Consider the following 115,343-nt stretch of genomic DNA (forward strand, 5'->3'; position numbering starts at 1 on the left):
AACCTTATTTAGGACGGGTCAAACTATACAAAAAAAGGGCCAGAGAAAATTCTCTGGCCCTTTTTTGTTACGTGTGACTGAGGTGATGGTTTATTTAATAAACAACATTTCACGGTATTTCGGCAGAGGCCATAAATCATCAGCAACTTCCGCTTCCAAAGCATCAACGTGAGCGCGTACTTTCAACATTAAGCCACGAATATCATGGGCGCAGAAATTCATGTGCGCTTCAATCGACTCAAAGTCATGTTGTTTAATAGCGCTGGAAAGTTCGGCAACTGCTGCGATCATGGCATTGGTTTCATTGGCAATCGATAGGGCAATGGCGTTATCCATTTCAATACCCAGATCGGCCATGCCACTGTTAGCCATTGATAGCTCAGCCAGATATTGCGTAGCGGCCGGGTAAATCATGGTTTTAGCCATTTCGACCACCAGTTTGGCTTCAACTTCGATCGATAAAATATATTGTTCGGCATACACTTCATAGCGGCTTTCAAGTTCAGCGGCAGAAAATACTCCTGTTGATGAAAACAGCTGACGAATTGAGTCATCACGCAGGTATGGAAGTGCATCAGCGGTGGTTGGCAGGTTTTTCAGACCACATTCTTCAACCGCTTTTTTATGCCATTCTGCCGAATAACCATCGCCACCGAATACGACATTGCCATGTTCTTCCATCAGCGTTTTTAATACGGCCAAAACAGCAGTGGTACGGGAATCGGTTTTTGCCAGTTCAGCTTCCAGTTTTCCAGCTACCCACTCTAACGAGTCCGCCAGAATGGTGTTCATTGCGACTAATGGGCCAGATACGGATTGTGATGAACCCACGGCACGGAATTCAAAGCGGTTACCGGTAAAGGCAAACGGAGATGTCCGGTTACGGTCACCCGGATCCCGTTCAAATTTGAGGATTTGTGACAGACCCAGATCCATTTCACCACCTTGTTTCGAGGTGGCGATTTTGCCGTCTTTAATGTCCTGGAACACTTTTTCCAGCTGGTCACCCAGGTAAACAGACAAAATAGCTGGCGGTGCTTCATTGGCACCTAAACGGTGGTCATTTGATGCGGATGCAATAACCGCTCTCAGCAATGGCCCAAATTTATGTACACCACGAATCACCGCACCACAGAACAACAGGAAGTTGAGGTTATCGTGTGGTGTGCTGCCGGGATCCAGTAAGTTACCTTGTGTGGCATTCCCGACAGACCAGTTGACGTGTTTGCCGGAACCGTTGACGCCAGCGAATGGTTTTTCATGCAACAGGCACATAAAACCGTGTTTTTTTGCTGTGCTTTTCATCAACGTCATCATCAATTGCTGGTGGTCGGCAGCGATGTTGGCAGACTCGTAATACGGGGCAATTTCAAACTGGCCCGGAGCCACTTCGTTATGATGCGTTTTGGCAGGGATACCCAGACGATACAGCTGGTCTTCAAAATCCTGCATGAAGATTTGTACTCGCTCTGGAATCGCACCAAAGTAATGATCATCAAATTGCTGACCTTTTGCTGGTGAAGCACCAAATAAGGTACGACCCGCTAACAATAAATCAGGGCGGGCATTAGCGAAATTGATATCGACCAAGAAGTATTCCTGTTCGGCACCACAGCTTGAACTTAAGGTAGCGACGTCGGTTTCGCCCATTAACTTCAGTACTTTCTGAGCGGCTTTATCCAAGGCGGCATTTGAGCGTAGTAACGGAATCTTCTTATCCAGCGCTTCACCGGTCCATGACATAAACACGCTTGGAATCATCAGCGTTGAACCATTTTCGGTATGCATGATGAACGCCGGGCTGGTTGGATCCCATGCGGTATAACCGCGTGCGGCATTGGTCATGCGCAGGCTACCGTTCGGGAATGATGAGCCGTCCGGTTCACCTTTAATCAATAAGCTGCCTGAGAATTCGGTAATCGCGTTCCCTTCAGAATTGGTCACAATAAAACCGTCATGTTTTTCAGCGGTGATATTGGTCATGGGATAGAAAATATGAGAAAAGAACTTCACGCCTTTGGATAAAGCCCAGTTCTTCATTGCTGCAGCGACAACATCGGCGACTGCCGGTGAGAGTGGTGCACCTGTTTGCACGGTTTGTTTAACCGCTTTAAATGCCGATTTATTCAATGCCTGTTCCATAGTGGCCAGGTTGAATACATCTGTTGCCCAAATCTTATCTAACGATTCAGGGGTTTTTACAGCGATCTTTTCGCGGTTGGTGATTTGTGAAATTGCTGCTAGGCGCGACTCATTTCCACTCATTTCAATATCCTTTATGCGGTGATTGTTAATTCATGTTTAAGTTTGTAAGAAGCTTAATTTCGTAAAGATTGATCATGAGTAGAGCGACGAAACAGAACACGATCATTAAGTTCTTTTGTCCAACCACAGTCATAAGCAATAAGCTGTCCAATTATCATAGAAAATGCAAAATTCAGCAAAACAAGCACAGACCTGTGTTACTGAGTTTATAAAGGGCTGACGGTGTGGTGGAGTCATGCTGGCTGCGAGCGAAGAAGGTGCATGACGCACCAAAATGACGCATACAAATACAGCCAGATGCTCCAATAACTGACGCTGTTTCGCGGCGTATTTACATAGGCCGGTTTTTCCAGCCTGGTAAACGGACCTTAAGTATGAAGCAAACGCAATTTTTGAGCATTTGAACAGGGATATTTCAAATATCGGAAATAATTCACGGTTTTTCCAGTGAATAAGGCGGATAAGTAGACATAACAGAAAATTCTTCTGGTCGTTGACGTTGTCTCTCTCGTTGTCTTTTGTCAGGCTTTTGCCTGACATCTTTTTATCTGCCACTGAAAATTTCACCACAGAGCCTGATTTACTGAGTGGCAAGTGTTGCCGGAAATGATCTGGGTCAATGACACACACTGCTAAAAGATCTAGGCTGCTTCTATTGCTCTCTTTACAAGAGAGCCTGATAGGCATTTACGAGGAGTAGTGTTATGGCAAACATGATGAAAGCAGCTATTTTTATTGAGCCTGGCCGGATCGAGATTGACGATAAACCTATCCCGGAGATTGGCGACAATGATGCCCTTGTCAAAATCACCACGACAACTATCTGTGGCACGGATGTGCATATTCTGAAAGGCGAGTATCCCGTTGAAAAAGGTCTGACGATTGGTCATGAACCGGTCGGTATTATTGAAAAGCTGGGCAAAAATGTTCACGGCTACCATGAAGGACAGCGGGTAATAGCCGGTGCAATCTGTCCCAGTTATACATCCTATGCCTGTCAGGATGGTTGCTCGGCACAGGATGGTGGAACACACTCTCATGGCTACAAGCCCATGGGCGGCTGGCGGTTTGGTAATACGATTGATGGAGCACAGGCCGAATACCTTCTGGTCCCCGATGCCCAGGCAAATTTATCCCCCGTCCCAGATAATTTAACCGATGAACAGGTGCTGATGTGTCCGGATATTATGTCGACCGGATTTGCCGGTGCGGAATCTGGCAATATTAAAATTGGCGATATTGTGGCGGTATTTGCTCAAGGCCCGATTGGATTATGTGCCACAGCAGGTGCCCGATTAAAAGGTGCCAGTTTTATCATTGCGGTGGATGGGGTGGATGAACGTCTGGCTATCTCAAAACAAATGGGCGCAGATGTCACACTGGATTACCGAAAAGATGATGTGGTTGCCGAAATACTCAAACTCACGGGCGGACGGGGTGTCGATGTGTCGATTGAAGCCCTCGGACAACAGAGCACTTTTGAAGCCGCGCTGCGCGTCTTGAAACCCGGTGGCACATTATCGAGTCTTGGCGTGTATTCATCGGATTTGACGATTCCGTTAGGCGCATTTGCTGCAGGACTAGGCGACCATAAAATCATCACTTCCTTATGCCCCGGCGGTAAGGAACGCATGCGACGTCTGATGGATGTTATTTCCCACGGCAGACTGGATTTAAGTCCCATGGTGACGCACCGGTACAAACTGGAAAACATCACCGAGGCCTATGATTTGTTTTCGCATCAGCGAGACGGGGTATTAAAAGTGGCTATTGAAGCCTGAATAGACTCTGCACATAAAGCAAAATCCTGAGCCGGGACAAGCAAATCCCCTTATGGCAATTTTGTGTGTCGGCGTAATATGAGAACCGTAAGACAAACAAAACAACCAACGAGGTGATTATCATGTGGACTAAACCAGAATATTCAGACATGCGTTTCGGTTTCGAAGTAACGATGTACATCTGCAATCGTTAAGATTTGAAACAACGCAAAACAAGAAGCCTCCGAAAGGGGGCTTTTTTGTGGGTGAGTTTTCCGTATTCAAGCAGGCAATCGCATTTTAAATCTCAAATTTCAGACATAAAAAAAGCACTCATAAATACGTGCCAGTTTTATTCAGTATCGTGGCCATAATCTAACGGGTATGGCCGAAAAAAAGATGTGTTTTAAGTGTTTTTAAGCATAATGTATGTTTCAGTTTTACTTTTGAATATTCTGAAAAGCTTTTGCAAGCAGTAAGGGGGCAGACTTTCCAGACAATTTCCTTGGTTTTCTTCCAAATCGACGGCTCATTTCTAACTCATGTTGTTCTTGCGCATCTAATTCATTGATCAGTCGATCCAATTCAGCCTGACTATGGATTATGGCGTGCTCTGATACGCTACTTCTTCGGGGTTTAACAGTCATTTTAACGATTCCATTACAGGTAAATAACTTCAGAGTACGATCTATTAAAAAAGTTCAACTTTATCCGATAGATAGTGAGTCTATTGTTTGCCAGGGTTTTCGACTTGATCAACAGATATAAAAAAGACACTTAAAATAAGTGCCTTTTTTTATGGAACTGGGAGGAATCTTCGTTAAGAACCGTGGATTTAACGCTAATCATTATTTGCTCAATGGCGTTCTCCAGTGTTTTGGTCAAGCCATCTGATCGTGGAATTACATGCTTTCTGCTTCAGATATAGCCTTTCTGACCAAACGCCCAGCGCCGCCAGTCACATCGGCATTTTTAATCTGTTCGAGATTCACTGGGTCACCTACGATGATCACACCGCCCATACCTGTACCAATATGTGGTGTGCATTTGTAAACGTAAATACCTTCCTCGGTGAAAGTCCGTTGGTAATTTTCACTCATCGGTGAGTTCCATTTCTCGGCACCTTCGGGAATCAAGCCATCAATGGATTCTGAGTTATGTGTACTCATATTGCGCCAGGACACAGAGTCACCAGGATTAATTTTGACGACCAGCGGATTAAATACCATGCCTTGTGCCGTCACGAAGTGGGTTTCTGCCCCTTCGCTTTTTGGCTCCTCGGCTTGAGCGGTTGTATCATCTGGTGTTCCAGTGAGGTTATTTTCTTCAGTCACCACGGTGGTATCAGTCTGATCAAGTTCAGCGGCAGGTTCGTTTTCAATCACCACTCCAGTTTCCGGTTCGCTCGGAGTGGTATCTTCAATAGCTTCTATGTTGCTCTGATTTTCGGAGCTCATTTCCGTTTCAGGGGTTGGAATGGTGTCAGAATTGTCATCGCTACCACAGGCCGTAAACAACGTAGCGGCTGCGAACGTCATAGTCAGTGCAAGGGTGATTCTTTTCGTCTGTGTTAACGTCGAAGTTGCCTTAAACATGTTTTGTACTCTCCTGATAAAAAATCCTCGTTCCAGATTAGGACACTGACAAACTTTGTCCGTTCGAAATAACGCTAAACCTCTAATTTGAATTCCCCTTTAAAGACTTAAAGCAAAATCCTGAGTCCGGACAAGCAAATCCCCTTATGGCATTTTTAAAAGTCAGCGTAATATCTGAATCGTAAGTTAACGAAATAACCGGGAGGTGATTAACATGTGGACTAAACCAGAATATTCAGACATGCGTTTCGGTTTCGAAGTAACGATGTACATCTGCAATCGTTAAGATTTGAAACCACGCAAAACAAGAAGCCCCCGAAAGGGGGCTTTTTTTGTGGTTGGTATTTTTTGATTTTTAAACTAATCGAATATCGCTTGCGGTGAATAATTAACTTAATCACCGCACAATATGCTGTAAATTAAATTGTTTTTGCGGTAAATAACGCTTACTATCACTGCATAATTTGCGGTGATTAATATGTGGATATATCAAGATAACAACTGGCCTCATTTTTCATGGAATGCAGACAAACTCGCTACTAAGCTTGCCGATATTAGGCACCAGCAGGGGCGATTACTTGGCAGGATGGAAGGACTTGGTTTTGATCTTAGAAGAGAGGCGAGTCTTAGAACATTAACTAATGATGTGGTGAAATCCTCAGCTATTGAAGGCCATGATCTGAACCCTAATGAAGTGCGTTCATCCATTGCCCGACGGCTGGGAATGGATATAGCTGGTTTGATTCCTGCCAGCCGTGATGTGGAATGTATCGTGGAAATGATGCTCGATGCCACGCAGAATTTTTCTAAGCCTTTAACAATAGAACGTTTGTTTGATTGGCATGCCGCTCTTTTCCCTACAGGGCGAAGTGGTATGCACCGTATCACAGTGGGTGATTGGCGATTAGTCGAGAATGATCCCATGCAAGTCGTTTCCGGTTCGATGGGAAAGGAAAAAGTACATTTTGAAGCGCCAAGTGCTGACAAAGTGGAAACAGAAATGACGACTTTCATTGAATGGTTTGAAAACAAAACGGATATTGACCCGGTCATCAGAGCAGGCATCGCCCACCTATGGTTTGTCACCGTGCATCCTTTTGAAGATGGTAATGGCCGGATAGCCCGGGCGATTGCAGATATGGCCCTGGCAAGAGCAGACGGTATCCCTGAGCGCTTTTACAGTCTTTCCAATCAAATTGAGACCGAACGAAAACAATACTACGCACACCTTGAAAAACAACAGCGTGGATCGCCAGACATTACAGAATGGCTAAGCTGGTTTTTAGATTGTGTGGGCCATGCCATTGCAAATGCAGATAAAACACTAAGCAAGGTGTTATTCAAAGCACGGCTATGGGAAAAAATTAACCAAAATCCAGTCCATGAACGGCAACGCAATATCATCAATCTTATGCTGGATGATGACTTTGAAGGCCATATGAATACCTCCAAATATGCCAAGCTGGCTAAATGCTCTACTGACACAGCTCTACGTGATATTCAGGATTTGGTGACAAGAGGAATATTTGTACTAAATTCTGGCGGTGGCCGAAGTACTAGCTATCGATTAACAGATCAGGTCGAAGAGTGATTTGAAGATTAAAAAATCCGAACCTTGATTAATTTGGTTAGAACTTGGAATCGAAAACGCTTTTTGTGTTAAAAGATGTAACTAACCATAAGCGGTCAAAGATAGGAACAGGGGTAAGTCGATACATCGCAAGTTTAAACAATAAGCAGTTAATCAAATGATTATTCAGCGGTATGAAGAAATTATAGTTCTGTGCAAGCACAAGGAAGAGAACATTGGAAATTCGCGCCTCAACATTGGATGACTTACTCTATGATGTTTATGAAAAGCTATTGAATGATGGAGAGGAGGTAATCGCAACAAAAGGAACAAACTTCGAAATTGACTCAGTTCTACTTCATCTAGATAACCCCCTAGCCAGAATTAGTAGAACAGAGACTAGAAGCCTAATATTCAGTTGTCTAGGTGAGTTAATCTGGTATTTGTCAGGTTCTAATGATTTATCTCAAATCGAGTTTTACATCCCCAATTACGGTGCGCATGCCTCAGATGATGGTAAGACAGTTCATGGTGCTTATGGTCCAAGGTTACTAAACTCTTTTGGTGTAAATCAGATCAATAACATTATAAGCCTCTTGACAAAAAAACCCTCGTCTAGAAGAGCTGTAATTCAACTATTCCAAGCCAGTGATTTGCAGAGCGAACATAAAGATATTCCCTGCACATGTAGTCTTCAATTCTTAGTTAGGCACGAACAGCTAAATCTGATTACATTCATGCGATCAAATGATGCCTACATGGGATTACCTCATGACATATTCTCCTTCACAATGTTACAAGAAATCATCGCTCGTACATTGGGGCTTAAGCTAGGCTCATATACACACTTTGTTGGAAGTCTTCACCTATATGCAGATAAAGTTGAAAGCGCTAAGCACTTTCTAAGTGAGGGCCTCCAGTCTACACAAAGAATAATGCCAGAAATGCCTGCTGAGCCATGGCCGTCTATTGAGCTATTGATTAATCTTGAGAGGTCATACCGAGAAGGCGAATCAGTCGACGATAGAATAGAGGAACTGGCTCATTATTGGCGCGATTTATCGTACCTGCTCAAGGCTCATGCATGCAAAGACTCAGTGGAAGAGCTCGATAAACTCTATAATCTTTTTACTGATGACGTATTCAAACTTTACATATATAAAAAGATTCAAGCACTAACGTAATTTTTAACACCATATTAAAATGAAATCAGAAGTAATTAAGTTAACTACCCAGCTCACGGATCTCACAAAGAATAACATGGGAGTAATAGAGTGGGCTTCACCAATACCTGTGTTTGGTGATATCGAAATATCAAAAGTAGCTACCCTGGGATTAAATCCTAGTAATCGTGAATTTATTGATGCATCAGGTGAAGAACTTACCGGTTCAAATAGACGTTTTCATACGCTCCAATCTTTGGGGGTCAGTGATTGGAGAAGTCTCACCAAGGAACATATTAGTCTGATTGAAGGTAGTTATAGAGACTACTTCAAAACTAACCCATACAATGGATGGTTTAAGAGGTTAGACGAGCTTTTAGTCGGGGTCGATGCTTCGTATTATGGAAATAAGTTATTTGATGCCTGCCATTTAGACCTAATTCCATTCGCAACTTACGAAAAGTGGACTCATCTCACATCCAAGCAAAAACGGGTTCTCTTAGAGAGTTCTAAAGCCCACCTTATTGAAACTCTCAAGAATACAAATATCGAGCTATTAATTCTTAATGGTCGAAGTGTAGTCAATGCGTTTCAAGTATTAACGGATGAAAAAATTTCATCTCGAGAAATGGCCAGTTGGTCACTTCCAAGAACCAAGGGCGGAAATATAAAAGGGTATGCTTATGAGGCAAAAGTCAGCAAAATTTCTGGACACAGGTTGAATAAAGAGGTCAATGTTATTGGCTTCAACCACAACATTCAGAGTAGCTTTGGAGTTACCAAGCAGGTAAAAAAAGCCATTAGGGATTGGATTTCAAGGTACAGACATGAGGTCAACAATGAATCACGCTCAGAAACTACAAAAACAAAAACAACTAAACTCTGAACTAGAGCAACTCAAGCAGACTTGTTTACTACCGGGATTAAATGATTGTGTAAGACAAAGTGTCTTTGTAAGACAACTTCTGGATAGCATCAGAAGAGTTAGTTTCGTATACACACTTCAAAATAGAAACATATCTCAAGAGTGCATTGATCCAGCCTCAGATGCTTTTGACCCCATAAAAGCATCAATCCTCCTACACCGAAATGGTGAAGTAGAGGAAGCCTTTTGGCTTGTTTTTTTGGCTACGTTCTGTGGTAAAAACCTAAAGAAAGGTTGGCTCATGCTTAAGCAGTTTTATTCAATGTTGAACTCTGGGCAGATATTGACTTGGGAGTATATATCAAACGATATGGCTCAGTTCCATGTTTGGTATGACCATAACCACACTGGCATTACGAGGGCGTTTGGTAATCATAGAAAATTTGAAACTTTAAAAGCTACCTCTCAGGAAGGTCCCAAAAGAGTTTTTGAATCTTACGTGAATTGGGTTGGCCCTAACTTGAGCCATCAGCAGATGATTTCAGATCGTATCAACGGCATCGCTGGACATAATCTTGGTGCTTTGTTTGATGATCTTTACAACAGCATGAACACAGTTGTCAGGTTTGGCAGGATTAGTCGTTTTGACTATCTAACGATGCTTGGAAAAGTCGGTTTAGTTAATATTGAACCACCTGAGACTTATCTCAGCAGCTCAACAGGTCCAATCAAAGGTGCCAGGTTAATGTTTGGGCATCAGAGTGCAGATGTTTATAAATCCAAGCTCGAACTATTTGAAAATGGTTTATCACTTGGACCCATGGCGATGCAAGTATTAGAAGATGCATTATGTAATTGGCAAAAAAGCCCCACAGAATATAAGTTATTTAGGGGGTAATGATTTGATTAAAGTGAAAAGACTTCTTGCTTGTTATATCTAGCTTTAAATTTGTTGAGCTGATTTCGATTAATATAATTATTATGTTGAAGCTGGCCAACTACAATCCCAGCCGAAATGTCTAGTTTTTTGGCAAACCTGGGGATTTGTCTCCATGTCTTAATGCTCAAACCTGAGAACTCTCTTCTGAACTCTACTGGTATCAAAACATTTTCGGCAAATACATTTGCTTCTTCTTCTTCTTTCTCTGTGATGAAATTGTCACCCTCAATAAACAGCTTGCCCTCGCCGTGCAAAACTAAATGCCCTATTTCGTGGAAAAGTGTAAACCAGAAATGGTCATCACTCAGGTAGCGAAAGCTAATTATCATTACAGGGTGGCCCTTGTTATTGAAGAATGTTGCTCCACTGGCACGGCATTTTTCTGGGGTGGGTAATAAAACAACGGCTACACCACAACTTTCAAAGATTTCTAATAGCTTAGGAAAAAACTCTTTTGGATCAGCTAGTCTCGAGAGTTTTTTGATCTCAGAAATACGGTTCTCAAGCTTTTCTCTATTCCAACGGGATAATTTTCTTTTAGAACTTAAAATTTCGCCCTGCCTCAACCAAGTAACTACCGACTCAGACGAAGAATCAAAGGACTTAGAAGTTCTAAAAGCAGTTCTCAATAACTTGTCATTGTATTTGGTGTACCATTCTTGTATTGAGCGGACTTCAAAAAAATTAAGACAAAGTTCTAATTTGTTTTGAAGTGTACGAGCCCTCTCAAGCCAACCAAATTTGACCATATCTCTGATAGGAAGTAAGTCTAACCATTGTTTTACTGCAAGGTCTGACTTGTAAAGACGTTCGAGATCGTCCCTGTAATCTTTTTCTCGATTTAGCCAAAATTCTGTTGAAGCCCCAAGGATTTCTGATAGTTTATTTGCTAGGTTAAGGTCAAGCTCAATATCCCCCCCAATTAACTTTTTTGCCTGGAGCATATTGATGCCCAAAGACTTTGAGAAGTCTGTCAGAGTGATATCTTTCGCTTCGAGGACTTGGACAATAGTTCTGCCAGGAGCAGAAGTCCAGTCTGGACTGAATGAGCTAAGTTCCATCTTTACATCCCTCGATTCTTATCAGTTTTAATCTAGTTATTCTGGCCCAGTCTATATTTCCGCTATCAGTAACTGGCTTTTTTCTTATGTGATTTGGCAGAAATATTAATTTAGAGGGACCGCCGATACATATAGTGACAACTTCGGCCTGAAGAGTATCGTCGAGTTCCACTTGTGGATCACCAAGTGATAATACAAATATATCATCAAGGCATGTAGCAGCAAAAATTTCTTTTAAGCGATTCCTCATATTCGAGGATGCTTCTTCGCCCAAAGCTTCTATGCCTTGCTGCAGAGACTCACATATTTCGCGCAGCCCCTTAGAATTGAATGCAATTTCCAACCAACAATCCCTGCTGATGTAGTTGTTTATAATACAAGTTAACACTTATGTATTATTTGTGTCACTGTGAATCGCCACTAAAAAACTAGACACCTTTCAGACAAAGTATTGCACTAAGCCATAAACAAAAAAGCCCCAACACTTTTCAGTAATGAGGCTTTGATATTTCTGATGGTGCCCGGGGCCGGAATCGAACCGGCACGACCGCAAAGTCGAGGGATTTTAAGTCCCTTGTGTCTACCAATTTCACCACCCGGGCAGCAAGCGGGACATTATAAACAAGATTGCACAATTGTTCACACCCAATTCACTTATTTTTTACTGGAAGAGGGTAATTGGTAATGGCTTTCGATCATTTCCCGGGTCAAAATCCCATAAATCCGGTCAATCATCGGGGTGCTCTGACGACTGACGTACAGCGCCTCGACTTCATATTTATTAAGCGCCTGATAGGCTTCATGCAGACTGGTATGCAGTGAGATTTTATGTACATTCCGTCTGGTGGCCGGGATTTGCATTAAATCAATTTCAGACTCACCTTCGTCTTGTTTAACACTTACCGCTCTGGCCAGGTCGCTGGCGGGCATCAGGGCAATCGGATTGCGTTCTTTGGTGATTAATATCCATTCCGGGTTGTTTTCGAGTGTGTGCAGAGCCAGATCACGATTGATTGTCTGATTCAACACGGCGATATTGCGTTGCATCGCGGCACCGACACTGATTTTGCGAAGCGTTTGTGAGATGGGGTCATTACGAAAATCCAAACCTTTTACTCGCATCAAGTTGACGAACATGGGTTCCTGTTTGAAATAATCGTGCGTAATCAGGCTGGAAAAGACGATAGCAAGCATACCGGGCAGAATGATTTCCGGGTTGCCGGTGAGTTCGAGCATGGCCATTAATGCGGCAAGCGGCGCTTTTAATGTGGCCGACATCATCGCGCACATGCCTAACACCGCATAAAAGGTCATTGATGACGCATAGTCGGGCAAGATGATTTGTCCGAAGTAACCTAATATTGCGCCGGCACAGGCGCCGACGACCATGGTCGGCCCAATGATTCCGGCCGGTATGCCTAAACCGACGGTGGCGGATGATAACAGCAGTTTCATCACCATGATGATGACCAGCGTGCCGATGGCAATATCATTGGCGGAAATACTGCCAATAATGCCGTAGCCCATTCCCATAACCTCTGGCACCATCATGCCGCACAAACCCATTAATACTCCGGCATAAACCGGACGAAGCCATAACGGGTGATTGGTGTAGAGATTGGTAAACAGCGTCAGTGTTTTTAATGCAATGGTGGCTAGGCCGCCGATAACGAGACCCAGAAAAACAATATAAGGCAGTTCCCACAGTGACTGCATCTGGGCACTGAGATTGATAAAAACAGTGTCATCGCCAAAGGTCAGTCGACACACTACCGCGCCAGTGACGGAAGCGAGGATGACCGGAATAAAACTGGCGATGTAATATTCCATCATGATGACTTCCATGGCGAAAATCACCCCAGCGATGGGGGTATTGAATGAGGCGGCGATGGCGGCGGCAGTACCGGATGCGACCAGAATCCGAACACTGTTATTAGGTAATTCCAGACCATTGGCTAATAAGCTGCCGCTGGCGGCACCAAGATGCACGCCGGGACCTTCACGACCGACGGAATGACCGGTAATAATGGCAATACTGGTGCCGAGAAACTGCCGAACCGCATTTTGCCAGGGCAGACGGCCTTCATAGGCCGAAAGGCGTTCGATCACATGCAGGATACCGGTGGTGCGTTGTTCCTGATTTAACCCAAGAAACAATAAACCGATAAGCAGGCCGCCGAGAATCGGCAGACCTAACAGGCCCCACCAGGGCAGGCTGGCAAAGCCTTCGACTTCGCCGGAGGGTAATAACAGCATTTGACCGTGTTCAATGGTAAGTCTGAGCAGGATGATGGCAAGGCTGGCTAATAATCCGGTGATAACGGCAAGCACATAAAGCTTTACGCCTAATCGACCAAATATGAAGTACTGTCGGATTTTTTCCAGCATCAGCCCTATATAACTTTGGAAAATCGCTGTTTTGCCTGTTGACTGTATTTATCAAACGCCATGCAGATATTACGGATTAACAAGCGCCCAGCGGGTAAGACCACTATGGATTTCCAGTTATACTGCAACAGGCCGTCTTCGGCAAATTGTTCGAGCTGAAGGTAGGCATCGGCAAAATAGTCTTTAAATTGAATGTCGTACTCTTGTTCAAGTTCCGCAATATTCAGTTCAAAATCACAGATTAAACGGGTAATGATGTTGCGGCGCAGTTTGTCATCCTCGCTGAGGCTGATGCCTCGCATTAAAGGCAGTTGGTTTTGTTTGAGCAGCGTATCGTATTCGAGCAGGGTCTTAACGTTTTGAGCATAGGCGTCACCAATATTGCCAATCGAAGTGATGCCAAAACCAATCAGGTCGCATTCGGCATGGGTGGCATAACCCTGAAAGTTTCGATGCAAACGATTCTGTTGCTGGGCCAGGCTCAGTTCATCATCCGGTTTGGCAAAATGATCCATGCCGATATATTGGTAGCCCGCATGGGTCAATTTCTCAATTGAAAGCTGCAATATGCTCAGTTTTTGCTCGGCGGTCGGTAAGTCTTCACTTTTAATCTGCCGCTGTGTTTTAAACAGTTTTGGCATATGGGCGTAATTAAATAATGAGATACGATCAGGATCGGCGGCAATGATTTTATCGAGTGTCGTATTAAAGCCTGACAGTGTTTGCAGCGGTAGCCCATAAATCAAATCAATGCTGATGGAGCGAAACTGATGCTGACGTGCTGCATCAATTACCGCCAGTGTTTCAGCTTCAGACTGAATCCGGTTAACGGCTTTTTGCACGGCTGGATCAAAATCCTGTACCCCCAGACTGATACGGTTAAAGCCTAATTTTTTTAACAGGGCAATAGTCTGACCATTGGCTTCGCGAGGATCAATTTCAATCGAGATATCAGCATCATCGGCAATATGAAAATGACGACGGGTTTCATCCATCAGCTCCTGCATTTGCTGTTCGCTGATAAATGTCGGTGTGCCACCGCCCCAGTGCAATTGTGTTACCGGTCTGTTGCTATCAATTAATTCGGCTTTGAGCGCGAGTTCTTTAGAGATGTTTTCAAGGTAGGGCGCGGCATGATCACGATTTTTGGTGATGATTTTGTTGCAGGCACAGTAAAAACAGACGGTATCGCAAAACGGCAGATGGAAATACAAAGACAGCGGTCCGCCACGCTGATTGGAGAGTTCAGCATGCTGCAGAAACTCCTTTGCCTTGAAGGTTTCATCAAATTCCAGCGCGGTCGGATAAGAGGTATATCTGGGGCCGGCTGTGTCGTATTTCTGAATAAGCTGGCGGTTCACGATCAGCTGATTTTGCATAACAAACGCCTTGTAACACGGTGGCAAATGATTATAACCAGCTGATTTTTATCCCGAATGGCTAATGCACGATTTCTTGATCCAGATCAGACAGAAAAACGCTGATCATCTTCCGGGTGGGCACCGAGATCGGCAAAATGTTTTTCAATAATGGGCAGCACTTCTTCGGGGGTATCCACCAGGTGGAAGATATTCAGATCTTCCTGTTGAATACAGCCGATACGCATTACTTCAGCCTGAAGCCAGTCAATCAGTCCTTTCCAGTATTCCGAACCATATAAAACGACAGGGAAATGACGAATTTTGCGGCTCTGGATCAGTGTTAACGCTTCAAAAAACTCATCCAGCGTACCGAAGCCACCCGGAAACACCACATAACCCATTGAGGATTTAACAAACATCAGTTTGCGGACAAAAAAGTAACGGAAACTCAGGCTAATATCCTGATTCGGATTAGGTTGCTGTTCCATCGGTAATTCAATATTGAGGCCAACCGAGTGGGCGCCCTGTTTAAATGCCCCGGCATTGGCGGCATGCATAATGCCTGGCCCACCACCGGTAATCACCGAAAATTTTGCTTGTGAAAGTGACTGAGCAACCTGTTTGGCCGCCTGATAATACGGTGAATCCTCTCGCAGGCAGGCACTGCCAAAAATGGATACGGCGGGGCCCAGTCCGTTAAGGGTTTCGATGCCATCAATTAATTCGGATTGAATACGAAAAACTCGCCAGGCTTCTGATGTTTTTAAATCTTCCACAATATTTTCCTGAGCTCTGTTTATCTCTCATCGCCACCACGGTTGGAGTCTGGATATCACAATAATCAAAAGCCGCCACAGTTACAATCTGTGCCCGGGTCTGCTGATCTTTCATCGGTGCTTCTGTTGTGACTCTGAAAGATCAACTGACCCTAATGCTGGCTGCGATCAAACGGGTATAGCCATCTATTAATATTTGGTTATACAGACATCTACGGTATCATTGGCCGTTTCTTTTAGCAGGTATGGCAACAACATAATGAAAGTTCTGGTCATTGGAAGTGGCGGTCGTGAGCATGCGCTGGCTTGGAAACTTAAACAATCACCGCGTTGCAGTGAAGTTTTTGTCGCGCCGGGCAATCCGGGAACCGCAAATGAAGAAGGTGTCAGCAATGTCGCCATTGCGGTAGATGATATTGATGCGCTGGTTACCTTTGCGCAGAAAAATGATATCGGCTTAACCGTTGTCGGCCCTGAGATCCCATTGGTTCAAGGCGTCGTTGATGCCTTTGAAAAAGCCGGTTTACGTTGTTTCGGTCCGAGTAAGGAAGCCGCCCAACTTGAAGCTTCTAAATCCTTCACTAAAGATTTTCTTGCCCGCCATCAAATCCCTACTGCCGCCTATCAGGTCTTTACTAATATCTCCAATGCGATTGAGTACATTCTGGAACGTGGTGCGCCCATCGTTGTAAAAGCAGATGGTCTGGCGGCCGGTAAAGGCGTTATCGTGGCGCAGACCGTTGAAGAAGCGATTGCGGCGGTTGAAGACATGCTATCGGGTAATGCCTTTGGTGAAGCGGGCCACCGTGTGGTCATCGAAGAATTTATGACCGGTGAAGAAGCCAGCTTTATTGTTATGGTGGATGGTGAGCATATTCTGCCTTTGGCAACGTCTCAGGATCATAAAGCCCGCGATAACGGTGATAAAGGGCCGAATACTGGTGGCATGGGTGCGTATTCTCCAGCGCCTGTCGTCACTGATACGGTATTTGATCGGGTGATGCGTGAAGTGATCGAACCTACTGTAAAAGGTATGGCGGCAGATGGCCGTCCATACACCGGTTTTTTATATGCCGGTCTGATGATCGATGAAATGGGCGCACCACGAGTGGTGGAATATAACTGCCGGTTTGGTGACCCGGAAACCCAGCCAATCCTGATGCGTCTGCTGTCTGATTTAGTCGAATTGTGTGAAGCCGCTTTGGATAAACGTCTGGATGAGGTCACTGCTGAATGGGATCCACGTGCTGCCGTAGGGGTGGTGATGGCCGCTGGTGGTTATCCTGACAGCTATAAAAAAGGCGATGTGATTAGCGGACTGGATGTTGTGGATACCGCAGATACCCGCGTATTCCATGCCGGAACGGCTTTTGATCAGGACAATGTCGTTACCGCGGGTGGCCGCGTGTTATGTGTGACGGCTCTTGGTCACGGTGTTGCCGCTGCTCAGCAACAGGCTTATGCTGGGGTGGCAAAAATTCATTGGCAGGATGCCTACTACCGGACCGATATTGCTTACCGTGCAGTTGCCCGCGAAAAACACCAGAACTGATAGCTTACGACTTTAAGGAGAAGGCGGAATGTCTGTGTCCCATCCGATCATTGCGGTAACTGGTTCATCTGGTGCTGGAACATCAACGGTAAAACAGGCATTTGAGGATGTTTTTCGTCGTACTAACGTTAAACCGGTTGTCGTTGAAGGTGACAGTTTTCATCGATACAACCGTGAAGAGATGCGAGCTGCTGTGGCCAGGGCTGAAGCAGAAGGACGTGCACTGACGCATTTTGGACCGGAAGCCAATCATCTCGATAGACTGGAAAGATTATTTCAGACCTATTCAGAAACAGGTCGTGGCGAAAAACGCTATTACATTCATGATGAATCTGAAGCGGTTAAATTCAATCAACCGCCGGGTACGTTTACCGAATGGGAAGAGCTGGATACTGACAGCGATTTATTGTTTTATGAAGGATTGCATGGCGGCATCGTCACAGATGAAGTCAATATCGCCCAGCACACCGACTTATTGATTGGTGTGGTGCCGGTTATCAATATCGAGTGGATTCAGAAGATCAAACGTGATTGTGCCAACCGTGGCTATTCGCAGGATGCCGTGGTCGACATTATCCTTAAGCGTATGCCGGATTATATTCACCATATTACACCGCAGTTTTCACGTACCCACATTAACTTTCAGCGGGTGCCGTTGATTGATACCTCCAACCCATTTGTGATGCGCGAAATACCTACAGCAGATGAAAGTCTGTGTGTGATTCGCTTTAAGGATCCAAAGATGGCTGATTTTCCCTATTACCTGTCGATGCTGAAAGATTCGTTTATGTCACGGCCAAATAACATGGTGGTTCCTGGAGTAAAAATGGGTCTGGCCATGGAAATAATTCTGATGCCATTTATTGAAGAAATGATGCATAAAAAACGCCAACGTGGTTAATTAGGTATCGAAAAGAAGCGAAATGAGTCGAATATGAGTTTTTCAGATTGGCAGTTACGACAAGCATGCCATGCTTTACAGGAGGATGGTGTCATTGCCTATCCGACTGAAGCGATATTTGGTGTTGGCTGTGACCCGTGGAGTGAAACAGCCATTATCAAATTGCTGGCGCTGAAACGCCGACCATTGGAAAAGGGGCTAATTCTGATCGCAGCTGATTTCAATCAATTGCAGGATTTCATTCAACCTTTATCCGCCGAACTTCTGGCGAAGGTAAACCAAACCTGGCCTGGCCCGACGACCTGGTTACTGCCTGTTCGTGAGTCGATTTCCCCTTTATTAACCGGTGGTCGTCAGACATTGGCGGTCCGAGTCACGGCACATCCTTTAGCGGCAGAGTTATCACGTCGATTTGGCGGGCCTCTGGTTTCAAGCAGCGCAAATATTACCGGTCTGCGCCCCGCCAGAAATGTGCATCAGGTGCATTGGCAGTTACCTGAGCTGGATTATGTGCTGCCCGGTGCATTGGGCGGTGCCACTAAGCCATCAACCATTCGTGATGCATTAACTGACGAGGTGCTGCGATGAGTGCACCTGATATAAATGCGGTACGTGAGTATTTACTCTCACTGCAAGATACTATCTGTAATGAAGTTGAAATTACCGATGGCAAAGAGAAATTTGCCGAAGATGCCTGGCAGCGTCCGGCTGGCGGTGGGGGCCGGACCCGCGTCTTAAACAACGGTGCTGTATTCGAACAGGCCGGGGTCAATTTTTCTGAAGTCAGTGGTGATAATTTACCGCCCTCAGCAACAGCCAGCCGTCCTGAATTAGCCGGACGCAGCTTTCAGGCGATGGGCGTTTCACTGGTGATCCATCCGCATAATCCTTATGTACCCACCTCACATGCCAATGTGCGTTTTTTTGTGGCTGAGAAAGCGGGTGAAGAACCTATCTGGTGGTTTGGTGGCGGTTATGATCTGACACCGTATTACACCTTTGATGAAGACGTAATTCACTGGCATCAAACCGCTAAAAGCGCTTGTGATCCTTTTGGTGACAGTGTTTATGAAGCGTACAAAAAATGGTGCGATGACTATTTCTTTATCAAGCATCGCAACGAGCCGCGAGGCGTTGGCGGTTTATTTTTTGATGATTTGAATGAGCCGAATTTTAGCCACTGTTTTGCTTTGTTGCGCAATGTTGGCGACAGTTACACCGCAGCCTATTTACCGATTGTCGAACGTCGTAAGGATATGCCTTATACCGAAGCGCAGCGTGATTTTCAGTTATATCGTCGTGGTCGCTACGTAGAGTTTAATCTGGTGTATGACCGCGGAACACTTTTTGGCTTGCAATCCGGCGGTCGCACCGAGTCGATTCTGATGTCACTGCCACCCCTAGTGAAATGGCGCTATAACTGGCAACCTGAACCGGGTTCTGCTGAAGCCCGGCTATATGATCATTATCTGCAGCCTCAGGATTGGCTGACGTTAAAAGCGAAATAGGGCTTAGGAGTCTTTCGAGAGTAACGCCAACTGATCGGCCTGATATTCGCTGATTAATGGATCAATTACCTGATCCAGCTGACCCGACATGACTTCATCCAGTTTATACAGCGTCAGATTGATCCGATGATCGGTAATACGCCCCTGAGGGTAGTTATAGGTACGGATGCGTTCACTGCGATCGCCACTGCCCACTAATAACCGCCGGGTTTCCGCCTGCTCTGATGCTTGTTTTTCTTCCTTGGCAGCCATGATGCGCGACTGTAAAACCGACATCGCTTTGGCGCGGTTTTTATGTTGTGAACGTTCTTCCTGGCACTCAACAATAATGCCTGTTGGAATATGGGTAATACGTACGGCTGAATCAGTGGTGTTAACGTGCTGACCACCGGCACCGGAGGAACGGAACGTATCCATTTTGATATCAGCAGGGTTGATTTCAATCTGATCGATTTCATCGGCTTCCGGCAAAATAGCTACTGTGCAGGCTGAGGTATGAATACGGCCCTGCGATTCGGTTTCCGGAACCCGTTGCACACGATGCGCGCCGGATTCAAACTTCAGCCGTGAATAGGCTCCCTCGCCGACAATACGGGCGATAATTTCTTTATATCCGCCATGTTCACCTTCCTGAGCGTTGAGTATTTCGACCTGCCAGCGGCGGGACTCTGCGTAGCGGGTGTACATACGGAACAAATCACCGGAAAAAATGGCGGCTTCATCACCGCCGGTGCCAGCACGAACCTCGAGAAAGATATTACGTTGATCATTGGGATCTTTAGGTAACAGCAGTTTTTGCAAGTCAATCGCCAGCTGTTCCTGTTTTTCCTCAGCGATGGCTAACTCTTCTCTGGCCATTTCACGCAGCTCAGGATCTTTTTCCTGCAGCATTGTCTGAGCATCTTTCAAATCACTTAATGTCTGCAAATACATGCCAAAGTGTTTTACAACAGGCTCTAGCTGCGCATATTCCTGCGATAAGGTGCGAAATTTATTCTGATTGGCCATGGTTTCCGGATCGGAAAGCAGGCCACTGATCTCTTCATGGCGATCAACTAAGGCTTCAAGTTTATGCCTGATGGAATCTTTCACAGATCAATCCTTAATATTAAATAAACGACGGGCAGCATCAATCATGGGATTATTTTCATCTGATTCAAATGCCGATTGTCGCAGTTGTCTACTGGGTTCGTGTAATAGTTTGTTGGTTAATGTGCGGGCCAGTTCGGTCATGACTATTTCGGCACTCATGCCCTGTTCCAGCTGGCGTAACGCTTTATCAACAGCCTGGGTGCTCAGCATTTGTCCCTGATCACGTATCGCTCTGATCACCGGAACAGCATCCTGACTCCGCATCCAGCCGGCAAAATGATCGGCCTGAGTATCAATAATTTCCTCAGCCTGCTTGGCGGCGTCACGGCGGGACTGTAAATTCTCTTCAATAATGTCGTGCAGATCATCAACGGTATAAAGATAGATATCTTCCAGCTGGCCGACTTCGGCTTCAATATCACGGGGCACGGCAATATCCACCATAAAAATGGGCCGCCGTTTGCGTTGTTTCAACGCGCTTTCGACAGTCCCTTTTCCTAAAATAGGTAATTGACTGGCGGTCGAGCTGATCACGATATCGGCTTCAGCAAGGTGGGCCGGGATTTCACTTAAACTGATGGCGTAGCCATTCACCGACGTTGCCAGCATATGTGCTCTTTCAACGGTACGGTTAGCGATAATCAAACGTTTAATGCCATTATCAAATAAGTGACGTGCCACCAGTTCAATGGTTTCTCCGGCACCGATTAATAACGCGGTTGATTCCGCCAGATTACTGAAAATCTGCTTTGCCAGACTGACAGCAGCGAAGGCGACTGAAACCGGACTGTTACCAATGGCGGTATCCGTGCGTACTTGTTTGGCAACGGCAAAGGCATGCTGGAACAGACGACCTAATGATTTTCCCAGCGCTTTTGCATTCAGGGCCTGAGTGTAAGCTGTTTTTAGCTGACCGAGAATCTGCGGCTCACCTAACACTAACGAATCCAGACCACTGGCGACACGAAATAAATGCCTGACTGCATCCGCACCTTCATAGTGATAAAGGTAGGACTGTAACGCAGTGGCATCCTGTTGCTGAAAGTTATGCAACCATAACAGGACGCTATTGTCATAATCCTCGTCCAGGTGACAGTATATTTCGGTGCGATTGCAGGTTGATACAATGACTGCTTCAATGACGCTGTCATTTAACATCAGTGACGCTAAAGCCAAAGGTAATTTATCAGCATCAAAGCTAAGCTTCTCGCGCACAGCAACCGGAGCGGTTGTGTGATTAATGCCGTAAGTGACAAGATGCATAATTAAGGAGTCGTGTTGTATGCTGTTAAACTTTACAGCCTTCAGCTAAGTTGTCTGATATTTCGGTCTGGATAAGACTAATTCGCCATTCTATCAAACTCAATCAGTCAGGTCGTTGAATTATGGATTTATTGCAACAGTTACACTGTCATTCCAAACAGTTTGCCGCTTCGGCAACTTGGTTGATGATACCTATTTTACTGTTTGGATGCGCTGCTACTGCTCAGCAATCAGACGAAAGCGCTACACTGCAACAGATTGACTTAAACAAACCTGAAGTGGTCGATACTGCGCAACCTGCAATGGATTTGCCACTTACGCCGGAACTGGTTTATTACGTACTTGCCGCTGAAATTGCCGGGCAACGCGGACAACTGGACATCGCGGTGGATTTATACAATCAGGCAGCAGAAATAACCGACTCGCCCAATCTGGCAGGTCGTTCCGCGCGAATATCTACTTTTTCCCGGGATCCCAAACGCATCAATCGGGCATTGACTCGCTGGCAGGAAGTTTCACCGGACGAAGCCGAAGTCTATGTGATGCGGGTGCCGTTTTTGTTAATGGAAGATAACTACCCTGAAGTGGTTAAAAACATGAACAAGGCATTTGCTCTGGAGCCGGAAAATAAAGAAAGATATCTGGAAAGTCTGGCTGCCAATTTAAGTGAAAAAGGCGATCCGGAAAGAGGTTTACAGACCATTCTGGAATTGGATATCTATAAAAATGACGATCCGGCAGCACGTTTTACTTACGCCCGGCTGGCGGCATATTTCCAGCGATTTGATGTTGCCGAAATGACCGTGGATGAATTGCTCGAGGAAGAGCCACGCAACGAAGCGTATCTGGCATTAAAAGCGGATTTACTGCAAACATTCAACAAAAGTGACGAAGCATTAAAACTTATTGCCAAAGCGGCAGAGCAGGAAGGGGCCAGTGAATCCTTACGCTTTACCTATGGCAAATTATTAGGGGAAAGCGGTCAATCGGAAAAAGCCAAACGGGTTTTTGAAGAATTGAATCTGGAAAACCCGGATAATCCGGACGTCATTTTTGCACTGGGACTATTGGCGTTAGAGCGTGAAGATGGACAAACCGCCAAGACCTTTTTCAGTCAGTTATTACAAATGGGTGATGCCGGAGGCCAGGCCAGTTATTTTATGGGCCTTGCAGAAGAAATGAATGACAATATTGATTCTGCGCTGGTGTGGTTTGCTTCTGTACCTGTAGACAGCCAACGATTTGAAATGGCGCAAACCCGTTATATCAATCTGCTTGCTGAACAAGGTGACATTGATAAAGCACGGAAACATTTGCAATTACTGCGTCAGGAACGTCCACAGCAGGCGATTGATTTTTATTTGTTTGAGTCTGCTTTCTTACGCGACCAAGGCATGCCGGAAGAGTCTGTTAATGTGTTAAGTGAAGCATTGGTTAATTATCCGGGCAATCTGGATTTGCTGTACAGCCGAGCCATGGTGGCAGAATCGATAGATAACCTGGAAATGCTGGAAACCGATTTACGAACCATGTTGCAAATCGATCCGAATAATTCTCAGGCTTTAAATGCATTGGGTTATACCCTGACAGATCGCACTGACCGTCATGAAGAAGCGTTAGAGCTGATTAATAAGGCTCTGGAGTTGCGTCCCAATGATCCGTATTACCTGGATAGTCTGGGCTGGGTATATTACCGAATGGGTGATTTGGAAAAAGCGGAATATTATTTGCGGGAAGCAGTCGCTATTCAGGCTGATGTGGAATTCCTGGCGCATCTCGGGGAAGTTCTCTGGGTGCAGAATAAAAAATCAGAGGCCAGAAAATACTGGAGTGAAGCGTCAAAACTGGATGCTGAAAACAAAGTGCTTCAGGAAACATTGCAACGGTTGACCAAATGAAACAACTGTTGGTGATTTTGGCGGTCAGTTTGCTGACCGCCTGTACTCCGTTCTGGCAAACAAAACCACTCGCCCCTGCAGAAGTTCTGTGGGAAAACCATCAAACATCATTAAAGCAGTTAAACGACTGGTCATTTCGTGGCCGGACAGTGATAAGACAGGACAAAGAAGGCTGGAATGTCGGCGTGACCTGGCAGCAACACCAGGATGATTTCACTATTCGTCTGATAGGTCCGTTTTCTCAGGGAGCCGTTGAATTAAAAGGTGACGATGAGCTGGTCACAATGACGTTTTCCGATGGCCAAACCTATTCTGCTACTACTCCTGAGCAGCTTCTGGCAGAAGTGATGGGTTGGTTGCTACCCGTTAGCGCCCTGCGCGACTGGGTGAGAGGCTTACCGTATTCAGCGATTAAGATCGACGGCAAAACACTGGATGACAAAGGCCGATTGATGACGCTATCTCAAGCTGGCTGGGAAGTTGAGTTTATCGATTATGTACCGTTGGAAGGTAATGATGTGCCGGCCAAAATATTCATTGAGCATCCCGAGTTAAGTATCCGATTGGTAATGAATGGCTGGAAAGTTGGTAAATGAATGAATGGTGGCCTGCGCCGGCAAAAATAAATTTGTTTTTACATATCACCGGCAGGCGATCAGATGGTTATCATGAATTGCAGACGGCATTTCAGTTTCTCGATCAGGGAGACAAGCTAAAATTTACTGTCACCGATGATGCACAAATTAGCTTAAAAGCGGATCTGCCAGATATTGCTGATCAGGATAATCTGATTGTTCGCGCAGCCAGGTTTCTACAGGCAACTGCTAAAATCACCTCGGGTGCCATTATTCAACTTGAAAAAAATCTGCCAATGGGTGGTGGTCTGGGGGGCGGCAGTTCAGATGCTGCAACCACATTAATTGCGCTGAACAAACTCTGGCAATGTGGTTTAACTGAGGACCAGTTGGCCGCTCTGGGATTGCAGCTGGGCGCAGATGTACCGGTTTTTATCCGCGGTCATGCCGCATGGGCTGAGGGGGTGGGGGAAATATTTACCAGGATTGATCCACCTGAACCTTGGTATTTAGTTATCTTTCCCGATTGTGCCGTCTCTACAGCAGAAATATTTTCCGCAACTGAATTGACACGCGATTGTGAACCCATCACAATAGCGGGCTTCCTTGCGGGGGAAGGCAGTAACATTTGCGAATCGGTGGTAAAAAAATTATATCCACCAGTTGCACAAGCACTGGCATGGTTGGCACAATATGCAGCCATTCCACGAATGACCGGAACGGGTTCTTGTGTATTTGCCCGCTTTGATTCAGCCGCTGAGGCTGAAAATGTTTTACAAAATGTGCCGGAACATTGGCATGCTTTTACTGCCAAAGGCTGCAACGAATCACCGTTGAGTCTTTGTGCAAAAGACTTCGATAGAAGTCTGAATGTAACTGCAAATTGATAGAGTTGAGTAAAAACAGTTGGGGTATCGCCAAGCGGTAAGGCAACGGGTTTTGATCCCGTCATTCCCAGGTTCGAATCCTGGTACCCCAGCCACTCTTTTTGTTTATTGAACGAACTCGGCATCTCAATAGTGACTCAAAACCGACTCCTCCAGTTACAACAGCGTACCGCAGACGGCAATATGATGGTCTTTACCGGTAATGCTAATCGTAAACTGTCAGAAAGTATCGCCAATTTTCTGAATATCAGCCTGGGTAAAGCCACCGTTGAAAAATTCAGTGATGGCGAGATCATGGTTGAAATTCTTGATAATGTCCGCGGTAAAGACGTTTTCATCGTCCAGCCTACCTGCATGCCAACCAATGATAATCTGATGGAACTCATGGTAATGACCGACGCTATCCGTCGAGCATCCGCCAAACGAATTACTCTGGTTGTTCCTTATTTTGGTTATTCCCGTCAGGATCGCCGTCCCCGCTCAGCACGAGTTGCTATCACTGCAAAAGTAGTAGCGAATATGTTGACTGGCGTTGGTGCCGATCGGGTGTTAACCGTCGATTTGCATGCGGATCAGATTCAGGGCTTTTTTGATTGCCCGGTAGATAACGTTTATGCCTCCCCGGTGTTATTGGGGGATATCTGGAAACATAAATACCAGGATTTGGTCGTGGTTTCTCCGGATGTGGGGGGGGTAGTACGTGCTCGGGCATTGGCCAAACATTTGGATGTTGAACTGGCGATTATCGATAAACGTCGCCCACGCGCCAATGTGGCCAAAGTGATGAACATCATTGGTGATGTTGATGGCCGGACCTGTGTAATGGTTGATGATATGGTCGATACTGCCGGCACCTTGTGTGCTGCGGCAGCCGCGTTAAAAGAACATGGTGCGACCAATGTGGTTGCTTACTGTACACATCCGGTTTTGTCGGGTGCAGCCGTGTCCAATATTAATAAATCTTTGTTAAATGAATTAGTCATCACTGACACGATTCCATTGCAGCCCGAGGCGGCCGCATGTGACAAAATCCGCGTGTTGAGCATTGCGGAAATGCTCGCAGAAGCGATGTACCGAATTAGTAATGAAGAGTCTGTAAGCTCTTTGTATATGGATTAACCAGAAGTCAGTCTTTTGGTTGTATGTGCTGAACCTGGTCGCGGGGGAGGCGAAAAGCCGTAAAACGGCATATTTAACGGACTCCGTGTCCGTTTTTTAGTCTTGGAGAAGAAGATGGAAAATTTATTTGAAGTACATGCTGAAGCGCGTACTGACCAGGGGAAAGGTGCGAGCCGCCGCCTACGTCATGCGGGCAAAGTACCAGCAGTAGTCTATGGCGCTGAAAAAGAACCAGTCTCAATTTCAGTTAACCATAACCAGTTCATTCGCCATTTGGCAGAAGAAGCGTTTTACGCACACATTCTGACATTGGTTATTGATGGCAAGAAAAATCAGGTTGTATTGAAAGATCTGCAACGCCACCCAGCCAATGACAACAAAATCATTCATGCTGATTTCCTGCGCGTTGATGCCAAGCATGCAATGACAATGACCATTCCATTGCATTTCCTCAATGAAGAAAAAGCGGTTGGTGTTAAAGCCGGCGGTTTGATCTCACATCTGATGACAGAGGTTGAAATCTCTTGCCTGCCTAAAGATCTGCCGGAATACATTGAAGTTGATGTTGCAAAACTGGCAATGGATGAAGCAATCCATTTATCAGAACTGAAACTGCCTAAAGGCGTCACTTTGACGGCCTTGACGCATACACAGGATGAGCAGCTGGAAGAAGGTGAACGTTCTTCTTACGATCAAGCGGTTGTTAATATTCATGAGCCACGTGTTGCTAAAGTGGATCTTGAAGAAGATACCGAAGCTGATGAGGAAGCGACTGAAGAGTAATTCAGTCGTCGGGAACTGTTATGACAAACTGGATTATCGCCGGTCTGGGCAATCCCGGTTCCCAATATGAACAAACCCGACATAACGTCGGGTTTTGGTGGTTGGATCAGTTGGCTAAGGATTTGGGGCTGAGTTTTAAAACAGAATCCCGATTTCATGGTCAACTGGTCCAATACACAACTCCGGAACATAAAGTCTGGCTAATTAAACCTCTTACGTTTATGAATCGCAGCGGACAGTCTGTTGCTGCACTGGCCAATTTTTATAAAGTCCTCACAGAAAATATTCTTGTTATTCACGATGAACTGGATTTACCTGCTGGCACAGTTCGCCTGAAAAGTGGCGGCGGCCATGGCGGTCACAATGGTTTGCGTGACATCGTAAGTCAACTGGGCAGTAAAGAATTTTTACGTTGCCGGATTGGCATTGACCATCCTGGCAATAGCAAGCAAGTCGCTGATTATGTCCTGAGTAAACCCTCACCAGCAGATCGGGAAAATATTCTGACAAGTATCGATAACAGCTTGCGGGTTTTACCTGAAGTACTTTCAGGCAACCTGGAAAAAGCCATGAACTGGCTGCACTCACAATAAGAACAGCTTGGTTTTTTAACTCAGTTTATTGTGATTTGCATAGGCAACGGTTTAAGGTGCGAGTAATTTTTAATCATTCTTATATAAATAAACCCTAAGGATTTCTCATGGGATTTAAATGCGGTATTGTCGGTTTACCTAATGTAGGCAAATCCACTTTATTTAATGCGCTGACGCAAGCCGGAATCGAAGCACAAAACTACCCGTTCTGTACTATCGAGCCGAATGTTGGCATCGTGCCGGTACCGGATCCGCGGATGGATAAGCTGGCAGCCATTGTAAAACCGCAACGCGTTTTGCCTACGACCATGGAATTTGTCGATATTGCCGGTTTAGTGGCCGGTGCATCGAAAGGTGAGGGGTTAGGTAATAAATTTCTGGCCAATATTCGTGAAACCGATGCTATCGCACATGTCGTACGTTGTTTTGAAGATGAAAACGTCGTGCATGTTTCGGGTAAGGTCTCACCACTGGATGATATTGAAGTCATTAATACCGAACTGGCATTAGCCGATCTCGAATCGGTGGAAAAAGCCATAACCAAAACCACCAAGGATGCCAAAGGTGGTGACAAAACAGCCAAAGCACGATTGGATTTACTGGTAAAGATTCGTGAGCATCTGGATCAAGGCTTACCTGTCAGGGCAATGAACCTTGATGAAGATCAGCTGGGATTATTAACAGGTTTGCATTTACTGACGATTAAACCCACGATGTATATTGCCAATGTTGCTGAAGATGGCTTTGAAAATAATCCGGCTCTGGATGCAGTCAAATCACTGGCTGAAAAAGAGAATGCGATTGTGGTGGCCATTTGTGCAGCGATCGAATCCGAAATTGCCGATCTGGCTGATGAAGACAAGGCTGAATTTCTTGAGGAACTTGGTCAGGATGAGCCCGGTCTGAATCGAGTGATTCGTAGCGGCTATCAGTTACTTGGATTACATACTTACTTTACCGCGGGTGTTAAGGAAGTACGTGCCTGGACTGTTGAAGTCGGCGCGACCGCACCAGAAGGTGCTGGCGTCATCCACACTGATTTCCAAAAAGGCTTTATCCGTGCTGAAGTTATCGGCTATGAAGATTTTGTTCAGTTTAATGGTGAACAAGGTGCCAAAGATGCCGGAAAATGGCGTCTTGAAGGGAAAGAATATGTCATCAAAGACGGCGATGTAATGCATTTCAGGTTTAACGTTTAGACCAAATACTGCCTCTGCCATGTAAGTTCGAGAAGGCACTCTGAAAACAAAGGAAGCGTCATGAAAAGATGGTTTGTCGGGGTGCTGTTGGCACCATTTTTCGCCAATGTAGCCTATGCAGATCAGGCAATGGATGCATGCATACTTTCCAAAATGGCTACATCGGACGATAGTGTAACCGTTGGAAATATTCGCGAAATCTGTTCTGCTGATATAGCTGCAGAAAAAAAAGAGCAGGAACAACCGGCATATCTTTCTGAAATGAATGATGAGCAGCTGGAAGCTATTTCAATTGATGAGAATGAAGGCACAATTGAAACGGCAGATGGATCAGCCTTATCACGCCGTTTAGTACTGGAAAAAACGCAATCAAATAATCCCTTTGCCTTTTTACCACATCGTCCGAATTACTTTATCTTCAGTAACAATGTAGGTTCAGCAAATGAGGCGCCTTTCGATGCAGCGGATCCGGATCGTGACTATGATTTTCAACCATGGGAAAGCAAATTTCAGATCAGCTTAAAATTGCCCGTTGTTCGTGGGTTGTTTGATGGTCGTGCCGATGCGTTTATTGCCTATACCAACCGTTCTTTCTGGCAAATGTTCAATAGTGATAGCTCGGCAGCATTTCGCGATTCAAACCATGAACCTGAAGCATGGCTGTCTTTTGCAAATGATACAGAGTTGCTGGGATTCAAGAACTCTCTGATTAATGTGGGTATCAATCATCAATCGAACGGCCAGAGTGGAGAGCTTTCCCGAAGCTGGAATCGTGTGTTTGCCGAGTTTGTTGTCGAAAAAGGGGATTTCTATTTCTCCGCCCGTCCGTGGTATCGCATCCCGGAGCGCAGCAGTTCGGATGATAATCCGGATATTGAAAAATATTTGGGTAATTTCGATTTCACCTCGGTTTATAAATATGGTGACCACAGCTTTGATCTGATGATACGTAATAACCTGCGCGGTAATAATAAAGGTGCAACGCAACTGGGCTGGAGCTTTCCTCTGTATAAAAACTTCAGAGGTTATGTGCAATGGTTTAATGGGTATGGTGAAAGTTTGATTGATTACGATCACCGTACCAATAGCATTGGTTTTGGTATTCAATTCAGTGATTGGTTGTAACCCTATCGCTAAATTGTTGATATTTACTGCCCAGACAAGTAAAATGCTCGGCTTCGTGGCTACATAGCTCAGTTGGTTAGAGCACATCACTCATAATGATGGGGTCCCTAGTTCGAATCTAGGTGTAGCCACCACAAATTCAAAAACCTGCTTCGGCAGGTTTTTTTATGTCTGAAATTTTCGCCTTAATTTTATTCTTTCAGTTAACCCAGTGAATTGCGTAAAGCATTGGCTAATATCAACAATGTTTTCCTGAAGGTTATAGGGAAAATGACCTCAATGTTGGGGCGGGAGAAACTTTGAAATTTACCCTCTAGTCTGCAGTAGATTCGTCTAACTTATATTACTCAGGAGCAAATTCATGTCCATTAAGCCGGTGTCTGTCGCGCTGTTTGCTTGTTTTGCCGGAATACTTTTATCAGCCAATAGTTTAGTGGCAGCCGAAGACGATGCCAGCCGCTTTATTGAGTTCTATGAAGAAGCGGATGAGGATTGTGAAAAGAAAGGTGGTGCACGGATTTTTGTAAAAAATACGCATGAAAAACAAATCATTGACTTGCATCTGGACCGCTATTTTTATGATGTGCGACAGGGCGGGCGATCTATGTTTCCCATAAAACCCTCCGCTTCTCAGGCATTAGGGTGTAGCAGGGTGTTTGATGCTGAGCAGCGTTGGGAGTTGGTTTCAGCGACCTTTATAAGCGAAGCCGGGGTAAACGAACGATACGGAGATCAACAGTAATACACAGCATGATTTGATCAGCAAAAAATCGGTGATTGTTTACAAACTTAATAGGGTGAAACACTAAAGGAGCAGACTAATGGAAAGCTCAGTCCATGGCGTAATAATTAAGCGTTTATTGATCGTCTTTTCTGTCTCCTTAAGTTTCATGGCAATAAGTGGCTGTGAAGATAATGAAGTGCAACAGTCTCAAGAGTTTGATGAACAACCTTCATATGCTGTTATCAAGCCGGTTCCGCAAAATTTACAGCAAGGAATGCCTGAAGCTAAACCCGTTGAAATGTTATCGGTTGCCGATCCTACTCCACCTGAGCAATGGTTGTTAACCCTTTATCAAGCTAAGCCAGGTGCTGATAAAACACGCGATACCAACTATTACCAGACACTTCTATCGTCTATTAAGCCCCATGTGCATGAACAACCTCGTGTGATAGCCAATCGTACTGTGCAAACCACCCGCCAATTACAGGAAATGGGCATTGCAGCAGACGAAGATCAAATGCTTGAGGATTTTGCAGCTCAACTTCAAACCGTAAATGGGCGTTTTGTTTATGGTGAACTTTGTGCGAATTACAGTAATTTAAGACAACAAAAACTGAGTCATCAGGAAGCGATACTGGAGCTCTTTGAATCGCTTTAATTTCGGCATTTTATCCCACATGACTTTGTCAGCATTGGAGCAATAGACATGCAGGAGCTAATAAACGGTTTGTTAGTTTGGGCAGTTACGTTAACCGGGTATCAACAGCCTGTTGATTTGCCGGTGGTTGAAGCGGTGAGCCATCAACAATTGGTTAAAACATTATGTGAAGATCAATTCTGTACCGCTGTAGCCTATTACGACACAGATACACAAATTATTTACTACGATGAGCGGATGCAATTAGAGCAGGATCAAAGTGCCAGAGGCTTTATTATTCACGAAATGGTGCATTATCTGCAGGACTTAAATGGTGAGTTAGTGCCGTCGGAAATGAGCTGTGAACAACGCATTGAAAAAGAACAAGAAGCCTATAGAGTGCAACAATATTTTCTGCGAGAACATCGAGAACCCACTTTTCAAATTGATTTGGCTGTCGCGGTATTAGCGAACGTTTGTAAAACAAATAATGTGGTGGAATAAGTTGGTCAGTTAATTGGTAAATCAATATAGTCTTCGTTGATTTCGGCGGCTTCTACTGGAATGCTATTGATCGAGGTGACTTTGTCAGTGTCTTGAACATCATCACATCCAGTTTGGTATTGCTCAAGGCTGAATTGATCTGGAGTGGTTTTATCAAAACTAATACGAAAGGAATTTCGTTCACTATGCTCACTCATTGTTGCACAGTTATCTTGGACCAGAGGGAATCTGCCTTTTAATATCGTTGAGCCGTTAGCCAAGGAAATAACACTTAAACTGGTTTCATTACTGCCACCCATGCCAAAACTGCTCACCAGTGCTAATTCATCCAGCCCATCATCATTAATATCTACAACGGGAAATAAATGATGAGTGCCTCCAGCAAATACGATGTTGCGAACAAGCTGCTGATTTTCAACGATGGCGAGTCCCATATTGCTGCAACAGCGTGGCCATAAGCTCAGTAAATATAATACGGCGGTTTGCTCGCTAGCTGATCGGGTGAAGTTGCCCTGAGCACTATCCATGATTCGAAAATCTTCTTCATACACAGCGTTATGCCGGAGCCAGTATTCTCTGGACTGACTACTCGACTGAAGAATAGCTGGATGGTTTAGCCAGTAACTTTGATCAGTGGCTGCCAATGGCAAGCGACCATCGGCAATCACATATATCTCTTCTGTTTGCTGGGCCAGACTGACATGTGATATGCCGATACATATCAATAAGACAATTGAATAATTTCTCATTACCCAGCCCCCCATTCTTTATACCGATCCACTCGTTCTGGTTTACCAGATATTACTCCGGTTTTTGGGTCTCGATATCCACACCTTCAAAACTGACGGTCGGTTCTTTACGTGTCGTATGTTTAGGTTTTTCAGCGACTGTTTCAGGGTTGATAACCAGTGGTTCTTTACGCTCAGTTTTATTTTTTTGTGTAATGACTGGCGCTTCATCCATGACAACGGGATCCTGGCGACGGACTTTATTGGGTCTGGCCGCTTCGAGCCCGGTTTTCATCCCTTTGGGAAGTTCATCAAAGAATAATGGATCAAGCCGGCCATTTATATATTTCAATGGTTGGGAAAGTTTTTGCTGCTGGCAATAACGAATTACCCCCATCAATACTTGCCGAACAGCTTCCAAATCATCCAGGCTGCCCCGCTTATCCTCTGCAAAATAGGCGGCCATAAAACTGAAACGGTTATCAATGGAAAAGGGCAATATCTGACGCCACAAACTATAGATATCCTCAACTTTAATTAATTCGCCTGCTACAGCACGATCCAGGCTGCGGAACCAGAACAGAATTTCATCCAGCACACTGGCGGTCAGTAAATCATCCTGATCAGTGATGACTGCCATGCGGTCACCCATATGCCATGACGTCTTAATATTTTGCGGGGTATACCAGCTTACTTCAGGTGTCAGAGCCAATGCGAATTCATAGACCACTTTGGCATCAAATGTTGATCGATTGGTTAACCATAACGCCGGTTGATTGCTGATAGACAGAAATTGGCTTTCCAGGTCCTGTAACAGGCGTTGTCGTTCCAGTTCTTTATTTGTCTGTGAACCATCATTGGCTCGTCGTTTGACTATCCATAACAAAAATACTGCAATCAGCAGAATGCCTGCCAGAGTCAGCAGGATAGTCGAAAAATACAACGCTAACTGTGATGAGAGTTGCTCCAATTGTTCCGCTGATAGTGCAGTAGCGTCGTCAGCGTTCACAATATTGCTGATAATTTCTTCAATGCGTTTTTGAAAAAAACCAATTGCCATAAATAGCCTTATACATTTGTCGATGAATGAGAAAGTGTTTACTTACATAAAGACACTTCTATTGTCCGCTAATTTTCCAAAGAAAATTTTTTTATGTCATATATTCTAAACTGCTGATATAAAAGACGTAAAAATGCGTTTTGTCAGGAAGTTTGTTCAAGTCAAAAGGAGAGTGTTTATGAGCATGGTACAAGAATTCAAAAAGTTTGCGATGCGCGGTAATGTGGTTGATATGGCAGTTGGTATCATTATCGGTGTGGCATTTGGCAAGATTGTTTCATCGTTTGTTTCCGATGTCATTATGCCGCCACTCGGTTTGTTAATGGGTGGGGTCGATTTCAAAGATCTGGCGATAGTCCTCAAAGAAGCGGTTGGTGATACGCCGGCAGTCGTTATTGCCTATGGGCAGTTTATTCAAACGATTGTTGATTTTGTGATTATTGCCTTTGCGATTTTTATAGCCATCAAGGTCATGAACTCATTGAAAGCGAAAGAAGAGGCGGCTCCTGAGGCACCACCTGCGCCGACAAAAGAAGAAATTCTGTTAACCGAAATTCGCGACATTTTGAAACAGAAATAAATCTGGTTGGGCCGGATACCTGTCTGGTGTCCGGTTTTTTCTGTTTCTGCCATGATGCCATTATTTGCCAGAGTAGCTGTTAGCCTTATCGTGGCGATATTGCTGGTTTCGATGTTATTTTACGGCTATCTGGCTGGTTTTATCGGCAGTCCGTCAAGGTATGCAAAATGGCTGGTTCCGGTATTTTTCTATACGGGCGTTATATTGTGCCTGACCGGAGTGATTTTCACCTTAGTTGAACAATTTGTCTGGGTTCGCTGGTCATTTATTTCTGCAGTATTTGTAGTGTTCGTATTTGCTTTGTTTCTGTTGTTTATTGAGCCGAAATGGCAACAGATGGAAAAGCATGATTTTGTAAAAAACATGCAGCGACTTTATCTGCAGTATTCAATAACCCAGCTGGATTGTGATGATCGATATCAAGTACATCTCAGCAAAATTGAACAACGCCCGGCTGAGGTGGTGTTATTTCAGAAAGGTAATTTCTCCCAATCCATTCAACGCCTGGCGGGATGGGATAAATCCGCTTCAATGAATGATTGCCGATTTATTGAAAACACCTATTCCCTCGGCACACAGAGACGCTTTCTCAGTCAATGCCACAATCAGCAGCAAACTTCGGTGGTGGATTTGATTGATCAGGCTAAACGTCTGGGGTGCCAGCAAGGATAGCACTGTCATGCGTCAATAAATGTTCGATTTCCTGTTCACCTTCCTGTTGCAGATAATCCAGAAATGTCTGTGCGGCCAGTGACAATCGTTTGCCTTGACGATGCACAGCATACCAGCGGCGGCGTAATGGAAAGTTTTCCACATCCAGTATTACAATTTTATTAGCAGCTAATTCCAGTCGCAGACTATGTAATGACAACACTGCCACCCCCAGGCCAGCCATCACCCCATGCTTGATTTCATCTGCCCCACTTAGCTCCATATAGGGCGAGACCTTGAGTCCTGATTTGGCAAATAATTCTTCAACTGCTTTGCGTGTGCCGGAACCGGGCTCCCGGCCAATCAGACGTTGTTCCGCAATGGCTTTTAACGGAATGTTTTTTTGTGTAGCCAATGGATGATCAGGCCGGGCGACAATGACCAGGACATTTTCCAGAAACGGATATTCAACTACGGGCAGATCCTCGGGCACCTGACCCATGATATAAAGATGATCTTCATTGGCATCCAGACGCTCCAATAACCGTGCTCGATTGGTTACCCGGAGTCTTGGTTCGACTTTGGGATAGCGTTTTATGAAATTACCCAGGAGATAGGGCAGAAAATATTTGGCGGAGCTGACCACCACCAGATTGACCGGCCCGGCGACTTCACCCTGTAAATCAGCCAGAGCGGCATCGAGATCTGCCAGCCGCTCTAATACATCGCGACAGGCATCATAGAGTTCATGGCCCGCAACCGTCAGGTGCAATTTTCGGCCTACCGTTTCGAAGAGTGGCATGCCGACAGACTCTTCCAGTTTTTTCATCTGAATCGACACGGCCGGTTGTGTTAAATGTTTTTCTTCTGCGGCGCGGGTAATACTCATCAATCGAGCCGTCGCTTCGAATAAACGTAATTGTTGTAAGGATGCATGCAGCATATATAACTTTAATTTATGTTAAGGATAAAAATTATTAACTTGTTTTAATGGTTAAAGTCAACTATTTTTGTCACAGACATAAAATTGTCGCTGAAGTAAACTTACCTCGGCAAAAAAACAGTTTGATTAATCTGCTTGCGCATAATCCTGGAGAGAACACCATGGCAAAGACTTACCAAGCGGGTGTAAAAGAGTATCGCGAAACATACTGGATGCCTGATTACACTCCGAAAGACACTGATTTCCTGGCCTGCTTCAAGGTCATCCCGCAAGAAGGTGTGCCTCGTGAAGAAGCGGCTGCGGCGGTTGCGGCGGAATCATCGACTGGCACCTGGACCACTGTCTGGACTGATTTGCTGACAGACCTGGATTACTATAAAGGTCGCGCTTACGCTATTGAAGATGTTCCAGGCAACGATGAGGCGTTCTATGCCTTTATTGCATACCCCATCGATTTGTTTGAAGAAGGTTCAGTCGTAAACGTGCTGACTTCTCTGGTGGGTAACGTTTTCGGTTTTAAAGCAGTGCGTTCATTACGTCTGGAAGACGTGCGAATTCCTGTTGCGTACGTAATGACTTGTGGTGGTCCTCCTCATGGTATCCAGGTTGAGCGTGACATCATGAACAAATATGGTCGTCCATTGCTGGGCTGCACCATCAAGCCAAAGCTGGGTCTCTCTGCCAAAAACTACGGTCGTGCCGTATATGAATGTTTGCGTGGCGGTCTGGATTTTACCAAAGACGATGAAAACGTTAACTCACAACCATTTATGCGCTGGAGACAACGTTTTGACTTTGTTATGGAGGCGATCGACAAAGCTGAAATCGAAACGGGTGAACGTAAAGGTCATTATCTGAACGTTACAGCGCCAACCCCTGAAGAAATGTACAAACGTGCTGAGTATGCCAAAGAACTGGGTGCACCCATTATCATGCATGACTACCTGACGGGTGGATTCACGGCTAACACAGGTCTGGCCAACTGGTGTCGTGATAACGGTATGTTGCTGCACATTCACCGTGCAATGCATGCGGTACTGGATCGCAATCCGAACCATGGTATCCATTTCCGTGTATTAACCAAAATGCTGCGTCTGTCAGGTGGTGATCACCTGCATTCAGGTACTGTGGTTGGTAAATTGGAAGGCGACCGTGCTGCAACACTGGGCTGGATCGATATTATGCGTGACTCTTATATCAAAGAAGATCGCAGCCGCGGCATTATGTTTGATCAGGATTGGGCATCCATGCCTGGTGTTATGCCGGTCGCTTCCGGTGGTATTCACGTATGGCATATGCCTGCACTGGTCAGCATCTTTGGTGATGATTCGGTATTACAGTTTGGTGGCGGTACATTGGGTCATCCATGGGGTAATGCGGCGGGTGCAGCAGCCAACCGTGTGGCATTGGAAGCTTGCGTAGAAGCACGTAACCACGGCAGAGAGCTGGAAAAAGAAGGGAAAGAAATCCTGACCGCTGCTGCTGAGCATAGCCCTGAGCTGAAGATCGCAATGGAAACCTGGAAAGAAATCAAATTCGAATTCGATACCGTCGATAAATTAGACGTTGCCCATAAATAAGCGATGCTGGTCGGCACTGCTGACCATGGTTTACTGATATCGAATTTGACATTATTTGAGGAAATGACAATGAGTGAAATGCAAGATTACGCTTCAAGCCTTGCCGATGCATCAAGCCGTAAGTTTGAAACCTTCTCATATTTGCCGGAAATGGATGCTGCACGTATCCGTAAACAGGTTGAATACATCGTCAGTAAAGGCTGGAACCCTGCAGTAGAACACACTGAACCAGAAAATGCATTTGGTCACTACTGGTATATGTGGAAACTGCCTTTATTCGGGGAAACCGATGTGGATCGCATTCTGGCAGAAGCCGAAGCCTGCCACAAAGCACATCCGAAAAACCATGTGCGTTTGGTGGGTTATGATAATTATGCTCAATCTAAAGGCGCAGAAATGGTCGTGTTCCGCGGTCAGTCGGTATAACATCAAATCGAATCAGTCCCTGACCACAGTGTCAGGGGCTTTTTCAAATACGTACCACCAAACTTTCCAACGAATACCCTGAGGTTACTGCGATGAGCGAGAAAATTGCTGAACAGTATAAAGTCAAAACAGAACCTTTTTACCGTCCGGTCAGTAATGAAGTGGAGCTGTATCAAGCCGCTTACGCGCGCCGTATGCCGGTAATGCTTAAAGGTCCGACCGGTTGTGGTAAATCCCGTTTTGTCGAATATATGGCTTGGAAGCTAGGTCGCCCGCTGATCACAGTTGCCTGTAATGAAGATATGACCGCCTCCGATCTGGTCGGGCGTTTTCTGCTCGATAAGGATGGCACCAAATGGCAGGATGGTCCCTTGACCACCGCTGCCCGTATTGGTGCCATCTGTTATCTGGATGAAGTGGTTGAAGCACGTCAGGATACAACGGTGGTTATCCATCCTTTGACCGATCATCGTCGCAGTCTGCCACTGGATAAAAAAGGTGAGCTGGTTGAGGCTCACAAAGATTTTCAACTGGTGATTTCCTACAATCCCGGTTATCAGAGCCTGATGAAAGATCTCAAGCAATCCACCAAACAACGTTTCGGGGCGATGAATTTTGATTATCCGGACGCCGAGCTGGAGGCCGAAATTGTCGCCAAGGAAACCGGTGTCGATGCTGAGATAGCCAAAAAACTGGTACAGATTGCCCATCGTGCCCGCAACCTGAAAGGTCATGGCCTGGATGAAGGTATTTCCACCCGTCTTCTGGTCTATGCAGGGCAAATGATTGCAGAAGGTGTTGAGCCTTTGGCTGCCTGCCAGATGACGTTAGTCACACCATTGACTGATGATCCGGATATGCGTGAAACGCTGGAAGCCGCTGTTCATACCTTCTTTGTTAGCTGATAAAGGCCGATCCGGTCTTTCCGGTTTGGATATCACATCATGAGCGTCAATCTAAACGATTACCGCGAACAGCTTGAAAAGACAGCGCCCGAGCTGGCACATACCTTGGACAGTACTTTCCAGGATGCGGCCAGAATCATGTCGCCTGCTGGTTTACAGGAGTATATGGAAGGTGCCAAAGGGCTGGCAGATCTGGGCCGTGGTAAAGAACTGGTGATCGCCTTTCTGGAAGATATTCCACAAGTCGTCAAAGAATGTGGTGAAGATGTCATTCGTGATTGCATCAATGCGGCGATGAAATTATCGTCAATGACCTCAGGTGAGGTCATTGCACTGATGATTCATAGTCTGCCAACGGCTGCCCGGCGGTTGGGCGATCCGGAGTTATTACGCGGTTATTTAAACCTGATTCATCAGCTGTCAGCCAAATCTTCCCGTGGCTTAAGACCTATGCTGGGTATTATGGATGAATTATTGTCCAAACTTACTTTGTCCGGTTTACGTCGCTGGGCCAACTTTGGTGCCGAAGCCTACCGGCGCGACTTGAATAACCTGGTCAAATACTTTGCCCTGGAAACCGCTGACAGCAAGAAAATGCTGCAGAAGGAACGCCGTGGCACGTTGTTTATTGATACTCAACGCAAACTGAATTTTTATCTGCGGGCATTATGGGGCAGGGATTTTTTTCTGCGACCCACCGCAGCAGATTACGAAGGATTCAAACCTTATATCGACCATTTTGTGATGCATCTTCCGGATGCTGTGGATGATATTGAAGGTGTCAGTGGTCTGGCGCTCTATCGGGCTCAGGCCGCCCATCTGGCAGCCCATATTCAATATACCCGAGCACCGATTTCCGCCGAACAACTCAGCCCGGCGCAGCTGTTTTTTATCGGACTAGTGGAAGACGCCCGCGTTGAATATCTGGCGATACAGGATTTCCCCGGTCTGCAGAAGCTCTGGGGCAACCTGTTAAATGTTGAACAAAGTCAGAATGTGGAACATGCTGGCCTGTTAAAACTCGAACAATTCGCCCGTTGCCTGCATGATGCATCACTTAAAAATGATGATGAGCAATTGGATGCTTTAGCGGTCAGGTTTCATGAAAACATTGCAACTCAATCTCAGAATAACCAGTTCAGCTGGGATCTGGGAATGGAGCTGTTTCATGTGTTTGCCGAAAAGCGCGAGGTGCCCAGTTTACGAATATTAGAATCCATTCGTTTGCCTTATCGCGACGATAACCGTTTTGTCTGGGAGTTTGAAGAATTCGATTTTCTGGCGCACGGGGCTGAATATATTCCGGCCAGCCAGCGGCAGGTTCGCAGATATGTCAGCGCCGTTGAAATGGCCAATGAAGTGGATTGTGAGCTGGCCGGCGATGATGCCCAGGAAATCTGGATCTGCTCAACCAAATTCATGCCATATGAAGATGCCGGTGAAGCCACGGTCAGCTTTAATGAGATGTGGGGTAAAGATCCCGTCTCCGAACCCTATCATTATCAGGAATGGGATTATCAGGTACAGCTTTATCGTCCGGATTGGAGCACGGTCTATGAATATCGTCCCAAAAAAGGCGATCCGGATGACATCGATAACATTCTGCAAGAATACAAACCGGTGGCACATCGTATCCGGCAGATCATCGACTTATTGTCACCGGCCGGAGTACAACGGGTTCGCAATATGGAAGATGGTGATGAGATTGATATCAATGCTGCAGTTGATGCGATGATTGCCATCCGTATGGGCGAGCAACCCAATACTCGGATTACCATGAGGAATGTCATTAAAAATCGGGATCTGGCGGTGACGGTGCTGCTGGACTTATCTGAATCTACCAATGATGTAATAGAAGGCAGTGACAAGACGGTTCTGGATTTGACGCGTGAAGCAGCAACCCTGGTGGCTACAGCCATCAATGGCATCGGTGATCCCTTTGCGATTCATGGCTTTGCCTCGGATGGCCGGCATGATGTGCAATATTTCCGCTTTAAAAATTTCAATCAGCCTTTTGATGATGAAGCAAAATCAAGGCTGGCGGGGATGAAGGGTGGTTTATCGACACGAATGGGCGCCGCGATGCGTCACGCGGCACAACACCTGCTAAAACAACCGGAACGCCGCAAATTATTATTGCTGGTCACCGATGGTGAACCTTCGGATATAGATGAGCGCGATCCACAACATTTACGACATGATACCCGCAAGGCCGTGGATGAATTATGGAGCCGCGGTGTGATGACCTATTGTCTGACGCTTGATGCGAATGCTGATAGTTACGTTAAACGAATTTTTGGTGAAAATAACTACACGATCATCGATCATGTTGATCGTTTACCGGAAAAATTGCCTACTTTATTTGCCAGCCTGACCCGTTAGGGCTTGTTGATCTTTCATCTCCGCCTCTGTTGTGAGCTGAAAAAGCGTCAATCAAGGCACGAGGAGCGCTTTTTAGTTGTTCTAAATAAGTGACGAGCAACGAAGAGTGGCGTTTTTCAGTCACAACCCAAAGGGCTGGGGCTATTTTTCCGCCCTACGGCGTTGGAAATGACTTATGTAGAACAACTACATCGCATCATTTCCGTCTTGTAGGACGAAAAAATAGCCGCCAGCAGTGGTGGATATGAAAGATCAACAAGCCCTAGGAAAAATCATGAAAGATCAAAAACGTTACGTTGGTATTGATAAGGAAATTAATGGTGCGATGACCGATACCGGCAAAATCATTCGGGATGCCTGGGTATTCGGTTTGATCCCGGAAACGGAAACCTGTGAAGGCTGGCTGGCGGCCGGATTAGAAGATTTGTGGCGCAAGGTCAATCTCGAATGGGAAAAATATGGCTTTCGGGTGGCGAATCTGCCACCGGAAATGCAGCAGAATTTTATGCGTATTCATAATTCTGCTTTTGCTCAAGCCAAGCAGGCCGGCTGGGACGCCGAGCGAGATCTTATCGACGAAGTCTGAAGAGTCTCGATGTATACCCGACATCTTGAGATTCCGGTTTTTGAAACTCGACATGTCTGGGTAGAAGCCGTTTTATTCAATCAGGCTCAGCGGGTATCAAAGCTTTTTCCAGATGGCTTACGCTTTGCGATTCCTGAGTTAAAAACGCTTGAACTGATAGTGCAACGTGATGCATGGATTATTGTAGATAAAGCGTTAAATGACGTTCCTGTAGCCGCCTGGTTGGAGTTTGAAACACGGCATCGGGACAATTTACATTTACCGGTTAATTGTCATCTGCGTTTATTCCATGTTCATGCCGGACTGGTATTAAAAAGAGCTCAGCAAGGCATGCTGGAAAATCTGAGTGCCATCCTAAAATCTACCAGTAAGTAAATATAGCCATAATCGTTGATTACCACTGGGATGGTGATGCCAGAATGGTCTGTACTTCTGCATATAACTTTTGCAGGTCTGCAATGCCCTTTCGGGCTGATTCAGTCTCGTTTTCTTCAAATTGATTACGCAAACCGGCCGCGGCATGAAACAGTTCGTAATAGGCCAGTTTGAGTCGATCCAGCCAGAACTGGTTAAACAATTCCTCCTGCTTGCCTTGCTCCAGCCAATGTGTGAAGTGACTGCGTTTAGGATTCATTAAAGGCCAGTTGATGATTTCCGCAGGACTACTGTGAAGATTAGCAATCACCCGCTGTAACCATTGTTCCCCTTGCATTTGCATCAATGCCAGCAGTCGTTGTTGAGGCGATAATGAATTACGCGCATGGTTCAGCCAGCGTATTTCAGGTTGGTAATCCTGCATCCATTGACTTAATTTATCTGCGGGCATTGGCTGGGCAATAACGTATCCTTGTGCCATATCGCAACCTATCGTCATCAGCATTAAACCGTGCTCTATACTCTCAACACCTTCAGCAATGACCTGATGCTGAAAGGCATGACTTAAGCCAATAACACCTTCGACAATAGTGAAATCATTTGGATCATCCATAATGTCGCGGACAAAGCTCTGATCAATTTTAATCACATCGACTGGCAGATGGCGCAGATGGCTTAACGATGAATAGCCGGTACCAAAATCATCCAGGGCAATTCGGACTCCAAGCCCATTGCGACAGGTTCCGATAATTGACGAAACAGTGTGAATATCGGTTAAAACACTGCTTTCAAGAACTTCCAGCTGCAAATATTCTGCGGATAAATCGGGGTATTTCGACAGTATTCTATCGAGACTGTCATAGAATCCTGGCCACTGCAGATGATGGGCAGAAATATTGACACTGATTTCTATCTTCCGGCCCTGCTGATGAAACGTCACTAATTGTTTTAGCGTTTGGGCGATAACCCAGTTACCAATACGAATTTCCAGGTCGGTGCCAGCCAATAAACTTAAAAAAGTGGTGGGTTCCAGAATGCCCTGCTGCGGGTGATTCCAGCGGAGCAGTGCTTCAGCACCGTAAATACGTCCATTACGCATATTAATTTTAGGCTGGTAAAACAGACAAAACTGATCATTGGTAAGTGCATGATGCAAATTATCTAGCTTGCTTTGCTGGAGCAGAATTTGTTTGTCATGGATGGCATCAAACACTGAATAACGGTTACGCCCCGTCTGCTTGGCCTGATACATCGCCTGGTCAGCATGGCGCAGTAAAGTGTCTGCATCAGCTTGATCCAACGGATAAATGGTGACGCCCATACTCGCGCCCAGTTGAATAAAATCGCCGTCAATCCGGTAAGGCAGTTGGATGGTGCGTAACAATCTACTCACTAAACGCTCACAATGTTCGACTGAACTGATGTCATTGAGCAAAATAGCGAATTCGTCTCCACCTAACCGGGAAGCCGTGTCATCCAGACGGATACATGCCTTAATGCGTTGAGCTACTTCAATGAGAACCTGATCGCCGATTTCATGACCGTAAGTGTCATTTATGGGTTTAAAGCCATCCAGATCCAGAAAAATAACGGCCAGCAGGCTATGCTGACGAATGCTATGCGCTATGGCTTGTTGAAATCTGTCTGCAAATAACGTTCGATTAGGCAACTGGGTCAGCATGTCATAATGCGCCATCATTTCCAGCGCATGTTGCTGTTCTTTTATCTCGGTAATATCTGAAAATAATCCAAGGTAATGCAAGGTTTTCCCTTGCTCGTCGGATAACGTCGATATTGTCAGAAGCTCGGCAAATAATTCACCGTTTTTACGACGGTTCCATATCTCTCCCTGCCAGTAACCATTTTCTATAACGTTTTTCCAGATATCTCTGTAAAAGGCTTCACTGTGTTTCCCTGATTTGAGGATAGAAGGGTTTTGATTAATAACTTCTTCGGGGCTGTAACCGGTAATGTTACAAAATGCCGGGTTTACGTCCACAATGCGACCATCCGGGCTGGTGATTAGAATGCCTTCATGTGCCTGATGAAATACCCGGCCGGATAATTTCAGTTTTTCTTCGGCCAGTTTACGTTCACTGATGTCATAAAAAATAGTGATAAACACATTGGTCTGACCATCATTAATCGCTGTGCTTGAAATCAAAACATGCTTGGTTTGTTGTTGATGGGTCATGACTTTAACTTCAACTGCTTCACCACGGTAGGGAAGTCGCTGTTGCAATGCCTCCGCTACAAACTCATCCCAGGTCTGTTTAGTGAGTTGACGATAGGATGGATCCGGATATGCTTTTTCAAGCCATGCTGCCAAGCTGGGTAAGTCTTCAAGTGCGTAACCAAAACTCTCAACAAAGGCTTTATTTACAAAAATAATTTTACTTTTACCATCACTCAGAATATGCGGGATAGGCGATGCGTTTACGATACTGCGTAATTTGGATTCATTACGCGCTAATGCCTGGCCAGATTGTTTGAGGCGATAGATCCAGAACGCAAAAACCATAATAATAGCGACTATAGTCAAGGCAATTTTGATGAGGGTTGCTTTTGAAATACCACTGTTAATGCTTAGCCCCATCCAGGATTGTTCGATTCGTTGTCTTTCTTCTGCCGAAATACTGGCCAAAACCTTATTTATAATAGATTGCAAGTGGGGATGTCTGGGATTGATACCCATTCGATAAGCGTTGTATTGCTGAGTTTGTCCGGCAAATTGCAAGTTGATCAGGTTGGCCTGTTTGATCGCGTAATTGGCATATGCAGCGTCTCCAACATACGCATCAGCTTCGCCTGTAGCGACTTTTTTCAGGGCTTCTGTTGTCGTTTCAGTGAGTAACAGGTTAATTTCAGGATAATTCAATGCCAGGTTTTCCTGAACATGATAGTTTTTCTCCACCGCCACAGTTTTACCCTTCAGATTTTCCAGAGTACCGATATAGCCAAAGCGGTTAGCATTGACGATGACAACAGGATTGGTGATGTAAGGCTGGCTGAACAATAAATATTCTGAGCGTTCAGGACTCATATTCAAACAAGACAGCATATCCAGTTCACCACGTTTTGCCATCGCGATAATCTCATGCCATGGTTTATCAGTGATGATCTCAAACTCTATACCGAGCTTGGCTTGCAGTAGCTGAATATACTCTGCCGCCAGACCTTGATAGTTGTTTTCGCTGTTAATCCACTCATAGGGAGCAAAGGCGCGATCAATGCCGAGTTTGATGACAGGATTCTCTTCCAACCAGGATTGTTCTTCAGGACTCAGTCTTAGCGCGGCATTGGATTGGTAAATAAAGCCCTCTAATTGTGATTCAGAAAGTGCCGGAGCAATATTTAAACGTTCATATATTTGTGCGCTGCGACGTAAACGGGCTGGATCCAGCTGTCCTAAGGGGATCAGGTCGGGCAATATCAGTTTTTGGATTTCTCTGAATTCATGTTTGAGTTGTTCCAGGCTGGCATCACTGCCATATTGATTGATAATCAAGTCAATAATTTCATCGGGATTATCCAGTGCATAGCGCCAGCCCTTTAATGTCGCCCGGCGGAAACGTTCAGCGCGGCCAGGATTGTTGCGCAGCTCCCGGTCACCTGTAAATAAAATATCCCCATAAAAATCAAAGCCATAGCTTTGAGGGTTGATGATGTTAACCGTAACGCCAAGCTGATTCAAAGCAAAAAGCTGATCGGTCCGATAAATTGACATCACATCGACACGATCATTGATAAAACTATCAAGCTGCTGATCCTGTGGAATAAGTTTGTAGTCTTCCGAGGATATGCCGGCATCAGCGAACATGGCGAGGAATACGGCATCATTTCCTGCTGAATCATCAAACATGATTCGTTTGCCTGTCATTTCATAGGGACTGACAATGCCCGACTGGGCTTTGCTTATCAGCACTAATGCATCATGCTGAAATATGGCAGCTAATGCCCTGATTGGGCTGCCATCAGCATATTCTGCTAACAAGCCAATACCGCCAACGCCATAGTCAGCACGACCACTGGTCACTTCGTTAATGACGCTGATACCGGGATGACGTTCGCGGAGAGAGACTTCCAGACCTTCCTGCTGGTAAAAACCTTGCTGAATAGCCGCATAAAAACCGGCAAACTGAAATTGATGACGCCATTTAAGTTGTACCGTTACAGATTCCGTCGATGCTGCTTTAACCTGGCCGAGCAAGCTGGTAAGCAGGATAAACAGTAACAATAAAGTTAAATTGTAAGGCGTGACGCGCATGAGATTCGTCTTGGAATAACATGCTGATAATAACAAGAATTTTAATTCTTTGACGGATTAATCGGTATCTGGATTGCTGGTCGTTATAATTTTAATCGGGCCAAGTACAATCAACTGGCGGTTTTACGAAATGGTTTTACGCTTTTGTTCCTTTTAAAGGAGAACCCGTTTTCAGGTAAATACGCTAAAAACAAAAAGATCAGTGATAAAGCGGCAGGGATAAAACTTAAATCTGTTTGCCGGATATGCCGCTGGGAAAAGTCTTCATGCGTTAATGCGTTATATAACTGATTGGCCGTTTGCAAGTGATGATAATGAAGTTTTGCCGGTTCAGCCAGTGATTTCAGATATTCCTCTTTCACACTGGAAAGATGTTCATTACCAGCACGGGATTGATTTCCCCACGGGGCATTTCTGGGGACATATCCTTCGATTTTACTGGGATCTTCAGGTAAACCAAAAGTCGTGCCCTGTGGCACATCCTCTGCTGTATAGAAGCCAATCTGGATGCCGTCTTCATCATATTTTGGGATCCGGCTCAAAGCATGATCACCGGTGCCGACAATCAGTCCACGAATTCGCTTTTGAGCATTATTATCGGCAGATTGTAATTCAGCCAGGTCGGGGGCATATCGCATATTCATCGGAGGCGCTTCCTGACCATCCGTAAAAAATACCAGGGTCGTGTTTTCAATTTCAACAGTACGCATCAACTCAAGCGTATTGGTTAAAGCCAGAATAATATTGCTGTCAGCCACCCAGGCCATTCGCCAATCGATACGCCTGATGCTCTCACGGATTTCCGGATAGTCTGCACAGACCTCCATTGGCGTGTAGAGCAGCGTCGGCATACGTTCGGTGAACACACCCAGTCCCACACGCGAGCCACAGGGCAGTTTTTGGATGGCAATCAATGCATCTGCTTTAACTTTTTCCAGTCTGCTGACAGGGTCACCATTGTCATTCTGATAATCCTGTACATTCATGCTGCGTGTAATGTCCACCATAAAAAAATAATCATATTTTTTGCTGGGAAAGGGCAGATTTGGCATTAAAACAGCAATTAGCAGCAGTGAGGCTGAACTGATAAGTAACCAGATGGATTTCATATTGCCAACACCTAGGGTAGACCAATCGGAAAACCAGGCATGGCGGACCATAATTCTGTACTGGCATCCTGCGACTCTTCACTGATCGTGACATCACCCATTGGTAAGTCTCGGGATAAACGTTGTGCTGCCTCCAGATTGTATTTGGCTTCCCAGAAAGTCGGCTGATTTTTCAATGCTGATCGATAAAAGTCTTTTGCCACATCCGCCATTGCAACAGCACGATCGACGGAGAGGTTCTCCGCTAAATCTATTGCTTGAATCAGATACAGATTGCCCAGGTTATAGTGAATATGAACCCGTTGTTGCTGGTTGGCCAGTCGTTCCGTACCACTATAGGTTTCCACTGCTTCATCAAACAAATTTAATCTACGCTGCAGATGTGCATAGGCGATTCTGACTTCAGGAGACTGCATATTTAATTTATCGAGATCAACCATTTCACCTTGATTAAGCAAAGTAATTTGCTGATTGATTTGTTGTCGTTGTTGTAAAGTGACAATACTGAAAGCCAACCCAATCAAAACTAAGATCAGCAACAAACTGACCAGATAAATAAGTTTGTTTCGGTTTAAAAAGATCATTTTGCCTCCAGCGATTTAATGCCTACTAAAATAATAACGGCAAACAGAGCGCCTAAAAAACATAAACGTGTTAAATCGTTGCGGGGGATAAGTTCGTTGTAGACCAGAGGCAAACTTTCCAGATCATCCAACTGATCAATAGCTGCTTCCAGAGATTCCGGGGTATCCACTTCATAAGCGTGATAGGGGATCGGCAGAGTACGAAAAAACTGATCCAGATACCTTTCCGGCATGACTCTTGGGTTGTCATCTCGTGGTGTTTCCGGTTCAGAAGTGATACCTAGACCGTTTTCGGTACGCAGAAAAAACCAATATAAACGAACTTGATAGCGTTCAAACCATTCACGAAGTACCCTCTGAGCACGATGATCCAACGTGGCGGCACCATCAGAGACCAGTACGATCACACGGGATCCGGTATGAGGTTGATCCTGAAAGTAGCTCAATCCCATGCCAAGCCCTTTGGCGACATTGGTAAATGCCAACCCGGGGCTGGTCAGACTGTTTATCGCGGCTTGTGTTGCTGACTTGTGTTCTGTTAATGGACTGATAAAAAAAGGCTGGGTACTAAATCCCACAACACCAAATAAATCGTGTGGGCGTTCGTCAACAAAGTTGGATAACAACCGACGGGCAACCTGACTTTTAGCTGGGGTATCCTCATCCGGGACCTTGCCACCAAATGTTTCATTCATACTGGCGCTACGATCCAAAACAAACACGATATGTGCCCCTGTTCCAGTGCGTGTGAACGATTTTTCAGATTGATAAAGTCCTGCTAAACCTAACACAATGCCGGTAAACGCCATGACTCCCAGCAGTTTAATAAACCGGTTAATCCAGCGGGTGGCATCTGAAGCTGGAATTAAATGATTCCAACTCGCTTTGCGCTTACGGAAAATTCCACCCAGAACAGGCAACACAGCTAACAGCAATAATAAAAGCGCCCATGGCTGGGCAAATGCTATGTTCATGATTTTTTCAGTGCCAGTTTTTCAGCGCCGGCTAATTGTCTGCAAAGTATTAGTAGTTGATCGAAGTCACTGGGAGAAGCCTTTTTTTGTTCTGAATAAAGCGTTTCAGCAGATGACTGGAAGAAATTATCAATTTCTTCCTTATAGGCCAGTAACTCCGGATGCTGCAATACAAAATCATCTGTCTGGTGGGCGAATAATGCCTGTTTTGCTCTGCGATTAAAGGCCTGATGTACCGCTTGTAAGGCTTGAGTAAAAGCGGACTTCTCCGCATGATATTTACGAAGTTTTTTGACCTGGTGGTAAGCCTGTTGAAAAGGTGAACGGGTAAAAGCAAACAGATAACCTTTTAAACTTAGCCAGAACAAAACGAGGATGATAAAGCCAGTCGCTAAGATCCAGATTTGTTCTTGCAAGTCATCAGTTGGAACCGTTATAGGACGTAAATCTGCTTTCATAAAAGCATTTTGGGTTGAATCACTGGCTACGCCGCGAGGAGCAATTTCTTTAAGCGGTGACATAGTAAAACCCCAAGCCGGTATGACAACAGGGTGAGCCTTGTCATCCGCATTAAAACGTATCGTAAATGATGGAATAACTAATGCTCTGACATCTAAAGGGGCATAAAATGTTTGAAAGGTGAAATGCAGTCGATAGCGACGCATCTGAGCGTTTTCAGCGATCAGTGCATAATCACTATTGAGCAGTTCTAACCAGTAATCTAATTCACCATCCGGGGGAAGTGAGGCGGGAGTCAAGCTATAGTCGGCAGGTACTTGAACAACGTAATAATGTTCAATGATGTCGCCTACCAGAATCCCGAAGTCCCGCCCCAGGGACTGTTCGACAATACCGGTACGGACTGGATTGGCATGAATAGGGCAGGTAAACATAAGCAACATCAGAGTCAGAGCAACGAAGTTTCTTGTATCCATTTTATGTTTGAAAAACAGATTAATGCCCATGAAAAAACTCACTCAGGTTTTGTGCTGAAAATTGATCAATCAACCAAAATGCTCTGCTGTTGTGGCGTTGAAATTGATTATTAAGAAATATTTTTCGGTCAGCAAAAGTCGATTCGATAAGCTTTTTTTGTTTTGGCGTAACAAAAATCAGACGATTTTCATCCGTTTCTGCATCACGGATTTGCACAAATCGCCATAACGGAAAATTTTCATATTCTGTTGAACGCCATATAACAATCGGCACCAGGTAATGTCCGGATAATGTATTCAACACCTGATTAAGTTTTTCGTTGCTCCAGTGAAAATCAGAGAGCAAAAAAATTAGCGAGCGACGCTTGGGTAATAAGCGTTCTAGATCTTTAAACGCCCGGGCGGTGTTGTGACGGGACAAATTTTCACTTGGAGAATAATGTTGGTATAGCAAATCTGAATCCGTTACAGAATGAATCGAGTTGCTGAATAAATAACTTTGATAATTGTCATTTCTCGCAGCAACCGAACAGGAAATGCTTCTCTCGCTCAAGCTCAGCAGATCAACTTTCCCGGGAATAGCCATTGAGTCAGAACCATCAATAAAAGTGAGTACATCGAGTTTGCTGCGTTGACGAAAGGTTTTGACATAAATGGATTCAAACGGATCGGTCACACTGCTTGCCAGATCAATTCGGGCGGGATTTGGATCGGCTAGAAAAACAGATTTTTTGTAAAAATCACTACCCGGTCCCTGACGTTTACTTTTATGTTCACTTTCACGTAAGGCGTTCAACAAAAATGGGGTCTTGTAATCAAATACAAGGTGTTGAATATCGTGCTGCATCATGGGGATGGGATAGTATTAAGGACGCTGCTGATCAGTTCTTCAATAATTGCTTCACCGTTATAGTTATAAACCGGATTAATAAAAATGCGGTGCTTGCTGATCGCTCTTATAACAGCATGAAAATCTTCAGGTATTACATTATTGCGTTGTTTTAACCAGGCATGAGCTCTTGCACTTCGGGCTAAATAACTAATTCCACGAGGCCCCATCCCACCTAAGACTAACTTTGATGAATCGGTATCACTGATCTTAATATCATAATCCTGTGGTCTTCGCAGGGCCTGGCAAAGATGGTAACCATAATCCTGAATTGCCCCACTGGTATGAATCTGGGCTTGAATCATAACGGCAATATCATTTAACTGATTAAACGGTAAAACCGCTTTGTCAGCACTGTCGACTAATTTATCGGCATCGTAGTAACGTGTGTTAAACATTAATTCTTTCAGTTGGGCTTCGGCCCTGGGTTGCTTTATATGCAGTTCCATCATAAAACGATCACGGGCAGCAGCTGGCAATTCGAATGTTTCATCTTTTTCGATACGGTTTCGATCAGCAAACACTTGCAGATGTGGAAAGTGAAACGTTTTGTTAAATGCACTGACGCTGCGTTCTGCCATCACTCGAAGCAGTAGCGAATGTACTTGAGGTCGGGCGCGATTGATTTCGTTAAAGAAAAAGATGGATAAATCTTCACCGTGTTTAAGTAATGGGCCTTCACTGACAGCGGGTTTGCCATCACTGGCAATATGGGTGTAATACACCAGATCATGGGGCATTAAATCTATCGTGCCTTCAATACGCTCAAAATCCCCCCCCAGACTCTCCGCTGCTGCCCGTAACAAAGTAGTTTTACCTACTCCAACATCACCTTCCAGCAAAATATGGCCTCGGCAGAATATTGCTAAAACCATCAATTCAATGATGTTTTCCTGGCCTAGGATTGTCTGGTTAATATTGTTTTGTAGAGTGATTGCTTGATGATGCCAATCGTTTAAGTAGTTATCAGATTGAGTAGCAGCGTTGCTCATTTGCTTTATGCCTGGACGGGGAATGGACGATGGAGTTATAAATAAAAAAGAGGCCAGCTTTTACACTGGCCTCTACGTGGGTTTAGTAAGACCATTTACCCGTTTTTTTGAAATTTTCTACACGCTTTGCATTACGTGCTTCCATAGCTTCCATGGCACTGGTTTGTTTATCCAGCTCAGCTTGGCTATGTTTAGGATCATATTTAGACCCTTTAATTTTTTCAGGGAATCCTGGCTTAGCTTCCCAGCAGTTTCCTGATGCTTTGCATTTTGTGCCATCGTAAGCCATTGCTGACATGCCGAAGGTTAACAATAATGCTGTCGCGCCAGTTACGGCTAATGTTTTAATTTTCTTCATATTTCTCTCCTTTTGGTTTTGACAACATAATGTTTGATAGCCAGGCTGCCCTGAGCTGGCTGAGGCCAAGCTATCAACCACTAATCTTTAAAATCTGTCTTTATCATTCAAAATAATTAATTTTAATTAATGAGTTTTGTTGAAGTTTTCTAAAGCTTCTCTAAACTCTTCAGGCATTTCTGCTGGAACCAGATTGGCGCGTTCTTCCTCAGACAGCCATAATGCTTTTTCTGGATCATCCCAATAAACACTGCGAACGTAAGCCATAACATGCAGAATTTCATCAATGCTCAGGTTATTTCGTTGAGGTCCCATCATCGCGCGGGCACCGTCATAAATGATTTCAAAGAAACCTTTATCGTAGCGGCCTGCTGGGTATGTCCAGTAGGCATCTCCTAATGCCGGTCCCAGCTTGCCTTCAACATGATGACCATGACAGCCTGAACATGCTGTCATATAAAGGTCTTGTCCGATTGTGATGGCTTCTTCATCCTGGTTGTATAAGTTTTCTGCTGTTTCCATAAAATGTTTTACGGCTTCAGTTTCTTCACCTTTTTTACCAAATGAAAAATCAATCACTTCACCTGTTGTGGCATTACGAAAGGTTACTTGTGCCTCTGCAGTCATTGGTGTCAAGCTGACGACGGTTATCATTGATAAACCCAGTAGACAAGCTGCTTTACTGGTTAAAATCTTTACATTGTTAATCATAGTGTTTAAGTAATCCTGTTAAATTGAAAGAGACTGCGTAACTACGCATCAAAGCAGTGGAATCCCTTCTTTTTTGAGGATGGCAGTTATCTTTGGTGCTGCAGCTGCCAACCCTTTATTGATAGCTTCAAGTAAAGCTTTATCATCTTCACGTACGGCTACAGATTGATCGTAATGCTGAACAATTCCTTCACCACTTTTAAGTTCGCCTATTTCTGGTGTTAAAACCATTTCTAAAGGTGTATCTGAATCACGTACATAACGGGCAACTTCCGGGGCCCACAGATGGGCGATATCCCCATTTCCAGAGGTTACTTCTCCGATTAACTTACTAGGCTCAAGACGGATATACTTATTACGTGGAGATTTGAAGCCAGCCAGTGATTTGGTGTAATTGAAATTACCTTCATATTTGCCCACTTCCCGAAGCATTACTTCTGATGGGCTGCCAGGCACGACAACAAAGCGATTCAGCTTTTGAATGTCAGGACTATCCCAGTCGCTGATGTCCAGATTCTTATCGGCACGATAAACAAATACATAGCCCGATTTGTAGTAAGGGTTGCTGGTGGCAACGCGTGGGTCATCAGTATCCACCCCCATAACCACATCGCACTCATTCTTTAATAAATGTTCTGTCACTAAGAAAATCGCCGCTTTGTCAGACCAGACAAATTCCAAAGGCATGTCCATACTTTCAGAAAGAGCTTTAGCGATTTCGTTTTCGAAACCTTGTTGCTGCTTATTTGAGTAAGGCATTTCATTACCAGCCGCGCAGACTTTTAAGGTTTCAGGTAATTCGCTGTTTGCTTGTGCAGGAGTCAATACCGTAAGCAGTGAAGCCATCAGCAGGCTGCAATGGGTTAATAATTTTGTACTGACTTTGTTTTTATTGGTTTTACAATCGTTGTTTAACATGTCTTACACTCTCAGAAGGGGCTGGCAACACAATCGTTGTGCTGCCAGCCGGATTGAATACGACGATATAACTTGATATCCCAAGTTATATAGCGAGTCAGTGATTACATTTCGTACTCACCAACACTCAGATCGTCGTAAGGTCCTTTACCATCCAGAGCAAAGACCATCAGACCACCACCCATTTGGGTGTTACGTGCCAGTTCTTTAAAGGCACCTACAGCACCCAGACCAGCAGATGGGTCATTCAAGTCAAAGACCAGACCAACGGCAGGCCAACCACCTACACCGTAGTTAATGGCAACGTACTGAATACCATTGTTGGTGTAAGTCATTGGATGGCCGATAGCGCCTGAAGGAAGTTTGAATTTCCACAGCAAGTCACCGTTGTCTGCATCACGCGCTTTGATGAAGCCATCGAGAGTTCCGTAGAATACCAGGCCACCAGCTGTTGCCATGGTGCCGCCCCAGATTGAGAATTTTTCCATTTTTTCCCAAGCGAACTCACCTGTAATAGCGTTGTAGGCTTTAACCTGGCCAGAACCGATACCACGTTGACGATCACCTTTAGGTCCAGGATAGCTCCATACGTTTGCACCTACGAAGAATTGACCCGCACGATAAGGCAGCATGAACGGTTCCCAATCCATACAAAGATGATTGATACCTAAGTAGAAGTTTTGTCTTTCAGGATCGTAAGAATCCATACCCTGGTTGTGGAAACCCATGGCTGAAGGACAGATGTCACGTGAACGGTGACCCATTCTGGTGCTGAATTCCGGGTCACGAATTGGCAGACCTGTTTCCAGATCAACTTTTTTCACCCAGTTTGCAGTGTCATCCATTTTGTCTGCAGAAACCAAATCACCTGTTTCACGATCCAGCGTGTAGATAATGCCGTTACGATCAGGATGAGTCAGCAATTTACGCATTTTGCCGCTTTTGTCTTTTTGCTCGGAAAGCATCATGACGTTAACGCCAGCGTAGTCCCACTCATCATGAGGTGTTTTCTGGTAACCGAATTTGGCTAAACCGGTATCCGCATCACGACCCCAGATAGTCATGGTCCATTTGTTATCACCTGGACGCATGGTTTCGTTCCATGGAGCAGGGTTACCTGAACCGTAATAGAACATTTCTAAATCAGGGTCGTATGCATACCAGCCCCAGTTTGTACCACCACCGATTTTCCAGGCATCATCTTCCCAGGTTTTCAGACCCAGATCTTTTTGGCCGTAATGTGGGTTAGCACTGTTAAAGTCTTTTGCTAAACCAATTTCATCATCAGGACCGGTTGCATACCAACGCCATACCATTTCACCTGTGTGGATATCAAAAGCAGTGACATAACCACGAACACCCAGTTCAGCACCAGAAGAACCTTGGATGACCAGGTCTTTAACAACAAATGGTGCTTGTGTTTGTGTTTGACCAACACTGATATCACCATTTTCAACCTGCCAATGCACTTCACCGGTTTCGGCATTCAATGCAACAACGTGACCATCCAGCTGACTTTTCAAGATCATTGCCGGAGTTTTGTCATCACCTGGCCAGTAAGCCAGACCACGGTTAACCACGTCACAACAGGCAACTGCACGGGCAGCGGGATCCTGTTTTGGTTTGTGTTCCCAGACAATGGTGCCTGGATCTTTTAAGTTGATTGCAAAGGTATTGTTTGGAAAGGGTGAATGAATGTACATCATGTCACCAATAACCAGAGGAGCACCTTCATGACCACTTAAAACACCTGTGGAGAAAGTCCAGGATGGCGCCAATTTACTGACGTTCTTTTTATTGATTTGTTTTGAAGTACTGTAGTGGTCAGCAGAATAGTTTTTACCCTGCATAACCCAGTTAGCTTCATCCTTTTGAAGTTCAACCAGCTTGTCATTGGCGAATGCAGCGCCTACTGTCATCATGCCGATGACGGAGCTGACCAATGCAGCTGAACCGGTTTTAGATAACCGGCTTAGTTTTTTCTCTCTCATATATCCTCCTATTTTAACTGGATGTCAGCTTGCGCTGACCCTGTGTCTCAACACACATTCGGGAATGCGGTTGTGCACAGTGATATCATCAGTTTTTAACGGGGTTAGGGGATAGAGAGTAGCGCCATCTGTGTTGTAGGGAAGTGTTCACATAATTATCAGGGTCATGGGCTTTTCTTACGGATATTGCTGAATTTCAACCGTCATTGATTATTTGGTGGATGAATTAAACCTATTTTCTGCGCCAGAAAAATAATATCTGCAAGTTTGGTAGTACCAAGTTTTCGCATCATATTCGTCTTATAGTTGGAGACGGTTTTAGGCGCTAAGGTAAGACTTTTAGAAATTTCTTCAATGCTCATGCCCTCTGCAACCATTCTGAAAACAGCAAATTCCTGATGGGATAGCGAGTCAATTTTCTGATCGGTTTTAATCAGCTTTTCCATCGCAATAGAGCGGGCAACTTCTGCTCCAAGATAATGACGTTTTTCAGCCACCGCTTTAACGGCTTCAATCAATACATCCGAGGAGCAGGATTTAGTAATATAACCCATTGCACCTAATTCGAGAGCACGCATGGCTAACGTTGTTTCTTCATGCATACTGCAAACAAGGATGCGAGCATCCTTGTCCCGGTTGCAGATCCGTCTAACACATTCCAAGCCACCGGTTCCCGGCATCGTCAGATCGATAATGCAGACTTTAGGCTGCAATGCGATAAACGCCTGATAGCCATCCTCCGCATTTCCTGATTGACCAATTATTTGAAATCCGGCTGATTCAAGTAGTTGCTGGTAACCCTCCCTGAGGATGGCGTGATCATCTATTAATAAGATGGTAGTTCGTTGTTTATTCATTTATCTAAGTGCCTCATCACGAAAGTGAAATTTGCTCATGTTGATATTCATAACGGAATATTTAATGTTAAAACTGAACCCGTTGGTTCTGCTTGATGGAGTTTGAACAAACCATTAAGAGCATGAACCCGTTCTCTTATGCCAATGAGGCCCAGTCCTTTGCCCATGGCTTCATTGGGATCAAAGCCTTTGCCATCATCACGAATAGTCAGGCTGATATCATTTCCCTGAACGGATTTGTTCTGGGTAACCAGATCAATACAGATTTTATGGGCTTCGGCATGACGGGTTATATTAGTTAATGCTTCCTGTAAACAGCGGTAGACAGTCAGTGCGGTGTCATAATCAACAAGTCTGTCATCGACCTCAATGTTGATATTAATTTCGTATTGGGGAAATGACATTTGCCATTGTGAAATAAGATCTTCAATTGCGGCTGACAGTCCAACCGTTTCAAGACCCGGCGGTTTTAAGCTGCGCAGCTGTGAACGGGTGACATTGCGTAGGTAGCTGGCACTGTCTTGAATGGTTTTTAAAATGGATTGAAGTTTGGGATCATCTGTTTTGTATTTGATAGCCACAGAAGCATTCACATCTATTGCGGCCAGATATTGTCCAAAGACATCATGCAGCTCAGAGGCCAGGTGGTTTCGTTCTGCCTCTCTTACCTGAGTGATGTGTTTTATAAGTGCTCTGTTCTGCAATAGTAACTTGGCATTGTCAGCATTCTGTAATTCGAGTTTGGTTTTAATTTCAAGATTGCGTTTTAGTGTTTCCTGTAATTCGATATAGCGTCTCCTGCCGAACCACATCAATCCGCTGCTGAAGACCAGTAATACAAAAATAATCTCATCCAGTTGATAAAACTCACCTAATGCAGCCCAGTTAATCCAGCGCTCAGCTAAATCAAAATAGCCGGCGACAAGGTAGGTTAGCAATGATGCGACCACAATGATTGCTAAATCAATTTTGCCCCTGTTTTTCTTATCATTCAGGGATAATTTAGTTGAGATCATTTCAGGTCATGTCCATATCTAACATTTAGTTTAAACAGCTATTTTATGATGATTAATTTTGATATGTATATGGCAATTTTAAGGATAAATACAAAAAAACAAAAAACAGGAAAAAGTCATAACAATAAGCGTGACATTTTCCCTATGTGATATGGGGTGTCTGCTCTATTTGGCAGCAACAGACAGTCTGTAGCATAAGTCAAGTTTTTATTGGAGCCCTTATTAATGAAAAAAAGTTTAAATAATATTGTCATATCAGTCTTTCTGGTCCTGTGGACACTAAATATAGCTTCTGCAGAATCGGCCCCATCCATACCAATAGCAGAGTTTGAATTTGTTAAGATTTTTTCTGGTAAAGATGCTGATTTTGTAAAAGATAAATTAGGTGAGCCAGCAGAAATAATGAAGCGTGAAAATGAAAGTGGAACAGTGGAATTCTGGATTTATAAAAATATTGTCAAAATTGGTAATACAGATAAAACATATAAATACACACAAATTGGAATTATAAATAATTATATTGAGACTTTAGGGAATACAAATAGAAGTCCTGAATAAATTTTATATCTTTGAAAAATAGAAAAGGTTGGAAAGTGAATACAATTATTAAGAAATTATCTTTGGCTGGTTTAAGTTTGGTCTTTATGAGCAGCAGCGTTTTTGCTCATGGACCCACTCCGCAGCGTGTCGATGAACAGATTATTATTGATGCTGATGTTGCGACGGTGTGGCAGCAGGTTATGGCCTTTGACCAACTGGATAAATGGCACCCTGCCGTCGAATCTATAACCATGCAGGACGATTCAACCAGAATTGTAAAATTGAAATCCGGTGGTGAAATCACTGAAAGCCTGGACGAGTCAGATGCTGAACGGCATTACATTGGCTATCGGTTATTAACTGAAAATGTCGAAGCGATGCCAGTCAGTTTTTATACTATCGGCATTGAAGTCGAAGCGGCTGATAAAGGAAGTCAGGTGATCTGGAGCGGACGCTTCTATCGTGCAGATACTGGTAATTTTCCACCAGAAAACTTAAATGACGAGGCTGCAGTTAAGGCAATGACGGAGTTTGCCACATCTGGACTGGAAGGTTTAAAAGCCTCATTGGAAAAATAAACCGTGATGCTTACTAAGACATTAATATATTGCGTCGCATTATTACCAAGTATGGTTATGGCCGATGATTTTTATATCACCAGTCAGGCCGGTAATCAGTTATCTGTATTTGATTCTCAAACGACAGAAATTAGAGATTCTTTTGATGTGTCTGCCGCGCCAGTGATGATCGCCATTGATAAGCCGGATAATGCCATTTATTTATCTCATCCTGAACAAGGAAAAATATCAGTATTAGATCTTAATAGTCATGAATTAATCAGCGAAATTAGAACCGGCGGGCAGCCTTTTGCAATGGTTATTGATAGCCAAAAATCGCAGATGTTTGTTACAGACTGGTCAAGAAATACTGTATTGGTAATCAACACGACCAGTAAGCAGTTGGTTGATTTACTCGCAGTAGGAGAAAGTCCGGCAGGTATTGCGATTGATGCTGTTGGCAGAAAGGTATTTGTGGCAAACCGCGAAAGTAATAATGTGATGGTGCTGGATGCAGATACTCCCGATCTGCATGCTACGATTGAAACTGGCGAACGCCCTTATGCCGTGGCATTTAATCCGCATAACGGTCATTTGTATGTTGCTTGCGTACATGATGACTCATTGACTGTCATTGACTCGAAAAGCTACAAGAAAATTGCTGACCTCAAACCTGGCCGTGCACCGTATGGAGTTACGGTCAGTGATGATGGTAAACAGTTTTATGTGGTGAATCAGAATGATAATACCCTGGTCGAATTTGATGCAAAGAGTTTAGCAATCAGTAAGACCATCAGAACCGATAAAATGCCAGAAAGTGTGGTTCTTTCAAACGATCAGCAACATGCCTATGTCACAAATTGGTTTAGCAATTCACTGTCAATTATTGATTTGCAGCAAGCAAAACAAATTCAATCAATTCCACTTAAAGATGGGCCGCGCAGTATCAGCTCTGCCCAGTAAAACCAGAGGAGCGGTGGCGTGTCTCACACCGCTCCGTTATAACCCAACTGTCTCCATGCCTCATAAAGAATAATTGCTGTAGCATTGGAAAGATTCAAGCTGCGACTATCTGTATGCATGGGAATACGGATTTTCTGTCTATCCGGTAATGAGTCCAATATTGTTGCAGGTAACCCCCGGGACTCCGGTCCAAACAGTAAAACGCTCTCATCCAGAAAGTTTGCCTGATGATGAAATTGTTTAGCCTTGGTAGTACAGGCAAATAGCGGACGATTGTTTTGCCACTGCTGGAAGGCTGCAAAATTACTATGCACTTTTACATCAGTAAACTCATGATAGTCCAAACCGGCTCTTCTGAGGCGTTTGTCATCCAAAACAAAAGCCAGTGGTTCAATCAGATGCAACTGTGCCCCTGTGTTGGCACATAGACGAATGATATTCCCGGTATTTGGCGGGATTTCAGGCTCATAGAGCGCAATGTGAAGCACGACTAACTGTGACTGATTTGTAATGTCGGATCGACGTAGAGAGTCAATTTCTGTCCTGGTTGCAACAAAGTGCGATCACTTAAACCATTCCATTCCTTGACCTTGTCCACCGTAACATTAAATTTACGGGAAATGGTCCACAGCGAGTCACCATTGCGAATAGTGTAGTTAATGGTTTTTAATTTTGACTGGGTCTGTTTTGGTTGCCAAATAACCAATTGCTGACCAGAGTGCAGAACATCCGAAGGCGTTTTATCATTCCATTGTGTCAGTTCAAACACATCAACCGTATACGCTTTGGCAATATTCCACCATGTGTCACCAGCTTTGACTGAATAATTCAGTTTTTTGCCCTGTTGTAATCTGCGATTGTTGATGGCATTTTCTTCGGCCTCATCGGCTTGGGCGGTGGATATGGGAATCAGCAAATGCGCGCCTGCACGTAGAAAGTTAGAAGTAAGTTTATTGGCTTTTTTCAGTTCAGGGACAGTCGTCTGATGCTGAGAAGCAATCGTGCTGAGTGATTCACCCGGTTTTACTTCATGACGTTTCCAGCGCAGTAGATCTTCATCAGAGAGACCTGACAATGCTGTTTTAAACGCGCTGACTTTGGTTGAAGGTAATACCAGTTTATGAGGGCCTTGCGGCGCAGTCGCCCAACGGTTGAAACCAGGATTTAACAAGTACAACTCATCCAGCGTAATCTCGGCCAGATCGGCTGCCAGAGATAAATCGATCTGGCTGCCTACATTAATCACACTCAGGTAAGGTTCGTTGTTAATGGGACTGAGTGTTAAATCATAGTGTGCAGGTTGTTTAACCAAATGGGCCAAAGCGAGTAATTTTGGTATGTAAGCCGTTGTTTCTGCTGGCAGTTCCAATGACCAGAAATCGGTTGGCAAGCCAGCTTCTTGATTTTTCTTGATGGCACGACCTACAGTGCCTTCGCCCGCATTGTAAGCCGCTATTGCAAGTTCCCAATCATTAAAATCATTATGCAGTTTTTGTAGGTAATCCAAAGCGGCAGTGGTGGATTGAATGACGTCACGGCGGCCGTCATACCACCAGTTTTGTTCAAGGCCAAATACTCTGCCCGTAGCAGGAATAAATTGCCATATGCCCGCTGCTTGTCCAGATGAAAGTGCGAACGGCTGGTAACCACTTTCTACTATTGGCAGCAGAGCAATTTCCAATGGCATATTGCGTCGATCCAACGCATCGACAATATGGAACAGATAGGGGCGAGCACGTTCAACGACTTTATCAACGTATTCAGGATTATTAACAAACCAGGTCAGCCGGTTTTGTGTTTCCGGTTGCAGGCTATGATATTCAGACAGTCCATAACCATCACGAATCCGTTGCCAGACGTCAACGGTTTGCGGTGCAACAGCTGAATCATCATCCAGAACGGATAAGTTTAAATCCTGAAGACTCAGTTGAGTGAGATGATTTTTTTTCCAGTTGGTATGTTTTTTTAGAGGACCATGAGAGGTATTTTGAGGAGGATCCGCGCTGACCGTTTCGGTATGTTTTGAGGTGGTGCTACAGCCGCTGACAAGCACTGAAAGCACTGCAAATAGAGGCCAAAGCCGTTTTTTAATTTTTAACATAACGGATTATCATAATGTCGTAAGTTTATAATCGTGCTCAATTTATACCTTAATAAAACATCAATGACCAGCCTTTAACACACCTTTACGATTATCGGTTTTTAAAGCCATCGTTTCCAGCTGTGTACAGTCCTCCGGTATTGTTGAGATTTCATAGCCGGCTCAGTTTAAGTCGGAAATGGGATTGCTGGATAAGACTTTCGTTCCTCCTCATACTCACCAATAATCAGGCTTTAAGTTATTACCGGCCATGTAAAAAAACGGTCATCTATTGTGTCTCAGAATAATTATTACACGACTTCTATAGGTGCCATTGTCAGGCTACGTTAAACTATCGGTTGTTTTAAACAAAAGGGTTAGCTGAGTGACAGAATTTGCAGGACAGCTCAATAAGATGCAGGTAACTCTGACGGATCAGGATGCTCCCGTAGATTACAAAATGATTTTGGGCGAGCACCAAGTGCCAATGAATCGGCTTGTAGACGAAAACATACAGTTGATTTACGCGGGCGAAATCCGCTGTCAACATTGTCAGCGAAAGACAAAAAAAAGTTATAGCGGTGGCTTTTGCTTTCCCTGTTCACAAAAACTGGCACAATGCGATTTATGTTTTATGAAGCCGGAATTGTGTCACTTTGCACAGGGCACTTGCCGGGAGCCGGAATGGGGTGAGCAGGTCTGTATGCAGGACCATATTGTGTACCTTGCCAACAGTTCGGGTATTAAAGTGGGCATTACCCGCATCTCGCAAATTCCGACTCGATGGGTGGATCAAGGAGCCACTCAGGCTTTACCTGTTTTTCGGGTGAGCAGCCGTTACCATTCAGGTTTAGTTGAGGTTATGTTCAAACAGCATGTATCTGATCGTACGGATTGGCGGAAAATGTTGCGTGGATCGGCTGATTATATTGATCTGGCTGAACAGCGAGATCGTTTACTGACAGAATGCGCTGACGAAATCCAGCTGCTGCAACATCAGGTGGGGGAAAGTGCTATCACGATTTTTACTGATGAGAAGCCGCTGGAAATAACTTATCCTGTTTCACAATATCCGCAAAAAGTCAGTTCATTGAACTTTGATAAAACCCCGGAAATTACGGGAAAGCTATTAGGCATAAAAGGGCAATATCTGATCCTCGATATTGGCGTATTAAATATCCGCAAGTTCAATGGTTACCAAATAACAATGAAGGTGTAATGGTAATGTATCGTCTGCTACGAGACCTGATGTTCAAAATGGATGCTGAAAGGTCACACCATATTGGTATGACTGGTCTGAAGTGGTTGGAAATGTCTGGCTTACTTGGCTTGGCTGTCCCGAAAATACCAACAGTACCAGTTCATGTCATGGGATTACGTTTTCCTAACCCAGTGGGTTTAGCCGCTGGTCTGGATAAAAATGCCGACTATCTTGAAGCCCTTACGACACTGGGGTTTGGTTTTATAGAAGTCGGTACAGTGACACCAAGACCACAACCTGGCAATGCCAAACCCCGATTGTTCAGACTGCCTGAAGCAGACGCCATAATTAATCGTATGGGCTTTAATAATCTTGGTATTGACCATTTGCTTGAGCAGGTTCAGGCCGCTCAAACTGATGCCATTATTGGCATTAATATTGGTAAAAACGTTGATACTCCGGTCGAAAAAGCATTGGATGACTATCTGATTGGACTGGAAAAAGCCTACCCACATGCGGATTACATCACCATAAATATCTCTTCACCCAATACGCCGGGATTACGTAATCTGCAATTCGGTGAAGCATTGGATAAATTGCTGGATGCGTTGAAAAAACGCCAAACAGAACTTGCCGAGCAATGGCGACGTTATGTGCCGATGGCCGTTAAAGTAGCGCCGGATTTAACTTTGGAAGAAGTGCAGCAATTGGCAGAATGTTTTAGTCGCTTCAGGATTGATGCTGTCATTGCAACCAATACCACCCTGTCCCGAGAGGCGGTTGCCGGATTACCGCATGCCGATGAGGCGGGAGGGTTGAGTGGCCGTCCGGTATTTGCTAAATCAACTGAAATTGTTCAACAATTCAGACAGGCTTTGCCAGTCGAAATGCCGATTATTGCTGCTGGCGGCATTATGAGTGCAGAAGATGCTATGCAGAAAATTGAGGCAGGGGCAGAGTTGGTGCAAATATACAGTGGCTTGATTTATCAAGGCCCAAAATTAATTCAAGATATTGTCAAAACCATTCAAGTAAGGAGATAACATGGAGACCGGAACAGGCAGCGTCATAGGCGATATTCTGCTGAGTATTTTCTTTGCGACCTTGATTGTCATTATTGGTCGCACAGTGGTTAGCTGGTTAGTGAAGCTGTCTCGTAAAGTGATGGTCAGGGCCAATATGGATCCGATCCTGATCAATTTCTGCAGCTCGATTATTAATGTACTGTTGTTGCTGTTTGTATTGATCGCCGCACTGGATCAGCTGGGTGTAAATACCACATCAATGATAGCCGTACTGGGGGCTGCGGGCTTAGCTGTCGGTTTGGCGTTAAAGGATTCATTACAAAACTTTGCGGCTGGGGTAATGCTGATCATGTATCGCCCATTCAAAATCGGTAATTTTGTGGAAGTCTCGGGTGTAATGGGTATCGTTGAACAAATCACCATCTTTAATACCGTAATGCGTACCCCCGATAATCGCGAAGTCATTGTTCCCAACGGCAAAATTTACGCCAATACGATTACCAATTTTTCGGCACGGGATACCCGACGCATCGATATGGTATTTGGTATCAGCTATGAAGATGATTTATTGAAAGCCAAACAAATTATGACCGATATCGTGACCGGACATGAACTGGTATTGAAGGATCCCGCGCCGATTATCCGCATTGCTGAGTTGGGTGACAGCTGTATCACCTTTAATGTATGGCCATGGGTAAATTCTGCTGATCTGGCCACTGTGAGAGCGGATTTGATTGAAACTATCAAACTGGCATTTGATGCTAACGGCATCAGTATCCCTTATCCACAAATGGATGTGCATTTTAATAATGTTGATGCAGCAAATGAACCATCCACTCAGGACAAAAACGAATCAGCCTAAAAATTATCTTTCCAGGCGCGTAATACCTTAAATACCGCCAGAGGGCTCTCGAGCGGCTGACCAGCGTAGGCTTCAGCCGCTTTAATTATTGCGGCATCATCACAGCGTAAAAACGGATTTGTCTGTTTTTCCTCCAGCAAAACGGAGGGAACCGTTGCGATATGCTGTTCTCTCAAGGCTTCAGTTTTCTTTAAGCGTTCATGCAGAGCCGGATTATTTTTATCTACCGCCATGGCAAATTGCAGGTTTGCCAGAGTGTATTCGTGGGCACAGTAAATATAGGTAGTATCTTTAAGTTGTTTGATTTTCCCTAATGAAGCAAACAACTGTTCCGCCGTACCACCCAACAGACGGCCGCAACCTGCTGCAAATATGGTATCGCCACAGAATAGGTTATCCTCTACTAAATAACTGATATGTCCTGGAGTATGGCCGGGCGTGTCCATTATTTTAAAGTGGGGAAAGGATGGGTGTAACAATTGATCTGCCTGTGCGTACAAAGGGGTATCAACAGTTTTAATATGTTCTCGCTGTGGACCGAAGACCGGTAAATCATATAAATCATCCAGACGACGGATACCACCAATATGATCCGCATGATGATGCGTGACTAATATAGCAGCAGGTTGCAGATCATTTTTTTCCACAAATTTGATCACCGGCCCGGCATCACCCGGATCGACGATTAAGACATCACGGTTATGGGCTGACTGGATCAACCAGATATAATTATCACTGAATGCCTTTACAGCATGAATTTGTAACATTTTTTACTCCGCCGGAATGGCCTATGTGCGATTATAAAGAGCATGACCTAGAGATGACACAATGGTGGCAATCTTCGCTTGCCCGCTACTTGCAAACCCAGGAACAGCAATGGTTGCAGTATCGACAGGCGAAATTACATGGTTATTTTCAACTGCAGTTTGGCGGACAAAAACTTATCCTGCCGCCTTCAATACGCCCTGCTTATCAGGCTCTAATGGGTATGGAGGGGCAATTTCATGCACAAATTGAACAATTACCCTTTAAAACAGACAGTGTCGATGTCATGTTATTACAGCACGTTGTGGAATTTTCCAGACATCCACATCAATTGTTACGGGAAGCAGACAGAGTATTAAGCGAAGACGGCACCCTTATTTTATTATGCTTTAATCCATTTAGTTTCTGGGGCTTGCGACGGTTATTTTCGTGGCAAGATAAACTGCCCTGGCGCGGCCAGTTTTTTTCGCGTCAACGATTAAAAGACTGGCTGGCATTACTGGATTTTGATGTAATTGAAGCCCGTTCCATTATCTATTGTCCACCATTGCAAAATGAACGGTGGATCAAGCGCAGTGGTTTTTTGGAGCGGTGGGGCCGACGTTTGTGGCCTTACTTTGGTGGCGTAACGGCGATTGTGGCGAAAAAACGTACGATACTGGTGACCCCGTTGCAAAGTCGGTGGCAGGATAGAAAATTATTTCCCAGACCACAACTGGTGACCCCTTCAGCAACACGAAAAGAGCATTAATGGAACAGGTTGAAATTTTTACCGATGGTGCATGCAGTGGCAATCCCGGTCCCGGTGGCTGGGGAACCATATTAAGAGCCAAAGGCACAGAAAGAGAATTGTCTGGTGGCGAAAAAATGACCACCAATAATCGCATGGAAATGATGGCCGTCATTGCTGGTCTGGAAGCATTGAAAAGGCCTTGTCATGTCACCATTACCACTGATTCACAATACGTGATGAAAGGCATGACGGAATGGTTGAAAGGCTGGAAAGCTAAGAACTGGAAAACGGCCGCCAGACAACCGGTAAAAAATGCTGATCTCTGGCAGCGCATGGATGCGGCATCACAGCCACACAAATTGGAATGGCAATGGGTTCGGGGTCATGATGGTCATCCGGAAAATGAACGTGCCGATCAATTAGCCGTCGATGCCCGAACGCGAATAGCAATACAGGATTAAGCCATGGCAGAGCAAACCAGTCAGCGTCAAATTGTCTTAGATACTGAAACCACCGGTCTGAGCACCGCTGATGATCACCGCATTATCGAAATTGGCTGTGTGGAGCTGGTCAACCGTCGGCTGACCGGTGAAACCTTTCATCAATACATTAATCCACAACGTGCCATTGATGCAGGGGCCATGGAGGTGCATGGCATTACCAATGAATCATTGGCAGATAAACCTGTTTTTGCCGATATTGCTGAAGATTTCCTGCGGTTTATAGAAGGCGCTGAACTGATTATCCACAATGCAGCGTTTGACGTGGGATTCCTCAATCATGAATTCACCAAGTTAGGTCATACGTCTCAGATTGAAGATATCTGCTCAGTGTTGGATACGCTGAAACTGGCAAGAGACAAACATCCCGGACAGAAAAACAATCTGGACGCGTTATGCAAACGTTACGGTGTAGATAATTCTAACCGCGAATTGCACGGCGCTTTACTGGATGCCGAGATCCTGGCAGATGTTTATTTAATGATGACTGGTGGGCAGGTCAGCTTAACATTAGCTGCCGAGCAATTTGAGCCACAGCAGGATATTGAGCAGAATGATCTCACTACAATCGAACGTCCACGCTCGGTATTAAAAGTGATTCAGGCTGATACTGCCGAACTGGCTGCTCATCAGATGATGCTCGAAAAATTGCAAGCCAGCAGTGATGGAAATTGTGTGTGGCTTAAATAACGTTGAAATTGTTTTAACAAAAAGTTCTGTCCGCCGCTTGAAATCAGATTTTTGACCCCCAAATAGCAGCTTTGTGTTGAGCAAAGCGGAATCTGATTAATCATGAGCAACGAAGAAATCGAAAAAGCGACGGCGGAATCTGAGCCGGTCGAAACCTCACCTGAAACAGCTGAGTCAGCGGAATCTGAAGCAGATGTTGTAAAACAGCTGGAAGATGCCCGTAACAAAGCCGATGAACATTGGAATGAATTGCTGCGTGCCAGAGCCGATCTGGAAAATATGCGTCGCAGACATAGTCGTGATCTGGAAAATGCCCACAAACATGCGCTGGACAAGTTCGTAACAGAACTGTTGCCTATTTGTGACAGTCTGGAATTTGGTCTCAACGCAGCAAAAAATGAAGATGCCAAGCTCGAAACAGTGCGAGATGGCATGGAAATGACACTCAAAATGTTTATGAGCTCGATCGGTAAGTTCGGTCTTGAACAACTTAATCCTGAGGGCGAGGCTTTCGATCCTGATCTGCATCAGGCCATGGCAATGCAGCCTGCAGAAGGCGTAGAAGCTAACCAGGTATTGAATGTTATGCAGAAAGGCTACCGCTTCAATGGACGTCTGTTACGTCCTGCCATGGTAGTGGTCTCTCAATAACCGGACGAAATTTAAGGGCTTGAAATCAAAATTTCCTGCCCCATCTATTATCACAACGGCTGGAATAGCCAGACGAACTTAGTACGATGGAGAAAAGATTATGGGTAGAATTATTGGTATTGACTTGGGTACGACCAACTCATGTGTAGCGGTGATGGAAGACGGCAAAGCCCGTGTCATCGAAAACAGTGAAGGCGATCGCACAACCCCGTCAATTGTTGCATTCAACAAAGATAACGAAGTGATGGTAGGTCAGTCTGCTAAACGTCAGGCTGTCACTAACGCCAAAAACACCTTGTACGCAATCAAGCGTTTGATTGGCCGTAAATTCAAAGATGATGTAGTACAGCGCGATATTGATATGGTGCCGTACAAAATCGTTGAAGCAGATAACGGTGATGCCTGGGTAGAAGCCAACGGCAAAAAAATGGCTCCGCCTGAAATTTCAGCTCGCGTTTTGATGAAAATGAAAAAAACCGCTGAAGAATTTTTGGGTGAAGAAGTCACCCAAGCGGTTGTTACCGTTCCGGCCTATTTTAATGACTCACAACGTCAAGCCACAAAAGACGCGGGCAAGATTGCCGGTCTGGAAGTCAAACGTATCATCAACGAACCGACTGCCGCAGCGCTGGCTTACGGCATGGACAAAAAACGCGGTGATTCCACGGTTGTTGTATATGATTTGGGTGGTGGTACTTTTGACGTATCTATCATTGAAATTGCTGATATTGAAGGTGAGCATCAGTTTGAAGTACTGGCTACCAACGGTGATACATTCCTGGGTGGTGAAGACTTTGACCAACGTATCATTGATTATCTGGTTGCTGAATTCAAGAAAGATCAGGGTGTTGATCTGAGTAAAGATCCTTTGGCCTTGCAACGTTTGAAAGATGCTGCCGAGAAAGCCAAAATTGAGTTGTCTTCCAGCTCACAAACGGACATTAATCTGCCTTATATTACTGCAGATGCCAGTGGTCCTAAACATATGGAAATCCGTCTGACCCGTGCCAAGCTGGAATCTTTGGTAGAAGACTTGATTTCACGCAGTATGGAGCCATGCAAAATGGCGCTTAAAGATGCTGGTCTGAAAATCTCTGATATCAACGACGTTATTCTGGTCGGTGGTCAAACTCGCATGCCTAAAGTGCAGGAAGCGGTTAAAGAAATGTTCGGCAAAGAGCCACGTCGTGACGTGAACCCCGATGAAGCGGTTGCCGTTGGTGCGGCGATTCAGGCGGCTGTTCTGGCTGGTGATGTAAAAGACGTATTGCTGCTGGACGTTACCCCATTAAGCCTGGGTATCGAGACCATGGGCGGTGTAATGACTAAACTGGTTGAGAAAAACACCACCATCCCAACAAAAGCGAATCAGGTGTTTTCAACAGCAGATGACAACCAACCTGCGGTGACTATTCACGTGCTGCAAGGTGAACGTGAAATTGCTTCAGCGAACAAGTCACTAGGCCGTTTTGATCTAGCGGATATTCCGCCAGCTCCACGTGGTACACCGCAAATCGAAGTCACTTTTGACATTGACGCCAACGGTATTCTGAACGTGTCTGCGAAAGACAAAGCGACTGGTAAAGAGCAGTCTATTGTCATTAAAGCTTCCAGCGGTCTGTCCGATGAAGAAGTTGAACAAATGGTTAAAGATGCTGAGGCTCATGCTGATGAAGACCGTAAGTTCCATGAACTGGTCACAGTACGCAACCAGGCGGATGGCTTGATTCATGCCACCAATAAATCACTCACTGATCTGGGTGATAAAGTGGAAGCGGATGAAAAAGCCAAGATTGAAGCGGCCATTGAGGAGTTACAACAGGCTCTGAAAGGTGAGGATAAAGCGGATATCGAAGCCAAAACCGCTGCATTATCAGAAGCTGCAGGTAAGCTGGCTGAACGTGCCTATGCTGAAAATGCAGAAGCAGGTGAAGGTGCTGCAACAGATGACGCAGCAGCACAAAACGATGATGTGGTAGATGCCGAATTTGAAGAAGTCGATGACGACAAGAAAAATTCATAATCTTTCACACAATTAACTAAAAACAGGCGTAGGCATTGAGCTTGCGCCTGTCTTGTTTAAGAGATACAAGAAAAACAAAACATGGCCAAACAAGACTATTACGACCTACTTGGTGTATCACGCACTGCGACTGAAGCCGAAATCAAAAAAGCCTATCGTCGTATGGCGATGAAATATCATCCTGATCGTAATCCGGATGATGCAACCGCTGAAGCCAGGTTTAAAGAGGCTAAAGAAGCCTATGAAGTACTCTCTGATTCTCAAAAACGTGCGGCCTATGATCAATTTGGCCATGCCGGAGTGGATAACAGTGGTGGCGGTGGTGGTTTCAGAAGTTCTGGCGGTTTCAGCGATATTTTCGGCGATGTATTTAATGACATTTTTGGCGGAGGTGGGGCTGGCGGTCAAAGCTTTCGTGGTGCTGATTTAAGATACCGTCTTGATTTGACACTCGAAGAGGCGGTTGCCGGAACCACGGCTAAAATCCGTATTCCAGTCAACGTAGAATGTAAAACCTGTGATGGAACGGGCGCCAAACCCGGTACCCAGCCAGTCACCTGTACCACCTGCGGTGGCCATGGTCAGGTACGCATTCAACAAGGCTTCTTTACTGTTCAGCAAGCCTGCCCGCACTGTCATGGTACCGGCAAGATGATTCAGGATCCTTGTCATGACTGCCATGGTCAAGGCGTTGTACAAGAACATAAAACGCTTTCCGTTAAAGTGCCTGCCGGTGTGAACACAGGTGATCGTATTCGTCTTGCCGGTGAGGGTGAGGCTGGATCGCGTGGCGCACCTGCCGGTGATTTATATGTTGAAGTAGCCGTTAAGCGCCATGATGTGTTTACCCGGGATGGCAATAATTTATTTTCCGATGTACCGATCAGCTTTACCACAGCCTGTTTAGGTGGTGAATTGGAAGTGCCCACCTTGCAAGGTAAGGCGATATTAAAAGTACCGGAGGGCACACAAACCGGACAGCAATTCAAAATGCGCGGTAAAGGCGTTAAATCAGTCCGCACGGGTGAAGTAGGCGATTTAATGTGCCGCGTAATTATTGAAACACCGGTGAAACTATCGAAAAAACAGAAAGAGTTATTGCAGGAATTTGCCGAGACGATGGAAGGCTCTGGTGCTACTCATAGCCCAAAACACGAATCATGGCTGGATGCGGTAAAACGTTTTTTTGAATAACATATTTGCCAATTGGAAGCTGACTGGGCTATTTTTGCCAGCCAGCTTTTTTATTTTCTAAAAAACCGCCATTAAGGATATTCGTCATGGCCATTAACATTGCTATCAACGGCGCCGCTGGCCGTATGGGCCGTTGCCTGATTCAAGCCGTCGCGGAAACCGAAGGGTTACAACTATCCGCTACTATTGATCGGCCAGAGTCTTCACTGATTGGTGTGGATGCCGGCGAATTAGCCGGTGTAGGAAAACTGGGCGTTCTGTTGTCAGCTGATCTGGAACTGGCGACTCAGCAATCCGATGTGATTATTGACTTCACTATCCCTGAGGCCACCATGGCATTGTTGCCATTATGTGCCAAAAATCAATGTCGTCCGGTCATTGGTACAACGGGGTTTGATGACACTCAGAAACAGATTATTCAACACACCGCCGATCAGATTGCCAGCTTGTTAGCTCCGAATATGAGTGTTGGCGTCAACCTTTCCCTCAAATTGCTCGATATGGCCGCCCGCGTTTTAGGCGATAGCGTCGATATCGAGATCATTGAGGCGCATCACCGTCATAAAGTAGATGCACCTTCCGGCACCGCTTTACGAATGGGTGAAGTTGTCGCTGAAGCTTTGGGCCGCGATCTGAAAGAATGTGCTATTTATGGTCGTGAAGGCCGTACCGGTCAGCGCGATCGCAATACCATTGGTTTTGCGACAGTCCGCGCCGGAGATATCGTCGGCGATCACACAGTATTATTTGCTGCAGAAGGCGAGCGGGTGGAAATTACCCATAAAGCCTCAAGCCGCATGACATTTGCCTATGGGGCGATGCGTGCCTCAAAGTGGCTGATGCAGCAGCAAACGGGGTTGTTTGATATGCAGGATGTATTGGACCTGCGTAATTAAATAACTAGTAGCGCGCGGCCTGTTCGCGCGCTGATTTTGCACCCGCTCTATCACCCGACTTAGTACGGATTTCGGCTAGCAATAACCAAAAACGTTTCTGTTGGGCATTATCTCCCTGCGCATAAGACACCCCTTTTAAAGCCACCTGTTCCGCTAAGCGATAATCTTCGAGTTCATAATGTGTCTGGGCTAATTGGTAATAAACCTTGGGATCCCGCGGTGAAATTCGTTGTGCACGTTGCAAACGGGATTGAGCTGCAGACATATTACCCTGCTGTTGATATTTTTCAGCATCACTTAGTAAAGCCAGAACTGCCGGGTTACTGGGGGCTGGTGCCGGTTTGGTTGCTGGCAGCAGCTCCTCTGCTGATGTCGATTCACCCGGGGGCATGGGTATGCCCTGAGGAGTAGCTGGTTGGGTAGGGTCAGCCTTTGTTTGTGCTGAGTCCGGTGTCTGCGGGCGAGATGGCACGTCCCGGCTGTCAACCGGTGGTTTTTGTGTGACCGGAGCCGTAGTACAAGCCGATAAAAACAGGACCAGCCAGGTCATGATAAAAAAAGATTTTGATATGGTGTGTCGCATTGGAAAACCTATCTGAAAATATCTTTGACCCAGTCGATTGACCGCTTGATTGGGTTTTCAATAAAAGTTTCTTCTGGCATGGCGCAGGCTGCAGTTTCAGTCGGTTGCGTGCCGGATATAAACGGTATCTGTGTCGCATTCTCGCATAATCCATCAGCGAGTTTTCCGCTTAACGGATCAATCCAGAGCATTTCAATGCCCTCAGGCATTGCCGGTTCATAGGATTGTAACGGTTCTTGAGCAATAAACCTTGTCCACGCGCGCAAGGCACCATTAGAGCCGGTAATTGGCATTGGGCTGTTATCATCCAGTCCCAGCCAGACTACCGCCAAGCGGTTGCCAGTAAAGCCGGCAAACCAGCTGTCGCGTTGTTGATCCGAGGTGCCGGTTTTCCCTGCAGTATTGATATTCATTGGCAATTGTTGATAGATACTGCGTGCTGTGCCATTGCGGGTTACCTGTTGCAGATTATACTGCAGCAAAAACATGGGTTTTTCATCAATGCTTTGTTGCAACTGAAAAGGATAGCTCGAAAGTGGTTCTCCAACACTGTCTGTTACGGTGCGAATGGTACGTGGCGGAATTTGAAATCCTGTTGCTGCAATAGTCTGATACATGGCGGCCACCTCCAATGTCGACAAACTCTGAGCACCCAGTAGCAAGGAAGGGTAGGCGTCCAGCTTGCGTTCCACGCCGAGTCTTTTTAATGTCTCAATGACGTTATCAACACCTAACTCCATCCCCAACTGTGCAGTTGATAAATTATAAGAATTTGTCAAAGCAGTATGCAGCGGTATCTGGCCGTAGGTTTTTCCATCAAAATTTTTCGGTGTCCAGGTTTGCTGGTTAGGTAAAGTGAGGCTGAAAGATGAATCATCCAATTCACTTATCAAGGTATATCCCTGTTCAAATGCTGTCAGATAAATCGCGGGTTTAACTAAAGAGCCAATAGGCCGCATCGCATCCAAAGCACGGTTAAAACCCTGATAGCGGGTATTGCGATCGCCAATCAACGCCAGTACTTCTCCGGTTTGCGGATCTGTTACCACCATACTGCCCTGGAGTTTTGCCAGGCTTTCACCATAGGTTTTGCCTAAATCTTCAATGGTACTGACAAGCGAAGCTTCAGCTTTGTGCTGACTGATTGGATCGAGGCTGGTAAAAATCTGTAATCCTTCCGAACCGAGATCCTCATCTTTGTATTCGCGTCGTAACTGACGTTTCACTAAATCAATATAAGCCGGATAGGCTTCTTTCATCGAACGACCTGATGGCACCACATCGAGATCAGCGGTGGAAGCCAGCATATATTCTTCATCGGTAATAGAGCCTTGCTGGTGTAAAACACTGAGTACCAGATTTCGCCGGGTTTTGGCACGTTCTGGATTGCGGCGAGGATCATAATAGGAAGGGCCCTTCACCAGGCCGGCCAGTAATGCCAATTGATGTAATTTGAGATCCTGTATTGGCTGAGCAAAATAATGTGCTGCTCCCAGACCAAAACCGTGGATCGCACGATTACCGGACTGTCCCAGATAGACTTCGTTTAAGTAGGCTTCAAGAATTTCTTCTTTGCTGTAATGCCATTCCAGAATCATTGCCATTGGCACCTCCAGCATTTTGCGTAGCAATGTGCGGTCGGCAGTCAGGTAAAAATTCTTGATTAATTGCTGAGTTAAGGTACTTCCACCCTGCACAAATGCTCCAGCGCGAATATTGGCTAAAGTAGCGCGGGCAATGCCTTTGGGTGAGATGCCAAAATGATCGTAAAAGTCTCGATCTTCAATCGCTATCAACGCATCAATAAAGGCTTGCGGTGCATCTTCAAGTTGAATTAAATCGCGATCTTCATTATTCAGTGGATAAATGCCCCCAATTAAGGCAGGTTCCAGCCGGATTAATGTCAGCGATTGCTGATCAGCTGAACGAATCTGACTTAGGGAGTCACCACTGAAATCTAAAATAAGTTGTCTGGCAGGTTCATGCTCATCAGGAAAATGAAAGCCGCGGGTGGAAATCGTTGCCTGTGAAAAAGAAAAAGCAGCCTGTCCCGGCCCTTTGACCTTATCAACAAACTGATAGCCCAAAGCTTTTAACTCAATTTTCAGATCGTCAATGGATAACGGGGCGCCAACATAGAGCTCCAGCGGTCTGGCAAAAACTTTAGCCGGTAATTCCCAGCGCTTCCCTTCAAACTGGCTGCGGATTTGAGTATCCAGATAAAATGTTGCCAGCCCTAGGAGCGCCAGGAAAATAAGCAACAGCTTGAAAAGTGTTCCTTTGGAAATAAAAGCTCGACGGTTTTTGTTCAATCGAGGATTTGTTCGTTGCCGGCGAGAGGGGATGTTTTTTTTACGTACCATAGCCTGAAAAGTAAGTGTGGTGGTGGTAAAAGATCAATAAGGCCTTTTGGGCCTGACAATCCTGAAAGTTTTTGGGCTGGAGATTAACGTTATCGGTTAGCTGCTTATATTAGCAAAGTCTTTCTATTCTAACTGGAGCAATCGTTATTATCCTGTTATAAAGCTGAAGGTTGCCGTCAAGTCAGCTTGCTACAAACTTCGGCAAAATTAATTTAAACAGACAAGGAGGTCTAACGTGTCAGAGTTGCGCTATGACGTTGTTCTGAGTGGACAATTATTAGATGGATTCCATATCAAGGAAGTGAGCGAAAATCTAGCGAGTTTGCTAGCCATGACAGAAAACGCTGTTATTGAATTGTTTCAGCAAAAACATACCATGGTGATGCAGGGGGTGGATTACAAGCAGGCTCAGTTGCAACAGGAAAAATTACAGAATGCCGGGGCAGATTCGTATTTAATGCGGCATATGAAAAAGGAGCCTCGTTTAGCGACTACTCATCAGCCTTATTTATACGGGAATTCTGCAAGTGAGCAGAAGTCGGTGTTGGAACCTGAAATAAAGCCACGGGGAAGGGCATTTTTTTTCAGTGGACAAGGTGCTGAATATTTTCGGATTTGGATAGTCAACGTTGTTCTCACAATTTTGACTTTGGGCATTTATTCAGCCTGGGCTAAGGTTCGCAATAAACAGTATTTCTATGCTAATACGCAACTGGATGAAGCAAGTTTTAATTATCGAGCCGTTCCGCTGCAGATTCTTAAGGGGCGCTTGATCGCCTTTGCTTTTTTTGTTGTCTATATAGCCGTAACGTCACTTTTCCCTGCTACCGGGGTAATATTTGCTCTGTTGTTTGTCATTGTGTTTCCTTGGCTGGTTGTCAAGTCACTGACATTCAATGCTTTTTATAGTGAATATCGAAACGTGCGGTTCGGATTTGATGGTAAATATGGTGAGGCCTTTACCGTTTATATTATTTGGCCTGTTCTTGGTTTATTAAGTCTCTCTTTGCTGATGCCTTTTGCCGTATATAAACAGCAGTGTTTTATGGTGAGAAATATGCGTTATGGTGATACCGCATTTGAGTTTGAGCCTATGGTCAGTGCCTATTATAAAATCGCTCTGGCGATGATTGGCATTGTGGTCATAACATTGATTGGTGTGTTTCTGCTGGCAAGTTTATTAAACCGTGAAGCCTTAGGAGTGCTAACGATAGTGCTATCCATGATGATGTATCTCACATTGTTTGTGTTTTTCACTGTTAAAACAACGAACTTGTTGTTTAATCATGCAAAACTCGCTCAACATGGATTTTCTGCAAACTACACAACACCATCATATCTGTGGTTAGTATTAAGCAACACATTTGCGATTGTGCTCACTTTAGGCTTGTTTATACCATGGGCAAAAGTTCGAGTGGCGGCGTATAAGGCAGTACATACTAAAATGCTGGTGCAGGGTGATTTGAATCAGTTTTCCAGTACTGTCAGTCAACGTGTGGGGCCATTGGGTGAGGGTGTCAGCGATGTATTTGATATGGATGTCGGTTTTTAACAATGCAACCACTTTGGCAACGTGTGCGGATCGATGGTCTCTGGTATGAAGAAGGTGTTTCCAGACAGCGGACTGCCTTTTTACGACATATTTCCGAGCAGGATATCGAAGTTGTAGACAGTTCGGATGGCGCTCAGCTGGTTTGCTGTTCACTGGATGATCTGAAAATTTCTTCACGGTTGGGTAACACCAGTCGCCAGTTGTATTTTCAGCAAGGCCAGAAATTTGAAAGTCTGGATAATGAGACCATTGATCAACTGCTTATCGCCAAAGGGCATGGCTTTTCCCGATTCATTTACCTGCTTGAAAGTCGTTGGCAACTGGTTTTTATTGCACTGATACTATTTGTCGGGTTCGGCTATGGAATGGTGCAGTATGGTGTGCCTGCTGTGGCAAATAAAATGGCTTTTTGGTTGCCCTCAAGTGTTGCTGATCAAGCGGCCAGTCACACACTCCGTTTGCTCGATGAAACCGTGTTATCACCCTCAAAACTGCCACGATCACAGCAGGATCAGCTTTTAACGAAGTTTAAGGTGTACAGCCAACAAGTGGATTTGCCGATAACTATCCAGTTTCGACATGGCGGTAATTTAGGTGCAAATGCGTTTGCCTTGCCGGATGGCACAATAGTATTCACGGATGAGCTGGTGAAACTGGCAGAGCGGCCTGAAGAGTTGATTGCGGTACTGCTGCACGAGATTGGCCATGTGGCCCATCGGCACGGAGCCCAGTCGGTAATGCAGAATTCATTGCTGGTGGTGATGGCAATGGCTTTTGTCGGGGACACATCAGGAATTGCCGAACTCTTTATGGGGATGCCTATTGTGATGATGCAGAGTGCCTATTCAAGAGATTTTGAGCGCGAAGCGGATCGTTTTGCTTTGCGATATATGCACTTCAATCAGATAGCAGGCTCTCATTTGGCTGATCTATTGGATCGTATTGAACTCAATATCAGATGTCGTGCCTATTTTTCCTTACAAGTTGAAGATAACTCGCAATCATCCCTGTGTGACACTCCAGGTGGTTTACAACAGGCTCAACAGAAAGGCTGGCTTATCAGCCAAGCAACTGAGGGAGCGGGTTGGCAAAGTTATCTTGATTCTCACCCTGATAATGCTGAGCGCAGAGCAATGTTGGTGAATGAAGTCGCTGAATAAGTTCTGCTGACTAAAACAAGTCCTGCGACTATATCGGTTTTGTCTCAATATACAAAAACCTAGCGAACATATTCTGGCGAATTGGCTTATTTCGCATTATCTAAATTGTCTGGTAATATGCTGAACTCCAAATTGGTTTCGTGTGGTTAAAGATCACCGAAATTGCCTAAAAACAGGAACTAAAGTGAGATCTTAATGGCTTTAGAGACACCCGTCTGTGACTTTGGCCAAGCGGCCATAGACTTTGCCCTGCCGGGCACAGATAACAAAATCTGGACACTGGAAGACTGTCATGGTGAGAATGGCTTGTTAATCATGTTCATCTGTAATCATTGTCCTTATGTCAAAGCCATAATGGATAGACTGATCCGTGATACCAACGAACTCAAACAGCTGGGCATCAATTCTGTGGCAATTTCTGCCAATGATGTCGCTGATTACCCGGAAGACTCTTTTGACAACATGAAAACTGTTGCTGAACAAAACGGGTTTTCTTTCCCTTATCTGTATGACGAAAGCCAAGAGGTTGCTCAAGCCTATGGTGCGGTGTGCACGCCGGATTTTTTTGGTTACAACAAAGATCTGACATTGCAGTATCGTGGTCGCCTTGATGCCAGCCGCAAAGAAGCCGCTCCAGCGGACGTACGCCGTGATTTATTTGAAGCGATGCAGCAAGTTGCTCAAACAGGTCATGGTCCAGAACAACAGATACCCAGTATGGGCTGTTCCATTAAATGGCGAGCAGCTTAATTTTTTTTAATAGGAGAACGTAGATAATGGCTACACGTAGACATTTAGCAAATGCAATCCGTGCGTTAAGTATGGATGCAGTGCAAAAAGCGAATTCCGGCCATCCAGGTGCCCCAATGGGTATGGCAGATATCGCTGAAGTATTGTGGAATGACCACATGAAACACAACCCGAACAACCCGAAATGGGCTGATCGTGATCGTTTCATTTTGTCTAACGGTCACGGCTCTATGCTCATTTATTCATTGCTGCATTTGAGCGGCTATGATTTGCCGATGGATTCCCTGAAAACATTCCGTCAACTGCATTCACAATGTGCGGGGCACCCTGAATACGGTTATGCGCCAGGCATAGAAACGACAACTGGTCCATTAGGCCAAGGTATTACCAACGGTGTTGGTTTTGCGATGGCTGAGAAGTTAATGGCTGATCAGTTCAACAAACCTGGTCATGACATTGTTAATCACCACACCTATGTATTCATGGGCGATGGCTGTTTAATGGAAGGTGTTTCTCATGAAGCATGTGCTTTGGCTGGTACCTGGGGCCTCGGCAACCTGATCGCTTTCTGGGATGACAACAATATCTCTATCGACGGTCATATCGATGGCTGGTACACCGATGACACCGTCAAGCGTTTTGAAGCATACGGATGGCACGTTCAATCAGTAGACGGACATGATTCTGATGCTATCAATGCCGCTATTGAAGCAGCAAAAAAAGTCACTGACAAACCATCTTTAATTTGCTGTAAAACTATCATCGGTTTCGGTTCACCAAACAAATCTGCCAGCCATGACTGCCACGGCGCGGCATTAGGTGAAGAAGAAGTTGCATTAACTCGTAAAGAGTTAGGTTGGGACTACGAACCTTTTGTTATCCCTGATGATGTTTATGCTGGTTGGGATGCTAAAGCGAAAGGTGACGCTGTTGAAGCTGAATGGAACAAAAAATTCGACGCGTATGCTGCAGAATATCCAGAATTAGCTGCTGAATTCAAACGCCGTATGGCAGGTGATTTACCGGCTAACTGGAAAGACGTTACCGAAAAACTGTTTGCTGAAACCAATGAAAAAGCAGAGAGCGTTGCGTCACGTAAAGCATCACAAAACGTCATTGCTGCTCTGGCACCTACATTGCCTGAATATCTGGGTGGTTCTGCTGACTTGACCGGGTCTAACCTGACCAGCTGTTCAAGCTTCAAGCATGTTTCAGGTAAAGAGCCTGGTAACTACATCTCTTACGGCGTACGTGAATTCGGTATGTTCGCCATCATGAATGGTATGGCGTTGCACGGTGGTTTGTTGCCATTCGGTGGTACGTTCCATATGTTCTCTGACTATGCGAAATCAGCTCTGCGTATGTCTGCATTGATGAAACTGCGTACTATCGCTGTTCTGACGCATGACTCTATCGGTCAGGGCGAAGACGGTCCTACTCACCAACCTATCGAAAACACTGCTGGTCTGCGTTACATTCCGAATATGGATGTATGGCGCCCTGCAGATTCAGTAGAAGTTGCTGTGGCATGGGTTGCTGCTATTGAACGTCAAGATGGCCCAACCAGCCTGGTTTTAAGTCGCCAAGGTATTCCGGGTCGTAAGCATGATGCAGCTGACTTTGAAGGAATGCGCAAAGGTGCTTATATCCTGTCAGAAGCTAAAGGTGGCAAAGCGGATGTCATCCTGATTGCAACTGGTTCAGAAGTAGATCTGGCAGCAAAAGCACAGGAAGCATTGGCTGAAGATGGTATCAACGCACGTGTTGTTTCTATGCCTTCAACCAACGTCTTTGATCGTCAGGATCAGGCTTATAAAGACAGTATCCTGACACCAGGTGTCAAACGTGTTTCTGTTGAAGCCGGTGTAACTGACTTCTGGCGTAAATACGTAGGTCTGGAAGGCGGCACAGTTGGTATCGATACCTTCGGTGAATCTGCTCCAGGCGGTGTTTTGATGAAACACTTCGGCTTTACTGTCGAAAATGTGGTTAAAACTGTAAAAGATACTTTGTAAATCACAAACGTAAGTTTTAGCTGAGGTTAATGAGATGGCGAGTGAGTGAAAACTTACTCGTCATTCTTGTTTTTGATGAGTGTAAATTTTTTCTTGTCTGAGAAGTTAAGTGGGCGTTGAAATGGATAGGGCTCCAGCTATTAATTTACAACACAAACTATAAATTTCATTTATCTTCTGGATAAAAATAATTTAGTTTGGTTTATTAAAAGAATCCCATACACTTCATGTGAGATTGCAGGAAGTGAAATTTAAAACAATATGAATGTTTGACGAGTCTGTGTTAACACATCGTGGCGATACTGATTTTTAGCAGCATGGGTGTTGACTATGTTTAAACTTCTTTGTGTAGTTAAAACCTTAGACGTATCGTTTAAATACGGAAGGAAAAACAATGACAATTAAAGTTGGAATCAATGGTTTTGGGCGTATTGGCCGCATGGCATTTCGTGCTGCAGCAAAAGATTTTCCTGAGATTGAAGTAGTAGCAATCAACGATTTGCTGGATCCGGATTATCTGGCATATATGCTCAAGTATGATTCTGTGCATGGCCGCTTTGACGGTGATGTCGAGGTTAAAGATGGACATCTGGTCGTTAATGGTAAGACTATTCGCGTTACCGCTGAACGTAATCCTGCAGATTTAAAATGGAACGAAGTCGGTGCCGATTTGATTATTGAATGTACCGGATTTTTCCTGACCGAGGAATCCTGCCAGGCGCATATTGATGCAGGCGCTAAAAAAGTAGTGCAATCTGCACCTTCCAAAGATCACACTCCAATGTTTGTTTATGGTGTGAATCATGAATCTTATGCAGGCGAAGCCATTGTTTCTGCTGCATCCTGTACCACCAATGCCTTGGCTCCCGTAGCCAAAGTCTTGCATGACAGTTTTGGAATCAAACGGGGTCTGATGACTACGGTACATGCCGCAACTGCCACGCAGAAAACGGTTGATGGGCCGTCCATGAAAGACTGGCGCGGTGGTCGCGGTATTCTGGAAAACATTATTCCTTCATCCACCGGTGCAGCAAAAGCCGTGGGCAAGGTGTTACCAGAATTAAACGGTAAATTAACCGGTATGGCATTTCGCGTACCAACATCGGATGTTTCGGTAGTCGATTTAACCGTTGAATTAAACAAAGATGCCAGCTATGAAGCGATTTGTGCGGCGATGAAAACTGCTGCTGAGGGTGAGCTGAAAGGCGTTTTGGGTTATACCGAAGAGAGTGTGGTATCAACAGATTTTCGTGGTCATACAGCGCCATCAAATTTTGATGCGGGTGCCGGGATCGCGCTTGATGGTACTTTTGTCAAAGTAGTGGCCTGGTATGACAATGAATATGGTTATACCTGCAATATGATGCGTCTGGTCGGACATGTAGCGAGTTAATACATCGTTGCAGTGTCTGAAAAAAACTAATGCAAGGCTTCCTGTAAAGGAAGCCTTTTTTTATGTATTGTGAAGGCTATAATCAGAACTGGTTCACAAAATAATTACAAGAGGGCAAAACCTTATGTCAGTAATAAAAATGGCCGATTTGGATTTGGCAGGCAAGCGCGTGTTAATACGACAGGATTTGAATGTACCGCTCAAGTCCGGCGTTGTGGCAGATGGCACGCGTATCCATGCCTCTTTAGCGACCATAAAACTGGCATTGGATAAAGGTGCCAAGGTGATGGTCATGTCACATCTTGGAAGGCCAACTGAAGGTGAATATGAGCACAAGTACTCATTAGCGCCGGTTGCCAATTATCTTTCGGCATTATTGGAAAAACCGGTTCGTCTTGAGCAGAACTGGCTGGAGCCCGACTTCATTCCAGTGGAAGTGGGTGAAGTTGTTTTGTGTGAAAACGTGCGATTCAATATTGGCGAGAAAGCCAATAATGATGATCTGGCAAAACGTATGGCCAAGATGTGTGATGTGTTTGTGATGGATGCTTTTGGTACAGCGCATCGGGCACAGGCCTCAACCCACGGAATTGCTAAATACGCCACGATTGCCTGTGCAGGACCTTTATTATCAGCTGAGTTGGAAGCGCTATCCAAAGCACTGGATAATCCTGCCCGGCCGATGGTGGCTATCGTGGGGGGCTCAAAAGTCTCTACCAAGCTGACGGTGCTGGAAACCCTGTCTAAGAAAGTGGATCAGTTAATCGTTGGTGGTGGTATTGCCAATACCTTTATTGCTGCAGCGGGTCATAATGTGGGTAAATCATTATATGAACCCGATTTGATCGATACCTGTAAAAGACTCTCCGCAGAGGCGATTAGTCGGGGGGGGAATATCCCAGTCCCCAAAGATGTTGTCTGTGGCAAACATTTTGCTGAAAATGCTGAAGCAGAATTAAAAGCCGTTGAAGCGGTAAGTGATGATGATATGATTTTTGATATCGGTCCTAAATCTGCTGCTGAGTTGGTTGAAATTATCAAGCAAGCTGGTACGGTGGTATGGAACGGACCATTAGGCGTTTTTGAATTCAGTCAATTTGGTGAAGGCACCAAAGAGATAGCGATGGCGATAGCGGAGTCGGATGCTTTCTCAATTGCTGGTGGAGGGGACACGCTGGCAGCAGTATCTAAGTACAAAATTTGTGATGATGTATCTTATATTTCAACCGGTGGTGGTGCTTTCCTGGAATTTCTGGAAGGCAAAACATTACCTGCAGTAGAAATTCTTGAGCAACGTGCCGCGAGTAATCAATGAGTAATTAATATGTCTGTTCGTCGAAGAACAAAGATTGTTGCTACCTTAGGTCCTGCGACAAAAGATCCTGCTGTTCTTGATGCGATGATATCGGCGGGCATGGACGTTGTCCGGCTCAATTTTTCTCATGGATCTGCCCTTTCACACATTGATATGGCCGAAAGGGTTCGCAATCGCGCCAGAGCCTTTGGTCGCCAGGTTGGGGTGCTGGTGGACTTACAAGGCCCGAAAATCCGCATTTCACGTTTTAAAAATGGTGGGGTGGAACTGGCTGAAAATGACCCTTTCATCCTTGATGCCGCATTAGCGGATGATGCCGGTGATAATCAACAGGTCGGAGTCGACTATAAATCCCTGCCACTGGATGTAAAGCGTGGTGACACATTGCTATTGGATGATGGACGTATTGTTCTGTGGGTGGAGTCAGTTATTGACCAGCAGATATATTGTCGTGTCACCGTTGGCGGGCTGTTGACGGATAACAAAGGCATTAACCGGCAGGGTGGCGGGCTGTCTGCCTCAGCCCTCACATCGAAAGATATGCAGGATATTCAAATCGCTGCAGATATGCAGGCCGATTATCTGGCCGTTTCCTTTCCCCGTAGTGCTGAAGATATTCATCTGGCCCGTCGATTACTTCGTGAAGCCGGGGGCTATGGTGGCATTATTGCCAAAATTGAACGTTCTGAAGCCCTGGATGATATTGATGCCATTATTGAAGCATCAGAAGGTATTATGGTCGCCCGTGGTGATTTAGGTGTGGAAATGGGGGATGCTGCTTTACCGCCAATTCAAAAACAGTTAATTGCCAAAGCCAGACGTATGAACCGGCTGACCATTACAGCGACCCAAATGATGGAGTCAATGATAGAAAGTCCGATTCCAACCCGTGCAGAAGTATTTGATGTCGCTAATGCCGTTTTGGATGGTACTGATGCGGTTATGCTTTCTGGTGAGACGGCGGTTGGTCATCATCCGGTAAAAGTCATTGAAGCTATGGACCGTATTTGTCTGCAGGCTGAACAACAGCGGGAAATTCGCGTGTCACGTCATCGGATTGATTCAAAATTTGAACGTATAGATGAAGCCATTGCGATGGCGGCTATGTACACCGCCAATCATCTTAATGTTAAAGCAATTGCCGCGTTAACAGAATCGGGATCTTCAACCTTATGGATGTCACGAGTCAGTTCGGGTATTCCGATTTTTGCTTTAACGCCCCATGTCGCGACACGACGCAGAGTGACTTTATATCGCGGGGTCTATCCCGTAAGTTTTGTCGTGGAACATACCGATCACGCGGCTTTGAATAAAGAAGCCGTTGAAGAATTACAGCGTCGCGGCGTGGTTCATGATGGTGATATAGTGATCATTACCAAAGGGGATCTTGAAGTACAGGGCAGCACCAATGCCATAAAAATTGTACGCGTGGGGGAATTGGTCGAACCCAAGGAAACAGCAGTGAATAAACCGGTTCAGTCGGAGAGCAGCAAATGGCATTAGTTTCAATGCGACAATTACTGGATTATGCAGCAGAGCACCAATTCGCCATACCTGCTTTCAATGTGAATAATATGGAACAGGTGCATGCGATTATGCAGGCCGCTGATGCGGTTGATAGTCCGGTTATCATGCAAGGCAGTGCCGGTGCACGGGAGTATGCGGGTGAACCGTTTCTCAGACATCTTATTCTGGCAGCAATAGAAGCCTATCCTCACATTCCTCTGGCAATGCATCAGGATCACGGTGCCAACCCGGCGATATGTGCTCGTTCCATTCAATCCGGTTTCAGCTCAGTGATGATGGATGGTTCATTGCTTGAAGATATGAAAACCCCGTCTGATTTTGACTATAACGTAAACGTCACCCGAAAAGTCAGTGAAATGGCTCATGCCTGTGGCGTTTCAGTAGAGGGTGAGCTGGGATGTCTGGGGTCATTGGAAACTGGCATGATGGGTGAAGAAGATGGGCATGGTTCAGAAGACAAACTTGATCATAGTCATTTGCTGACGGATCCGGATGAAGCCGTTGAGTTTGTCAGGCAGACTCAGGTAGATGCGTTGGCTGTTGCCATTGGTACCAGTCATGGCGCTTATAAATTTACCCAGCCCCCGACTGGCGAAGTTCTGGCAATCTCTCATTTGAAGACCTTGCAACAACGTTTGCCAAACACCCATTTTGTGATGCATGGATCCAGTTCAGTGCCGCAGGATTGGTTAGAAATCATTAACACATACGGCGGAAATATTGGCCAAACCTATGGTGTGCCGGTTGAAGAGATTGTTGAAGGCATTAAATACGGTGTGCGTAAGGTCAATATTGATACTGATTTACGTATGGCCTCGACCGGCTCTATCCGGCAGTTTTTGACGGATGAAAAAAACGCAGCCGTATTTGACCCGCGCAAGTTTTATAAAGAGGCTACCAAAGCGATGCAGATAATTTGTCAGTCACGTTATGAAGCCTTTGGCAGTGCTGGTCATGCCAGCAGGATCAAACCTATTTCATTACATGACATGGTCGAACGGTATCGCAGTGGAGAATTAACACCCAAGTTAAATTAACGATGATTTGACCATGGGGTAGTTTCATAATCCTTCGAACACATTCGCTGCCTGTCTTGGTTATGAATCAGGTAAAATAACACACTTTGTATCTACAGGGCTTATGCCGTGTTGCAACTTACTGCTATCGCTGTTGGTGGTGCTGCTGGTGCTTTATTGCGTTTTGCAATGTCCAATGGTGTTTATAAAATATTAGGGCGTGACTTTCCTTATGGGACCTTGGCGGTTAATGTGCTTGGCTCATTGCTGATCGGAATACTGTTCATCCTGCTGATTGAAAAATTAGCCGTAGCAGCTGAATGGCGGGCCGGATTGATTGTTGGACTGCTTGGCGCCTTTACAACCTTTTCCACCTTTTCGCTGGAAACGTTTACATTATTGGAAGATGGTGCATTTGTTAAAGCAGGACTAAATGTATTGTTAAGCGTCGTGTTATGCCTGTTGGCAACATGGTTAGGCATCAGTCTGGGAAGACAGTTATGAATCTGACATTAGTGAGAGTTTACTTATCTGATGGACGACATGAAGTACGGCAAGTGCTTAAACAGCTGGAGCAGAATAAAGTGCGTTTTACCGTGTTTCGGGGGGTAGCCGGCTTAGGTTCCAACGGTCTGGTTCATAAAGCGTCGATACTAGATTTGTCGTCGGATTTGCCAATGGTTATCGAGTTTTTTGATAAACCAGAACAAATAAACGATATCATCACTAAAATAAAAACTATGGTGGAAGTTGATCATATTGTCAGCTGGCCAGTGCAAAGCGGAATTTAACATGTTAGACCTCAAATTATTACGTACCGAACCTCAGGAAGTGGCAAAGGGGTTGGCCCGTCGTGGCTTTCAGCTGGATGTGATCCTGCTTGCAACATTGGAAACTGAACGCCGTCAGGCACAGTTGGATGCTCAGTCATTGCAAACCGAACGTAATGCGCGTTCCAAAATGATTGGTAAGGCCAAAGCCTCGGGTGAAGACATTGCACCATTGCTGGCCGAGATCGACGATTTAGGTGATCAGCATAAAGCCGCTGAAGCCAGACTTGCCAAAGTATTGGATCAGTTGAACGATCTTGCGATGAGCATACCGAATATCCCACAGGATGATGTGCCCGAAGGTAAAGATGAAAATGACAATGTCGAGGTCTCTCGCTGGGGCGCTCCGCGGCAATTCGATTTTGAACCTAAGGATCATGTAGATTTGGGAGCAGGCTTACAGCAGATGGATTTTGAAACTGCTGCCAAGATCAGTGGTGCGCGCTTTGTGACCTTGACAGGTCAATTGGCGCGACTGCAACGGGCGTTAATTCAGTTTATGCTGGACACTCATATAACTGATCACGGTTATACCGAAACTTACGTACCCTATCTGGTCAATGCCGATTCTTTACGTGGAACCGGACAACTGCCCAAATTTGCTGAAGATCTATTTGCTGTTGATGATGGTCAGCTTTATCTAATCCCAACAGCCGAAGTACCGGTGACCAATATTGTGCGTGACAGTATTGTCGATGCTGCACAGTTGCCATTGAAATTTGTTGCACATACACCCTGTTTTCGCAGCGAAGCCGGTTCACATGGCCGTGATGTACGTGGTCTTATTCGTCAGCATCAATTTGAAAAAGTCGAGCTGGTGCAGATCGTTGCGCCAGAAGTCTCTGCCGAAGCCCACGAGCAATTGACCGGTCAAGCTGAAAAAATTCTGCAGATGTTGGATCTGCCTTATCGTAAAATGCTGCTTTGCACTGGCGATATGGGATTTGCTTCAAGCAAAACCTATGATTTGGAAGTCTGGTTACCGAGCCAGAATACTTATCGGGAAATTTCCTCCTGCAGTAATTTCGGCGACTATCAGGCGCGGCGAATGCAGGCGCGCTGGCGGAACCCTGAAACAGGAAAACCTGAATTGGTGCATACTTTAAATGGTTCAGGTCTGGCTGTGGGACGCACTTTACTGGCGATATTAGAAAATCATCAACAAGCAGATGGCAGTGTCGTCATTCCCGAGCCACTTCGTGCCTATATGGGCGGCGTGGATAAAATTCATGGGTGATGAGTTTAGTCTGATCCAGAAGATTATTATCTGGACATTGCCGGTTTTATTCGCCATCACTTTACATGAGGTCGCTCACGGTTGGGCGGCATTAAAGCTGGGTGATAAAACAGCCCAGATGATGGGGCGATTAACACTCAATCCGATTAAGCACATCGATCCATTAGGCACGATTCTGGTTCCTGCTTTATTACTGATGTTTACCGGCTTTATGTTTGGCTGGGCCAAACCGGTACCTGTTACTTTTCAAAATCTGCGAAATCCTAAAAAAGATATGGCTTGGGTCGCTCTGGCAGGGCCAGGTGCAAATTTAGTGATGGGTTTTTTCTGGGCGATGGTTGCCAAGATTGGTCTATTGCTGGCCGTGAATGATGTGCTTATTTCCGGGCCGATGATTTACATGGGGGTTGCCGGTGTATTAGTGAATGGTATGTTGATGTTATTGAATCTGCTGCCGTTACCCCCACTGGATGGTGGAAGGGTCTTGGTCAGTGTATTGCCACCTCACCTGGCCTGGCGGGTAGAAAAAGTTGAGCCTTACGGATTTTTTATCTTGCTGGCATTACTCTATTTTGGCATCGTTATGATGATTTTATGGCCTTTGATGCAGGCATATATGGGATTGCTGGCATTTATCTTTGATATGCCAATGCAAGTATTTTTTATTCTGTAAAACACTGAATTGAGCAAGCTCATCAGGAGATTATTTTGGACACGGTAGCGTATCAGTCACGTCGTATTGTTTCAGGCATGCGTCCGACAGGGCAGTTGCATTTGGGGCATTATCATGGCGTTCTGAAAAATTGGATTAAATTACAACACGAATTTGATTGTTTCTTTTTCGTTGCTGACTGGCATGCTTTGACCACGCACTATGAAGATAGCCGGGTGATTGAAGACAGTGTCTGGGAAATGGTGATTGATTGGCTGGCGGCGGGTATTGAACCTTCTTCAGCTTCATTGTTTCTGCAATCACGTGTACCTGAACATGCTGAGCTGCATTTATTATTATCAATGATCACGCCTTTATCCTGGCTGGAACGTGTACCGACTTATAAAGATCAGCAGGAAAAACTCAAAGAAAAAGATCTGTCGACTTACGGCTTTTTGGGTTATCCATTACTGCAAAGCGCTGATATTCTGATTTATCGCGCCGGTCAGGTGCCGGTCGGTGAAGATCAGGTGGTTCATGTTGAGTTGACACGTGAAATTGCCCGTCGCTTTAATCATATCTACGGACGTGAAGCAGATTTTGAAGATAAAGCCGAATCTGCCGTGAAAAAAATGGGTAAGAAAAATGCCAAGTTGTATAACAATTTGCGTAAAGCCTATCAAGAGCAGGGTGATACTGAAGCATTACAGACGGCTCGTGAATTATTAAAAAATCAACAAAGTCTGGCGCTGGGTGATATGGAGCGTTTATTTGGCTTTCTGGAAGGCGGCGGTAAAGTGATCTTGCCAGAACCGAAAGCATTGTTGACCCCGGCTTCTAAAATGCCAGGTCTGGATGGGCAGAAGATGTCCAAATCCTATGGTAATACCATCTCATTGCGAGAGTCGGATCAGTCCGTTGCCGAAAAAATCAAACGTATGCCAACGGATCCCAACCGGGTACGCCGTACCGACCCCGGTGAACCGGATAAATGTCCGGTTTGGCAATTACATGAAGTGTATTCTGATGAAGATCAGAAACAATGGGTTCAACAAGGTTGCCGCTCGGCTGGGATCGGCTGCCTGGATTGTAAAGGTCCACTTATTGATTCGGTAATCGCCGAACTTAAACCCATCCGCGAACGCGCGGATGATTTCAGCCGACATCCAGAAGATGTACGACGTATTATTGATGATGGCAGTGCTGCAGCAAGAGAAGTAGCTCAGGAAACATTGAGCGAAGTACGTGCAGCAATGGGTCTGGCTTATAAATAGCCGAAGGAAAAATATTATGGCTGAAAGAATACAAAAAGTACTGGCTCGTGCCGGATACGGCTCGCGCCGTTTGATTGAGAGTTGGATAAAAGACGGCAAGTTACAGGTCAATGGTGTGCCCGCCACTCTCGGCGATCAAATTTCTGAAAGGGATAGGGTAACGCTTGAAGGGCGACCTTTATCATCCAAGCGGATCTGGCAGCAATCAATGCCGCAGGTATTGCTGTATCACAAACCGGTGGGTGAAGTCTGTACTCGCAGTGATCCGGAAGGTCGTAGAACTATTTACCAGTCCTTGCCTGTACCTGAAGAAGGTCGTTGGGTCAGTGTCGGTCGTCTTGATTTGAATACAAGTGGCTTGATTATCCTGACTACCGATGGTGAACTGGCTAATCAGTTAATGCATCCATCCAATGAGATGGATCGTGAATATGCCGTTCGTGTATTAGGCGATGTTACCTCGGAAATGATGCAGACGTTACGTGATGGTGTTGAACTGGAAGATGGCAAAGCGCATTTTTCTGATATTCAGCCCGGCGGTGGCGAAGGGGCTAACAGCTGGTTTCATGTGGTGATTCAGGAAGGCCGTAATCGTGAAGTCAGACGGCTATGGGAAAGTCAGGGTGTTCAGGTAAGTCGTTTGGTTCGTTTACGTTATGGACCAGTGATTATGCCGAATAAACTTAAACCTGGTCGTTGGATGATGCTGGAAGGGAAAGAGCTGGAATATCTGTATGAAGAAGCGGGATTAAAATCCAAACCCGGCAAGAAGGGAGCACCAGCAGAAAAAATTGCGGATAAAAAAGAAGTTCCTGTCGATAAAGCGCCTAAATCATCAAAGTGGCCTGATAAATCCGCAAAAGCGGCAACAAAGACCGCCCCCAGATCTGGTAAACGTGAAGCCCCAAAAACCAGAAAAGGGCCACGTATTCGTGGACGCAGTGAACATTAAAGGCTCACACTGGCCGTAACTACCTGATTACGCCCGGCAAATTTTGCCTGATACAACGCTTCATCAGCTTTAAGAAATAAGCTGTCAGCTGATTCTCCTACACATAATTCAGCCAGACCAATACTGATAGTGATGGGAAATTGTTGTTCACTATCACTTTGATTTAAATCATTGATGGCGTGACGAAGTCGTTCTGCTGCCAGCAGAGCGGCTTCATGATGGCAATGACTGAGTACGATGGCAAATTCTTCACCACCAATACGAAACAATGCATCACTGCGTCTTAAGCTGGACAGTAATGTGTCAGCAACGCGGCATAAAGTCTCGTCACCGACCTGATGACCAAAGTTGTCATTTATCTGTTTAAAGTGATCGATATCTAAAACCAATAACGACAATGGCAGTTTTAACCTATGAGCCAGGTCAATTTCACGTTCAATGGTATTTTTATATGCTTGTCTGTTGGGAAGCTGGGTTAACGTATCAGTCAGAGCAGCATCTAAAGCGCGGGTATAAAGCAGACTGTTTCTGAGTGGGTAAACCAGTTTGCACAATAAATCCTCAACCAGGTTAATTTCTGTACTGGAAAAACGATAAGCACGGCTTATAGTCAGTTGACCAAGATACTCATGGTCAATTTCCAGTTGATAATTGCATTTATGATGGCGTTTTGCGCCCAATCTGAACTCAAATTTATTATCAGGATGCGTAAACTGCAGGCCACTGTGAGCGAGCAAAGGTTTGATCTGTTCATCAAACAGTCTGAGTAACTGTCTGGTATCCAGGGATGTCTGTAAAATTAAAGGTAATTTAGCTAACGCATCATCGCGTTCAGCGGAAACCGGGCCTGCTTGTATAACCGAAACCGTATTCTGTTCCAGTCGACGCAAATTTGTGGTGTCTGATGGCAGTGAATGAATCATGTGCACGCTCGTAAATAAGATAATTTACAATAACCATGCTAAATATGTGCCATGGTTTAAATTACTAATATTTACATGGTGTTATGTAGTTAAGCCAAAACTTTGACGGGTAATTCCATCTGCGCATTCAAACATTGACCATGTAAATGGCCGCTTTGTGCGCTGGCAAGATAGAGATAGGCCGGAATGACGGCGGTGGGTTCCGGCAAGTGCTGTGGATCAGCTGCTGGGTAAACCCGGGCATGCAGTTTGGTTTTTACCTGACCGGGGTCAATACAATTCACCCGGACTTTAGCGGCAGCTTCAGTTTCCAGTGATAATTGGTGGCAGAAACACTCTAAGGCGGCTTTACTCAAGCCATAGGCGCCACGATAGGCCTTATCATGTTGGCTGTCAGTGGTGAAAATAATAAAGCTTTGCTCAGCCGTTTCCTGCAACAATGGAAGACATGAATGAGTCAGTAAGAAAGCTGCCGTCAGGTTAACCTGCAGGGTTTCCGTCCATTGTTTAATATCCTGATTGGCTATGGGGGCTAACTGTCCAACATCCGCTGCACAATGAACTAAACCATCAAGGCGGCCAAAGGTTTCTTTGATGGTGTGAGCGAGTTGTTGGTAATTCTCTGCATTTGCCCCTTTAAAATCGATGGGAAATATAGCGGGTTCAATGCCACTTTCCTGCAGAATAAGATCGTAAAGCTTTTCCAACTGGGAAATATGTTTGTCGAGCAGAATGATCGTTGCGCCATGCCGAGCGTAAGCCAGTGCGACTTCGCTACCGATGCCACCTAGGGCACCGGTAACAAGCACAACCTGCCCGCTGAGTATGGACTGCTCAGCTTGGGATAACATGGCGAATTTTATTCAGATTTAGGAACGATACGGCCGTAAGTGACTTTGCCATCTAATAATTGGGCAATAATCAATGCGTCATCATTATGCCATTCCAGAGTTTCCATATTCATTTGATCAAGCGTTCTTTCTTGAGCAATATCAGGCTCGCCGTAAGTCGAGATAAGCTCATTTCTGGTCATACCGGCCTGGATGCCGTTTTCATTTTCTTCGGTTACTGCTTCAGCAGCTTCCGGTGCAGATTCTACTGTTGCAGGAGCTGATGTCTCTGTTTCACTGCTATCGGTGACAGCGTTGTCGCTTTCATTGCTACAGGCGATCAGGGCCAGACTCAAAAAAAGACCGGTAAAAATTAAACGCATACGATTTAACATGGCATCCCCTCTTTAGGTTTAAATGAACTAATGGGCGAGTATAACAAGCAATTACGACTATATCGACAGGTTGTTAGGGTAAATTTCCCACTAAAATATTTTCTGCCGCTCGATAACCATTCATTACAGCACTTTCCAATGTAGCAGGATAAGCGTTTTCTGCATAATCTCCAGCTATCCAGAGCCCATTTATTATGGTTTTACAGCTAGGTCTCTGGCTGTTATCAACCACCCCGCAACTGAAAGTGGCTCGTTTTTCCCGGATTACATGTGTTGCCAGATAATGATGGGGAAGTTCAGGCAAAATTCCTGTTAAATCAGTGATAACCTGTTCAATGAGCTGTAGTTTTGTTAGCAATTCATGCTCTCCTGGCCCACTGATAACGACTGCAATCAGGCCGGGGGATTGATCTGAGCGGTCAAAGATCCATTGAGATAAGCTATTACTCAAACCGATGATAGGGGCTTTTAATCTAAATTGCGCCGAATACTGCAGATACACCGTGGTTATCGGATATTCAGTAACTTTCGGTAAGTTAAGCTGCTTACCTAAAAGTTTATGCAGAATACGGGGTGACACCGCGACAATGATATTTTCTGTGTTAATAAATTCATCTTTACTGGTGATTACACCAGTGACTTTTCCAGCATCAATTACGATTTTCTCAATACGGGACTGCAATCGCACTTCACCGCCCTGGTTGAGAATAAATTTGTTGCATGGTTCTGGAAGTAGCTTGCCGAGGGGTTTGTTAGGGATTAGCAAATCGGCAGATTGCCTGTCTGCAGCAAGGCTATCCTTCAAAGTGGCAGCAAAAACACTGGCTGACGCCTGACTTATTGGAGTGTTCATAATCGCCAGACACAACGGGACCCATAATTGCGAGATGATGCGTGACGATTGGTTTGTCTGTCTGCACCATTGTTCTACTGTAAGGTGTGGTGAAACGGATGATGAATTTATCTGTCTGGCAATTCGCAAAAAGCTCATTAAGCCTTGCCAACCGAGACTGCTATATAACTTTGGCAATATTGCAATTGGCCAAGGTAATAACCTCGTGGTGGATAAATGGAGTGGAGAAAAGTAAGGATCAAGGATTTGCAGATCTAATGACTTGCGCTGAAACACGCTGTTTTCTTCTATGCCAACCCGATGAAGCAGATCCAGCATATGTCGGTATGCACCAATCATCAAATGTTGGCCATTATCAATGTCAATATCTTGCCATCTGACCGTTCGTGCCCGTCCGCCAAGTTGTTTTGCTGCTTCAAAAACTATGGGGTTTTGGCCTTTTTCAGCTAAGCGAACTGCCGCAGCAAGGCCGCTCCAGCCACCTCCAATAATAACGGTTTGCATATTAGCGATGGCTTTTGATGCGCTTTTTTTCACGACGCAGGGTTCGCCAGGCCAGCCACAATTTACGGATTGGAGTAAGCGATATTCGCTGCTTCATTACCGGGAAATTATCGTGGGCAATTTCGTGCAAAGTAGTCCGGTAAATTTCAGCCATAATCAGTGCAGTACATTGATTATGTCGATCCTGTTCAGGCAACAGTTGCATGGCTTCCTGATAAAACTGCTCAGCTCGCTGTGTCTGGAATTTAAGTAGCTCCGTCAACGCTTCGGTTTGTTTTAAAGCCAGAACACTTTGTTCAGTGACACCAAACTGTTGCATCTCATCCAATGGCAGATAAATCCGTCCCCGCTCTGCATCTTCACGAACATCGCGAATTATGTTGGTCAGTTGAAAGGCGAGGCCGAGTTTCTCAGCAAACTTTAAGGTTTTTCGGTCAGAAAAACCGAAGATTTGTGCGGAAAGTAAGCCCACCACACTGGCAACGCGATGACAGTACAAGGCCAGATTTTTATATGCTGGATATCGATGCTGGGTTAAATCCATTTCCATACCATCAATAATTTCGTGAAAATATTCTTCATGCAGATCAAAGTCGTGCAAAGTTTCTGCTAATGCTTTGCCAACCGGATGCGTCGCTTGCCCAGCAAATGTCCGGGAGATTTCCTGACGCCACCAAGCCAGTGTCTGTGCAGCCACAAGTGGATCACTTATTTCATCAACGGCATCATCAACCTCACGGCAAAAAGCATATAAGGCCATGATAGCCTCACGTTTTTTGACAGGTAAAAAAAGGAAACTGTAGTAGAAACTTGAACCGCTTTTCGCCGCTTTATCCCGGCAATATTGCTGCGGTGTCATTTTAATAAACGCTCGACAATTTTGCCGTTGACCAGATGGGTGTCGATGATTTCATCAATATCGGCTTTGTCATGGTATTGATACCAGACACCTTCAGGATAAATAACCATAATTGGTCCCAATTTACAGCGGTTAAGACAACCGGAATTATTGACCCGGACTTTTTTTAATTTGAGGTCTTTCACCCGCTGTTTGGCATAGTCACGTAGTGACTGCGCGCCGTGTTCCTCACAGTAATCAGAGCTATCATCACGCTGATGTGTGCAAATGAACATATGATATTTGTATATTTCAGCCATAGTGTCGATTCAGCTTAACGAAGCCGGAATAAATATGTAAAAGCGGAAGTCGTGTCGTCATTTATCCCCATTAAAAATGTCGTGAAACAGCGAAATCAGCCAGCCCAATCAAGGCGGATTTGTACTCTGAGTCGGGAATAATGATGAGCTTGTCTTTTGCCTGCTCCGCCTCATTGAGAGCGGCTGAAGCGGTATAATCAATAGCGCCAGTGATGTGGATAATTTCAATAATGTCCTCAATTTTATCGCGTTGGCCTTGTTCGATTGCTTCTCGAATAATGGCTGACTGTTCGACGGTACCATTTTGCATGGCATAGATCAGCGGTAAAGTCGGTTTGCCTTCAGCCAGATCATCACCAATATTTTTACCGATAGTTTCACTGGATGCACTGTAATCGAGTAAATCATCTACCAGCTGAAAAGCGCTGCCAAGGTGCATGGCGTAATTAGCCAAAGCCATTTCAATCTCGTCGGAGGCATTACTGATGAGAGCGCCCAGCTGACCGGCTGCTTCAAATAATTTGGCTGTTTTATGATGAATGACTTGCAGATAGCGTTCTTCAGTCGTATCGGCATCATGTACATTCAACAGTTGCAATACTTCACCTTCCGCAATGACGTTTGTGGTGTGGGAAAGGATTTGCATCAAACGCATCGAATCAAGTTCCACCATCATTTCAAACGCACGGGTATAGAGAAAGTCACCGACCAATACACTGGCTTCATTTCCCCAGACACTGTTCGCTGTTTCCTGACCACGCCGCATAGTGGAATTATCAACTACATCATCATGCAGCAAGGTTGCAGTGTGAATAAATTCGATAATAGTCGCAAGATTGATATGCGCAGAAGCCTGATGATTACAGGCTCGGGCGCTGAGCAGAGCAATAGCGGGACGCAAGCGTTTTCCACCACTATTAATAATGTAATGTCCAAGCTGGTTTATTAATACAACCTCAGATTGCAGCCGATGTTGTATCATTGCGTCAACTGCATCCATATCCTGCTGGATAAGTGCGTAAATGGATTGTATATCCACGGGGCGTTTGTCTGCCTGTCTAGATTAATTGAACGCGTACTTTCTCATGGGTCACGGTGATTCGCAAATAATTCAATTTGCATTTGATCTGTATGTAGAAAGCAGTTAAAATTCTCGGTCTTTTGTTGGGTTACCCACAATAACATTTATTTTTTTGGAGAAAGCGATGTACGCTATTGTCGCGACTGGTGGTAAGCAGTACCGAGTTAAAGAGGGCGAAAAGCTCCGTATTGAAAAACTATCCGCAGAAGCCGGAGATACGGTTGAGCTGGATAAAGTTCTGTTGGTAGGTGAAGGCGATGACATTAAAGTTGGCGCTCCTTACCTGGAAGGCGCCAAAGTCACTGCAACTGTGTCAGCCAATGGCCGTGGTGATAAAGTCAAAATCATCAAATTTCGTCGTCGTAAGCACCATCGGAAACAGATGGGGCATCGCCAATCTTATACAGAAATCGAAATCACTGGCATCAGCGCCTAAGATTGACAAATTTAAAGAGGATTTAACATGGCTCATAAGAAAGCTGGCGGTAGTACCCGCAACGGTCGCGATTCCGAGTCGAAACGCCTTGGTGTTAAACGCTTCGGTGGAGAAGCAGTATTAGGCGGTAACATTCTGGTTCGTCAACGCGGCACCCGTTACCATGCAGGTCGTAATGTTGGTATCGGTAGAGACCACACCTTATTCGCGACAGCCAATGGTAAAGTGGTATTCGAAACCAAAGGTGCGAACAATCGCATGTTTGTCAGCGTTATCGCTGAATAAAGATTTTGTTAGCCCGTTGGGGCAAACAGCTGAAAGCCCCGCTGATGCGGGGTTTTTTGTTTGTGGCAATTATTAAAAAAATTATCTGGTCGGCAGTATGAAATTTGTTGATGAAGCGAAAATAAAAATCAGCGCGGGTGCCGGCGGTAATGGTTGCCTGAGCTTTCGTCGTGAAAAATATATCCCTTTCGGTGGTCCGGATGGTGGTGATGGAGGCGATGGAGGTGATGTGTATCTGCTGGCAGATACACAAGTTAATACGCTGATCGATTTTCGCTATAAACGTAACTTTAAAGCCCAACGTGGCGAACATGGCCGCGGCAAACTTTGCAGTGGTGCCCGTGGTGAAGATTTGATTATTAAAGTGCCTGTCGGGACGGAAGCCTGGGATGAAGATACCAATGAACTGATTGGCGATTTGGCCAAGCATGGTGACAAACTGATGGTCGCCAAAGGTGGCTGGCATGGTTTGGGTAATGCACGTTACAAATCCAGTATTAATCGTGCGCCACGTCAAACCTCAGACGGAACGCCAGGCGAAGAGCGTACATTGCGCCTTGAAATGAAATTACTGGCCGATGTTGGATTATTGGGACTACCCAATGCCGGAAAATCGACCTTTATCAGTCAGGTTTCTGCTGCCCAGCCCAAAGTGGCCGATTATCCTTTTACCACTTTGCATCCAAACCTTGGTGTGGTGACTCTCAGAGATGTACGCAGCTTTGTTATTGCCGATATTCCCGGGCTGGTGGAAGGCGCGGCGGAAGGTGCCGGTTTAGGTATCCAGTTCCTTAAGCATTTAACACGCACTCGATTGCTGTTGCATCTGGTTGATATGGCACCCGTTGATGTGAAACAGGATCCGGTGGAAAGCGTTAACATTATTAATCGCGAATTACTTCACTACAGTGAAGCGCTGGGTAAACAGCCGCAATGGCTGATTCTCAATAAGATGGATTTGGTGCCGGATGATATCCGTGATGAGCTCACTCAGGAAGTGTTAACGCGTCTGGATTGGCAAGGACCGGTCTACAAAATCAGTGGACAGACGGGTGAAGGTTGCGCGAAGTTGTGTGAAGATATCATGCAATACTTGGATGATTTACGTCAGAGTGAACAGCCTCCCGCTAAACCCATCGAGGACTAACTGTGGAAAATCCGCATCAGCAACTTTTATCAACCAAACGTTGGGTGATTAAAATTGGTAGTGCTTTACTAACCAAGCCGGGAGAAGGCTTGGATGTGGATCGCATTCGCTGGTTAAGTGGCGAAATAGCCGAGTTGAGAAATCAGGGTAAAGAGATCGTTCTGGTCACCTCCGGCTCAGTTGCTGCGGGTATGCAAAGACTGGGCTGGCGGCGTCGTCCCCATGCCTTACATCAGTTACAAGCCGCAGCCAGTGTGGGTCAGATGGGGCTTATCCATGCTTACGCTACAGCTTGTGAGCAACATGGCATTCATACTGCACAAATTCTACTGACTCATTCTGATTTAGCTGATCGTGGCCGCCATTTGAATGCACGCAGTGCATTACACACTTTGCTGGATATGGGTATTCTGCCGGTTGTGAATGAAAACGACACCATTGCTACCGATGAAATCCGTTTTGGGGACAATGATACGCTGGCGGCAATGACCGCCAATCTGGTTGAAGCCGATGTATTGGTTATCCTGACTGATCAGGATGGCTTATTTGATAGTGATCCACGGTTAAATCCAAATGCCAGAATGCTGGCGGCTTCTGCCGCGAGTAATTCAAATCTGGACGCTATGGCCGGTGACAGTAAAGGTGAGTTAGGCCGTGGCGGTATGGCAACCAAATTAGCGGCGGCCAGACGTGCCGCGAGATCCGGTGCCACGACAGTGATTCTATCTGGAAAACATCCGTTGAATTTACGTCACCTGGCAGCTGGCCAGGGCGTGGGTACGTTGTTGTGGCCCGATATGAAACCGATTAAAGCTCGCCAGCAATGGCTTGCCGGACATTTAATTCCCAAAGGACGATTAATGCTGGATGATGGCGCAGTAGCTGTGATCAAACAGCATGGCCGCAGTATTTTACCGGTTGGGGTACGTCAGGTTGATGGGCAGTTTACTCGTGGTGAATTAGTGTTATGTACAGACTTGCACGGGCGGGAAGTTGCAAGGGGCCTGGTGAACTACAATGCTGATGAGGCCGTAAGAATTATGGGGCAGCCCAGTCAGGCGATTCAAAGTTTATTGGGATATGTTGATGAGCCGGAGTTAATCCATCGGGATAATCTGGTCGTTACGGGATAAAGGACAGACATAAAAAAACCGGCGTTAGCCGGTTTTTTTTAGCTGATTCTATAGAACAGTCAATTACATCGCACGGACAGCGTTGTTTAAACGGCTTTTGCCACGAGCAGCAGTATTTTTATGAATCAGGCCTTTACGTGCCATACGATCCAGAACGGGTACGGCAGCTTGAAATGCAGCCACGGCTTGTTCTTTATCACCAGCGATAATCGCTTTTCTGAGTGCTTTAACTTTAGTACGCATCGCAGAACGCTGACTAGCGTTTAATTGACGGTGTGTTTCCGCCTGACGGGCGCGTTTTTTTGCTTGTGCTGAGTTTGCCAAAGTGTTTCTCCTAAGAATCAGCTATTTGTATATGAACCGGGCATTATCCTGATTTTGCTTCCATTTGTAAATGGTATGATGCTGTCTTTTTTCAAGTACGAGTGAATGATGCGAATTATAACAGCGAATTTGAATGGGATCCGAGCCGCTGCGCGTAAGGGATTTTTTGACTGGTTAAAAAAACAGGATGCCGATGTGGTGTGCATTCAGGAGACTAAAGCGCAAGTTCATCAGCTGGAAGACAAGATTTTCACTCCTGAAGGCTATCACTGTTATTACCACGATGCAGTCAAAAAGGGCTACAGCGGTGTCGCGATATACAGTCGACAAAAACCGGACGAAGTTATTACAGGCATGGGCAATGCCGAGTTTGATATCGAAGGTCGTTATATTGAAGCCAGATTTGGCAATCTGAGCGTGATCTCCCTCTATCTGCCATCAGGCACATCAGGTGATGAACGGCAGCAGGTTAAATATCGCTGCATGGAGTTTTTCGAAAATAAAATGCAGGAAATGAAAGAATCCGGTCGAGATTACATTATTTGCGGTGACTGGAATATCGCTCATAAGAATGAAGATATCCGGAATTGGAAAGGCAATCAGAAAAACTCCGGCTTTTTACCTGAAGAACGTGCCTGGCTGGATAAGTTGTTTTATGAGATGAATTTTGTCGATGCGTTCCGTGAACTGCCGCAGGCTGAACATGAATACACCTGGTGGTCCAACCGTGGTCAGGCCTGGGCCAATAACACAGGATGGCGTATCGATTATCATGTTCTGAGCCCGAGTCTGAAAGGTAAAGTCAAAGCAACCGATATTTATCGCGATGAACGCTTCTCTGATCATGCACCGCTGACTATTGATTACGATTACGAACTACCAAAATAATGAACTTTCCTGTTTTGTTTCTCTCTGATTAGGGTCTATCTGAGAGAAACAAACCATGTTTTCATTATTCAAGTCGGACCCAGTCAAAAAACTGAAAAAGCAGCTTGCTCAAAAACGTGAGCAGGCCATGCTGGCGCAACGTAATGGTGACATACGCAAGTTTGCCAGGCTCACCGAAGAGTCTCAGCTTCTGGTTGAAGAGATTCAACGGCTTGAGTCGAAACCTGAATAATTCAGTTACCTCAAAAAATGGCTTGGCTTCAAACCCCGACCTGATCTAAGCACTGACTATTCGTGATTACTGCGAAGTTGTCAGCTTTAGTCTGCGGCATGAATGATGGGCTTAAACATTCGGCGATACTGGCTTGGCGTTAAGCCGGTTTTGCGTTTGAACAAGCGACGGAAAAACGACGCATCTTCATAGCCGATCTCAAAACTGATGTCATCCACCGGCAGTTGAGTCTGTTCAAGCTGGCGCTTGGCGGCTTCGATGCGAATATTCTGCAGGTAATCAATCAGAGTCAAGCCTGTCGCGGATTTGAATCTGCGTTTGAGCGTGCGTTCCGGAATATTGGCTTGCTGCAGCGTCAGCTGAAGAGCATGGCCGTTTTTGTAGTGGCGTTTGAGTGCATTTTCGCATTCGGCAACAAGATGATCGCTATGGGGATTATTCCGTAACAAGGTGTGATAGGGCAGCTGACCCTCATCATGCCACTTAAGCAGATAAACCTGAGCAATTCTGACCGCTTCCGCGGGACTGAAGTGCTTGGAAATAATATAAATAGCCAGGTCGTGCCACTACGTGGTGCCACCGGCTGTCACTATTTTCCCTGCGGTATCTGCAAAGGCTAAATTGGGCTCTGGTTTGAAGCGGACTTTCGGATAATGTTTGCGGAACAAGTCCTGATATCCCCAATGGGAAGTAGCATCACAGGCATCCAGCAGCCCTGTCTCGGCGAGCATAATGGCGCCTGAGCAGGCCGAGTAGATATAGGCGCCTTTTGCATGCTGCGTTTTTATCCAGGCGATCAACTCCGGATAGCGACCGGTCAACGGTTCATCAGGACCGAGCCATAGCTCCGGCAGTATAACGATATCAGGTGAATCGGCCAGATGATGAAAGTCGCTGTCAGGCTGAATGGGGATGTTATTGCCGCAGAAAAACATCTCACGACGGTTTGACACGATATGCACATTAAAAGGAGTTTGCTGCTGTTCTTTACGTGACAGTGTCTGCCAGATATTGCCCGTCGCCATCAGCACATCTTTCATGCCATATAAAGCCGACCCCGCTGTTTCCGGAATCGCCACAATACAGACATCAAGCGAGGTTGCAGTCATTTTTGGCATAAATGAACCGTTTTTTGGTTTTTTGCATCTTCATAGCGCATTTATACGACGCTTAATCTTTTTCATAACTTCATTAAACGTTAATGAAGCAGATGAATGAGGAAAATACCATGAATATGATGAATCAGGCTTATGTAAATGAGCAACAAATTACGCCATTCGCACACCGTTATCAAAGATGTGTAATGGCATCAAAACGGGTTTCCTGGCGGATTGAAGAAGATGTGATTCGAGGCCGGGAATTTGACGCCACACAAAAGTTTTTGCCCGACCAGTTATCACGGGTAAATCAATGGGGATTCCTGACTGCAGAGGACAAACGCTTTGTCAGCCAGATCCAGGGACGTACTTATGCCAATATTTTTGGTCTGGTGGAGCGATTTATCAACGCCAAAGTATTGGAGCTGGGCCAGCATCATGTGTTGGGTGATCAAGTGGCACTGGAGGCACTGATCAGGTTCAGCGATGAGGAGCTTAAACATCAGGCGCTATTTCGCCGGATAGAAGTGATGACCGGTAAAGTGATGCCTGAAGGCTATTATTTTACGATTGATCCGAATGATGTGGCGCGTGCTGTGTTAACCAAGTCCACCTGGGCGGTGCTTGGCTTAACCTGCCATATTGAATTGTTCACGCAGCAGCATTACCGGCAGAGTATCGCTGAATGTGAGGGCTTATCACCGTTATATAAAGACGTATTTCTGTTTCATTGGAAAGAAGAATCCCAGCATGCGATTCTGGATGAAATTGAATGGCGGGAAGAGGATAGAAAACTCTCCCATGTGCAGCGTGAACAGGCTGTTGAGGATTTGATGGAATTAGTTGCTGCCGTAGATGGCATATTGCAACAACAGGCCAAGGCAGATGCCAGCTATTTTATTGCTGTGTCGAGAGCCGCATTCACTGCACAGCAGCAAGCGGCGATAGCTGAACAATTTCTTAGCGCATATCGCTGGCAATATATTGTCTCTGGAATACAGCACACCCGGTTTACCAAAGTGCTGAGTGAGTTGACCACGCAAGCTCAGATGACAAAGATAAACAATGCGCTGGCTCCGCTGATCCATTCAGCTGGTTAATTGGTGTGAATGAATTGCTACGTAACAGGTTCCGGCCGCAGGTCGGAACCTGTTACGTAAAGTACCTCAAAAAAGTACAGTACTAATGAACTGAGGCCATCACGCAGCGAATCACCCCGTAATCGTATGCTTCATCCAGCGCATGAAACACGGCTTTCAGGCTGTCGGCCTTTTCTCCCAGCGACTCAATGGTGGAAATAATCGCATTGAAGTCACCATCTTCCAGTTCCAGTACATTCTTAACATCCAGCAGACCGGCTTCAATACCATCGGAGAGATGACTGTAGACCGTGCTGATTTTTAGCTCACGGTGTTTCGCGATCTGATCAGGGCTCAACCCTTGTTCATGCAGTATCAACGTCTGATTTACCGTGTCACGTAAGCCGTTATTTAATAATTCGGATAATGGAAACTGCTGAATGACGGATAAAAATCGCTGACCGTAACTTTCCAGTTTTTGTGCGCCGACACCGGAAATACGGGCCATGGCTTGCATATCGTTAGGTCTGGTCTGACACATTTCCTGTAAGGTTGAATCATGAAATATCACAAAAGGCGGCACGCCATTTTGTTGGGCGATCTCGGTTCGTAACTGACGTAAAGCCTCCCATAATTCCTGATCCTGAGGACGCACGGTAGATTGTTTTTTCTCTTTTTTGCTGAGCGTTTGTTTGGCTTGCTGTTTGCGCAGCAGCAATTTTTGTTCACCGCGCAAAATCGCCCGACATTTTTCTGTAAGACGCAAAGCCCCGTAGCGATTGATATCAATATCAAGATAGCCAGTGGCGATAAGCTGGCGGAAGATACCGCGCCACTGGGTGGCGGTCAGATCTGAGCCAATACCGAAGGTACTGAGCTGATCATGCTGGTTAGTCTTGATACGTTCATCGTCACTGCCCACCAACACATCAATTAAATAATTCACCCCAAAGCGTTGGTCGGTGCGATAGACACAGGACAAGGCTTTTTGAGCAACTTCGGTGGCATCAAAATGCTCTGGCGGGTTCTGACAGTTATCGCATTGTCCACAGGTTTCCGGTGACGTTTCATCAAAATAGGCGAGCAGGGCATGTCGACGGCAGCTGATGGATTCGCATAAGCCCAACATGGCATCCAGCTTATGATGTTCAACCCTTTTGATGATCTCCGGTGCATCTGAGTTCTGCATAAACTGCCGCAGGGTAATAACATCTTGCAGGCCATACGCCATCCAGGCATTAGCCGGTAAACCATCACGACCGGCGCGGCCGGTTTCCTGATAATAGGCTTCAATATTTTTTGGCAGATTTAAATGCGCGACAAAGCGTACATCGGGTTTATCAATGCCCATACCAAAGGCGATGGTGGCGACGATAATCACCCCTTCTTCGCGTAAAAACCGTTGCTGATGCTTAGCACGGATTTCTGATGATAAACCGGCGTGATAGGGCAAAGCGACGCGACCCTGATCGGTCAGCCACTCAGCAATTGCCTCGACCTTTTTACGAGACAGGCAATAAACAATCCCGGCATCGTTGGCATGCTGGGTTTCAATAAACTGCCAAAGCTGTTGTTTAGCCTGATTGGCTTCGGCAATGGCATAAAAAATATTGCTCCGGTCAAAACTGTTCAGATAGACATTGGCGTCATGCAGATTGAGCTGTTCGATGATTTCAACGCGAGTACGTTTATCCGCCGTGGCGGTCAGCGCAATACGCGGGATATCCGGAAAGCGTTCATGCAACATGCGCAGTTGCTGATATTCCGGGCGAAAATCATGGCCCCATTGCGACACACAATGCGCTTCATCAATGGCAAACAGTGACACCTGTATGCGTGACAACATCGTCAGCGTGCGTTGATTTAACAAACGCTCAGGTGCCATATACAATAAATCGATTTCACCGGCCTCAAGCGCAGACTCAACAGCATTGGCTTCAGCAGCCGATAAGCTGGAATTCAGAAAGGCCGCATTCACGCCCAGCTCTTTTAATGCCACCACCTGATCCTGCATCAAGGCTATCAGCGGTGACACCACCACGCCCGTACCCGGCCGAATCAAAGCCGGAATCTGATAACACAATGACTTGCCGCCACCGGTTGGCATCAAAACCAACGCATCACCACCAGCAATTACCTGATCTACAATAGTTTGCTGGTTATGGCGAAAATCGCTGAAACCAAAGACGCTTTGTAAAACAGTGAGTGCGGTTTGCCCGACGTGTTGCATAAGAAAATCAGTAAGCCATTAAAATACCCATTATGGCAAATTGCCCTCGGTCTAAACATGGCATGTGGTCGATAAATTCGGTTTATCGCTAAAAGACAGGCAAAATAGGGTAGTTCAAACGTCTCAAATCAGTCTGGTTTTGGGAATAAATCAAAAATTTAGGAAAGAAAATGAAAGAAATTACAGTTGATAACAACCCTAGTGCAGCACGTTTAAAAGAATTGGGTGTTGCTCACTGGCCAACATGGGAAAAAGAAGTCTCCACCTTTCCATGGTCATTTGTGACCACAGAAATCGCGTTTATCGTTGAAGGCGAATGTGTCATGACGCCTAATGATGGTGGCTCCGCGACGACATTTAAAGCGGGAGATTTAGTCGTCTTTCCGAATGGGTATAAAGGTACTTGGGAAGTTAAAAAAGCGTTGAAGAAGCAATTCAAACATAAAGATGGCAATTTTGTGAAATGTGCTCTTAGCCGTTTTAAAATTTTGAAAAATAAATTTAAATCAAACGCTTAAAATATAATTTGTTGCCTGTTAATTTGGGTTAAATGCAATGAAGTTCAACAGATAGCTGTCATTCCCGCGCATGTGGGAATCTAATGACATTTGTAGGTTGGGTTGAGGTACGAAACCCAACAATCGGCATGGGTCCATTTAAACCGATTTGATATTTAATAAATTTATTTCGACTTAATGTCGAGTCAGGGGAGTAATAAGCCACATCCCTGTGGCTCACCTGCAAGCAGGTTGCTTCGCAGTTCAAATTCGTTCCCGACGAATTTGTGCGTGCCCATCCCCTAACAACCCCAGGGCAACCCTTGTGCTGGCCTGCGGCTTCACTGCGTTGCGTTTTTTGTCAGGGAGACTCACCAAACTCGCTTCGCTCACAAATTTGTCTGGAACAAATTTGGACGCCGGAGCCGCCGTAGGGTGAGTGGCATGGATGCCACGAATCAGACATTCCGATTTCTAATCCTGAGATAACCATTTTTATCGGCAGCACAAAAGGGGATTTTGTCGCCGACCCTCTAATGCCCTTATGCGAAGCTGAGCATCGCAGAGCTGGTCGGATCGCATGACGGATGTTTGACCGAAGGGAGTTTCCGTCATGCCCAGTCAGCCTTTATGTTTGGGTTGAATGCAATGAAACCCAACAATTTGCATAGGTATATTTAAACCGGTGTGATATTTAACAAGATTATTTCGACTTAATGTCGAGTCAGGGGAATGCGTGCCCATTCCCCTAACAACCCCAGGGCACCCCATGTGTTGGCCTGCGGCTCCACTGCGTTGCTCACTTTGTCTGGCGTACGGCCAAAACTCGCTTCGCTCAAACACTGGCCGTCCGTTATCCAGACAAAGCTCCGCTACTCGTCAACACAAAAGGGGATTTTGTCTCCAACCTCAACGGCTCTCCCTAACGCCCTTATGCGAAGCCGAGCATCGCAGATCAGTTTGGATTAAACATGACGAGTGTTTGAGCGCAGCGAGTTTTCGTCATGTTCCAAACTGATTGAGAAGCGCAGGGAACCCGCAGGGCGAGCATGGGCTGCCCTTTTGTTTGGTTCGTTTATTTTGGGCAAGCAAAATAAATGAACGCCCAGCGGCAGCGATGGAATGAGCAGCATGTTTCAGATTGTTGGGTTTCGTACCTCAACCCAACCTACGGGCTATCAAATTTTACTTACAGATAGTTTCTCTAATATATTTGTCAAAACTACAATAGGAATTACATTTTTTGAGTTTTAATATTGAAATTTCTTCAGCAATTTTCTTATTGTGAATTGTGTTTAAGTAACGTTTTTTTCCATTTCTCCAAACCAAATTTCTTAAATACTCTTTTGGTGAATTTATTGATTCACATTGCGAGTCTATTTTTGGTGTTTTGTCTAAGCCAAAAACTTTTTTTATTGCCTCAGGATCCGTTAATAACCATGCTTCCATTTCTTCAACTGGAATGATAATTAAAGAGTTTGGGAACTGGTTGATACTGATTTTTTTCTCCAACTCTTTTCGTAACTTTACTTCATTATTTCTATCTAAATCATGAAATACAAGAATATGTTCGCATCCTGAATTATAAAGTTGCGTGGCCCAAGAGTTGCATTTATTTCTAAGTTTTCCACAACCATTTCCAACAAATTTCTTTACTGCAAATTCGCACTTATCAATATATTTACTTAAAATATGTTGGATTACATCAACATCACTTAAATCTTCAGCGATTACTCCGATCTTCTTAGACATTTTCTAGATCTCCATGCTTCCAATACTCTCCTAAGCTTCCTTCTGTCTGAAGATATTCTTTAAGTGCTTTCATTTCTTCGTTTTTAAGTATTTTTGAAATATTCTTAACGATGGTTCCTTTTGAAGAATCTCTTTTCACAGAGAAAACATTTTCAATATCGACATTATCTAGCACAGTGTCGGAGTGTGTGGAGATGAATATCTGCTTTTCTTTTGAGTAAATATTTATTAGCTCAATAATGCTATTCAACAAACCATGATGTACACATACTTCTGGTTCCTCAATCATAAGCATGCTGCTTTTATCGGTGACTAGATTGAAAATTAATGCAAGAGTCTTAAATGTTCCCTCAGATAGTTGGCTCGGTGACAATGTGCTTTCTGAAATTGTGAATCCTGGAACTACCATTAAATTTATTTTTTCACGCTTTCTTACAGTACCCCCTGTGAGAACACTAACACTTGATGAGGAGGTCTCAATCTCTTTGAAATCAATTTTATCAATCAAACCAATACCCGATGGACCGACTATATTAAAGAATTCACTATAAGCTTCTGTATTTTCTTTGAATTCGGAATACATGTTGTAAAGAAATGTCTTATGACTACTTCTGATGGAAATTCCTCGACGAAGACCAGAATTACCCTCAGCCTCAACTTCAAATGATATTGGACAGTTAGATGGGTTTGTAAATTGAGAGGCACTGTAGTAGCTAATGTTAGCTATATATTCTGAGATTGAAATCATCACCGATAATGATTTTTCATCAAACCCTCTTTCTTCTAAATACTTCTTTAAAAACCCACTTCGATCTCTGGCACTTCCATGTACATTCATTTTTCCAAAGTGAGATATGTCGTATATTATTTCTAGCGGAATATAGGCTTTTTTTCTACTGCCAGTTATGTCAAACATGTACCAACTTTCACTAGACTCTATGACTTCATCTTCATTTTTTTCATTAACTACAAGATTTACTTTTGCATTATGAATGACGGTTTTTCCATTCATATTAAACCAAGTTTTTATTTCACTTGCTGTGTAAAGGGACTCTTCACGTCTTTTTAAACTTGATCGTCTTCTTACATATAATAGTGAAGACAATAGCTTTATTGCTGAAAGGATATTTGTTTTGCCACTACCGTTAGGTCCAATTAAAGCTGTGAGTTCAGAGTCGGGAAGGAATACAGTATTTTCACAACTCCTATAACTTTTTATTTGTATCTTTGATATTCTCATATCGCTACCATTTTTTTGTTAAATGTTTTATTTAAGCAATGTCAGTATGACTTAAATCTAACTGCTGTTGAACATTCTCAACAACAACCGGCAAATCAAACCCACTCAAACTCAACCCCACCAACCTGACTGGTTTATGCCCAGCTTCAGTCCGAGCCAACAACTTTGGAATCCACTCCTGCAAATCAGCTAAGCCAATACTCCGATCCAGAGTCTGAGCCCTAGTAACTTGCTGAAAGTCTGCGTATTTCACTTTCACTGTAACGGTTCTGCCTTGCATATCGTGTTTGTTGAGGCTTTCAAGCACTTGCTGAGCAAGGTCGAGCAAGATATTTGTCAACTCAGGAATGGACAGAATATCTTCGGCAAAGGTGGTTTCTTTGCCCAGCGATTTACGGATTCGTGAGCTGCGAACCGGCCGTTCATCGATGGCTCGGGCGATGTTGTAATAATACTGACCGGATTTACCGAAGCGTTCGGTGAGTTCAGTTAAAGATTTCTGCCGTAAGTCATTACCAGTATGAATGCCGAGGTTTTTCATTTTGGTTTCGGTGGCGGGGCCGATACCGTGAAATTTGCCGATGGGTAGTTGGTTTACAAATTCCTGGCCCTGTTCTGGGCGGATGAGATACAGGCCATCGGGTTTATCCATATCAGAGGCAATTTTGGCGAGAAATTTATTGTAGGACACACCAGCCGAGGCGGTGAGCCCAGTCTCGTCAAGGATTTCAGTTTTGATGGCTTTGGCAATCAATGTGGCAGAGCCATTAAACGATTCAGTGTAAGTGACATCCAGATAGGCTTCATCTAAAGAAAGCGGTTCAACTTCTGAGGCATATCGCCAGAATATTTCGCGGATTTGGTTGGAGACTTCCTTATAGGCGTCAAAACGGGGACGAACAAAAATGGCTTCGGGACACAAACGATAGGCCCGCGATGAGGCCATTGCAGAATGAATGCCAAATTTGCGTGCTTCATAGCTGCACGCGGCCACCACGCCACGGCTATCGGGTTGACCACCGACGATCAGCGGTTTGCCTTTGAGCTCGGGAAAATCACGTCGTTCAACCGAGGCATAAAAGGCGTCCATATCTACGTGAATGATTTTTCGTTGCTTAGCCATTGATATTTGAGGTGATTAAGTTCTCGTTATTTTCTCACAATCTAGGACGAATAGGTGGAGTGAGATATTTCCATATTGAACTGACGGTTATTTCAGAGTGGATTGCCAGAAGCGTCAATGTTACTTTAGCGAATTAAACCTCATCAGTGAGCTTACGTTTGATTGCAAATATCCGTTCCTGGCAGGGAAGTCTGCGGGCTTTCTTTACCCCTCAAGTTATCACCATGCTGTTTCTCGGCATTGCGGCGGGGTTGCCGTTATTACTGATTTTTTCATCGCTTAGCTTATGGCTGCGGGAAGCCGGTGTGGAACGCAGCGCAGTCACCTATTTCAGTTGGGCGGCGCTGGGTTATTCCTTCAAATTTGTCTGGGCTCCACTGCTGGATATTTTGCCATTACCGATTTTGCATCGCCTGTTAGGTCGAAGGCGCAGCTGGTTATTTTTATCGCAATTGATGATTATTACGTCGATTATTTTGATGGCGATGGTGGATCCGGCCACACATTCACTCACATTAATGGCTATTGCCGCAGTATTACTGGGCTTTTCAGCCGCGACGCAGGATGTGGTGATTGATGCTTATCGTATTGAATCTGCCGATACGCGTTTACAGGCGTTAATGTCCGCCAGTTATATCGCCGGTTATCGAATCGGTATGTTAATGGCCGGAGCGGGCGCGTTGATGCTGGCCAGTTATTTTGGCTCGGAAATGGGTGAATATGATTATCTGGCTTGGCGACAAAGCTATTTGATTATGGCGGCATTGATGTTGATTGGTGTAGCAACAACGCTGTTAAGCCCTGAACCCGAAGTGAATAAAAAAATTCATGATGATCGAAAGCGGGATTATCTGGGTTTGATGCTGACTTTTGCCTTGTCGATTAGTGGTTTTATCGGCTGTTTTTACCTGACAGGTGATTGGGCGGTGCAAGCACGATTACAGATGCTCAGTTGGGTCCATAATGGTCCATTGGCTGCAGTGGGTGTTGAATTGGTGCGGTTAGTGCTGGCAACCCTGGTGGCGGTGATTATTGCCAGAGTGTTAATTTTAATGGGATGGGTACAGAAGAGTATTGTGCATCGCAGCTATGTTGAGCCAGTACAGGATTTCTTTAAACGTTATGGTCTGTCGATGGCGTTGTTATTGCTGCTATTGATTGGTCTGTATCGGATCTCCGATATCGTGCTGGGTGTTGTTGCCAATATTTTTTATCAGGATATGGGCTTTACCAAACCGGAAATTGCCACGGTGGTAAAAACCTTTGGTTTGTTTATGACCATTGTCGGCGGTTTTCTCGGTGGGATTCTGGCACTGCGTTTCGGGGTAATGCGCATTCTGTTTTTAGGAGCAGTGTTATCCGCTCTGACTAATCTGTTGTTTATGTTGCTGGCACAAATGGGCAACGATATTGTGATGTTGTATATCGTGATTTCCGCCGACAACCTGTCGGGTGGCCTGGCGAGTGCAGCATTTATTGCGTTTTTGTCCAGTCTGACCAATATCTCGTTTACCGCCGTGCAATACGCTATTTTCAGTTCGCTGATGACCTTGCTGCCGAAAATACTTGGCGGTTATTCCGGGACCATGGTGGAAAGTATCGGCTATGAACAGTTCTTTTTGCTGACGGCATTCATGGGAGTGCCGGTGTTGTTGTTAGTATTCCTGGCGGCCAGACGTTTTCGAATAGATGATTAGCTGAACATCGTTATGTGGCGCTGGCTGTTAATTTTAATAGTAGTTTTTTTCGGCTGGCGTCATTGTTCGTCGGCTGAGACAGAGTTTGTTGAGCCCCACAGAGTTATTGAAAACGCACCTCGGCAAACTGAAGTATCTGACATAGCTTCAATACCTTTTGATCAATATCTTATCCAGCCTGTGGCGGAATTTCATCTGGAAGCCCGTGTGTTGGCACGGGAAGATTATTACTTAGGCCGTGAAGCGGATTTATCCCCTACTGATTTGGTATTAGGATGGAAAGATATGGCAGATCCGCAGGTGGTGAAACAGATCAACATCCGCCAATCCGGCCGCTGGTATTTCTGGCAGGTTGACTCGTTTCCAATCCCGCGCCGTCATATTGAAACGCAAAGTGCCAATATGCATTTGATCCCGGCTAACGATGAAATAGCCAGAACGCTGAAGCAGATACGAGCTGGACAATTGATTACGCTTCAGGGCTATCTGGTCAATGTGCATGCTGAGGAAGGCTGGCGCTGGCGCAGCTCGCTCAGCCGTGAGGATACCGGTGCCAATGCCTGTGAATTGATTTATGTGATGCAGCTTAAAATCATTTCCGGATAACGGTTTTGGGTGTTTTATCGCGGGAAATTTCCCCGAAATATTTATGTTATGTTGGCTTTATCCATACACAGCAAGGAGATTTCTATGTCTAATACCGCGACTTCAATCAGTGATTACGATGCCATTACCAAGCTGATACAGCACTATATTGATGGTGCCGTTTCGGGCCGTGGTGAGCTGATGAAACCGGCTTTCCATCAGGATGCCACCATCTACGGTTATGTTGGTCCGGATTTATTTGCCGGCCCCATTCAGGGTTTGTATGACTGGAATGATGAAAATGGTCCGGCCAAAGAGATGAAATCAACGATTACGCATATTGATGTGGTCGGTAATGCCGCCAGTGTACGTTTGGAGTCAGATAACTGGACCGGTCATCGTTTTACCGATTTTTTCAATTTGTTAAAAATTGATGGCAAATGGCAGGTGATGAATAAAGTATTTCATCTGCATGATTAAACCTGAGCTGCTGGGTTAATCCAGCAGCTTATAACAAGGTTTGTAGGCATTTTCGTCCTGCCCCAGTTTCATACGTTTTTCGCGGACAAATTTGCGTAACAGATCATCAATGGCGCGTAGCAGTTCCGGTTCACCGTTAATAACATACGGACCATGTTTGGCCACTTCACGAATACCAAAGGCTTTGACATTACCGGCGACAATACCGGAAAAAGCCGAACGTAAATTACTGGCTAGCTCATGCTTTGGCATGTCTGAATACAGACGCAAAGAAGCCATGTTTTCATGAGTGGGAATAAATGGCTGTTGCAACATCGGATCGATATGCAGTTGCCAGTTAAAGTAGTAGGCATCCTGTGATTCACGACGCGCCAGATGCACCGCATCAACCGAATCACGGATGGTCTGTCCCACTGTTTCCGGCTCGCCAATGACAATTTGATAAAGCTCGGCAATCTCATCACCCAGACAGCGGCGCAGGAATTTATCCAGCGTATCAAAATAGTCGCGACAGGACTCAGGGCCGGCAAACACTAAGGGTATGCCTTGTTTGTTTTCCGGATGCAGCAAAATACTGAGCAAATAGAAAATTTCTTCAACGGTGCCGACGCCACCTGGAAACACAATAAAACTGTGACCCAGACGCACAAATGCTTCCAGCCGTTTTTCAATATCCGGCATTATCACCAGTTCATTAACAATCGCATTTGGCGATTCAGAAGCAATAATGCCCGGTTCACTGATACCGATATAACGGCCGGTTTTGATTTGCTGCTTGGCATGGCCAACAGCTGCGCCTTTCATCGGACCTTTCATCGCACCAATACCACAGCCGGTAATGATATCCAGATTACGCAGACCTAATTCATAGCCCACATGTTTGGCGTAATCATATTCTTCTCGTGGAATGGAATGACCACCCCAGCACACCACGAGATTCGGTGTCATATTCGGCTTGATAGCATCGGCATTGCGCAGAATCATAAATACGCTATCCGTTATCTGCTCAGAGGTTGGCGAGGTTTGCCGAGCGAGAATTTTGAAGTCGGTATAGATAATATCGCGCAGTGCCGAAGATAAATGCTCCTGAATGCCACGAATAATCTTGTCGTCAACAAAAGACTGTGCCGGTGCATTTTTGATTTCCAGCACCACACCACGCGATTGCGGCACCAGTTTGATATCAAAGTCGGCAAAGGTATGAAAGATCTGCTCAGCATCATCCTGATGACTGTCGGTATTTAGAATCGCCAAAGCGCAATCGCGAAATAATCGATGCAGATCTTCGCTGGTGTTACTGATACGTTGGATTTCTTCCTGAGACAGCAGATTTAATGTTCGTAATGGACGAATCGTGGTGTGTTGAATTTTGTTCATAGACTTCTATTGATAAAAAAGGCAAGCAGACATACTCCCACTGTTGAGTTTGGGAATCAATGTAAAAAAATCTACCAAACGAAACAAAAAAGCCCCTGTGTCAGGGGCTTTGGTATAAATATCTTACTCGATCAAAATGGAATATCGTCATCATAATAATCGGCTTCACCACCTGAACCATAATCCGGGCCTGCAGAAGCTGAGGCAGGTTGCGGATTGTTGTAGTTACTTTTTGCTGCGGGTTGAGATGGTCGACCTTGATTGTAATCCTGATTATCACTGCTTCCGCCGCCGGCACCTTTGCTGTCCAGCATGGTCATTTCATTACCGACAATTTCAGTGGTGTATTGATCCTGACCTTGCTGATTTTGCCACTTACGGGTTTGAATACGGCCTTCTATATAAACTTGTGAGCCTTTACGCAGATATTGCTGAGCAATTTCACCCAGTTTGTTGCGTAACACCACGCGATGCCATTCCGTACGTTCCTGGCGTTCACCGGTTTGTTTGTCACGCCAGCTTTCTGAGGTGGCAATCCGTAAATTACAGATCGAGCCACCATTAGGAAAAGCCCGGCTTTCAGGATCGACTCCGAGTCTGCCAACCAGAATAACTTTGTTTACTGACATGGTGAATTCCTTTTTTAATTCAATTATTTGTTCATTTTACGCATAAATCAGACATGCTTCGAGTTCATGCAAATCGACATCATCGGCGAGATATTTGACGTAAGCAAGCCTCTCTTCTAGCACGATAACTATCTCTACCACGCCTTTA

117 protein-coding genes and 3 tRNA genes (1 of these 120 running past the window's edge) are annotated in these 115,343 nt (G+C 45.1%); 70 read left to right on the forward strand and 50 right to left on the reverse strand.

Features of this window, described 5'->3' with window-relative positions; translation table 11 throughout:
• Positions 1-90 precede the first annotated feature (90 nt).
• Together B2337_RS00035 and B2337_RS00040 are read right to left on the reverse strand one after the other, a co-directional pair.
• Entirely contained in the window at positions 91-2,265 is a 2,175-nt protein-coding gene (locus B2337_RS00035) for a glutamine synthetase III (protein WP_292360756.1), read from the reverse strand.
• Positions 2,266-2,394: 129 nt separating this feature from the next.
• Complete coding sequence (locus tag B2337_RS00040) at positions 2,395-2,820, reverse strand: hypothetical protein (protein WP_292414848.1); 426 nt, start codon at positions 2,818-2,820, stop codon at positions 2,395-2,397.
• Positions 2,821-2,969: 149 nt separating this feature from the next.
• Between B2337_RS00040 and B2337_RS00045 the strand changes: the two genes are divergently transcribed.
• Positions 2,970-4,046: an NAD(P)-dependent alcohol dehydrogenase gene (locus tag B2337_RS00045; RefSeq protein WP_292360754.1), complete on the forward strand. Its 1,077-nt coding sequence runs from the start codon at positions 2,970-2,972 to the stop codon at positions 4,044-4,046.
• Positions 4,047-4,168: 122 nt separating this feature from the next.
• Positions 4,169-4,240 carry a pyrroloquinoline quinone precursor peptide PqqA gene (gene pqqA, locus B2337_RS00050; RefSeq protein WP_081443609.1) on the forward strand — a complete coding sequence of 24 codons (72 nt, stop codon included), beginning with the start codon at positions 4,169-4,171 and terminating at the stop codon, positions 4,238-4,240.
• Between the two features lie 225 nt (positions 4,241-4,465).
• Here pqqA (B2337_RS00050) and B2337_RS00055 read toward each other — a convergent pair whose 3' ends face one another.
• Together B2337_RS00055 and B2337_RS00060 are read right to left on the reverse strand one after the other, a co-directional pair.
• Positions 4,466-4,672, reverse strand: coding sequence for a hypothetical protein (locus B2337_RS00055; RefSeq protein ID WP_292360752.1), 207 nt, complete (start codon positions 4,670-4,672; stop codon positions 4,466-4,468).
• Positions 4,673-4,927: 255 nt separating this feature from the next.
• Positions 4,928-5,620 (reverse strand): plastocyanin/azurin family copper-binding protein, encoded by a 693-nt coding sequence (locus B2337_RS00060; protein WP_292414850.1) that lies wholly within the window; start codon positions 5,618-5,620, stop codon positions 4,928-4,930.
• A gap of 214 nt (positions 5,621-5,834) precedes the next feature.
• Between B2337_RS00060 and pqqA (B2337_RS00065) the strand changes: the two genes are divergently transcribed.
• The 5 genes from pqqA (B2337_RS00065) (at position 5,835) to B2337_RS00085 (ending at position 10,116) form a co-directional block, all read left to right on the forward strand.
• Positions 5,835-5,906, forward strand: a complete 72-nt coding sequence (pqqA, locus tag B2337_RS00065; protein WP_081443609.1) for a pyrroloquinoline quinone precursor peptide PqqA — start codon at positions 5,835-5,837, stop codon at positions 5,904-5,906.
• Positions 5,907-6,098: 192 nt separating this feature from the next.
• Positions 6,099-7,211, forward strand: a complete 1,113-nt coding sequence (locus B2337_RS00070; protein ID WP_292414852.1) for a Fic family protein — start codon at positions 6,099-6,101, stop codon at positions 7,209-7,211.
• A gap of 215 nt (positions 7,212-7,426) precedes the next feature.
• The gene (locus B2337_RS00075) at positions 7,427-8,374 is read left to right on the forward strand and encodes a thymidylate synthase (RefSeq protein ID WP_292414854.1); all 948 of its coding nucleotides are present in this window, start codon (positions 7,427-7,429) and stop codon (positions 8,372-8,374) included.
• Between the two features lie 19 nt (positions 8,375-8,393).
• Positions 8,394-9,239, forward strand: coding sequence for a hypothetical protein (locus B2337_RS00080; protein ID WP_292414856.1), 846 nt, complete (start codon positions 8,394-8,396; stop codon positions 9,237-9,239).
• Positions 9,193-10,116, forward strand: a complete 924-nt coding sequence (locus B2337_RS00085; RefSeq protein WP_292414858.1) for a hypothetical protein — start codon at positions 9,193-9,195, stop codon at positions 10,114-10,116. The genes B2337_RS00080 and B2337_RS00085 overlap by 47 nt, the downstream gene beginning before the upstream one ends.
• Before the next feature lie 8 nt (positions 10,117-10,124).
• Here the strand turns inward: B2337_RS00085 and B2337_RS00090 are convergent, their stop codons facing one another.
• The 6 genes from B2337_RS00090 to B2337_RS00115 all read right to left on the reverse strand — a co-directional run bounded on the left by B2337_RS00090 (position 10,125) and on the right by B2337_RS00115 (position 15,744).
• Positions 10,125-11,219, reverse strand: coding sequence for an ImmA/IrrE family metallo-endopeptidase (locus B2337_RS00090; RefSeq protein ID WP_292414860.1), 1,095 nt, complete (start codon positions 11,217-11,219; stop codon positions 10,125-10,127).
• On the reverse strand, positions 11,209-11,562 hold the full coding sequence (locus B2337_RS00095; RefSeq protein ID WP_292414862.1) for a hypothetical protein: 354 nt from the start codon (positions 11,560-11,562) through the stop codon (positions 11,209-11,211). The genes B2337_RS00090 and B2337_RS00095 overlap by 11 nt, the downstream gene beginning before the upstream one ends.
• Positions 11,563-11,734: 172 nt before the next feature.
• Positions 11,735-11,821, reverse strand: a tRNA-Leu gene (locus tag B2337_RS00100).
• A gap of 52 nt (positions 11,822-11,873) precedes the next feature.
• Positions 11,874-13,607, reverse strand: coding sequence for a chloride channel protein (locus B2337_RS00105; protein WP_292414864.1), 1,734 nt, complete (start codon positions 13,605-13,607; stop codon positions 11,874-11,876).
• Positions 13,608-13,612: 5 nt separating this feature from the next.
• Positions 13,613-14,986 carry an oxygen-independent coproporphyrinogen III oxidase gene (gene hemN, locus B2337_RS00110; protein ID WP_292360714.1) on the reverse strand — a complete coding sequence of 458 codons (1,374 nt, stop codon included), beginning with the start codon at positions 14,984-14,986 and terminating at the stop codon, positions 13,613-13,615.
• An 86-nt stretch (positions 14,987-15,072) separates the two neighbouring features.
• Entirely contained in the window at positions 15,073-15,744 is a 672-nt protein-coding gene (locus tag B2337_RS00115) for a TIGR00730 family Rossman fold protein (RefSeq protein ID WP_292360704.1), read from the reverse strand.
• Positions 15,745-16,003: 259 nt separating this feature from the next.
• On the opposite strand from B2337_RS00115, the gene purD reads away from it, so the two are divergent.
• Genes purD through hemF form a run of 4 tightly spaced genes read left to right on the forward strand, consistent with a single transcriptional unit; the run spans position 16,004 to position 19,705 of the window.
• Entirely contained in the window at positions 16,004-17,296 is a 1,293-nt protein-coding gene (gene purD / locus B2337_RS00120) for a phosphoribosylamine--glycine ligase (protein WP_292414866.1), read from the forward strand.
• Positions 17,297-17,324: 28 nt separating this feature from the next.
• Positions 17,325-18,197, forward strand: coding sequence for a phosphoribulokinase (locus B2337_RS00125; RefSeq protein ID WP_292360698.1), 873 nt, complete (start codon positions 17,325-17,327; stop codon positions 18,195-18,197).
• A 33-nt stretch (positions 18,198-18,230) separates the two neighbouring features.
• Positions 18,231-18,785, forward strand: a complete 555-nt coding sequence (locus B2337_RS00130) for an L-threonylcarbamoyladenylate synthase (RefSeq protein ID WP_292360694.1) — start codon at positions 18,231-18,233, stop codon at positions 18,783-18,785.
• On the forward strand, positions 18,782-19,705 hold the full coding sequence (gene hemF / locus B2337_RS00135) for an oxygen-dependent coproporphyrinogen oxidase (RefSeq protein ID WP_292360692.1): 924 nt from the start codon (positions 18,782-18,784) through the stop codon (positions 19,703-19,705). Before B2337_RS00130 ends, hemF begins: the two co-directional genes overlap by 4 nt.
• Positions 19,706-19,708: 3 nt before the next feature.
• On the opposite strand, the gene prfA is transcribed toward hemF, so the two are convergent.
• Positions 19,709-20,797: a peptide chain release factor 1 gene (gene prfA / locus B2337_RS00140; RefSeq protein WP_292360690.1), complete on the reverse strand. Its 1,089-nt coding sequence runs from the start codon at positions 20,795-20,797 to the stop codon at positions 19,709-19,711.
• A 3-nt stretch (positions 20,798-20,800) separates the two neighbouring features.
• Positions 20,801-22,060, reverse strand: coding sequence for a glutamyl-tRNA reductase (gene hemA / locus B2337_RS00145; RefSeq protein WP_292360689.1), 1,260 nt, complete (start codon positions 22,058-22,060; stop codon positions 20,801-20,803).
• A gap of 122 nt (positions 22,061-22,182) precedes the next feature.
• On the opposite strand from hemA, the gene B2337_RS00150 reads away from it, so the two are divergent.
• The 13 genes from B2337_RS00150 (at position 22,183) to B2337_RS00210 (ending at position 32,104) form a co-directional block, all read left to right on the forward strand.
• Positions 22,183-23,958 (forward strand): tetratricopeptide repeat protein, encoded by a 1,776-nt coding sequence (locus B2337_RS00150; protein WP_292414868.1) that lies wholly within the window; start codon positions 22,183-22,185, stop codon positions 23,956-23,958.
• Positions 23,955-24,554, forward strand: coding sequence for a lipoprotein insertase outer membrane protein LolB (gene lolB / locus B2337_RS00155; protein ID WP_292414870.1), 600 nt, complete (start codon positions 23,955-23,957; stop codon positions 24,552-24,554). The genes B2337_RS00150 and lolB overlap by 4 nt, the downstream gene beginning before the upstream one ends.
• On the forward strand, positions 24,551-25,420 hold the full coding sequence (gene ispE / locus B2337_RS00160; RefSeq protein WP_292360683.1) for a 4-(cytidine 5'-diphospho)-2-C-methyl-D-erythritol kinase: 870 nt from the start codon (positions 24,551-24,553) through the stop codon (positions 25,418-25,420). Before lolB ends, ispE begins: the two co-directional genes overlap by 4 nt.
• A 20-nt stretch (positions 25,421-25,440) precedes the next feature.
• Positions 25,441-25,515 (forward strand) — tRNA-Gln (locus tag B2337_RS00165).
• A gap of 88 nt (positions 25,516-25,603) precedes the next feature.
• Positions 25,604-26,539, forward strand: coding sequence for a ribose-phosphate diphosphokinase (locus tag B2337_RS00170; RefSeq protein ID WP_292361027.1), 936 nt, complete (start codon positions 25,604-25,606; stop codon positions 26,537-26,539).
• A gap of 114 nt (positions 26,540-26,653) precedes the next feature.
• Positions 26,654-27,322, forward strand: a complete 669-nt coding sequence (locus B2337_RS00175) for a 50S ribosomal protein L25/general stress protein Ctc (RefSeq protein ID WP_292360681.1) — start codon at positions 26,654-26,656, stop codon at positions 27,320-27,322.
• A 20-nt stretch (positions 27,323-27,342) separates the two neighbouring features.
• Positions 27,343-27,915, forward strand: coding sequence for an aminoacyl-tRNA hydrolase (gene pth / locus B2337_RS00180; protein WP_292414872.1), 573 nt, complete (start codon positions 27,343-27,345; stop codon positions 27,913-27,915).
• Positions 27,916-28,022: 107 nt separating this feature from the next.
• Positions 28,023-29,114 (forward strand): redox-regulated ATPase YchF, encoded by a 1,092-nt coding sequence (gene ychF, locus B2337_RS00185; protein WP_292360677.1) that lies wholly within the window; start codon positions 28,023-28,025, stop codon positions 29,112-29,114.
• A gap of 60 nt (positions 29,115-29,174) precedes the next feature.
• Positions 29,175-30,239 carry a phospholipase A gene (locus B2337_RS00190; RefSeq protein WP_292360675.1) on the forward strand — a complete coding sequence of 355 codons (1,065 nt, stop codon included), beginning with the start codon at positions 29,175-29,177 and terminating at the stop codon, positions 30,237-30,239.
• A gap of 57 nt (positions 30,240-30,296) precedes the next feature.
• Positions 30,297-30,373, forward strand: a tRNA-Met gene (locus tag B2337_RS00195).
• Between the two features lie 227 nt (positions 30,374-30,600).
• The gene (locus tag B2337_RS00200; protein WP_292360673.1) at positions 30,601-30,981 is read left to right on the forward strand and encodes a hypothetical protein; all 381 of its coding nucleotides are present in this window, start codon (positions 30,601-30,603) and stop codon (positions 30,979-30,981) included.
• Between the two features lie 79 nt (positions 30,982-31,060).
• The gene (locus tag B2337_RS00205; protein WP_292414874.1) at positions 31,061-31,621 is read left to right on the forward strand and encodes a hypothetical protein; all 561 of its coding nucleotides are present in this window, start codon (positions 31,061-31,063) and stop codon (positions 31,619-31,621) included.
• 48 nt (positions 31,622-31,669) lie between these two features.
• Positions 31,670-32,104, forward strand: a complete 435-nt coding sequence (locus tag B2337_RS00210) for a hypothetical protein (RefSeq protein ID WP_292414876.1) — start codon at positions 31,670-31,672, stop codon at positions 32,102-32,104.
• A gap of 5 nt (positions 32,105-32,109) precedes the next feature.
• On the opposite strand, the gene B2337_RS00215 is transcribed toward B2337_RS00210, so the two are convergent.
• Together B2337_RS00215 and B2337_RS00220 are read right to left on the reverse strand one after the other, a co-directional pair.
• A complete protein-coding gene (locus tag B2337_RS00215; RefSeq protein ID WP_292414878.1) occupies positions 32,110-32,853 on the reverse strand; it encodes a hypothetical protein in 744 nt (247 codons plus the stop codon).
• Between the two features lie 52 nt (positions 32,854-32,905).
• On the reverse strand, positions 32,906-33,892 hold the full coding sequence (locus B2337_RS00220; protein ID WP_292360665.1) for a hypothetical protein: 987 nt from the start codon (positions 33,890-33,892) through the stop codon (positions 32,906-32,908).
• Between the two features lie 178 nt (positions 33,893-34,070).
• Here B2337_RS00220 and mscL point away from each other — a divergent pair, with 178 nt between their 5' ends.
• A complete protein-coding gene (gene mscL, locus B2337_RS00225) occupies positions 34,071-34,472 on the forward strand; it encodes a large-conductance mechanosensitive channel protein MscL (protein ID WP_292360664.1) in 402 nt (133 codons plus the stop codon).
• 51 nt (positions 34,473-34,523) lie between these two features.
• Positions 34,524-35,144 (forward strand): hypothetical protein, encoded by a 621-nt coding sequence (locus B2337_RS00230; RefSeq protein ID WP_292414879.1) that lies wholly within the window; start codon positions 34,524-34,526, stop codon positions 35,142-35,144.
• On the opposite strand, the gene B2337_RS00235 is transcribed toward B2337_RS00230, so the two are convergent.
• The gene (locus B2337_RS00235) at positions 35,116-36,066 is read right to left on the reverse strand and encodes a LysR family transcriptional regulator (protein WP_292360659.1); all 951 of its coding nucleotides are present in this window, start codon (positions 36,064-36,066) and stop codon (positions 35,116-35,118) included. The genes B2337_RS00230 and B2337_RS00235 overlap by 29 nt on opposite strands.
• A gap of 161 nt (positions 36,067-36,227) precedes the next feature.
• On the opposite strand from B2337_RS00235, the gene B2337_RS00240 reads away from it, so the two are divergent.
• The 6 genes from B2337_RS00240 to B2337_RS00265 all read left to right on the forward strand — a co-directional run bounded on the left by B2337_RS00240 (position 36,228) and on the right by B2337_RS00265 (position 42,320).
• On the forward strand, positions 36,228-37,646 hold the full coding sequence (locus tag B2337_RS00240) for a form I ribulose bisphosphate carboxylase large subunit (protein ID WP_292360658.1): 1,419 nt from the start codon (positions 36,228-36,230) through the stop codon (positions 37,644-37,646).
• 69 nt (positions 37,647-37,715) lie between these two features.
• Positions 37,716-38,072 carry a ribulose bisphosphate carboxylase small subunit gene (locus B2337_RS00245; RefSeq protein WP_292360656.1) on the forward strand — a complete coding sequence of 119 codons (357 nt, stop codon included), beginning with the start codon at positions 37,716-37,718 and terminating at the stop codon, positions 38,070-38,072.
• 92 nt (positions 38,073-38,164) lie between these two features.
• Entirely contained in the window at positions 38,165-38,977 is an 813-nt protein-coding gene (locus tag B2337_RS00250) for a CbbQ/NirQ/NorQ/GpvN family protein (protein ID WP_292414881.1), read from the forward strand.
• A gap of 39 nt (positions 38,978-39,016) precedes the next feature.
• Positions 39,017-41,359 (forward strand): nitric oxide reductase activation protein NorD, encoded by a 2,343-nt coding sequence (locus B2337_RS00255; RefSeq protein ID WP_292414883.1) that lies wholly within the window; start codon positions 39,017-39,019, stop codon positions 41,357-41,359.
• A gap of 274 nt (positions 41,360-41,633) precedes the next feature.
• Positions 41,634-41,945: a hypothetical protein gene (locus B2337_RS00260; RefSeq protein WP_292414885.1), complete on the forward strand. Its 312-nt coding sequence runs from the start codon at positions 41,634-41,636 to the stop codon at positions 41,943-41,945.
• Positions 41,946-41,954: 9 nt separating this feature from the next.
• On the forward strand, positions 41,955-42,320 hold the full coding sequence (locus B2337_RS00265) for a hypothetical protein (RefSeq protein WP_292414887.1): 366 nt from the start codon (positions 41,955-41,957) through the stop codon (positions 42,318-42,320).
• A 19-nt stretch (positions 42,321-42,339) separates the two neighbouring features.
• On the opposite strand, the gene B2337_RS00270 is transcribed toward B2337_RS00265, so the two are convergent.
• From B2337_RS00270 to B2337_RS00330, 13 genes are all read right to left on the reverse strand, one after another.
• Complete coding sequence (locus B2337_RS00270; RefSeq protein WP_292414888.1) at positions 42,340-46,587, reverse strand: EAL domain-containing protein; 4,248 nt, start codon at positions 46,585-46,587, stop codon at positions 42,340-42,342.
• Between the two features lie 110 nt (positions 46,588-46,697).
• On the reverse strand, positions 46,698-47,696 hold the full coding sequence (locus B2337_RS00275; protein ID WP_292360646.1) for a vWA domain-containing protein: 999 nt from the start codon (positions 47,694-47,696) through the stop codon (positions 46,698-46,700).
• An 11-nt stretch (positions 47,697-47,707) separates the two neighbouring features.
• The gene (locus B2337_RS00280; RefSeq protein WP_278355624.1) at positions 47,708-48,280 is read right to left on the reverse strand and encodes a hypothetical protein; all 573 of its coding nucleotides are present in this window, start codon (positions 48,278-48,280) and stop codon (positions 47,708-47,710) included.
• Positions 48,277-49,254, reverse strand: coding sequence for a vWA domain-containing protein (locus tag B2337_RS00285; protein WP_292414889.1), 978 nt, complete (start codon positions 49,252-49,254; stop codon positions 48,277-48,279). The genes B2337_RS00280 and B2337_RS00285 overlap by 4 nt, the downstream gene beginning before the upstream one ends.
• Positions 49,251-50,219 carry a hypothetical protein gene (locus B2337_RS00290; RefSeq protein WP_278355622.1) on the reverse strand — a complete coding sequence of 323 codons (969 nt, stop codon included), beginning with the start codon at positions 50,217-50,219 and terminating at the stop codon, positions 49,251-49,253. Before B2337_RS00290 ends, B2337_RS00285 begins: the two co-directional genes overlap by 4 nt.
• Positions 50,209-50,988, reverse strand: a complete 780-nt coding sequence (locus B2337_RS00295) for a hypothetical protein (protein WP_292360641.1) — start codon at positions 50,986-50,988, stop codon at positions 50,209-50,211. The genes B2337_RS00290 and B2337_RS00295 overlap by 11 nt, the downstream gene beginning before the upstream one ends.
• Positions 50,989-51,035: 47 nt before the next feature.
• Positions 51,036-52,070, reverse strand: a complete 1,035-nt coding sequence (locus B2337_RS00300; RefSeq protein ID WP_278355620.1) for an AAA family ATPase — start codon at positions 52,068-52,070, stop codon at positions 51,036-51,038.
• An 82-nt stretch (positions 52,071-52,152) separates the two neighbouring features.
• Positions 52,153-52,428 carry a hypothetical protein gene (locus tag B2337_RS00305; protein ID WP_278355619.1) on the reverse strand — a complete coding sequence of 92 codons (276 nt, stop codon included), beginning with the start codon at positions 52,426-52,428 and terminating at the stop codon, positions 52,153-52,155.
• Between the two features lie 126 nt (positions 52,429-52,554).
• Positions 52,555-53,139, reverse strand: a complete 585-nt coding sequence (moxG, locus tag B2337_RS00310) for a cytochrome c(L), periplasmic (RefSeq protein ID WP_278355618.1) — start codon at positions 53,137-53,139, stop codon at positions 52,555-52,557.
• Positions 53,140-53,187: 48 nt separating this feature from the next.
• Positions 53,188-54,057 carry a methanol oxidation system protein MoxJ gene (gene moxJ, locus B2337_RS00315; RefSeq protein WP_278355617.1) on the reverse strand — a complete coding sequence of 290 codons (870 nt, stop codon included), beginning with the start codon at positions 54,055-54,057 and terminating at the stop codon, positions 53,188-53,190.
• A 104-nt stretch (positions 54,058-54,161) separates the two neighbouring features.
• A complete protein-coding gene (locus tag B2337_RS00320) occupies positions 54,162-56,048 on the reverse strand; it encodes a methanol/ethanol family PQQ-dependent dehydrogenase (RefSeq protein ID WP_278355616.1) in 1,887 nt (628 codons plus the stop codon).
• Positions 56,049-56,251: 203 nt separating this feature from the next.
• Positions 56,252-56,905, reverse strand: coding sequence for a response regulator transcription factor (locus B2337_RS00325; RefSeq protein WP_292414890.1), 654 nt, complete (start codon positions 56,903-56,905; stop codon positions 56,252-56,254).
• Between the two features lie 47 nt (positions 56,906-56,952).
• Positions 56,953-57,921 (reverse strand): sensor histidine kinase, encoded by a 969-nt coding sequence (locus B2337_RS00330; protein WP_292360638.1) that lies wholly within the window; start codon positions 57,919-57,921, stop codon positions 56,953-56,955.
• Positions 57,922-58,146: 225 nt separating this feature from the next.
• Between B2337_RS00330 and B2337_RS00335 the strand changes: the two genes are divergently transcribed.
• The 3 genes from B2337_RS00335 to B2337_RS00345 are packed head-to-tail and all read left to right on the forward strand — an operon-like array spanning position 58,147 to position 59,981.
• Complete coding sequence (locus tag B2337_RS00335; RefSeq protein WP_278355613.1) at positions 58,147-58,479, forward strand: hypothetical protein; 333 nt, start codon at positions 58,147-58,149, stop codon at positions 58,477-58,479.
• A 35-nt stretch (positions 58,480-58,514) separates the two neighbouring features.
• Positions 58,515-59,039: an SRPBCC family protein gene (locus tag B2337_RS00340; RefSeq protein WP_278355612.1), complete on the forward strand. Its 525-nt coding sequence runs from the start codon at positions 58,515-58,517 to the stop codon at positions 59,037-59,039.
• Positions 59,040-59,096: 57 nt separating this feature from the next.
• Positions 59,097-59,981, forward strand: a complete 885-nt coding sequence (locus B2337_RS00345) for a YncE family protein (RefSeq protein WP_292414891.1) — start codon at positions 59,097-59,099, stop codon at positions 59,979-59,981.
• Between the two features lie 23 nt (positions 59,982-60,004).
• On the opposite strand, the gene trmL is transcribed toward B2337_RS00345, so the two are convergent.
• The gene (gene trmL, locus B2337_RS00350) at positions 60,005-60,469 is read right to left on the reverse strand and encodes a tRNA (uridine(34)/cytosine(34)/5-carboxymethylaminomethyluridine(34)-2'-O)-methyltransferase TrmL (RefSeq protein ID WP_278355610.1); all 465 of its coding nucleotides are present in this window, start codon (positions 60,467-60,469) and stop codon (positions 60,005-60,007) included.
• Positions 60,470-60,471: 2 nt separating this feature from the next.
• On the reverse strand, positions 60,472-62,082 hold the full coding sequence (locus B2337_RS00355; protein ID WP_292414892.1) for a LysM peptidoglycan-binding domain-containing protein: 1,611 nt from the start codon (positions 62,080-62,082) through the stop codon (positions 60,472-60,474).
• Positions 62,083-62,476: 394 nt separating this feature from the next.
• Between B2337_RS00355 and B2337_RS00360 the strand changes: the two genes are divergently transcribed.
• From B2337_RS00360 to B2337_RS00370, 3 genes are read left to right on the forward strand one after another with little or no spacing between them, the layout of a single operon-like run.
• Positions 62,477-63,280, forward strand: a complete 804-nt coding sequence (locus B2337_RS00360) for a DUF2797 domain-containing protein (RefSeq protein ID WP_292414920.1) — start codon at positions 62,477-62,479, stop codon at positions 63,278-63,280.
• Positions 63,281-63,285: 5 nt separating this feature from the next.
• Complete coding sequence (locus tag B2337_RS00365; RefSeq protein ID WP_349676072.1) at positions 63,286-64,305, forward strand: quinone-dependent dihydroorotate dehydrogenase; 1,020 nt, start codon at positions 63,286-63,288, stop codon at positions 64,303-64,305.
• A gap of 1 nt (position 64,306) precedes the next feature.
• Entirely contained in the window at positions 64,307-65,149 is an 843-nt protein-coding gene (locus tag B2337_RS00370) for a mechanosensitive ion channel family protein (protein ID WP_292414893.1), read from the forward strand.
• Here the strand turns inward: B2337_RS00370 and gloB are convergent.
• Entirely contained in the window at positions 65,146-65,916 is a 771-nt protein-coding gene (gloB, locus tag B2337_RS00375; RefSeq protein WP_292414894.1) for a hydroxyacylglutathione hydrolase, read from the reverse strand. The genes B2337_RS00370 and gloB overlap by 4 nt on opposite strands.
• Positions 65,917-65,939: 23 nt before the next feature.
• Between gloB and B2337_RS00380 the strand changes: the two genes are divergently transcribed.
• From B2337_RS00380 to dapB, 7 genes are all read left to right on the forward strand, one after another.
• Positions 65,940-66,665, forward strand: a complete 726-nt coding sequence (locus B2337_RS00380) for a class I SAM-dependent methyltransferase (RefSeq protein ID WP_278355604.1) — start codon at positions 65,940-65,942, stop codon at positions 66,663-66,665.
• The gene (gene rnhA / locus B2337_RS00385; protein WP_278355603.1) at positions 66,665-67,108 is read left to right on the forward strand and encodes a ribonuclease HI; all 444 of its coding nucleotides are present in this window, start codon (positions 66,665-66,667) and stop codon (positions 67,106-67,108) included. The genes B2337_RS00380 and rnhA overlap by 1 nt, the downstream gene beginning before the upstream one ends.
• A gap of 3 nt (positions 67,109-67,111) precedes the next feature.
• A complete protein-coding gene (gene dnaQ, locus B2337_RS00390) occupies positions 67,112-67,837 on the forward strand; it encodes a DNA polymerase III subunit epsilon (RefSeq protein ID WP_292414895.1) in 726 nt (241 codons plus the stop codon).
• 102 nt (positions 67,838-67,939) lie between these two features.
• Positions 67,940-68,488, forward strand: a complete 549-nt coding sequence (grpE, locus tag B2337_RS00395; RefSeq protein WP_292360625.1) for a nucleotide exchange factor GrpE — start codon at positions 67,940-67,942, stop codon at positions 68,486-68,488.
• Positions 68,489-68,588: 100 nt separating this feature from the next.
• The gene (gene dnaK / locus B2337_RS00400) at positions 68,589-70,511 is read left to right on the forward strand and encodes a molecular chaperone DnaK (RefSeq protein WP_292414896.1); all 1,923 of its coding nucleotides are present in this window, start codon (positions 68,589-68,591) and stop codon (positions 70,509-70,511) included.
• A gap of 81 nt (positions 70,512-70,592) precedes the next feature.
• Complete coding sequence (gene dnaJ, locus B2337_RS00405; RefSeq protein WP_292360622.1) at positions 70,593-71,705, forward strand: molecular chaperone DnaJ; 1,113 nt, start codon at positions 70,593-70,595, stop codon at positions 71,703-71,705.
• An 86-nt stretch (positions 71,706-71,791) separates the two neighbouring features.
• A complete protein-coding gene (dapB, locus tag B2337_RS00410) occupies positions 71,792-72,601 on the forward strand; it encodes a 4-hydroxy-tetrahydrodipicolinate reductase (protein ID WP_292360620.1) in 810 nt (269 codons plus the stop codon).
• 4 nt (positions 72,602-72,605) lie between these two features.
• On the opposite strand, the gene B2337_RS00415 is transcribed toward dapB, so the two are convergent.
• Both B2337_RS00415 and mrcB read right to left on the reverse strand, forming a co-directional pair.
• The gene (locus B2337_RS00415) at positions 72,606-73,184 is read right to left on the reverse strand and encodes a tetratricopeptide repeat protein (protein WP_292360618.1); all 579 of its coding nucleotides are present in this window, start codon (positions 73,182-73,184) and stop codon (positions 72,606-72,608) included.
• Positions 73,185-73,192: 8 nt separating this feature from the next.
• Positions 73,193-75,496 carry a penicillin-binding protein 1B gene (mrcB, locus tag B2337_RS00420; protein WP_292360616.1) on the reverse strand — a complete coding sequence of 768 codons (2,304 nt, stop codon included), beginning with the start codon at positions 75,494-75,496 and terminating at the stop codon, positions 73,193-73,195.
• A gap of 286 nt (positions 75,497-75,782) precedes the next feature.
• On the opposite strand from mrcB, the gene B2337_RS00425 reads away from it, so the two are divergent.
• The 14 genes from B2337_RS00425 (at position 75,783) to rluB (ending at position 91,220) form a co-directional block, all read left to right on the forward strand.
• On the forward strand, positions 75,783-77,099 hold the full coding sequence (locus tag B2337_RS00425; protein ID WP_292414897.1) for a YjgN family protein: 1,317 nt from the start codon (positions 75,783-75,785) through the stop codon (positions 77,097-77,099).
• A gap of 2 nt (positions 77,100-77,101) precedes the next feature.
• Positions 77,102-78,259, forward strand: a complete 1,158-nt coding sequence (locus B2337_RS00430; protein ID WP_292360612.1) for a M48 family metallopeptidase — start codon at positions 77,102-77,104, stop codon at positions 78,257-78,259.
• A 195-nt stretch (positions 78,260-78,454) separates the two neighbouring features.
• Positions 78,455-79,009, forward strand: a complete 555-nt coding sequence (locus B2337_RS00435) for a thioredoxin family protein (RefSeq protein WP_292414898.1) — start codon at positions 78,455-78,457, stop codon at positions 79,007-79,009.
• 26 nt (positions 79,010-79,035) lie between these two features.
• Positions 79,036-81,024 carry a transketolase gene (gene tkt / locus B2337_RS00440; protein WP_292360608.1) on the forward strand — a complete coding sequence of 663 codons (1,989 nt, stop codon included), beginning with the start codon at positions 79,036-79,038 and terminating at the stop codon, positions 81,022-81,024.
• A 394-nt stretch (positions 81,025-81,418) separates the two neighbouring features.
• Positions 81,419-82,417, forward strand: a complete 999-nt coding sequence (gap, locus tag B2337_RS00445) for a type I glyceraldehyde-3-phosphate dehydrogenase (protein ID WP_292360606.1) — start codon at positions 81,419-81,421, stop codon at positions 82,415-82,417.
• A 124-nt stretch (positions 82,418-82,541) separates the two neighbouring features.
• Positions 82,542-83,732: a phosphoglycerate kinase gene (locus tag B2337_RS00450; protein WP_292360604.1), complete on the forward strand. Its 1,191-nt coding sequence runs from the start codon at positions 82,542-82,544 to the stop codon at positions 83,730-83,732.
• A gap of 9 nt (positions 83,733-83,741) precedes the next feature.
• Positions 83,742-85,235, forward strand: a complete 1,494-nt coding sequence (pyk, locus tag B2337_RS00455; RefSeq protein ID WP_292360602.1) for a pyruvate kinase — start codon at positions 83,742-83,744, stop codon at positions 85,233-85,235.
• Entirely contained in the window at positions 85,226-86,296 is a 1,071-nt protein-coding gene (gene fba / locus B2337_RS00460) for a class II fructose-bisphosphate aldolase (RefSeq protein ID WP_292360600.1), read from the forward strand. Before pyk ends, fba begins: the two co-directional genes overlap by 10 nt.
• Before the next feature lie 108 nt (positions 86,297-86,404).
• A complete protein-coding gene (crcB, locus tag B2337_RS00465; RefSeq protein ID WP_292360599.1) occupies positions 86,405-86,779 on the forward strand; it encodes a fluoride efflux transporter CrcB in 375 nt (124 codons plus the stop codon).
• On the forward strand, positions 86,776-87,066 hold the full coding sequence (locus B2337_RS00470; protein WP_292360597.1) for a DUF190 domain-containing protein: 291 nt from the start codon (positions 86,776-86,778) through the stop codon (positions 87,064-87,066). The genes crcB and B2337_RS00470 overlap by 4 nt, the downstream gene beginning before the upstream one ends.
• A 1-nt stretch (position 87,067) precedes the next feature.
• Positions 87,068-88,342 (forward strand): serine--tRNA ligase, encoded by a 1,275-nt coding sequence (gene serS / locus B2337_RS00475; RefSeq protein WP_292414900.1) that lies wholly within the window; start codon positions 87,068-87,070, stop codon positions 88,340-88,342.
• Entirely contained in the window at positions 88,335-89,015 is a 681-nt protein-coding gene (locus B2337_RS00480; protein ID WP_292360594.1) for a site-2 protease family protein, read from the forward strand. Before serS ends, B2337_RS00480 begins: the two co-directional genes overlap by 8 nt.
• A 35-nt stretch (positions 89,016-89,050) precedes the next feature.
• On the forward strand, positions 89,051-90,268 hold the full coding sequence (locus B2337_RS00485) for a tryptophan--tRNA ligase (protein WP_292360592.1): 1,218 nt from the start codon (positions 89,051-89,053) through the stop codon (positions 90,266-90,268).
• A gap of 16 nt (positions 90,269-90,284) precedes the next feature.
• On the forward strand, positions 90,285-91,220 hold the full coding sequence (gene rluB, locus B2337_RS00490) for a 23S rRNA pseudouridine(2605) synthase RluB (RefSeq protein WP_292360590.1): 936 nt from the start codon (positions 90,285-90,287) through the stop codon (positions 91,218-91,220).
• Here rluB and B2337_RS00495 read toward each other — a convergent pair.
• The 7 genes from B2337_RS00495 to ispB all read right to left on the reverse strand — a co-directional run bounded on the left by B2337_RS00495 (position 91,217) and on the right by ispB (position 96,922).
• On the reverse strand, positions 91,217-92,143 hold the full coding sequence (locus B2337_RS00495) for a GGDEF domain-containing protein (protein WP_292414901.1): 927 nt from the start codon (positions 92,141-92,143) through the stop codon (positions 91,217-91,219). The two genes, rluB and B2337_RS00495, sit on opposite strands and share 4 nt — an antisense overlap.
• An 89-nt stretch (positions 92,144-92,232) precedes the next feature.
• Positions 92,233-92,994, reverse strand: a complete 762-nt coding sequence (locus B2337_RS00500; RefSeq protein ID WP_292360586.1) for an SDR family NAD(P)-dependent oxidoreductase — start codon at positions 92,992-92,994, stop codon at positions 92,233-92,235.
• Between the two features lie 8 nt (positions 92,995-93,002).
• Positions 93,003-93,368: a hypothetical protein gene (locus tag B2337_RS00505; protein WP_292414902.1), complete on the reverse strand. Its 366-nt coding sequence runs from the start codon at positions 93,366-93,368 to the stop codon at positions 93,003-93,005.
• A 73-nt stretch (positions 93,369-93,441) separates the two neighbouring features.
• The gene (gene hpnE / locus B2337_RS00510) at positions 93,442-94,758 is read right to left on the reverse strand and encodes a hydroxysqualene dehydroxylase HpnE (RefSeq protein ID WP_292414903.1); all 1,317 of its coding nucleotides are present in this window, start codon (positions 94,756-94,758) and stop codon (positions 93,442-93,444) included.
• On the reverse strand, positions 94,727-95,584 hold the full coding sequence (gene hpnD / locus B2337_RS00515) for a presqualene diphosphate synthase HpnD (RefSeq protein ID WP_292360580.1): 858 nt from the start codon (positions 95,582-95,584) through the stop codon (positions 94,727-94,729). The genes hpnE and hpnD overlap by 32 nt, the downstream gene beginning before the upstream one ends.
• Positions 95,581-95,883, reverse strand: a complete 303-nt coding sequence (locus tag B2337_RS00520; protein WP_292414904.1) for a (2Fe-2S) ferredoxin domain-containing protein — start codon at positions 95,881-95,883, stop codon at positions 95,581-95,583. The genes hpnD and B2337_RS00520 overlap by 4 nt, the downstream gene beginning before the upstream one ends.
• A 70-nt stretch (positions 95,884-95,953) precedes the next feature.
• On the reverse strand, positions 95,954-96,922 hold the full coding sequence (ispB, locus tag B2337_RS00525) for an octaprenyl diphosphate synthase (RefSeq protein WP_292414906.1): 969 nt from the start codon (positions 96,920-96,922) through the stop codon (positions 95,954-95,956).
• A gap of 166 nt (positions 96,923-97,088) precedes the next feature.
• Between ispB and rplU the strand changes: the two genes are divergently transcribed.
• From rplU to proB, 4 genes are all read left to right on the forward strand, one after another.
• The gene (gene rplU, locus B2337_RS00530) at positions 97,089-97,400 is read left to right on the forward strand and encodes a 50S ribosomal protein L21 (RefSeq protein ID WP_292360576.1); all 312 of its coding nucleotides are present in this window, start codon (positions 97,089-97,091) and stop codon (positions 97,398-97,400) included.
• Positions 97,401-97,427: 27 nt separating this feature from the next.
• A complete protein-coding gene (gene rpmA, locus B2337_RS00535; protein ID WP_014705802.1) occupies positions 97,428-97,685 on the forward strand; it encodes a 50S ribosomal protein L27 in 258 nt (85 codons plus the stop codon).
• A 97-nt stretch (positions 97,686-97,782) separates the two neighbouring features.
• A complete protein-coding gene (gene cgtA, locus B2337_RS00540) occupies positions 97,783-98,832 on the forward strand; it encodes an Obg family GTPase CgtA (protein ID WP_292360574.1) in 1,050 nt (349 codons plus the stop codon).
• Positions 98,833-98,834: 2 nt separating this feature from the next.
• Positions 98,835-99,965 (forward strand): glutamate 5-kinase, encoded by a 1,131-nt coding sequence (proB, locus tag B2337_RS00545; RefSeq protein WP_292360572.1) that lies wholly within the window; start codon positions 98,835-98,837, stop codon positions 99,963-99,965.
• A 63-nt stretch (positions 99,966-100,028) separates the two neighbouring features.
• Here the strand turns inward: proB and rpsT are convergent, their stop codons facing one another.
• The gene (gene rpsT / locus B2337_RS00550; protein WP_292360570.1) at positions 100,029-100,289 is read right to left on the reverse strand and encodes a 30S ribosomal protein S20; all 261 of its coding nucleotides are present in this window, start codon (positions 100,287-100,289) and stop codon (positions 100,029-100,031) included.
• A gap of 108 nt (positions 100,290-100,397) precedes the next feature.
• On the opposite strand from rpsT, the gene B2337_RS00555 reads away from it, so the two are divergent.
• Complete coding sequence (locus tag B2337_RS00555; protein ID WP_292360568.1) at positions 100,398-101,177, forward strand: exodeoxyribonuclease III; 780 nt, start codon at positions 100,398-100,400, stop codon at positions 101,175-101,177.
• 55 nt (positions 101,178-101,232) lie between these two features.
• Complete coding sequence (locus B2337_RS00560) at positions 101,233-101,409, forward strand: DUF6435 family protein (RefSeq protein WP_292360566.1); 177 nt, start codon at positions 101,233-101,235, stop codon at positions 101,407-101,409.
• Positions 101,410-101,495: 86 nt separating this feature from the next.
• On the opposite strand, the gene B2337_RS00565 is transcribed toward B2337_RS00560, so the two are convergent.
• Positions 101,496-101,858, reverse strand: a complete 363-nt coding sequence (locus B2337_RS00565) for a helix-turn-helix domain-containing protein (protein WP_292414907.1) — start codon at positions 101,856-101,858, stop codon at positions 101,496-101,498.
• 117 nt (positions 101,859-101,975) lie between these two features.
• On the reverse strand, positions 101,976-102,527 hold the full coding sequence (locus B2337_RS00570; protein WP_292414909.1) for a DJ-1/PfpI family protein: 552 nt from the start codon (positions 102,525-102,527) through the stop codon (positions 101,976-101,978).
• Positions 102,528-102,637: 110 nt separating this feature from the next.
• Here B2337_RS00570 and B2337_RS00575 point away from each other — a divergent pair, with 110 nt between their 5' ends.
• A complete protein-coding gene (locus tag B2337_RS00575) occupies positions 102,638-103,606 on the forward strand; it encodes a hypothetical protein (RefSeq protein ID WP_292414910.1) in 969 nt (322 codons plus the stop codon).
• 82 nt (positions 103,607-103,688) lie between these two features.
• Here the strand turns inward: B2337_RS00575 and recQ are convergent, their stop codons facing one another.
• Positions 103,689-105,815 carry a DNA helicase RecQ gene (recQ, locus tag B2337_RS00580; RefSeq protein WP_292414911.1) on the reverse strand — a complete coding sequence of 709 codons (2,127 nt, stop codon included), beginning with the start codon at positions 105,813-105,815 and terminating at the stop codon, positions 103,689-103,691.
• A gap of 170 nt (positions 105,816-105,985) precedes the next feature.
• Between recQ and B2337_RS00585 the strand changes: the two genes are divergently transcribed.
• On the forward strand, positions 105,986-106,333 hold the full coding sequence (locus B2337_RS00585; protein ID WP_292360559.1) for a cupin domain-containing protein: 348 nt from the start codon (positions 105,986-105,988) through the stop codon (positions 106,331-106,333).
• A 1,164-nt stretch (positions 106,334-107,497) separates the two neighbouring features.
• Here B2337_RS00585 and B2337_RS00590 read toward each other — a convergent pair.
• The 3 genes from B2337_RS00590 to dinB are packed head-to-tail and all read right to left on the reverse strand — an operon-like array spanning position 107,498 to position 110,427.
• The gene (locus tag B2337_RS00590; protein ID WP_292360557.1) at positions 107,498-108,064 is read right to left on the reverse strand and encodes a DUF4276 family protein; all 567 of its coding nucleotides are present in this window, start codon (positions 108,062-108,064) and stop codon (positions 107,498-107,500) included.
• The gene (locus tag B2337_RS00595; RefSeq protein ID WP_292360555.1) at positions 108,057-109,304 is read right to left on the reverse strand and encodes an AAA family ATPase; all 1,248 of its coding nucleotides are present in this window, start codon (positions 109,302-109,304) and stop codon (positions 108,057-108,059) included. The genes B2337_RS00590 and B2337_RS00595 overlap by 8 nt, the downstream gene beginning before the upstream one ends.
• 31 nt (positions 109,305-109,335) lie before the next feature.
• A complete protein-coding gene (gene dinB / locus B2337_RS00600; RefSeq protein WP_292414912.1) occupies positions 109,336-110,427 on the reverse strand; it encodes a DNA polymerase IV in 1,092 nt (363 codons plus the stop codon).
• 158 nt (positions 110,428-110,585) lie between these two features.
• Here dinB and B2337_RS00605 point away from each other — a divergent pair, with 158 nt between their 5' ends.
• From B2337_RS00605 to B2337_RS00615, 3 genes are all read left to right on the forward strand, one after another.
• The gene (locus B2337_RS00605) at positions 110,586-112,124 is read left to right on the forward strand and encodes an AmpG family muropeptide MFS transporter (RefSeq protein WP_292414913.1); all 1,539 of its coding nucleotides are present in this window, start codon (positions 110,586-110,588) and stop codon (positions 112,122-112,124) included.
• A gap of 207 nt (positions 112,125-112,331) precedes the next feature.
• Positions 112,332-112,730, forward strand: coding sequence for a hypothetical protein (locus B2337_RS00610; RefSeq protein ID WP_292742471.1), 399 nt, complete (start codon positions 112,332-112,334; stop codon positions 112,728-112,730).
• An 84-nt stretch (positions 112,731-112,814) separates the two neighbouring features.
• Positions 112,815-113,189: a nuclear transport factor 2 family protein gene (locus B2337_RS00615; RefSeq protein WP_292414915.1), complete on the forward strand. Its 375-nt coding sequence runs from the start codon at positions 112,815-112,817 to the stop codon at positions 113,187-113,189.
• A gap of 15 nt (positions 113,190-113,204) precedes the next feature.
• On the opposite strand, the gene ppnN is transcribed toward B2337_RS00615, so the two are convergent.
• From ppnN to B2337_RS00630, 3 genes are all read right to left on the reverse strand, one after another.
• Positions 113,205-114,566: a nucleotide 5'-monophosphate nucleosidase PpnN gene (ppnN, locus tag B2337_RS00620; RefSeq protein ID WP_292360545.1), complete on the reverse strand. Its 1,362-nt coding sequence runs from the start codon at positions 114,564-114,566 to the stop codon at positions 113,205-113,207.
• A gap of 131 nt (positions 114,567-114,697) precedes the next feature.
• Positions 114,698-115,195 carry a single-stranded DNA-binding protein gene (gene ssb, locus B2337_RS00625; protein ID WP_292360543.1) on the reverse strand — a complete coding sequence of 166 codons (498 nt, stop codon included), beginning with the start codon at positions 115,193-115,195 and terminating at the stop codon, positions 114,698-114,700.
• A gap of 36 nt (positions 115,196-115,231) precedes the next feature.
• Positions 115,232-115,343, reverse strand: the 3' portion of a protein-coding gene (locus B2337_RS00630; protein WP_292360541.1) for an MFS transporter. Its footprint extends 1,274 nt past the window's final position; only the last 112 of its 1,386 coding nucleotides appear in the window; its start codon lies off the right edge, out of view; the stop codon is at positions 115,232-115,234.

This window comes from Methylophaga sp. UBA3192, from assembly GCA_002363955.1.
Classification (GTDB): Bacteria; Pseudomonadota; Gammaproteobacteria; order Nitrosococcales; family Methylophagaceae; genus Methylophaga.

Excerpts from the sequence above, each read along its gene's own strand:
- B2337_RS00035 (WP_292360756.1), bottom strand. The coding sequence starts at position 2,265 with ATGAGTGGAAATGAGTCGCGCCTAGCAGCAATTTCACAAATCACCAAC.
- B2337_RS00045 (WP_292360754.1), top strand. The coding sequence starts at position 2,970 with ATGGCAAACATGATGAAAGCAGCTATTTTTATTGAGCCTGGCCGGATC.
- B2337_RS00055 (WP_292360752.1), bottom strand. The coding sequence starts at position 4,672 with ATGACTGTTAAACCCCGAAGAAGTAGCGTATCAGAGCACGCCATAATC.
- B2337_RS00060 (WP_292414850.1), bottom strand. The coding sequence starts at position 5,620 with ATGTTTAAGGCAACTTCGACGTTAACACAGACGAAAAGAATCACCCTT.
- B2337_RS00070 (WP_292414852.1), top strand. The coding sequence starts at position 6,099 with ATGTGGATATATCAAGATAACAACTGGCCTCATTTTTCATGGAATGCA.
- B2337_RS00080 (WP_292414856.1), top strand. The coding sequence starts at position 8,394 with ATGAAATCAGAAGTAATTAAGTTAACTACCCAGCTCACGGATCTCACA.
- B2337_RS00085 (WP_292414858.1), top strand. The coding sequence starts at position 9,193 with ATGAATCACGCTCAGAAACTACAAAAACAAAAACAACTAAACTCTGAA.
- B2337_RS00090 (WP_292414860.1), bottom strand. The coding sequence starts at position 11,219 with ATGGAACTTAGCTCATTCAGTCCAGACTGGACTTCTGCTCCTGGCAGA.
- B2337_RS00105 (WP_292414864.1), bottom strand. The coding sequence starts at position 13,607 with ATGCTGGAAAAAATCCGACAGTACTTCATATTTGGTCGATTAGGCGTA.
- hemN (WP_292360714.1), bottom strand. The coding sequence starts at position 14,986 with ATGCAAAATCAGCTGATCGTGAACCGCCAGCTTATTCAGAAATACGAC.
- purD (WP_292414866.1), top strand. The coding sequence starts at position 16,004 with ATGAAAGTTCTGGTCATTGGAAGTGGCGGTCGTGAGCATGCGCTGGCT.
- B2337_RS00125 (WP_292360698.1), top strand. The coding sequence starts at position 17,325 with ATGTCTGTGTCCCATCCGATCATTGCGGTAACTGGTTCATCTGGTGCT.
- B2337_RS00130 (WP_292360694.1), top strand. The coding sequence starts at position 18,231 with ATGAGTTTTTCAGATTGGCAGTTACGACAAGCATGCCATGCTTTACAG.
- hemF (WP_292360692.1), top strand. The coding sequence starts at position 18,782 with ATGAGTGCACCTGATATAAATGCGGTACGTGAGTATTTACTCTCACTG.
- hemA (WP_292360689.1), bottom strand. The coding sequence starts at position 22,060 with ATGCATCTTGTCACTTACGGCATTAATCACACAACCGCTCCGGTTGCT.
- B2337_RS00150 (WP_292414868.1), top strand. The coding sequence starts at position 22,183 with ATGGATTTATTGCAACAGTTACACTGTCATTCCAAACAGTTTGCCGCT.
- lolB (WP_292414870.1), top strand. The coding sequence starts at position 23,955 with ATGAAACAACTGTTGGTGATTTTGGCGGTCAGTTTGCTGACCGCCTGT.
- ispE (WP_292360683.1), top strand. The coding sequence starts at position 24,551 with ATGAATGAATGGTGGCCTGCGCCGGCAAAAATAAATTTGTTTTTACAT.
- B2337_RS00170 (WP_292361027.1), top strand. The coding sequence starts at position 25,604 with ATGATGGTCTTTACCGGTAATGCTAATCGTAAACTGTCAGAAAGTATC.
- B2337_RS00175 (WP_292360681.1), top strand. The coding sequence starts at position 26,654 with ATGGAAAATTTATTTGAAGTACATGCTGAAGCGCGTACTGACCAGGGG.
- pth (WP_292414872.1), top strand. The coding sequence starts at position 27,343 with ATGACAAACTGGATTATCGCCGGTCTGGGCAATCCCGGTTCCCAATAT.
- ychF (WP_292360677.1), top strand. The coding sequence starts at position 28,023 with ATGGGATTTAAATGCGGTATTGTCGGTTTACCTAATGTAGGCAAATCC.
- B2337_RS00190 (WP_292360675.1), top strand. The coding sequence starts at position 29,175 with ATGAAAAGATGGTTTGTCGGGGTGCTGTTGGCACCATTTTTCGCCAAT.
- B2337_RS00200 (WP_292360673.1), top strand. The coding sequence starts at position 30,601 with ATGTCCATTAAGCCGGTGTCTGTCGCGCTGTTTGCTTGTTTTGCCGGA.
- B2337_RS00205 (WP_292414874.1), top strand. The coding sequence starts at position 31,061 with ATGGAAAGCTCAGTCCATGGCGTAATAATTAAGCGTTTATTGATCGTC.
- B2337_RS00210 (WP_292414876.1), top strand. The coding sequence starts at position 31,670 with ATGCAGGAGCTAATAAACGGTTTGTTAGTTTGGGCAGTTACGTTAACC.
- B2337_RS00215 (WP_292414878.1), bottom strand. The coding sequence starts at position 32,853 with ATGAGAAATTATTCAATTGTCTTATTGATATGTATCGGCATATCACAT.
- B2337_RS00220 (WP_292360665.1), bottom strand. The coding sequence starts at position 33,892 with ATGGCAATTGGTTTTTTTCAAAAACGCATTGAAGAAATTATCAGCAAT.
- mscL (WP_292360664.1), top strand. The coding sequence starts at position 34,071 with ATGAGCATGGTACAAGAATTCAAAAAGTTTGCGATGCGCGGTAATGTG.
- B2337_RS00230 (WP_292414879.1), top strand. The coding sequence starts at position 34,524 with ATGATGCCATTATTTGCCAGAGTAGCTGTTAGCCTTATCGTGGCGATA.
- B2337_RS00235 (WP_292360659.1), bottom strand. The coding sequence starts at position 36,066 with ATGCTGCATGCATCCTTACAACAATTACGTTTATTCGAAGCGACGGCT.
- B2337_RS00240 (WP_292360658.1), top strand. The coding sequence starts at position 36,228 with ATGGCAAAGACTTACCAAGCGGGTGTAAAAGAGTATCGCGAAACATAC.
- B2337_RS00245 (WP_292360656.1), top strand. The coding sequence starts at position 37,716 with ATGAGTGAAATGCAAGATTACGCTTCAAGCCTTGCCGATGCATCAAGC.
- B2337_RS00250 (WP_292414881.1), top strand. The coding sequence starts at position 38,165 with ATGAGCGAGAAAATTGCTGAACAGTATAAAGTCAAAACAGAACCTTTT.
- B2337_RS00255 (WP_292414883.1), top strand. The coding sequence starts at position 39,017 with ATGAGCGTCAATCTAAACGATTACCGCGAACAGCTTGAAAAGACAGCG.
- B2337_RS00260 (WP_292414885.1), top strand. The coding sequence starts at position 41,634 with ATGAAAGATCAAAAACGTTACGTTGGTATTGATAAGGAAATTAATGGT.
- B2337_RS00265 (WP_292414887.1), top strand. The coding sequence starts at position 41,955 with ATGTATACCCGACATCTTGAGATTCCGGTTTTTGAAACTCGACATGTC.
- B2337_RS00270 (WP_292414888.1), bottom strand. The coding sequence starts at position 46,587 with ATGCGCGTCACGCCTTACAATTTAACTTTATTGTTACTGTTTATCCTG.
- B2337_RS00275 (WP_292360646.1), bottom strand. The coding sequence starts at position 47,696 with ATGAAATCCATCTGGTTACTTATCAGTTCAGCCTCACTGCTGCTAATT.
- B2337_RS00280 (WP_278355624.1), bottom strand. The coding sequence starts at position 48,280 with ATGATCTTTTTAAACCGAAACAAACTTATTTATCTGGTCAGTTTGTTG.
- B2337_RS00285 (WP_292414889.1), bottom strand. The coding sequence starts at position 49,254 with ATGAACATAGCATTTGCCCAGCCATGGGCGCTTTTATTATTGCTGTTA.
- B2337_RS00290 (WP_278355622.1), bottom strand. The coding sequence starts at position 50,219 with ATGGGCATTAATCTGTTTTTCAAACATAAAATGGATACAAGAAACTTC.
- B2337_RS00300 (WP_278355620.1), bottom strand. The coding sequence starts at position 52,070 with ATGAGCAACGCTGCTACTCAATCTGATAACTACTTAAACGATTGGCAT.
- B2337_RS00305 (WP_278355619.1), bottom strand. The coding sequence starts at position 52,428 with ATGAAGAAAATTAAAACATTAGCCGTAACTGGCGCGACAGCATTATTG.
- moxG (WP_278355618.1), bottom strand. The coding sequence starts at position 53,139 with ATGATTAACAATGTAAAGATTTTAACCAGTAAAGCAGCTTGTCTACTG.
- moxJ (WP_278355617.1), bottom strand. The coding sequence starts at position 54,057 with ATGTTAAACAACGATTGTAAAACCAATAAAAACAAAGTCAGTACAAAA.
- B2337_RS00320 (WP_278355616.1), bottom strand. The coding sequence starts at position 56,048 with ATGAGAGAGAAAAAACTAAGCCGGTTATCTAAAACCGGTTCAGCTGCA.
- B2337_RS00325 (WP_292414890.1), bottom strand. The coding sequence starts at position 56,905 with ATGAATAAACAACGAACTACCATCTTATTAATAGATGATCACGCCATC.
- B2337_RS00330 (WP_292360638.1), bottom strand. The coding sequence starts at position 57,921 with ATGATCTCAACTAAATTATCCCTGAATGATAAGAAAAACAGGGGCAAA.
- B2337_RS00335 (WP_278355613.1), top strand. The coding sequence starts at position 58,147 with ATGAAAAAAAGTTTAAATAATATTGTCATATCAGTCTTTCTGGTCCTG.
- B2337_RS00345 (WP_292414891.1), top strand. The coding sequence starts at position 59,097 with ATGGCCGATGATTTTTATATCACCAGTCAGGCCGGTAATCAGTTATCT.
- B2337_RS00355 (WP_292414892.1), bottom strand. The coding sequence starts at position 62,082 with ATGTTAAAAATTAAAAAACGGCTTTGGCCTCTATTTGCAGTGCTTTCA.
- B2337_RS00360 (WP_292414920.1), top strand. The coding sequence starts at position 62,477 with ATGCAGGTAACTCTGACGGATCAGGATGCTCCCGTAGATTACAAAATG.
- B2337_RS00365 (WP_349676072.1), top strand. The coding sequence starts at position 63,286 with ATGTATCGTCTGCTACGAGACCTGATGTTCAAAATGGATGCTGAAAGG.
- B2337_RS00370 (WP_292414893.1), top strand. The coding sequence starts at position 64,307 with ATGGAGACCGGAACAGGCAGCGTCATAGGCGATATTCTGCTGAGTATT.
- gloB (WP_292414894.1), bottom strand. The coding sequence starts at position 65,916 with ATGTTACAAATTCATGCTGTAAAGGCATTCAGTGATAATTATATCTGG.
- B2337_RS00380 (WP_278355604.1), top strand. The coding sequence starts at position 65,940 with ATGTGCGATTATAAAGAGCATGACCTAGAGATGACACAATGGTGGCAA.
- rnhA (WP_278355603.1), top strand. The coding sequence starts at position 66,665 with ATGGAACAGGTTGAAATTTTTACCGATGGTGCATGCAGTGGCAATCCC.
- dnaQ (WP_292414895.1), top strand. The coding sequence starts at position 67,112 with ATGGCAGAGCAAACCAGTCAGCGTCAAATTGTCTTAGATACTGAAACC.
- grpE (WP_292360625.1), top strand. The coding sequence starts at position 67,940 with ATGAGCAACGAAGAAATCGAAAAAGCGACGGCGGAATCTGAGCCGGTC.
- dnaK (WP_292414896.1), top strand. The coding sequence starts at position 68,589 with ATGGGTAGAATTATTGGTATTGACTTGGGTACGACCAACTCATGTGTA.
- dnaJ (WP_292360622.1), top strand. The coding sequence starts at position 70,593 with ATGGCCAAACAAGACTATTACGACCTACTTGGTGTATCACGCACTGCG.
- dapB (WP_292360620.1), top strand. The coding sequence starts at position 71,792 with ATGGCCATTAACATTGCTATCAACGGCGCCGCTGGCCGTATGGGCCGT.
- B2337_RS00415 (WP_292360618.1), bottom strand. The coding sequence starts at position 73,184 with ATGCGACACACCATATCAAAATCTTTTTTTATCATGACCTGGCTGGTC.
- B2337_RS00430 (WP_292360612.1), top strand. The coding sequence starts at position 77,102 with ATGCAACCACTTTGGCAACGTGTGCGGATCGATGGTCTCTGGTATGAA.
- B2337_RS00435 (WP_292414898.1), top strand. The coding sequence starts at position 78,455 with ATGGCTTTAGAGACACCCGTCTGTGACTTTGGCCAAGCGGCCATAGAC.
- tkt (WP_292360608.1), top strand. The coding sequence starts at position 79,036 with ATGGCTACACGTAGACATTTAGCAAATGCAATCCGTGCGTTAAGTATG.
- gap (WP_292360606.1), top strand. The coding sequence starts at position 81,419 with ATGACAATTAAAGTTGGAATCAATGGTTTTGGGCGTATTGGCCGCATG.
- B2337_RS00450 (WP_292360604.1), top strand. The coding sequence starts at position 82,542 with ATGTCAGTAATAAAAATGGCCGATTTGGATTTGGCAGGCAAGCGCGTG.
- pyk (WP_292360602.1), top strand. The coding sequence starts at position 83,742 with ATGTCTGTTCGTCGAAGAACAAAGATTGTTGCTACCTTAGGTCCTGCG.
- fba (WP_292360600.1), top strand. The coding sequence starts at position 85,226 with ATGGCATTAGTTTCAATGCGACAATTACTGGATTATGCAGCAGAGCAC.
- B2337_RS00470 (WP_292360597.1), top strand. The coding sequence starts at position 86,776 with ATGAATCTGACATTAGTGAGAGTTTACTTATCTGATGGACGACATGAA.
- serS (WP_292414900.1), top strand. The coding sequence starts at position 87,068 with ATGTTAGACCTCAAATTATTACGTACCGAACCTCAGGAAGTGGCAAAG.
- B2337_RS00480 (WP_292360594.1), top strand. The coding sequence starts at position 88,335 with ATGGGTGATGAGTTTAGTCTGATCCAGAAGATTATTATCTGGACATTG.
- rluB (WP_292360590.1), top strand. The coding sequence starts at position 90,285 with ATGGCTGAAAGAATACAAAAAGTACTGGCTCGTGCCGGATACGGCTCG.
- B2337_RS00495 (WP_292414901.1), bottom strand. The coding sequence starts at position 92,143 with ATGATTCATTCACTGCCATCAGACACCACAAATTTGCGTCGACTGGAA.
- B2337_RS00500 (WP_292360586.1), bottom strand. The coding sequence starts at position 92,994 with ATGTTATCCCAAGCTGAGCAGTCCATACTCAGCGGGCAGGTTGTGCTT.
- B2337_RS00505 (WP_292414902.1), bottom strand. The coding sequence starts at position 93,368 with ATGTTAAATCGTATGCGTTTAATTTTTACCGGTCTTTTTTTGAGTCTG.
- hpnD (WP_292360580.1), bottom strand. The coding sequence starts at position 95,584 with ATGACACCGCAGCAATATTGCCGGGATAAAGCGGCGAAAAGCGGTTCA.
- B2337_RS00520 (WP_292414904.1), bottom strand. The coding sequence starts at position 95,883 with ATGGCTGAAATATACAAATATCATATGTTCATTTGCACACATCAGCGT.
- rplU (WP_292360576.1), top strand. The coding sequence starts at position 97,089 with ATGTACGCTATTGTCGCGACTGGTGGTAAGCAGTACCGAGTTAAAGAG.
- rpmA (WP_014705802.1), top strand. The coding sequence starts at position 97,428 with ATGGCTCATAAGAAAGCTGGCGGTAGTACCCGCAACGGTCGCGATTCC.
- cgtA (WP_292360574.1), top strand. The coding sequence starts at position 97,783 with ATGAAATTTGTTGATGAAGCGAAAATAAAAATCAGCGCGGGTGCCGGC.
- B2337_RS00555 (WP_292360568.1), top strand. The coding sequence starts at position 100,398 with ATGCGAATTATAACAGCGAATTTGAATGGGATCCGAGCCGCTGCGCGT.
- B2337_RS00560 (WP_292360566.1), top strand. The coding sequence starts at position 101,233 with ATGTTTTCATTATTCAAGTCGGACCCAGTCAAAAAACTGAAAAAGCAG.
- B2337_RS00570 (WP_292414909.1), bottom strand. The coding sequence starts at position 102,527 with ATGCCAAAAATGACTGCAACCTCGCTTGATGTCTGTATTGTGGCGATT.
- B2337_RS00575 (WP_292414910.1), top strand. The coding sequence starts at position 102,638 with ATGAATATGATGAATCAGGCTTATGTAAATGAGCAACAAATTACGCCA.
- recQ (WP_292414911.1), bottom strand. The coding sequence starts at position 105,815 with ATGCAACACGTCGGGCAAACCGCACTCACTGTTTTACAAAGCGTCTTT.
- B2337_RS00585 (WP_292360559.1), top strand. The coding sequence starts at position 105,986 with ATGAAAGAAATTACAGTTGATAACAACCCTAGTGCAGCACGTTTAAAA.
- B2337_RS00590 (WP_292360557.1), bottom strand. The coding sequence starts at position 108,064 with ATGTCTAAGAAGATCGGAGTAATCGCTGAAGATTTAAGTGATGTTGAT.
- B2337_RS00595 (WP_292360555.1), bottom strand. The coding sequence starts at position 109,304 with ATGAGAATATCAAAGATACAAATAAAAAGTTATAGGAGTTGTGAAAAT.
- dinB (WP_292414912.1), bottom strand. The coding sequence starts at position 110,427 with ATGGCTAAGCAACGAAAAATCATTCACGTAGATATGGACGCCTTTTAT.
- B2337_RS00615 (WP_292414915.1), top strand. The coding sequence starts at position 112,815 with ATGTCTAATACCGCGACTTCAATCAGTGATTACGATGCCATTACCAAG.
- ppnN (WP_292360545.1), bottom strand. The coding sequence starts at position 114,566 with ATGAACAAAATTCAACACACCACGATTCGTCCATTACGAACATTAAAT.
- ssb (WP_292360543.1), bottom strand. The coding sequence starts at position 115,195 with ATGTCAGTAAACAAAGTTATTCTGGTTGGCAGACTCGGAGTCGATCCT.